This window comes from Ructibacterium gallinarum (assembly GCF_014982785.1).
GTDB classification, from domain to species: Bacteria; Bacillota; Clostridia; order Monoglobales; family Monoglobaceae; genus Ructibacterium; species Ructibacterium gallinarum.
Map to the genome: position 1 here is coordinate 1 of NZ_JADCKB010000006.1, position 115,343 is coordinate 115,343.

Annotated in this window: 102 protein-coding genes, 4 tRNA genes and 1 other RNA gene; 37 read left to right on the forward strand and 70 right to left on the reverse strand. The window is 39.5% G+C overall.

Annotated elements, in window-relative coordinates:
* On the reverse strand, window positions 1–131 hold a 131-nt coding region (locus INF28_RS03790), incomplete at its 3' end, for a transposase (protein ID WP_226392248.1).
* Between the two features lie 184 nt (window positions 132–315).
* The gene (locus INF28_RS03795) at window positions 316–1,197 is read right to left on the reverse strand and encodes a LysR family transcriptional regulator (protein ID WP_226392147.1); all 882 of its coding nucleotides are present in this window, start codon (window positions 1,195–1,197) and stop codon (window positions 316–318) included.
* A 152-nt stretch (window positions 1,198–1,349) separates the two neighbouring features.
* Here INF28_RS03795 and INF28_RS03800 point away from each other — a divergent pair, with 152 nt between their 5' ends.
* The 3 genes from INF28_RS03800 to INF28_RS03810 are packed head-to-tail and all read left to right on the forward strand — an operon-like array spanning window position 1,350 to window position 3,121.
* Window positions 1,350–1,586, forward strand: coding sequence for a hypothetical protein (locus INF28_RS03800; RefSeq protein ID WP_226392148.1), 237 nt, complete (start codon window positions 1,350–1,352; stop codon window positions 1,584–1,586).
* Entirely contained in the window at window positions 1,583–2,254 is a 672-nt protein-coding gene (locus INF28_RS03805; RefSeq protein ID WP_226392149.1) for a cyclophilin-like fold protein, read from the forward strand. Before INF28_RS03800 ends, INF28_RS03805 begins: the two co-directional genes overlap by 4 nt.
* A gap of 42 nt (window positions 2,255–2,296) precedes the next feature.
* Window positions 2,297–3,121: a linear amide C-N hydrolase gene (locus tag INF28_RS03810; protein WP_226392150.1), complete on the forward strand. Its 825-nt coding sequence runs from the start codon at window positions 2,297–2,299 to the stop codon at window positions 3,119–3,121.
* A gap of 549 nt (window positions 3,122–3,670) precedes the next feature.
* Here the strand turns inward: INF28_RS03810 and hcp are convergent.
* Window positions 3,671–5,242 (reverse strand): hydroxylamine reductase, encoded by a 1,572-nt coding sequence (gene hcp, locus INF28_RS03815; protein ID WP_226392249.1) that lies wholly within the window; start codon window positions 5,240–5,242, stop codon window positions 3,671–3,673.
* 354 nt (window positions 5,243–5,596) lie between these two features.
* Window positions 5,597–7,492, reverse strand: a complete 1,896-nt coding sequence (gene htpG, locus INF28_RS03820) for a molecular chaperone HtpG (RefSeq protein ID WP_226392151.1) — start codon at window positions 7,490–7,492, stop codon at window positions 5,597–5,599.
* Between the two features lie 190 nt (window positions 7,493–7,682).
* Here htpG and INF28_RS03825 point away from each other — a divergent pair, with 190 nt between their 5' ends.
* The 3 genes from INF28_RS03825 to INF28_RS03835 all read left to right on the forward strand — a co-directional run bounded on the left by INF28_RS03825 (window position 7,683) and on the right by INF28_RS03835 (window position 10,202).
* On the forward strand, window positions 7,683–8,240 hold the full coding sequence (locus INF28_RS03825) for an HAD-IB family phosphatase (protein ID WP_226392152.1): 558 nt from the start codon (window positions 7,683–7,685) through the stop codon (window positions 8,238–8,240).
* 132 nt (window positions 8,241–8,372) lie between these two features.
* Window positions 8,373–8,459: transfer RNA gene (locus INF28_RS03830), tRNA-Leu, on the forward strand.
* A gap of 108 nt (window positions 8,460–8,567) precedes the next feature.
* Window positions 8,568–10,202: a DUF4091 domain-containing protein gene (locus tag INF28_RS03835; protein ID WP_226392153.1), complete on the forward strand. Its 1,635-nt coding sequence runs from the start codon at window positions 8,568–8,570 to the stop codon at window positions 10,200–10,202.
* 50 nt (window positions 10,203–10,252) lie between these two features.
* On the opposite strand, the gene INF28_RS03840 is transcribed toward INF28_RS03835, so the two are convergent.
* The 7 genes from INF28_RS03840 to INF28_RS03870 all read right to left on the reverse strand — a co-directional run bounded on the left by INF28_RS03840 (window position 10,253) and on the right by INF28_RS03870 (window position 16,800).
* A complete protein-coding gene (locus INF28_RS03840) occupies window positions 10,253–11,071 on the reverse strand; it encodes a glycyl-radical enzyme activating protein (protein WP_226392154.1) in 819 nt (272 codons plus the stop codon).
* A 13-nt stretch (window positions 11,072–11,084) separates the two neighbouring features.
* Window positions 11,085–13,076, reverse strand: a complete 1,992-nt coding sequence (locus INF28_RS03845) for a pyruvate formate lyase family protein (protein ID WP_226392155.1) — start codon at window positions 13,074–13,076, stop codon at window positions 11,085–11,087.
* Between the two features lie 81 nt (window positions 13,077–13,157).
* Entirely contained in the window at window positions 13,158–14,150 is a 993-nt protein-coding gene (locus INF28_RS03850) for a LacI family DNA-binding transcriptional regulator (protein ID WP_226392156.1), read from the reverse strand.
* 78 nt (window positions 14,151–14,228) lie between these two features.
* Complete coding sequence (locus tag INF28_RS03855; protein WP_226392157.1) at window positions 14,229–14,789, reverse strand: flavin reductase family protein; 561 nt, start codon at window positions 14,787–14,789, stop codon at window positions 14,229–14,231.
* Window positions 14,782–15,156, reverse strand: coding sequence for a PAS domain-containing protein (locus INF28_RS03860; RefSeq protein ID WP_226392158.1), 375 nt, complete (start codon window positions 15,154–15,156; stop codon window positions 14,782–14,784). The genes INF28_RS03855 and INF28_RS03860 overlap by 8 nt, the downstream gene beginning before the upstream one ends.
* Before the next feature lie 15 nt (window positions 15,157–15,171).
* The gene (locus INF28_RS03865) at window positions 15,172–16,341 is read right to left on the reverse strand and encodes an iron-containing alcohol dehydrogenase (protein ID WP_226392159.1); all 1,170 of its coding nucleotides are present in this window, start codon (window positions 16,339–16,341) and stop codon (window positions 15,172–15,174) included.
* Window positions 16,342–16,723: 382 nt separating this feature from the next.
* Window positions 16,724–16,800: transfer RNA gene (locus tag INF28_RS03870), tRNA-Val, on the reverse strand.
* 276 nt (window positions 16,801–17,076) lie between these two features.
* On the opposite strand from INF28_RS03870, the gene hrcA reads away from it, so the two are divergent.
* The 9 genes from hrcA (at window position 17,077) to glmS (ending at window position 27,430) form a co-directional block, all read left to right on the forward strand.
* Window positions 17,077–18,177 (forward strand): heat-inducible transcriptional repressor HrcA, encoded by a 1,101-nt coding sequence (gene hrcA / locus INF28_RS03875; RefSeq protein ID WP_226392160.1) that lies wholly within the window; start codon window positions 17,077–17,079, stop codon window positions 18,175–18,177.
* A 2-nt stretch (window positions 18,178–18,179) separates the two neighbouring features.
* Window positions 18,180–18,764: a nucleotide exchange factor GrpE gene (gene grpE / locus INF28_RS03880; protein ID WP_226392161.1), complete on the forward strand. Its 585-nt coding sequence runs from the start codon at window positions 18,180–18,182 to the stop codon at window positions 18,762–18,764.
* A gap of 43 nt (window positions 18,765–18,807) precedes the next feature.
* The gene (dnaK, locus tag INF28_RS03885) at window positions 18,808–20,667 is read left to right on the forward strand and encodes a molecular chaperone DnaK (protein WP_226392162.1); all 1,860 of its coding nucleotides are present in this window, start codon (window positions 18,808–18,810) and stop codon (window positions 20,665–20,667) included.
* A 72-nt stretch (window positions 20,668–20,739) separates the two neighbouring features.
* Window positions 20,740–21,882: a molecular chaperone DnaJ gene (dnaJ, locus tag INF28_RS03890; protein WP_226392163.1), complete on the forward strand. Its 1,143-nt coding sequence runs from the start codon at window positions 20,740–20,742 to the stop codon at window positions 21,880–21,882.
* A 51-nt stretch (window positions 21,883–21,933) separates the two neighbouring features.
* On the forward strand, window positions 21,934–22,893 hold the full coding sequence (gene prmA, locus INF28_RS03895; RefSeq protein WP_226392164.1) for a 50S ribosomal protein L11 methyltransferase: 960 nt from the start codon (window positions 21,934–21,936) through the stop codon (window positions 22,891–22,893).
* A gap of 94 nt (window positions 22,894–22,987) precedes the next feature.
* On the forward strand, window positions 22,988–23,731 hold the full coding sequence (locus INF28_RS03900; protein ID WP_226392165.1) for a 16S rRNA (uracil(1498)-N(3))-methyltransferase: 744 nt from the start codon (window positions 22,988–22,990) through the stop codon (window positions 23,729–23,731).
* A 26-nt stretch (window positions 23,732–23,757) separates the two neighbouring features.
* Complete coding sequence (locus INF28_RS03905; RefSeq protein ID WP_226392166.1) at window positions 23,758–24,237, forward strand: hypothetical protein; 480 nt, start codon at window positions 23,758–23,760, stop codon at window positions 24,235–24,237.
* Between the two features lie 130 nt (window positions 24,238–24,367).
* Entirely contained in the window at window positions 24,368–25,582 is a 1,215-nt protein-coding gene (locus INF28_RS03910; protein WP_226392167.1) for a glycosyltransferase family 2 protein, read from the forward strand.
* A 21-nt stretch (window positions 25,583–25,603) separates the two neighbouring features.
* Window positions 25,604–27,430, forward strand: coding sequence for a glutamine--fructose-6-phosphate transaminase (isomerizing) (glmS, locus tag INF28_RS03915; RefSeq protein WP_226392168.1), 1,827 nt, complete (start codon window positions 25,604–25,606; stop codon window positions 27,428–27,430).
* Window positions 27,431–27,480: 50 nt separating this feature from the next.
* Here the strand turns inward: glmS and INF28_RS03920 are convergent, their stop codons facing one another.
* Genes INF28_RS03920 through INF28_RS03930 form a run of 3 tightly spaced genes read right to left on the reverse strand, consistent with a single transcriptional unit; the run spans window position 27,481 to window position 29,763 of the window.
* Window positions 27,481–27,822, reverse strand: a complete 342-nt coding sequence (locus tag INF28_RS03920) for a hypothetical protein (RefSeq protein ID WP_226392169.1) — start codon at window positions 27,820–27,822, stop codon at window positions 27,481–27,483.
* A gap of 59 nt (window positions 27,823–27,881) precedes the next feature.
* On the reverse strand, window positions 27,882–29,063 hold the full coding sequence (locus INF28_RS03925; RefSeq protein ID WP_226392170.1) for an HD domain-containing protein: 1,182 nt from the start codon (window positions 29,061–29,063) through the stop codon (window positions 27,882–27,884).
* Window positions 29,041–29,763 (reverse strand): HD-GYP domain-containing protein, encoded by a 723-nt coding sequence (locus INF28_RS03930; RefSeq protein ID WP_226392171.1) that lies wholly within the window; start codon window positions 29,761–29,763, stop codon window positions 29,041–29,043. Before INF28_RS03930 ends, INF28_RS03925 begins: the two co-directional genes overlap by 23 nt.
* 480 nt (window positions 29,764–30,243) lie before the next feature.
* On the opposite strand from INF28_RS03930, the gene INF28_RS03935 reads away from it, so the two are divergent.
* The 4 genes from INF28_RS03935 to INF28_RS03950 all read left to right on the forward strand — a co-directional run bounded on the left by INF28_RS03935 (window position 30,244) and on the right by INF28_RS03950 (window position 34,334).
* Window positions 30,244–31,506: a glycosyltransferase family 2 protein gene (locus INF28_RS03935; protein WP_226392172.1), complete on the forward strand. Its 1,263-nt coding sequence runs from the start codon at window positions 30,244–30,246 to the stop codon at window positions 31,504–31,506.
* A 143-nt stretch (window positions 31,507–31,649) separates the two neighbouring features.
* The gene (locus INF28_RS03940; protein ID WP_226392173.1) at window positions 31,650–33,425 is read left to right on the forward strand and encodes a putative polysaccharide biosynthesis protein; all 1,776 of its coding nucleotides are present in this window, start codon (window positions 31,650–31,652) and stop codon (window positions 33,423–33,425) included.
* Window positions 33,426–33,438: 13 nt separating this feature from the next.
* Window positions 33,439–34,086, forward strand: a complete 648-nt coding sequence (gene mazG / locus INF28_RS03945; protein ID WP_226392174.1) for a nucleoside triphosphate pyrophosphohydrolase — start codon at window positions 33,439–33,441, stop codon at window positions 34,084–34,086.
* A gap of 2 nt (window positions 34,087–34,088) precedes the next feature.
* Window positions 34,089–34,334, forward strand: a complete 246-nt coding sequence (locus INF28_RS03950) for an RNA-binding S4 domain-containing protein (RefSeq protein WP_226392175.1) — start codon at window positions 34,089–34,091, stop codon at window positions 34,332–34,334.
* Window positions 34,335–34,382: 48 nt separating this feature from the next.
* On the opposite strand, the gene INF28_RS03955 is transcribed toward INF28_RS03950, so the two are convergent.
* Window positions 34,383–35,747, reverse strand: coding sequence for a citrate/2-methylcitrate synthase (locus INF28_RS03955; protein WP_226392176.1), 1,365 nt, complete (start codon window positions 35,745–35,747; stop codon window positions 34,383–34,385).
* A 242-nt stretch (window positions 35,748–35,989) separates the two neighbouring features.
* Between INF28_RS03955 and INF28_RS03960 the strand changes: the two genes are divergently transcribed.
* On the forward strand, window positions 35,990–37,162 hold the full coding sequence (locus INF28_RS03960) for an iron-containing alcohol dehydrogenase (protein ID WP_226392177.1): 1,173 nt from the start codon (window positions 35,990–35,992) through the stop codon (window positions 37,160–37,162).
* A gap of 89 nt (window positions 37,163–37,251) precedes the next feature.
* Here INF28_RS03960 and INF28_RS03965 read toward each other — a convergent pair whose 3' ends face one another.
* The 3 genes from INF28_RS03965 to spoIIP all read right to left on the reverse strand — a co-directional run bounded on the left by INF28_RS03965 (window position 37,252) and on the right by spoIIP (window position 40,485).
* On the reverse strand, window positions 37,252–37,992 hold the full coding sequence (locus tag INF28_RS03965) for a type 1 glutamine amidotransferase (protein WP_226392178.1): 741 nt from the start codon (window positions 37,990–37,992) through the stop codon (window positions 37,252–37,254).
* On the reverse strand, window positions 37,992–39,329 hold the full coding sequence (locus tag INF28_RS03970; RefSeq protein ID WP_226392179.1) for a Mur ligase family protein: 1,338 nt from the start codon (window positions 39,327–39,329) through the stop codon (window positions 37,992–37,994). Before INF28_RS03970 ends, INF28_RS03965 begins: the two co-directional genes overlap by 1 nt.
* 94 nt (window positions 39,330–39,423) lie before the next feature.
* A complete protein-coding gene (gene spoIIP / locus INF28_RS03975) occupies window positions 39,424–40,485 on the reverse strand; it encodes a stage II sporulation protein P (protein ID WP_226392180.1) in 1,062 nt (353 codons plus the stop codon).
* 411 nt (window positions 40,486–40,896) lie between these two features.
* On the opposite strand from spoIIP, the gene INF28_RS03980 reads away from it, so the two are divergent.
* Both INF28_RS03980 and rbr read left to right on the forward strand, forming a co-directional pair.
* Window positions 40,897–41,814 carry an aldo/keto reductase gene (locus tag INF28_RS03980; protein ID WP_226392181.1) on the forward strand — a complete coding sequence of 306 codons (918 nt, stop codon included), beginning with the start codon at window positions 40,897–40,899 and terminating at the stop codon, window positions 41,812–41,814.
* Window positions 41,815–41,987: 173 nt separating this feature from the next.
* On the forward strand, window positions 41,988–42,593 hold the full coding sequence (gene rbr, locus INF28_RS03985) for a rubrerythrin (protein ID WP_226392250.1): 606 nt from the start codon (window positions 41,988–41,990) through the stop codon (window positions 42,591–42,593).
* Window positions 42,594–42,658: 65 nt separating this feature from the next.
* On the opposite strand, the gene INF28_RS03990 is transcribed toward rbr, so the two are convergent.
* From INF28_RS03990 to mtrB, 13 genes are all read right to left on the reverse strand, one after another.
* Window positions 42,659–43,675, reverse strand: coding sequence for a tyrosine recombinase XerC (locus INF28_RS03990; RefSeq protein WP_226392182.1), 1,017 nt, complete (start codon window positions 43,673–43,675; stop codon window positions 42,659–42,661).
* 129 nt (window positions 43,676–43,804) lie between these two features.
* Complete coding sequence (gene ytxC / locus INF28_RS03995; RefSeq protein ID WP_226392183.1) at window positions 43,805–44,455, reverse strand: putative sporulation protein YtxC; 651 nt, start codon at window positions 44,453–44,455, stop codon at window positions 43,805–43,807.
* A 199-nt stretch (window positions 44,456–44,654) separates the two neighbouring features.
* Window positions 44,655–45,389, reverse strand: coding sequence for a DUF6873 family GME fold protein (locus tag INF28_RS04000; protein ID WP_404815137.1), 735 nt, complete (start codon window positions 45,387–45,389; stop codon window positions 44,655–44,657).
* 332 nt (window positions 45,390–45,721) lie between these two features.
* Window positions 45,722–46,918, reverse strand: coding sequence for a M20 metallopeptidase family protein (locus tag INF28_RS04005; RefSeq protein ID WP_226392185.1), 1,197 nt, complete (start codon window positions 46,916–46,918; stop codon window positions 45,722–45,724).
* A complete protein-coding gene (gene uvrC, locus INF28_RS04010; RefSeq protein ID WP_226392186.1) occupies window positions 46,908–48,791 on the reverse strand; it encodes an excinuclease ABC subunit UvrC in 1,884 nt (627 codons plus the stop codon). The genes INF28_RS04005 and uvrC overlap by 11 nt, the downstream gene beginning before the upstream one ends.
* Before the next feature lie 94 nt (window positions 48,792–48,885).
* Entirely contained in the window at window positions 48,886–49,146 is a 261-nt protein-coding gene (locus INF28_RS04015; protein ID WP_226392187.1) for an HPr family phosphocarrier protein, read from the reverse strand.
* A 239-nt stretch (window positions 49,147–49,385) separates the two neighbouring features.
* Complete coding sequence (locus INF28_RS04020; protein ID WP_226392188.1) at window positions 49,386–49,877, reverse strand: peptidylprolyl isomerase; 492 nt, start codon at window positions 49,875–49,877, stop codon at window positions 49,386–49,388.
* The gene (locus INF28_RS04025) at window positions 49,870–50,985 is read right to left on the reverse strand and encodes a peptidylprolyl isomerase (protein ID WP_226392189.1); all 1,116 of its coding nucleotides are present in this window, start codon (window positions 50,983–50,985) and stop codon (window positions 49,870–49,872) included. Before INF28_RS04025 ends, INF28_RS04020 begins: the two co-directional genes overlap by 8 nt.
* A 179-nt stretch (window positions 50,986–51,164) precedes the next feature.
* A complete protein-coding gene (locus tag INF28_RS04030) occupies window positions 51,165–52,718 on the reverse strand; it encodes a ClC family H(+)/Cl(-) exchange transporter (protein WP_226392190.1) in 1,554 nt (517 codons plus the stop codon).
* 102 nt (window positions 52,719–52,820) lie between these two features.
* Window positions 52,821–53,348 (reverse strand): CDP-alcohol phosphatidyltransferase family protein, encoded by a 528-nt coding sequence (locus INF28_RS04035; RefSeq protein ID WP_226392191.1) that lies wholly within the window; start codon window positions 53,346–53,348, stop codon window positions 52,821–52,823.
* Window positions 53,345–53,764: an acyl-CoA thioesterase gene (locus INF28_RS04040; RefSeq protein WP_226392192.1), complete on the reverse strand. Its 420-nt coding sequence runs from the start codon at window positions 53,762–53,764 to the stop codon at window positions 53,345–53,347. Before INF28_RS04040 ends, INF28_RS04035 begins: the two co-directional genes overlap by 4 nt.
* A 32-nt stretch (window positions 53,765–53,796) precedes the next feature.
* Window positions 53,797–55,557: a pyruvate kinase gene (pyk, locus tag INF28_RS04045; protein ID WP_226392193.1), complete on the reverse strand. Its 1,761-nt coding sequence runs from the start codon at window positions 55,555–55,557 to the stop codon at window positions 53,797–53,799.
* Between the two features lie 25 nt (window positions 55,558–55,582).
* Entirely contained in the window at window positions 55,583–55,810 is a 228-nt protein-coding gene (mtrB, locus tag INF28_RS04050) for a trp RNA-binding attenuation protein MtrB (RefSeq protein WP_226392194.1), read from the reverse strand.
* Window positions 55,811–56,058: 248 nt separating this feature from the next.
* Here mtrB and INF28_RS04055 point away from each other — a divergent pair, with 248 nt between their 5' ends.
* From INF28_RS04055 to malQ, 3 genes are all read left to right on the forward strand, one after another.
* Window positions 56,059–57,123 (forward strand): branched-chain amino acid aminotransferase, encoded by a 1,065-nt coding sequence (locus tag INF28_RS04055; protein ID WP_226392195.1) that lies wholly within the window; start codon window positions 56,059–56,061, stop codon window positions 57,121–57,123.
* Between the two features lie 119 nt (window positions 57,124–57,242).
* Complete coding sequence (locus INF28_RS04060) at window positions 57,243–58,961, forward strand: ABC transporter ATP-binding protein (RefSeq protein ID WP_226392196.1); 1,719 nt, start codon at window positions 57,243–57,245, stop codon at window positions 58,959–58,961.
* 24 nt (window positions 58,962–58,985) lie between these two features.
* Window positions 58,986–60,464 (forward strand): 4-alpha-glucanotransferase, encoded by a 1,479-nt coding sequence (gene malQ, locus INF28_RS04065; RefSeq protein WP_226392197.1) that lies wholly within the window; start codon window positions 58,986–58,988, stop codon window positions 60,462–60,464.
* Window positions 60,465–60,504: 40 nt separating this feature from the next.
* On the opposite strand, the gene INF28_RS04070 is transcribed toward malQ, so the two are convergent.
* From INF28_RS04070 to nifJ, 5 genes are all read right to left on the reverse strand, one after another.
* Window positions 60,505–61,938, reverse strand: coding sequence for a transglutaminase domain-containing protein (locus tag INF28_RS04070; protein ID WP_226392198.1), 1,434 nt, complete (start codon window positions 61,936–61,938; stop codon window positions 60,505–60,507).
* 65 nt (window positions 61,939–62,003) lie between these two features.
* Window positions 62,004–62,348, reverse strand: a complete 345-nt coding sequence (locus INF28_RS04075) for a YbaB/EbfC family nucleoid-associated protein (protein WP_226392199.1) — start codon at window positions 62,346–62,348, stop codon at window positions 62,004–62,006.
* A 17-nt stretch (window positions 62,349–62,365) separates the two neighbouring features.
* A complete protein-coding gene (gene dnaX / locus INF28_RS04080; protein WP_226392200.1) occupies window positions 62,366–64,009 on the reverse strand; it encodes a DNA polymerase III subunit gamma/tau in 1,644 nt (547 codons plus the stop codon).
* A 64-nt stretch (window positions 64,010–64,073) separates the two neighbouring features.
* Window positions 64,074–64,340: signal recognition particle sRNA large type (ffs, locus tag INF28_RS04085), an RNA gene on the reverse strand.
* 142 nt (window positions 64,341–64,482) lie between these two features.
* Window positions 64,483–68,016 (reverse strand): pyruvate:ferredoxin (flavodoxin) oxidoreductase, encoded by a 3,534-nt coding sequence (nifJ, locus tag INF28_RS04090; RefSeq protein WP_226392201.1) that lies wholly within the window; start codon window positions 68,014–68,016, stop codon window positions 64,483–64,485.
* A 425-nt stretch (window positions 68,017–68,441) separates the two neighbouring features.
* Between nifJ and INF28_RS04095 the strand changes: the two genes are divergently transcribed.
* The 4 genes from INF28_RS04095 (at window position 68,442) to gatB (ending at window position 73,724) form a co-directional block, all read left to right on the forward strand.
* Window positions 68,442–70,484, forward strand: a complete 2,043-nt coding sequence (locus INF28_RS04095) for an efflux RND transporter periplasmic adaptor subunit (protein WP_226392202.1) — start codon at window positions 68,442–68,444, stop codon at window positions 70,482–70,484.
* 64 nt (window positions 70,485–70,548) lie between these two features.
* Window positions 70,549–70,833 carry an Asp-tRNA(Asn)/Glu-tRNA(Gln) amidotransferase subunit GatC gene (gene gatC / locus INF28_RS04100; RefSeq protein WP_226392203.1) on the forward strand — a complete coding sequence of 95 codons (285 nt, stop codon included), beginning with the start codon at window positions 70,549–70,551 and terminating at the stop codon, window positions 70,831–70,833.
* A 9-nt stretch (window positions 70,834–70,842) separates the two neighbouring features.
* Entirely contained in the window at window positions 70,843–72,318 is a 1,476-nt protein-coding gene (gatA, locus tag INF28_RS04105; RefSeq protein WP_226392204.1) for an Asp-tRNA(Asn)/Glu-tRNA(Gln) amidotransferase subunit GatA, read from the forward strand.
* Window positions 72,291–73,724 carry an Asp-tRNA(Asn)/Glu-tRNA(Gln) amidotransferase subunit GatB gene (gatB, locus tag INF28_RS04110; RefSeq protein WP_226392205.1) on the forward strand — a complete coding sequence of 478 codons (1,434 nt, stop codon included), beginning with the start codon at window positions 72,291–72,293 and terminating at the stop codon, window positions 73,722–73,724. The genes gatA and gatB overlap by 28 nt, the downstream gene beginning before the upstream one ends.
* A gap of 50 nt (window positions 73,725–73,774) precedes the next feature.
* Here gatB and INF28_RS04115 read toward each other — a convergent pair whose 3' ends face one another.
* Entirely contained in the window at window positions 73,775–74,551 is a 777-nt protein-coding gene (locus INF28_RS04115; protein ID WP_226392206.1) for a TPM domain-containing protein, read from the reverse strand.
* A 119-nt stretch (window positions 74,552–74,670) separates the two neighbouring features.
* Window positions 74,671–75,243 (reverse strand): LemA family protein, encoded by a 573-nt coding sequence (locus INF28_RS04120; protein ID WP_318961721.1) that lies wholly within the window; start codon window positions 75,241–75,243, stop codon window positions 74,671–74,673.
* 203 nt (window positions 75,244–75,446) lie between these two features.
* Here INF28_RS04120 and INF28_RS04125 point away from each other — a divergent pair, with 203 nt between their 5' ends.
* Entirely contained in the window at window positions 75,447–75,872 is a 426-nt protein-coding gene (locus INF28_RS04125; RefSeq protein WP_226392207.1) for a hypothetical protein, read from the forward strand.
* 81 nt (window positions 75,873–75,953) lie between these two features.
* Here INF28_RS04125 and INF28_RS04130 read toward each other — a convergent pair whose 3' ends face one another.
* The 21 genes from INF28_RS04130 to INF28_RS04230 all read right to left on the reverse strand — a co-directional run bounded on the left by INF28_RS04130 (window position 75,954) and on the right by INF28_RS04230 (window position 94,638).
* Window positions 75,954–76,643, reverse strand: coding sequence for a PHP domain-containing protein (locus tag INF28_RS04130; RefSeq protein WP_226392208.1), 690 nt, complete (start codon window positions 76,641–76,643; stop codon window positions 75,954–75,956).
* Between the two features lie 14 nt (window positions 76,644–76,657).
* Window positions 76,658–77,506 (reverse strand): polysaccharide deacetylase family protein, encoded by an 849-nt coding sequence (locus INF28_RS04135; RefSeq protein WP_226392209.1) that lies wholly within the window; start codon window positions 77,504–77,506, stop codon window positions 76,658–76,660.
* A gap of 132 nt (window positions 77,507–77,638) precedes the next feature.
* A complete protein-coding gene (locus INF28_RS04140; RefSeq protein ID WP_226392210.1) occupies window positions 77,639–78,538 on the reverse strand; it encodes a hypothetical protein in 900 nt (299 codons plus the stop codon).
* 158 nt (window positions 78,539–78,696) lie between these two features.
* Window positions 78,697–79,290 (reverse strand): polysaccharide deacetylase family protein, encoded by a 594-nt coding sequence (locus INF28_RS04145; RefSeq protein WP_226392252.1) that lies wholly within the window; start codon window positions 79,288–79,290, stop codon window positions 78,697–78,699.
* Window positions 79,291–80,841 carry a recombinase family protein gene (locus INF28_RS04150; RefSeq protein ID WP_226392211.1) on the reverse strand — a complete coding sequence of 517 codons (1,551 nt, stop codon included), beginning with the start codon at window positions 80,839–80,841 and terminating at the stop codon, window positions 79,291–79,293.
* A gap of 67 nt (window positions 80,842–80,908) precedes the next feature.
* On the reverse strand, window positions 80,909–81,046 hold the full coding sequence (locus INF28_RS04155; protein WP_226392212.1) for a hypothetical protein: 138 nt from the start codon (window positions 81,044–81,046) through the stop codon (window positions 80,909–80,911).
* 146 nt (window positions 81,047–81,192) lie between these two features.
* Window positions 81,193–81,267 (reverse strand) — tRNA-Glu (locus tag INF28_RS04160).
* A 22-nt stretch (window positions 81,268–81,289) separates the two neighbouring features.
* Window positions 81,290–81,366 (reverse strand) — tRNA-Met (locus INF28_RS04165).
* A gap of 215 nt (window positions 81,367–81,581) precedes the next feature.
* Entirely contained in the window at window positions 81,582–82,409 is an 828-nt protein-coding gene (locus tag INF28_RS04170) for a sugar phosphate isomerase/epimerase family protein (protein WP_226392213.1), read from the reverse strand.
* Between the two features lie 31 nt (window positions 82,410–82,440).
* Window positions 82,441–83,595, reverse strand: a complete 1,155-nt coding sequence (locus INF28_RS04175; RefSeq protein ID WP_226392214.1) for a Gfo/Idh/MocA family protein — start codon at window positions 83,593–83,595, stop codon at window positions 82,441–82,443.
* A 118-nt stretch (window positions 83,596–83,713) separates the two neighbouring features.
* The gene (locus tag INF28_RS04180) at window positions 83,714–84,394 is read right to left on the reverse strand and encodes a class I SAM-dependent methyltransferase (protein ID WP_226392215.1); all 681 of its coding nucleotides are present in this window, start codon (window positions 84,392–84,394) and stop codon (window positions 83,714–83,716) included.
* A 147-nt stretch (window positions 84,395–84,541) separates the two neighbouring features.
* Window positions 84,542–84,745 carry a hypothetical protein gene (locus INF28_RS04185; protein ID WP_226392216.1) on the reverse strand — a complete coding sequence of 68 codons (204 nt, stop codon included), beginning with the start codon at window positions 84,743–84,745 and terminating at the stop codon, window positions 84,542–84,544.
* A 2-nt stretch (window positions 84,746–84,747) separates the two neighbouring features.
* Entirely contained in the window at window positions 84,748–85,968 is a 1,221-nt protein-coding gene (locus INF28_RS04190) for a methionine gamma-lyase family protein (protein ID WP_226392217.1), read from the reverse strand.
* A 64-nt stretch (window positions 85,969–86,032) separates the two neighbouring features.
* Window positions 86,033–86,476, reverse strand: coding sequence for an ACT domain-containing protein (locus INF28_RS04195; RefSeq protein WP_226392218.1), 444 nt, complete (start codon window positions 86,474–86,476; stop codon window positions 86,033–86,035).
* Window positions 86,477–86,509: 33 nt separating this feature from the next.
* Entirely contained in the window at window positions 86,510–87,067 is a 558-nt protein-coding gene (locus INF28_RS04200) for an indolepyruvate oxidoreductase subunit beta (RefSeq protein ID WP_226392253.1), read from the reverse strand.
* A gap of 30 nt (window positions 87,068–87,097) precedes the next feature.
* Complete coding sequence (gene iorA / locus INF28_RS04205) at window positions 87,098–88,828, reverse strand: indolepyruvate ferredoxin oxidoreductase subunit alpha (RefSeq protein ID WP_226392219.1); 1,731 nt, start codon at window positions 88,826–88,828, stop codon at window positions 87,098–87,100.
* A gap of 21 nt (window positions 88,829–88,849) precedes the next feature.
* A complete protein-coding gene (locus INF28_RS04210; RefSeq protein WP_226392220.1) occupies window positions 88,850–90,151 on the reverse strand; it encodes a phenylacetate--CoA ligase family protein in 1,302 nt (433 codons plus the stop codon).
* Entirely contained in the window at window positions 90,151–91,626 is a 1,476-nt protein-coding gene (locus INF28_RS04215) for a sodium:solute symporter family protein (RefSeq protein ID WP_226392221.1), read from the reverse strand. The genes INF28_RS04210 and INF28_RS04215 overlap by 1 nt, the downstream gene beginning before the upstream one ends.
* Window positions 91,627–91,699: 73 nt before the next feature.
* Complete coding sequence (locus INF28_RS04220) at window positions 91,700–92,608, reverse strand: zinc-binding metallopeptidase family protein (protein WP_226392222.1); 909 nt, start codon at window positions 92,606–92,608, stop codon at window positions 91,700–91,702.
* On the reverse strand, window positions 92,592–93,611 hold the full coding sequence (locus INF28_RS04225; RefSeq protein WP_226392223.1) for a M42 family metallopeptidase: 1,020 nt from the start codon (window positions 93,609–93,611) through the stop codon (window positions 92,592–92,594). Before INF28_RS04225 ends, INF28_RS04220 begins: the two co-directional genes overlap by 17 nt.
* A complete protein-coding gene (locus INF28_RS04230; protein WP_226392224.1) occupies window positions 93,604–94,638 on the reverse strand; it encodes a zinc-binding metallopeptidase family protein in 1,035 nt (344 codons plus the stop codon). Before INF28_RS04230 ends, INF28_RS04225 begins: the two co-directional genes overlap by 8 nt.
* Before the next feature lie 269 nt (window positions 94,639–94,907).
* Here INF28_RS04230 and INF28_RS04235 point away from each other — a divergent pair, with 269 nt between their 5' ends.
* The 7 genes from INF28_RS04235 to INF28_RS04265 all read left to right on the forward strand — a co-directional run bounded on the left by INF28_RS04235 (window position 94,908) and on the right by INF28_RS04265 (window position 101,438).
* Window positions 94,908–95,780 (forward strand): phosphate ABC transporter substrate-binding protein, encoded by an 873-nt coding sequence (locus INF28_RS04235; protein ID WP_226392225.1) that lies wholly within the window; start codon window positions 94,908–94,910, stop codon window positions 95,778–95,780.
* A 48-nt stretch (window positions 95,781–95,828) separates the two neighbouring features.
* Window positions 95,829–96,737, forward strand: a complete 909-nt coding sequence (gene pstC / locus INF28_RS04240) for a phosphate ABC transporter permease subunit PstC (RefSeq protein ID WP_404815138.1) — start codon at window positions 95,829–95,831, stop codon at window positions 96,735–96,737.
* Window positions 96,727–97,602, forward strand: coding sequence for a phosphate ABC transporter permease PstA (gene pstA, locus INF28_RS04245; protein ID WP_404815139.1), 876 nt, complete (start codon window positions 96,727–96,729; stop codon window positions 97,600–97,602). The genes pstC and pstA overlap by 11 nt, the downstream gene beginning before the upstream one ends.
* A gap of 28 nt (window positions 97,603–97,630) precedes the next feature.
* On the forward strand, window positions 97,631–98,392 hold the full coding sequence (pstB, locus tag INF28_RS04250) for a phosphate ABC transporter ATP-binding protein PstB (protein ID WP_226392227.1): 762 nt from the start codon (window positions 97,631–97,633) through the stop codon (window positions 98,390–98,392).
* Window positions 98,392–99,042 carry a phosphate signaling complex protein PhoU gene (gene phoU, locus INF28_RS04255; RefSeq protein ID WP_226392228.1) on the forward strand — a complete coding sequence of 217 codons (651 nt, stop codon included), beginning with the start codon at window positions 98,392–98,394 and terminating at the stop codon, window positions 99,040–99,042. Before pstB ends, phoU begins: the two co-directional genes overlap by 1 nt.
* 61 nt (window positions 99,043–99,103) lie before the next feature.
* Entirely contained in the window at window positions 99,104–99,772 is a 669-nt protein-coding gene (locus INF28_RS04260; RefSeq protein ID WP_226392229.1) for a response regulator transcription factor, read from the forward strand.
* 4 nt (window positions 99,773–99,776) lie between these two features.
* Window positions 99,777–101,438 carry a sensor histidine kinase gene (locus INF28_RS04265; protein ID WP_226392230.1) on the forward strand — a complete coding sequence of 554 codons (1,662 nt, stop codon included), beginning with the start codon at window positions 99,777–99,779 and terminating at the stop codon, window positions 101,436–101,438.
* A 155-nt stretch (window positions 101,439–101,593) separates the two neighbouring features.
* On the opposite strand, the gene hydE is transcribed toward INF28_RS04265, so the two are convergent.
* From hydE to coaE, 11 genes are all read right to left on the reverse strand, one after another.
* Complete coding sequence (hydE, locus tag INF28_RS04270) at window positions 101,594–102,595, reverse strand: [FeFe] hydrogenase H-cluster radical SAM maturase HydE (RefSeq protein ID WP_226392231.1); 1,002 nt, start codon at window positions 102,593–102,595, stop codon at window positions 101,594–101,596.
* A gap of 10 nt (window positions 102,596–102,605) precedes the next feature.
* Window positions 102,606–103,787 carry a [FeFe] hydrogenase H-cluster maturation GTPase HydF gene (hydF, locus tag INF28_RS04275; protein ID WP_226392232.1) on the reverse strand — a complete coding sequence of 394 codons (1,182 nt, stop codon included), beginning with the start codon at window positions 103,785–103,787 and terminating at the stop codon, window positions 102,606–102,608.
* A gap of 32 nt (window positions 103,788–103,819) precedes the next feature.
* Entirely contained in the window at window positions 103,820–105,190 is a 1,371-nt protein-coding gene (gene hydG / locus INF28_RS04280) for a [FeFe] hydrogenase H-cluster radical SAM maturase HydG (RefSeq protein WP_226392233.1), read from the reverse strand.
* Between the two features lie 142 nt (window positions 105,191–105,332).
* A complete protein-coding gene (nrdG, locus tag INF28_RS04285; RefSeq protein ID WP_226392234.1) occupies window positions 105,333–105,839 on the reverse strand; it encodes an anaerobic ribonucleoside-triphosphate reductase activating protein in 507 nt (168 codons plus the stop codon).
* Window positions 105,839–106,786, reverse strand: a complete 948-nt coding sequence (locus INF28_RS04290) for an L-lactate dehydrogenase (protein ID WP_226392235.1) — start codon at window positions 106,784–106,786, stop codon at window positions 105,839–105,841. The genes nrdG and INF28_RS04290 overlap by 1 nt, the downstream gene beginning before the upstream one ends.
* 61 nt (window positions 106,787–106,847) lie before the next feature.
* Complete coding sequence (locus INF28_RS04295) at window positions 106,848–109,946, reverse strand: S-layer homology domain-containing protein (protein ID WP_226392236.1); 3,099 nt, start codon at window positions 109,944–109,946, stop codon at window positions 106,848–106,850.
* Window positions 109,943–111,172, reverse strand: a complete 1,230-nt coding sequence (locus INF28_RS04300; RefSeq protein WP_226392237.1) for a hypothetical protein — start codon at window positions 111,170–111,172, stop codon at window positions 109,943–109,945. The genes INF28_RS04295 and INF28_RS04300 overlap by 4 nt, the downstream gene beginning before the upstream one ends.
* Before the next feature lie 12 nt (window positions 111,173–111,184).
* Window positions 111,185–112,474, reverse strand: coding sequence for an S-layer homology domain-containing protein (locus INF28_RS04305; RefSeq protein WP_226392238.1), 1,290 nt, complete (start codon window positions 112,472–112,474; stop codon window positions 111,185–111,187).
* 21 nt (window positions 112,475–112,495) lie between these two features.
* On the reverse strand, window positions 112,496–113,905 hold the full coding sequence (locus tag INF28_RS04310) for an aminopeptidase (RefSeq protein WP_226392239.1): 1,410 nt from the start codon (window positions 113,903–113,905) through the stop codon (window positions 112,496–112,498).
* Window positions 113,906–113,925: 20 nt separating this feature from the next.
* Window positions 113,926–114,567 (reverse strand): lytic transglycosylase domain-containing protein, encoded by a 642-nt coding sequence (locus INF28_RS04315; RefSeq protein ID WP_226392240.1) that lies wholly within the window; start codon window positions 114,565–114,567, stop codon window positions 113,926–113,928.
* Between the two features lie 4 nt (window positions 114,568–114,571).
* The gene (coaE, locus tag INF28_RS04320; RefSeq protein WP_226392241.1) at window positions 114,572–115,156 is read right to left on the reverse strand and encodes a dephospho-CoA kinase; all 585 of its coding nucleotides are present in this window, start codon (window positions 115,154–115,156) and stop codon (window positions 114,572–114,574) included.
* Window positions 115,157–115,343: the final 187 nt, after the last annotated feature.

Below are 115,343 nucleotides of genomic sequence, written 5' to 3' on the forward strand. Positions count from 1 at the left end.
TTTCGTAGCATGATACCTATATCTTTTTTGATTTTTCCATATATCACCTGCCTGCGATACTTTGGTGCAAACACTATGTGATACTTGCAATTCCATTTCGTGTGTGATAAACTTTCTGTATCAAGTTTCATTACTTGATTCCTCCTTTGATTTTTTTGGCGGTTGGCTAGACCTGCCTTTATTTTATCAAAGGAGGATGCCTTTGACTACTCATAGCTAAAGCTTTTCGGAACCACCGGCACTGCCGGTGGTTTTCTATATACAAATAAAAAACAGTGTCGGTATATATGTACCGGCACTGTTTTTTTGAGTATACTATTTCGAAAAATTTTCTTGTAATTTTTTTAAGAACATTTCAGCCGCTTTAGAAAACACCTGATATCGTTTCCAGACAATATCCAGTCTTGCGGTGCGTTTTGGTTTTAAAGGACGGAAACATAAAGGTCCGTCATCCGTTATTCTAACCAGTCTGTCGATACATAGCGCATACCCTATACCTTCTTCAACCATAAGAGAAGCATTATATAAAAGGTTATATGTGGCTGCAATGTTAAGTTGTGATTTATCACGTTTAATCCAGTTTGAAAGTTCGTTATTTGTATCAGCCTGCTGTGATGTAATAAGCGGAACATCCCATAAATCATCGGGACAAATTTCCTTTTTTTGAGCAAGCGGGCTGTCTTTTCGCATGAGTACTCCCCATGTATCTGTATATGGCAATTGTATAGAATTGTATTTTTGTAAATTTGAAGCTTCGAGAAAAATACCGAAATCAAGTAATCCTTTGTCAATTTTTTCAGAAACATCAACAGCATTGCCGCTAAATATATGATATCTGATATTATATCCTTCGTCATTGAGCTGTTTTGCTGTCTGTGCGATCAATCTGATACCTTCTGTTTCTCCGCCGCCAATATATACATCACCGCTTATATTATCATCTGATTTCATAATTTCAGATTCAGTTTTATCAACAAGGCTTATAATTTCCTCAGCTCGTTTTCTTAAAATCATGCCCTCCTCAGTAAGCACAATGCGTCTGTTCCCTCTTGTAAACAGAGTTTTTCCAAGTTCATCTTCCAAATCCATTAACTGCCTTGATAATGTTGGCTGTGTTACGTGAAGACTTTCCGCCGCAGCTGAGATATTTTCCTCTCTCGCCACTGCAAGAAAATATTTTAATACTCTGATTTCCATATATTCACCTACCTTTTGGCGTTTGATTTAATAATATTGTAACACAGATAACTATGCCTGTCAAGTATAGAACGATATTGTATATAAGTATTGGACATTTTAAAAGGAAGATTGTATAATAAAATTAATAATTAATCAAAGAGGTGACAGTAATGAATGTTAATGGTTTTTTCGTGCCTGACAAAGAGATAATGCGTGCCTTATGTGACGTGGGGTGCGATGATACGATAATTGATAAATTCATAAAAACAGATGGCAGAAAAAAAGATATGTTGCATATATTGCAAGAGCAGCGCGTCAACATTCTAAACATACTGCACCCTGTTCAAAGACAGCTGGAGTGTATCGATTTTCTCATATATAAAATAAGAAAGGCAGGAGAAAAATGAAATTAAAGATATTTGTGATTACATTTGTTGTATTGCTGACGACGCACACATTTGTTTTAGCGGCAAACATCGAAATAGGCGGCGGAAATATCACCGCATATAATGTGCCTTCAGATAGTATATTGATGACAGCTTTGTATCGTGACAATATGATGATTGATGTAAAGGCACATCCGGGCGGTGGAACCCTCACAGCAAATCCCACAGAAGATTTTTCAGAAATAAGAGAAACAGATACCATAAAAGCTTTTTTGTGGAACAGAGATACTTTAAGCCCGTTGTGTGACGCGGTTACAACAAATATGAAAGAAACTAATGACAGCGATAATATTGTAAAAATTACGGTGAACGGACATACATTTACAGCAGTACTTTATGATAATGATACGGCAAAAGCTTTTAAAGCAATGCTTCCAATGACAATTACCATGAATGAACTAAACAGAAATGAGAAGTATTATTATTTTGACAGCTCTTTTCCCACGGACAGCACACGTCCCGGCACAATGAAAGAAGGAGATTTAATGTTATACGGTTCAAGTTGTCTGGTGCTTTTTTATGAAACTTTCCAAAGCTCCTACAACTATACAAAAATCGGCTATATTGATGATACTGCAGGACTTAAAAATGCACTTGGAAGCGGAAATGTGACGGTGACCTATGAGTAAAAGATATATATACTATTTATTATTGCGGTAATCATCGTTGGTGTGCTTTTATTGTTAAGATATATAAGGAACAACAAAGGAACAGTATACATTACTCCCGGCGTCCCTGTCACCCTGTCGGACGAACCAATTCAATTAGAGGACGGACTCTCAGCAGTACAGTTTGAAGGAGATTACAGATTTGAAAGTTTTCTTGAAAAAGGCGGTGCAGCATCAGATCAAGAAGTTGTTCAATTTTTGGCTGAGAATATTATCGGTTACGAAATTGATGGCGGAATATTTCGGTCTTTGTTTGGATGCAGTACCATATCAGTTGAAAGTCCTCAAGGGGATAGATTGTTTGGCAGAAATTTTGACTGGAACAAATGTAATGCAATGATTGTAATGTCAAAAACAAATAACGGTTATCATTCCATATCAACCGTAAATGAAGATTTCATTAAAAGTGGTGTTGGAAACTTTTATAATAAACTTCCGCAAGAAATAAAAAACATTGCCGCAATTTACGCACCACTTGATGGCATGAATGAAAAAGGTCTTGCCGTTGCTGTAAATATGATACAGGATCATTCTACTATTGAGCAGAACAGTGAAAAACCGGATATTACAACCACAACCGCAGTAAGGCTTTTACTCGATAAAGCGTCAACTATCGATGAAGCAATAAAACTGCTCTCTGAATACGATATGCACGCCTCGATGGGATACATGGTACATTTCGTTATATCAGACGCATTGGGACACAGTGTATGTGTTGAATATATAAACAACGAGATGTCTGTAATTGAAACACCGGTGGTTACAAATTTTTACCTGACAGAAGGAGAAAAATACGGCATAGGCACCGAGCAGAAAAGAACTATATAGCTAAAATATGGCTTACTGAGGACGAACGACAATTGATTGATGAAAAAATGAAGCTGTTAAAAGGGGTGTTGCCAAAATGCCAAAAACGAATATTTTAACTTCCCTTGTAAAAAAGAGCATAGCCCCCTATATTGTTTGCCGCTATTCTTTACAATCTGCTTTACAATCTGCTTTTGCATTATCGTGTAATATGGAACGGTAAACTATATGTATTCTTGTTACATCGGTGCGGCTGATAAAATGCACCGTATGAAAATCACAAAACAAGAACCGTGATACAGCTGCCAAGTGTGGCAAAACCGTATCACGGTATTTTTTATGAAAATGTGGAAAGATAGAATCCAGTATTGTCATCACCAACAAAAGCCATCATATCTTTGTAGTTACTGTTAGAGCCGGAACGAATTAAAATAAGGTTACGCCCCGTTTTTCAAATTCCTGTTCAAACTGAGCAAGCTCTGTATTCAGTACATCACTGATGCCTTGCCCCATATCGTCAAGTAACCGTTTCATTCTAATGGTGTCTCCGGATAAAAGATGATTCGCTGTTTATTTTCTTATGCAGAGTATCGCATCCAAATCCTGTTCTGAATCGGTGATAGGTCGAAGTCCATAGGTATCGACAAGTACCTTTGTCACTGTTTCCGAAAGAAACGCCGGCATTGTTGGTCCCAGATACATATTTTTTACACCCAAAGCAAATAAAGTTAAAAGAATACACACTGCCTTTTGTTCATACCATGACAGCACAAGAGTTAATGGCAATTCGTTAATATTGCATCCAAATGCATCCGCTAACGCTAGTGCAACTTTTATAGCACTGTAGGCATCATTACACTGTCCCATATCAAGAATTCTCGGTAAACCGTCTATCTCACCAAGATCAAGATCATTAAATCTGTACTTCCCGCAGGCAAGCGTAAGGACCAGAGAATCCATTGGCGTTTGTTTCACAAATTCCGTATAATAATTGCGTCCCGGATGAGCTCCATCACAGCCTCCCACCAGGAAAATATGCTTAATTTTTTCGTTTTTAATCAGGTCTATGATCTTTTCGGCATTAGAAAGTATTGTTTTATGTGCGAAACCCGTTGTAAGCATGTGCCCGCCGTTAATTCCGCTCATGCTCCTGTCATGCTCATATCCGCCAAGCGCAAGCGACTGATTAATCAAGGGTGTAAAATCTTTTTTTCCGTCTTTATCTTCATCAATATGGAACAGTCCATCAAAGCCTACTACAGAGGTTGTATATACTCTGTCCACATAGCTTTTCCTTGGTGGCATAAGACAATTCGTCGTAAACAAAATCGGTGCAGGAATACTCTCAAATTCTTTTTGCTGACTTTGCCATGCTGTTCCAAAATTTCCGACGAGATGACTATATTTCTTTAATTCAGGATAAGCATGTGCCGGAAGCATTTCACCATGAGTATAAATATTGATTCCTTTATCCTTTGTTTGTTCCAGAAGCTGATGCAAATCCTTGAGGTCATGACCTGATACCACTATAAAAGGCCCTTTTTTTACATCTACATTTACTCTTGTCGGACCAGGATGGCCGAAGGTTTCAGTATTTGCTTTATCCAAAAGCTCCATACACTTGTAATTTATTCTGCCAAATTCCATAATAAGGGAAAGCCATTCCTCTACTGTATGGGTACAATTCAGTGCACATAACCCTTTATAAAACCATGCTATAACCTCGTCATCAACGTACCCAAGCTGCATAGCATGATGAGCATATGCTGCCATGCCCTTCATGCCAAAGAGTAACGTTGAACGTAGGGATACGATATCTGTTTCACCTTCGAATAATCTAATGACTTTTGAATCATCGTTACCGCCAAGCCTTCTCCGTTCATCAATTATACGCCCCATCAATTTTTTTATGGCACTGTCATCAAAATTAACATTGGTGAGTGTTGTAAAAAGTCCATCTGGGATAAGTCTGTCTGAAAGATCACTTCTTTTTTCTTTCGCTGCTTCTGCAAGTCGTATCAGTTCATATACAAGTTCATCCTGAAGATTTGCTGTAGTAGGTTGCTTGCCACATACTCCTGTGCGTACGCATCCTTTATTACCTGCTGTCTGCTGACATTGGAAACAAAACATGTTTGACATATTATTTACCTCCATAACTGTAAATTGACATGTTTTATTTTTTCCAATTATATACATAAAATACATTGTATGTAACAAAATCGAATAGTAAAAGCAATCATTTAAAACAAATAAATTCTGACCCGGCATTTCCATCATGTTCTGTTTTAATTTATAAAATCTTTTATTAATTTGTAAAAATAAAAAGCTATTTATTCGCATAAAAACGAGTAAATAGCTTATTTTAATCATGTATCTTGTATTATAAAACAAGAGTTTTGCCATTACATAAATAACCCCTTTGCATTAACACAAAAGTGTATTTATGTATTAAAATTAACGCATGAAATAGGAGGCGAATCTACCTCATATTTATTATTGAATCAACTCACAGGCATCTTCTACAAAAGCAGAGGCATCATCTACTTTAAAACCTTCCATCAGCAATGCGCAGTTATATAACACATTGGTAAGTTTATTTAATTTTTCATTATTGGCTGCATTTGCTTTCAAAGTTTCAAAAATCGGATGATTGATATTGATTTCCAGCACGCGCTGCGCTTTCATCATTCCGCCTTGGGGCATGGCATTTAATGTTTTTTCCATCTCCAGAGAAATTTCCCCTTCGCTGCTGATGCAGACAGGATGGGATTTTAGCCGGGAAGTAGCTTTCACATTGACCACTTTATCACCCAATGCGGTTTTCATTGCTTCAAGCAGATCTTTATTTTGTTCTTGAGCAATAGCTTCTGCGGCCTTGGCGGTTTCGTCTTCTAGGTTGAGATCTGCTGCGGATACTGACTTAAATTCCTTCTCCATATATTTATTGAGAATTTTAATGGCAAACTCATCCACATCTTCTACAAAATATAGAATCTCATATCCTTTTTCCTTAACCATTTCAGTTTGCGGAAGATGGTCAATTTGCTCGATGGTTTCGCCGCAGGCGTAGTAAATATATGTCTGATCCTCTTTCATCCGTTCAATATATTCTTTTAAAGTTACTGGTTTTTTCTCTGTTGAAGAGTAGAACATGATTAGGTCAACCAGAAAATCTTTTTCTGCACCATAGTTGTCATACATACCAAATTTCAGCGGCCGTTTAAAGGCCTCATAAAATTTTTCATATTTTTCCCGCTCGTTTTTTTGCATGGCAAGAAGTTCATTCTTGATTTTTTTCTTTAGATGTGCAGCAATGGTTTTTAGTTGTCTGTCATGTTGAAGAATTTCCCGAGAAATATTTAAGGACAAATCCGCAGAATCTACAAGACCACGTACAAAGCCAAAATAATCTGGCAGAAGGTCTTCGCATTTATCCATAATCATAACACCGTTAGTATAAAGAGAAAGACCTCGCTTAAACTCTTTGGTATAGTAATCAAAAGGCGGACGGGCAGGAATAAACATAAGGGCCTGATAACTTACAGCTCCGTCAGCACTGGTGTGAATGACTCGAAGCGGATCCTCAAAATCGAAAAATTTTTCTTTATAAAAATTATTATAGTCTTCTTCTGTCAGCTCAGATTTGTTCCGTCTCCAGATCGGAACCATACTGTTGAGCGTTTCGTCTTCCTGATAGGTTTCATATTCCGGCTCAGCATCTTTATCTTTGTTTTCCGTTTCCTTTAATTTTTGTTTGGTCACCAGCATTTTAATGGGGTATTTAATGTAATCAGAATACTTCTTGACAAGATTCCGGATGGTATATTCGTTTAAAAACTCATCATAGTTTTCTTCGTCATTGTTTTCTTTCAGTTTTAATGTAATAATGGTTCCAAAATGATCCAAAGTGCAGGGGGTAATTTCATAGCCTTCTGCGCCTTCCGAATACCACTGAAATGCATCTTCACTTCCAAATTTCCGGCTTTTTACGGTTACCTGGTCTGCTACCATAAATGCTGAATAAAATCCAACACCAAACTGTCCGATAATATCTACGCCGTCTTTTTGCTCAGCTTCGTTTTTAAATGCAAAAGAGCCGCTTTTTGCAATGGTACCTAGATTTTCCTCTAATTCTTCTTGTGTCATGCCAATGCCGCGATCTTCAATCGTTAAGGTCCGAGCATCTTTATCAGCCGTAATTCGGATATAAAAATCATCTTTTTGAAACGTGACATTTTCATCGGTGAGGGAGAGGTAGTAAAGCTTGTCCAATGCATCATTCGCATTTGAAATAAGTTCCCTCATAAAAATTTCCTTGTGTGTATAAATGGAATGAATCATTAAATCCAAAAGCCGTTTTGATTCCGACTTAAATTCATAAGTTGCCATGTTAATCGCCTCCATATTTTGTTAGCACTCATACTCATTGAGTGCTAAGATTATTGTAGCATTATTTTACAATTTGTCAAGAGAAATTTGTGACAATTTTATTTTTTTAAATAGATGTGTTTTGTTTTTGTTGTGTTTTTTAAAAATTTATGTTATACTGACAAAAGAAAAAGAAAAGGAATGTAAAAAAATGAATGTATACGATTTTGATAAAACCATCTATGATGGTGATAGCACAATTGATTTTGTGTTTTGGTGTCTTCGTCGCAAGCCACAACTTGCAGTACGGCTTCTGCGTGGGACAGTCGCTTTTGGCGGATATTTGCTGAAATTGTGTAGTAAAACTACTTTTAAGGAAAAATTTTATTGTTTTTTGCTTTCTGTTCCTGATGTTAACAATTGGTTAGAGGAATTTTGGGATGAACATCAAGAAAAGATAAAGAACTGGTATTTACAGCAGAAGCAGGAAACAGATGTCATTATTTCAGCATCTCCGGAATTTTTACTCAGACCTATATGCAAGCGCCTTCATGTTCAGAACTTGTTGGCTTCACGTGTAGACCGACATACAGGAATGTATATGGGTGTCAATTGTTATGGGGAAGAAAAAGTACGGCGGTTTAAAAAGATGTTTGATGGACCTGTGGATGCGTTTTATTCAGATTCGCTGTCGGATGCTCCGATGGCAAATTTGGCAAAACGTGCTTATTTGGTTGATGGGGATAATTTGATTGCATGGGAAGAGTGAGAAAAGGTTTGTTTTCTGGCACAAGGCGAAAAAAAGATTTATTTTTTGAGGAAAAATCTGAAAAAAAGCTTGACAAATTACAAAATATATAGTATCATATACAACGTTGGCGCGCTAAAAGACAACAAATATGCGGCTATGGCGGAATTGGCAGACGCGCATGGTTCAGGTCCATGTGAAAGCAATTTCATGGAGGTTCAAGTCCTCTTAGCCGCACCATACCGAGTGTTCTTACAAATTCGAAGAGAGTTTATAAGACACTCGGTTTTTTATATTTTGGCGCGACCTTTCAATAAAAAAGATGGTGCTGGTAAGGGAGAAGATAAAATGGAAATAAAACAGCTTTCGTCATTAGAAAAAATTTTCATATGCCAAGAACTATCGGCAAACGAGATAAAGGAAGGAAGTGCTTTGCGGGGCGAGGTTTTTTCATATCAAGTGGCCTATCATGATGAAAATGCACTGTCTGAAAATTTATACCTCACTGTTAAAGTAGAAACTGACTTTCCTGGGAAAATAAAACTGTACACAGTGGGAAATGTACCCTCCGAATTTCCGGCCAATCCAACCCAGATGGATGATAATTATATTACAACAAAGCCCGGAATATATCCTGATGTATTATTTCCATATCAAGGAGAGGAACTGCGATGTCATGATACCTGGCAGTCAGTGTGGATAAGTGCTGAGGTTCCGAAAGAAGCTCCTGCAAAAGAATATGATATAAAAATTTTATTTTATAAGGAGCAAAAGGTTTATGGCAGCTGTAGCTTCAAACTTCAAATCATTGCGGCTGAGCTGCCGGAACAGGAACTGATCTTTACCCAATGGTTCTATGCAGACTGTATTGCAGATTATTATCAGACCGAAGTTTTTTCTGAACGGCACTGGGAATTGATAGAAAGTTTTGCAAAATTGGGAGCGGAAAATGGTATCAACACAATATTAACACCGGTGTTTACTCCCCCGTTGGATACGGCGGAAGGCGGTGAACGTACTGCGGTGCAGTTGGTGGATATTTCATTGATTGGGACGGAGTACCAATTTGATTTCACAAAATTAGAACGGTGGATAGAAGTGTTTCGTCGTTGCGGATACCGTTATTTTGAAATTGCCCATTTGTTTAGTCAATGGGGCGCAAAATATGCTCCGCAGATTTTGGTTTTTTCTGATGGGGAAACAAAGAAAATGTTTGGCTGGCATACGCAGGCGGAATCGGAAAAATATCAAGACTTCTTAAAACAATTTTTACCTGCACTTATTCGTTTTTTTGCAGAAAGAGGCCTTGAAAAAAGACTGTTTTTTCACCTTTCCGATGAACCTTCCAAGACAGCATTGCCGCAATATTTAAAACTAAAACAAATGCTAGATCCGTTTCTTAAGGGTTTTCGGATTATTGATGCCTGCTCGGACATGGCGTATTACAAGGATAACGTTATCAGTTGCCCTATTCCGGCGATTGATCGTATTCAGCCATTTTTGGAAGAAAAGGTTCCTGATTTATGGTGTTATTATTGCTGTGAACAGGGAGAGAAAGTAAGCAATCGATTTATAGCTATGCCGTCTGCAAGAAATAGAATCATTGGAGTACAGCTATATAAATATGATATTCGTGGGTTTTTGCATTGGGGTTACAATTTTTATAATAGCGCCCTATCTAAAAAGCATATTAATCCTTTTTTAATTACAGATGCTGATGGCGTTTTTCCGTCCGGTGACGCGTTCAGCGTATATCCGGGAGAAGAAGGCGCTTTGCCGTCTATTCGTTTGAAGGTATTTTATGAAGCAATACAGGATATGCGTGCGCTGCAGCTTTTAGAACGTCTGGCAGGCAGGCCTGCTGTGCTTTCCCTGATAGAAGAAAATGGAGAGATACGTTTTGATCAATACCCGAAAGAAGCCAATTATTTATTGTCTTTGCGAGAACGTGTGAACCAAATGATCGCACAGTATATAGTATAAAAAAGAAGGCTGGTGTAAACGATTTTATTCGTATGCGCCAGCCCCAAATATTATGAAATCAGTTTTGCATTTTGAAAAAATTTTGTAAAATCTTCTTTTCGATTTGGATGATCAGCAAGTGGGAACGTCATGCCAAGCATTTGGTACTTTGCACCAGCCAGAAAATTATATGGCATTAGTTCTGCTGAAGCCTCTCCAATCAGTTGTGATATTGCTGTCAAATTTTCTTCTGTATCTGTGATGTCTGGAATCAACGGAATTCTAAATACATATTCTTTACCACTGTGGAGGAGCCAGTCTATATTTTTGAGTATTTTTGCATTGCTGGCACCAGTATATTTTAAATGACCTTGTTCGGATATCAATTTTATATCCTGCATAACATAGTCCATTTTAGCAACCACCTTTTGATATACCTTAGGATCAGCATATCCGCTGGTTTGAATTGCTTTGTGAAGTGCTGGAAGCTGATCTGCTGTTTCACAGACAAAATCGGCCTGCATCAGAGGTTCTCCACCAGAAAAGGTAATGCCGCCATTAAGGCTTTTTAGCAGTATGGCATTTTCATTTAATCTTTCTGCAAGCCGGAAAGATGATATGGATTCACCTGAAATAGAAAGGCAGCCATTTGGACAGGCATGTGCGCAACGGTGAAAGGGTTTACACTCTTCATGTTTACAAGAAACAAAACAACGGTTGCAGTGTGTGCAGAGGCTTTCTTTTACCATTAGTTGAGGAGTCGGTAAAAGACCTTCTGGGTTGTGACACCATTGACAGCGGAGTGGACAACCTTTCAAAAAAACGGTTATTCTTGCACCAGGCCCATCATGAATGGAAAATTCTTTTATATCAAAAATAGTACCGTTCATTATCATCCTCCACTTATACAACATATTGCTGACGCTGCATCACATGATTCTGGTATGCTTTGTCAAGTTCAACAAAATAGGCGCTCCAGCCCCAAATCCGAACTACAAGCTGACGATGTTTTTCAGGATGAAGCTGTGCATCCTTCATCAAGTCAGTATTCACGGCGTTCAGTTGTAGTTGATGTCCTCCCAGCGCAATAAATGCTTTTACGAGAGATGCTACCTTATGAATACTGTCTGGGCTTTGAAACATAGAGGAAGCAAATTCCAGGGTAAGCGGACCGCCGTTTATAACCTTTTTGAGGTCAGGCTTGGTGAAGGAATGGATGACAGAAATAGGACCGCGGGTTTTGGCAAACAAGCTGGGAGAAAAATTCGTACCAAAAGCTTCCCCTTGCCGTCTGCCATCTGGAGAGGCGCCGATTTCGGATGCATGCCATAAATAATACATTGCTGATCCAGTACCAGCCCGATAAATTCCGCCTCGGCAGTTTATTTTTCCTTTTAAACTGTCTGAGAATACGTCCAGCAGAAAAACGGCGTTATTGTCCGCGATTTCATCATTGCAACCCATCTTTGGGGCTTCATATCGCAGCAAAGGCAAAAACTCACTGTGTTTCTCAAAATTGCTATCTACGGCTTGTATCAGGTCTGTTTTGGAAATTTTTTTATCCAGATAAATATATTTTTCTATGGCTGCAAGGGAGTCGGCAGCCGTAGCAATTCCTGTGCCGTGAATCCCAAAATTATTGTACTTCCCGCCTTCATACACTCCAGGATCCATCATGCAATTCATCAGCGGGGAAGGAACAAACCAGAGATTTTGAATACTGCCGCATATTCTATCACATTCTGACTGAATTTCCTTTCGGATGCAATCGGTAAATGCATCATACGTTTTACAATGCATTAAATCTCTGTGCAAGCAGGTATCAATTATTTTGGGAAAAGAAAGAGCGGCAATGTTTGGAATATCGGTACCAACCTTTGGAATAATAAATTCCCAGCATGCGGCAACAACATAATTCCTGGCATCCTTCAAATCATAGCCCAATTTGATAAGTCCGTCAATCACGATATCATCATTGGAGTATTGCGGAAAACCAAGTCCTGCCTTTGTCAGTTCACTTCCCAGTTCAAAAACGGAAATAGGAGTATTCTTTCCTACTCGGAGATTGATTTTTGGATCAATCATTAAAAGATTTTTGCTTGCTTGTAAACAAAGTTCAGACAGGAGGTTAAAAACATCGTTCCCATATTCATCTATCCCGCCTAATACCATGCTTTGACCGTTGTCGCCTTGCTGAACACCGTGATAGAGATCAGAGTCCTTGTTAAAGGAGAGAAAAAAATCTTCTAAGAGTGCAAGGGCAGATTCTCTGGTATAAAGCCCCCTTTCCATATCTGCTTTCAAATAAGGATACATATACTGATCAAATCTTCCAACTGTATTATGATAATTTCCTTCCAGCCATAAAGAATAATGAAGAATGCGGAAAAATTGCAGCGCTTCATAAAACGAAGTAGCACCATACCGCGGGATTCGGGTCAAAACTTCTGCAAGCGCTGTTTTACCTTGTTTTTCGGCTTCATCCCTGTATCGATCGGAAAGCCGGAAGATAGCGTCAATGATACGTTTTCCGTAAGAGTCCGCATTTTGTTGTACAGTTAGCAGGCCAGAGGCAATCACTCTTTCATAATCTGGTGAAAGATTGGAAAGATATCCAAGTTCGTGAACATAATGGTTTTCTTTTATCGTTTGCCATTCTTCTGGAGTGAAACAATCGGGATAAGTTGTCACTGTCCGCATAAAGCATATTTTTTCATCTGGAAGAAGAACAGGAGTTTCTAGGCTGGTGAGCAATTCAAACCTTCTTGTCATTCGTTCTATTGGGGAAAGATGCTCGTTACTGAACTCTTCGGCTAAATTCTCATATTCCGGAAAGCTGCGTCTGAATCGATGGTGTTTTTGATTGACAATAAAATCATACAAGATTGTTTGCATAAAATCACCCCTTACATTATCGATAATGTAATTATGGCATAGAAAAAAACAATTGTCAAGAGGGGAGAGTAAAAAAGCAATTTATTTATTTAAGCTGGTGCTTTCGCGCAGCGTAATTTTGGTTGGGAGAATGTGCTGATGCACAGCAGAAGGGTGAGAAATAATATCCAGCAAAGCATCTACGCATTGTACAGACATTTTGGTCTTAGAAGAGGTGACTGAAGTCAGCATAAGAGGGAAGTAGAATTTTGAAGCAATATTATCAAATCCTACAACCGATACACTCTGTGGAACAGTTTTCCCCAATTGTTTTAAGAAATAGCAGACCTGCATGGCGATCATATCGCTGAAGCAAATGATACCTGTGCAGTCCATATGTTTTTTTAAAATATGCAAAAGCTGATCATCCTTGCGGGAAAAAGAAACGGATTCACAGTGCAGAACAGCGCTGGAAATGTTGGAAGCAGCACGCTGTATTCCTGTCAGCCGTTCTTTCGCACTGGAAATGTAGGAAGGACCGTTAATAAAAAGCAGGTGATGATGACCAAGGGAGAGCAGATGATTGGCTGCAGCATATCCGCCGTTTTCATCGTCACAGACAACAAAACTGGAGGAATCATTTAAAAAATGTCTTCCAAGTAAAACAAAAGGAGTACCGTTTTCTTTTAAAAATAAAAGGTTTTTTCTGCTCTTTTGGACAGGGCAGAGAATAATCCCATCTACATTTTTACTGATTGCAGAAACAATGGCGGCATATTCAATTTTTTCATCCTCGTCAGTGTTTAAAATGAAAGCAGTATATCCGAATGAACGGAGTTTCCGCTCTATTTCCTTTATCATGATAGAAAAATGGGGGTTGGAAATATCTCCAATAATAATAGCAATACTTTTGCTTTTTCCTGAACGGAGTGTACCTGCAGATGTATTTGGAATATAACCCATTTGCTGTGCTGTTTCATGAATATATGCTTTGGTTTTTTCAGAAATATCGGGCATATTGCGTAGAGCGTGAGAAATTGTATTAACGGAATACCCTGTTTTTTTTGCAATATCAGACAGTGTAACGGATTTCATTTTGACGACTCCTTTATACGGGATAAAAAGGCTGCCATTTTTATCAAAAAGTAGCGGCAGCCTTTTTTGACTAAAACATTATTTTAATTTTTGTCCATCGTGAAATGCTTGCCCGGCAATTTCACCAAGGACGCGGTAAGTATGATGAACTGGGTCATAGGTGATGGGAGAAAGCTTTGAAACATCAATTTTTCCTGTTTCATCCAGAATGCTTTCATCTACACTAATATTTACGATTTCTCCTATGAGATGTCCGGTTTCTCTATCATAGCTTTTTAGTTTACATTCCAGAGTAAGCGGAAGTTCTTCAAAAATAGGGGCATCCACGTTGGAGCTTTTTACAGCATGCCAGCCAGCTTTTTGAATCTTATCTGGTTCTGTAAGACCGGAGACAATCCCTACATAATCGGCTGAGGTAACATTTGCGGCATCTGCGGCACTGACCGAAAAGGCACCGCGGGTTAAAATATTTTCAGTGGTTTTGTGGGTATTGCTAATGCAGATGGAAATTTCTGTTTCACCGCTGATTCCGCCCCAGGCGGCATTCATAGCATCAGGAGTACCATTTTTGTCATAGGAACCGATAATCAATACTGGCATGGGATAAAGAATTGCTTGTGCATTAAAATTTTTACGCATTTTCATTTCCTCCTATATCATAAATTTTCATTGTTTCCGCTTTTCTATATTCATGTTTTTCATAAAAGCCAATGAGTGAACCGCAATCATCCCGAAGCGCAACCATATATACGTCTCTTTGATCCTTTTCTTTATGATAGGTATAAACAATATTGTGTGCAGTACTTTGTTGAAACCAAGCGACAACCTGGTCAATCATATGATTGGAATGTTGGTTGTGACAGTCTTTAAGGTTTTTACCGGTCAGATCCGCTTTATAGCGGCGGATTGCGGAAGGATTCATATAAAGAATCGTGCAGTTTACGTTGCAGATTACAACAGGTGCAGTGTCTTGATCAATCACACTTTTAAAATATTGGTTTAGCATAGTCACATCTCCCATTTAGTAACAACTTTCAAAGATTGCTTTAATTTTATTAAAATCAAGTTCTGTATAACTTTTGACGCTTCTTGTTTGACCAAAGGTGCAAAGATCGGCAAGGCGGTTAGAAGCATCTGCGGGAATATGGAATTCACGCAGCCGAAGCGGCATTTGAAGAAACCGAAAAAAGTCCTCCATTTTCTCAATGCCAAGAAGAGCGGCCTTTTCTGCATCCGGTTCATTTATATCAAAAACCCGTCGCGCGAATTGGGCAAAACGCGCAGGGCATTTTTTATAAATGAATCTTGCCCAGGCGGGAAACAAAACGGCCAAACCGGCTCCGTGGGCAATGTGGTCAAATTCACCGCTTAGAGCGTGTTCTAACTGATGTACAGCCAAGGTATTTTCTCTGCCGCAGCCGGTTAAATCATTATGAGAGAGGGAGGAAGCCCACATCACAGTAGCTCTTGCATCATAATTACAAGGATCATTCATCAAAACTCTGCCAGCCGATATAACGGCTTTTAATAGCCCTTCTGCAATTCTATCTGTTAGGTCTGTGGATGGGCAAACAGTAAAATATCGTTCCATAGTATGCGCCATAATATCAACAATACCGCAGGCTGTCTGAAATTTACCAACAGTAAAGGTGAGTTCTGGATTGCATATTGCAAATTTACAGCGATTAAATTCACTGTTAAAACCACGCTTCATATGTAGTTCTGTATTAGTAATGACACAGGAAGAACTCATTTCACTTCCGGCGGCAGCATGGGTTAGAATACACCCTACCGGAAGAGCGGCTTCTGGCTGGGCGACCCGGGAGGAAAAGTCCCATACATCACGGTCGGTGACAGCGCCGACGGCTGTTGCCTTAGCAGAATCAAGTACGCTACCTCCGCCGACTGCCAAAATCATCTCTACACCATTTTCTTTTGCTTTCTGTACCGCTTTTCGTACAAACGAAAGCTTGGGATTTGGTTCCACGCCTCCCATTTCAATCACTGTCAGGTTGTTTTCTGCCAAAGAAATCATTACTTCATCGTAAAGGCCGCTTTGTTTTATGCTGAATTGGCCGTACTGAAACATAATGGTCTGATACCCGTATTCTTTCAGAATTTTTCCGACATTGTGGTGTGTCTCTTTTCCAAAATAGACTTTTGTCGGCGCATAATATGTAAAATCAAGCATTTGCAAACACTTCCTTCCTTATATTTTCTTTGGCCATTAGGATTGGCCCTCTATAAACTATCTATTTTATTCTTAATTTAATCTTAGCACATTTGCTTTTCTTTTTCAATCATCAAAATAAATATTTTAAAACTGCCTAAGGTGGACTTTTTCGCACCAAATAATAAAATGTTAGGTAATTTTTGAAATTTTTGGATTCAAAAAGGCTGCTTTTGCAGCATAAAGCGATTTTTTGTGCGAAATTAACTGAACTTGCAAAGAATGCAAGATTGCCAGTGCTGCAAGGTACTTTTTTGGGAAAAAAGAAGAGTAAGAGAGCAGTCGAAAGACTTTATTTTTGTAAAAAATAAGTCGGAGCAAAGCGAACTTTGCTCCGACAACGTGGTGAGGATGAATGGACTTGAACCATCGACCCCTTGCATGTCAAGCAAGTACTCTAACCAACTGAGCTACACCCTCGGATCGAATAAAATGAGTATAACACAGTTTTATTATTTTGGCAAGCATTTTCCCCAAAATTTTTAGAAATTTTGTTTTTCCAGAAAACAACCCCTTTTCTTATCTTATTTTAATAAATACCTAAAAATAGAACAGCGTTTCTTTATGAATTTGTATAAATTTTTTTTAAAAGTCCTTGACAAATTTACAGCTTCGTGATATGCTAACCATAAAGGTTTTAGCACTCTATCAAGGTGAGTGCTAACAATCTGAAAAAGATATGGAGGCGCTGACACTATGGCATTGGATGATCGTAAAAAATCAATACTGCGTGCCATCGTTGAAGGCTATATTAAAGACGCGGAGCCGGTTGGTTCCCGCAGTATTGCAAAAAATACGGATTTAAATTTAAGTGCTGCGACCATAAGAAACGAAATGGGAGACTTGGAAGAAATGGGATTTTTGATTCAGCCGCATACATCGGCTGGGCGGATTCCTTCTAGTCAAGGATTTCGGTTTTATGTGGATAGCTTGATGGAACGGTATCGTATGACAACAGCAGAAATTCAGCAAATGCGGAGTGCACTGCTTCATAAAATCCGTGAACTGGATAAAATTGTGAAAGATGTTTCTGCGGCATTTTCCGGTATTACGAATCTGCCCACCTTTGGTGTAATGCCTACTATTGAGTATGGGGTGATTAAAGGTATCAAGCTTGTGGCGGTGGATGAAAAAACCATTATGGTTATTGTATCTGATAGTTCCGGATTGATTAAGAATAAGTTACTTCGCCTTCGGGAACCGGTCAATGATGCTTTCCTGGAACAGCTTAATTCAGTATTAAATCAGAACTTAGCTGGTTTTACGCGTTCGGAAATCAACTTGAACCATATTATTGAAGTCATCAATGCAATGGGCGGGAATCATGAAATATTGGCTTCTGTTTTGGAGCTGGTTCATGAAGCCATTTCTGAAATTGATAAAAGTGAAGTATATATGGAAGGGACCACGAATATTCTTCGGTTTCCGGAATATAACGATATTACAAAAATTAAAGAGATTTTGGAATTTTTTGATGACAAGAAAAATCTTAGTGCATTGGTACAAGGTCTTCCAGAAGTGAAAGACGGAGAAGTTAAAATTTTTATCGGAGATGAAAATGCGCTCCCGCAGTTAAAAAACAACAGCGTTGTACTTTCTACCTACAAGGTAGGAGAGGAACTGACGGGCATTGTGGGGGTGGTAGGACCGATGCGGATGGATTATGCCAAGGTAATTACCGGTGTTGACTTTTTCTCCAAGCAACTTGGGGAAATGCTGAGCAAGCGGTTGGAAGGTGGACCGCTTCCGTCAGAGATTCCGGGAATTGAAGATGGAAACAGTAAAGGAGATGGATAACCTTGAGTAAGAAACAGCAGGAAGAAAAAAAGGCGGATGCCCAGGAACAAACTACGGCAGAAAAAGAAACAGAGACACAGCCGGAGGAGAAAGAAAAAGAGACGCAGAACGAAACGGACGAAAAAGAGGTTAAAAATGAACAAACTGCTCTCCAGAAGGCGGAAGAATCCATTGCCAATTTAACAGACCGGTTGATGCGGACTGCGGCAGAATTTGATAATTATAAGAAACGTTCTGCAAGGGAAAAGGACGAAGTTTACAGTGTGGCAGTATGTGATACAATCAATAAGCTCCTTCCTGTTCTGGACAATTTGGAAAGAGCTGTATCAGCCGGTGAAGATACTGGGGACTGCGGCAGCGTGCTGGATGGTGTAAAAATGATAAAAAAACAGTTTGAAGATGCTCTTCAAGAAATTGGCGTTGCGCCTATTGATGCGGTTGGTACCTCGTTTGATCCGGAGAAGCATAATGCAGTTATGACAGCAGAGAGTGACCAGGATGAAAATACAGTTCTTGAGGAGTTTATGAAGGGATACGTATATAAAGATAAAGTAGTACGGCATTCCATGGTTAAAGTGAGCAATTAATTCTTTTATTCTTGTATTTTAGTTTAAGAAAGGATGATAAATTATGGGAAAAATTATTGGTATTGATTTAGGAACAACAAACTCCTGCGTAGCAGTTATGGAAGGCGGTGAGCCTACAGTAATTACCAATCCGGAAGGCTCAAGAACGACACCGTCTGTAGTAGCTTTCACCAAGACCGGAGAGCGCTTGGTTGGTCAGGTGGCAAAGCGTCAGGCAATCACGAACCCGGATCGTACCATCAGTTCTATTAAGCGTGATATGGGTACCGACCGGAAGGTTAGCATTGATGGCAAGAATTATTCTCCGCAGGAGATCTCTGCTATGATTTTGCAGAAATTGAAAGCAGATGCAGAAGCCTATCTTGGCGAAACTGTTTCCCAGGCAGTTATTACTGTTCCGGCTTATTTTAGTGATTCTCAGCGGCAAGCTACCAAGGATGCCGGAAAGATTGCAGGCCTTGAGGTATTGCGTATCATCAACGAGCCTACCGCAGCGGCGCTCGCTTATGGCCTTGAAAAAGACAACGATCAGAAAATAATGGTGTATGACCTGGGCGGCGGTACCTTTGATGTATCGATTTTGGAAATTGGTGATGGTGTTTTTGAAGTATTGGCTACCAGCGGTAACAATCGTTTGGGCGGTGATGACTTTGATGAGAAGATTATGAATTATCTGGCCGATGAATTCCAGAAGGAAAACGGTATTGATTTGCGGCAGGATAAAATGGCGCTGCAAAGATTAAAAGAAGCCGCTGAAAAGGCGAAAATTGAATTATCCGGTGTAACAACTTCCAATGTAAATCTACCGTTTATTACAGCGGATTCCACTGGTCCAAAACATCTTGATATTACTATTAGCCGTGCGCAATTTGACTCTTTGACGGCAGATTTGGTGGAAAAAACAATGGAACCTACCAGAAATGCGCTGCGTGACGCCGGTTTGTCGCCAAGTGATATCGACAAAGTTCTTTTGGTTGGTGGTTCTTCGAGAATTCCGGCTGTGCAGGAAGCGGTACAAAGATTTATCGGCAAAGAACCGCATAAGGGCATCAATCCGGATGAATGTGTGGCAATCGGTGCTTCCATTCAAGCAGGTGTTCTGGCTGGTGATGTAGAAGATCTGGTACTGCTGGATGTTACACCTCTGTCTCTTGGTATTGAAACCATGGGCGGTGTGTTTACAAAATTGATCGAAAGAAATACTACCATTCCGACCAAGAAGAGCCAGGTATTCTCTACTGCGGCAGACGGGCAGACCAGTGTAGAAGTACACGTACTGCAAGGCGAGCGTGAAATGGCTGCGTATAATAAGACGCTTGGAAGATTTAACTTAAATAACATTCCACCGGCTCCCCGTGGTGTTCCGCAGATCGAAGTAACCTTCGATATTGATGCAAACGGTATTGTCAAGGTTACGGCAAAAGATTTGGGTACGGGACAGCAGCAGGATATTACCATTACCTCTTCGACGAATCTGTCTGATGAAGATATTGACAAAGCGGTAAAAGAAGCAGAAAAATTTGCCGCTGAAGACAAGAAGAAGAAGGAAGAGGTAGATGTCCGCAATAATGCAGATAATATGGTATATCAGACAGAAAAGACGCTGGGCGAACTAGGTGATAAGATTGATGCAGGAGAAAAATCTGCCATTCAGAGTGAAGTTGACAAGTTAAAAGAATTGTTAAAAGCATCGCCTATTGATACAGAAGCAGTCAAGAAACAGACGGAGGCAGTATCGCAAAAGTTTTATGCGGCATCTGAAAAACTGTATGCAGCGGCTCAGCAGGCGCAGGGCGGTGCCCAAGCAGGCCCTCAGCCGGGTGCAGGAGCACAGCAGCAGAATGCATCCGGAGATAATGTAGTGGATGCTGAATATACCGAGGTTGATGACGATAAAAAATAAGCGGCGCAGAATGAAGTGCAGCAGGCAGACTGAATTCAGTCTGCCTGCCTGCGGATAAGGTGAGGTATGGCTATGGCAGAAAAAAGAGATTACTACGAAGTGCTGGGCGTGAGCAAAAATGCATCGCCAGACGAAATTAAAAAAGCATACCGCAAGCTGGCAAAAAAGTATCATCCTGATTTGAATCCGGATGACCGAGAAGGAGCAGAAGCAAAATTTAAAGAAGCTACCGAAGCCTATGAAGTGCTCAGTGATGCGGAAAAAAAGCAGAAATATGACCAATTTGGCCATGCGGCATTTGATGCGACAGCGGGCGGCGGATACAGCGGCGGCAGTTATGGCGGATTTGACGGTTTTGATATGGGTGATATTTTCAGCAGCTTTTTTGGCGGTGGCTTTGGCGGGCAGAGAACCAATCCAAATGCACCGCAGCGAGGGCGGGATATCAGCTATCGCGTAGATTTGACATTTGAAGAAGCATGCTTTGGCACTGAAAAAGATATTACGGTCAATCATTTGGAAAAATGTACATCTTGTAATGGTACCGGTGCAGAGTCGGGATCCAGCCCGGAGACCTGTCCGATGTGTCACGGCACAGGACAGATACGTTCGGTACAACGGACGGCGTTTGGAAATTTTCAAAGCGTTCGTCCCTGTGATTCCTGTGGCGGAAAGGGAACGATTATCAAAAATCCGTGTATGGCCTGCCATGGCGAGGGAACAGTACGGAAGCCCAAAAAGGTTCGGGTCAAAATCCCAGCTGGGATTGATGACGGGCAACAGGTATATGTTCGCGGCGAAGGGGATGCCGGAAGCAAAGGTGGACCAAATGGTGACTTGATTTTAGAGATTCGGGTTCGTCGACATAAACTTTTTGTACGGCAAGGCTATGATATCCTTTGTGACTATCCTGTGTCTTTTGTACAGGCAACTTTAGGAGCAGAAGTGCAAGTACCTACCATTGACGGCAAGGTCTCGTATAATATACCTGAGGGGACACAGCCGGGAACGGTGTTCCGTCTGCGCGGAAAAGGGGTTCCTAAACTAAATTCCAATCAGCGCGGTGATCAATATGTCACTGTAAAAGTAGAAATCCCTAAGGGACTCAATGATAAACAAAAAGATATTCTGCGGCATTTTGACGATAATGTTGATGCGTCAAAATATCGGCAGCGGAAAAACTTTTTTGAGAAAATGCGTGAATTATTTAAGTAAGAGAACGCCGGCGGTTCGGACCGGCGTTTCTGCATTGCAAAGGAGAAAAATATGGATTGGATAAAAGTAACCATTACAACAACCTCTGAGGGTATCGATCCAGTCAGCGGATGTTTACTGAATCTGGGAATTAATGGTGTGGAAATTGCGGATAAAGATGATTTTATGGCTTTCTTGGAGGAAAACCGTAAATACTGGGATTATGTCGACGAGGAATTGGAAAAACAAAAAGATGCGGATACGACCATTACCTTTTATCTTAGTGATGAAGCTACAGGTTTAGAGCAGCTTGCCGCGGTACAAAATTCTATGGCCGAGTTAAAAACAAAAGACCTGGAACATCGGTATGGGACGCTTAGCCTGCATTCGGATCATGTAAAAGATGAGGATTGGTCAGAAATTTGGAAACAATATTTCCATCCGATTCCTGTGGGAGAGAAGGTTTTGATTTGCCCTGCATGGGAAAAAACAGAGAACTCCAAAGGACGGACTATTTTTACGGTAAATCCTGGAATGAGTTTTGGAACGGGATCCCATCCCAGCACCCGGTTTTGTATCGAAGAAATGGAAAAATATTTGAAGCCCGAAGATACTATTTTGGATCTTGGCTGTGGTTCTGGAATACTATCTGTGATTGCACTTTTGCTTGGAGCTAAAAATGCAGATGCAGTGGATGTCGACCCCAATGCAGTCGATGTTGCATATAGCAATTTAAAACTGAACGGATTATCCAAGGAGCGGTATCATGCATTTGCCGGTGATATTTTGACCGACCGTAGTGTACAAGAGCGACTTGGCACTTATGATATTGTTCTTGCTAACATTGTAGCAGATGTCATTATTGCTCTTTCCGGGATAGTACGACGTTTTATGAAAAAAGATGGGATTTTTATTTGTTCCGGCATTATATGCGAACGTCTGGAAGAAGTAAAGACTGCGCTAAAACAGGCCGGTTTCGAAATTATGGAAATACGCGAAGACAAAGATTGGGCGGCTTTGACCTGCCGATAAGGGGAAAAGGGATTTGCAAGTTCATCTTGCAAACCCGTTTTTTTTATGATATGATAATAGGGTTATTGAAAATTGTAGATAAGGAGGAAACGGGATGCGCCGTTTTTTTACAGACCCTGCATATGTTGACGAAAATACCGCACAGATCATAGAGGATGCGGAGCATATTACCCGGGTTCTCCGCATGAAAGTTGGAGATGAGATTCTATTATTTGATGGTACAGGCTATGAATACAAAGCAGTTTTGACTGTCATAGACAGCAAGGAATGTCAGGCTAAAATTTTGGAAAAATATCATTCCGCACAGGAGCCCCAGATACAGGTGACCATTTTTCAAGGGTTGCCAAAATCCGGAAAAATGGAAGTGATCATTCAAAAGGCAGTGGAACTTGGTGTTTTTGATATAGTGCCGATGATAACGGAACGTTGTGTTGCCAAAATGGAAACGGATAAAAAAGTAACAGAAAAATTAAAACGTTGGAATCGGATTGCGTTGGAAGCTGCGAAACAATGTGGCCGTGGAAGAGTGCCGCAAGTTTTACCTCCAGTACCGTTTCATACAGCGGTACAGAAAGCTGTGAACATGGACCTTGGTTTGATGCCTTATGAAATTTTAGGACATCAGGGCGATCGGTCATTGAAAAAAATTCTACAATCTGTATCATGCAAAAACATTGGCGTTCTGATTGGGCCGGAAGGTGGATTTTCTGATGCAGAAGCCGAACAAGCTAAACAGATGGGAATTATGTTGACTGGCCTTGGAAAACGAATTCTGCGTACTGAAACAGTTTCAGGAACCTTATTATCCATCATCATGTATGAAAAAAATGAAATGTAATGATATAAACAGAAAGGATGACCGGAATGAAAAAAAAGAAAAATAACGATCGCGTTACACGCCGGGAACGGAACGAACATTTAACAAATTGGTATATGATCAATTTATGCTGGGGAATCGTCGGCCTTTTTGTACTGATTCTCATTTATTACGGATATAATAATGTAAAAACTATTCTAACTATGCAACCAATGATGTGGGTTTTAACCGGCTTGTTTGCCGCTGGTACAGTAGCAATATGGATTCTTGGAAAAACGGGTGTCATCAAAAATAAAAAACGTGCAGATCATTATACGATATTTTTGGCTGTATGTTTGCTGGCGGCTCTTTGGCTGGCCTTGTATAATCGCATTCGGCCAATCATGGAAAGTTGCGCCAGAACCATTTTGAACCGTCCTAATTTAACGGTAAGTTCATACTGGAATGTTTGGCTGCTTATGATTGCCATCGGTATTTATCTTATAGTCGCATTTATTTACTATGTTGTAAAAGTGACACGAAAATAATTTTTATTGTATTAAAAATTAGTTTAAAAGGATTGATTTGACCTTGCAAATGTAAAAATAATGTAATATTTCTACACTTGTAATCGAAATAACAGTATATTATAATGATAAAGCACAAGGAGGGAACAAAGTGGATGGCAATGTGACAGGCATTTTAGCAGATGTACTTTGTTTTCTTTTCTTTCTGCTTGCCGTGTATTATTTTGGTATTGCAGTATTTTCCTTGTTCCCCTTTCGTTTAGGTAATCCTAAAGAAGGGTATACACGATTTGCAGTCGTGATTCCGGCGCATAATGAAGAGACTGTATTGCGCTCTTTGCTACATAGTTTGCGGCAGCAAGATTATCCGCAGCAGTATTTTTCGATAATCGTAATTGCAGACCGATGTATTGATGCTACTGCAAAAATTGCGCGGCAAATGGGAGCTTCTGTGTTAATCCGAAATGAGGATATAGAGATCGGAAAAGGGGTTGCATTGCGGGATGCGTTTGAACAAATTTTAAAAGAAAAACAGCAGTTTGACGCTGTAGTTGTTTTAGATGCGGATAATCTGCTTGACTGCAGATTCCTAAGTGAGATGAATTTTGCATTACGTCAGGGAAATCAAGCCGTACAGGGATATATTGATGCAAAAAATCCAAATGCGTCATGGGTTTCTTATGCATATGCAACCTGGTACTGGATTACAAACAGAATTTTACAAATGGGATTTTGGCATTTAGGAATTGGCTGCAGTCTGGGGGGAACCGGATTTGCGCTTTCTATTGACTTACTGCGCACGATTCCATGGCAAACGGTTTCGGTGGCGGAAGATGCGGAATATACTTTAAAACTGGCTTTAGAAAATGTTAAAATTGCTTATGCGGCTAAAGCGGTTGTATTTGATGAAAAACCCGATACGTTTAAGGTTTCAGTACGACAGCGCTGCCGTTGGGCACAAGGGATTACTGCTGTGCAAAGAGATTATATGGGCAGTTTGCTGCGTTATGGAAAATGGAATGCTTTGCTGCGGTTTTGGAGCGATCTTATGATGCCATTATGTTTTTGCTTATGTTTGGTACTGGATTTTTTTGCAATTTGCAATCTGCTCCAAATTACGAATGCGGCATTTGCGGACTTTTGGGCTCGGCCATTGCCCTTTGTATTACTAAACTTTTATATATTTGGTATGCTTTTTACGACTGGTTGTGGATTGATTTTGGATAAAAAATGTCATCATAAGCTGATCCTGAATTTTTTTGGATTTATGATTTATATTTTTAGCTGGATTCCGGCGGGCTTATTCGGAATTTTGCGGCATACAAAAAAAGATTGGTATCATACTGTACATAAACATAATGTTTGATGCCGGACAGGAGGAAAATCTATGTGTGGAATTGTTGGATATGTCGGGAAAAAACAAGCAGCACCGATTTTGTTGGATGGACTTCGGAAGTTAGAATACCGTGGTTATGATTCTGCTGGAGTTGCCGTTATGACCGCAGAGGGGATTAACGTACAAAAGGCAAAGGGTAGACTATCCGTTCTGGAGAAACGGATAGATGGTGGAAAGCTGCTAAAAGGGACGATGGGAATTGGCCATACGCGGTGGGCTACCCACGGAGAACCTTCTGACACTAACTCCCATCCGCATTTGAGCCGTTCTGGCAGATTTGCTGTTGTACATAACGGGATTATTGAAAATTATATAAAATTAAGAGAGTATTTGACAAAAAAAGGGTTTACTTTTCTTTCGGAAACGGATACGGAAGTCATTGCTCACTTGGTGGAGTATTATTATCAAGGTGATATTATTGATACAATAACCAAAGTAATGAATAAAGTGGAAGGCTCTTATGCGCTTGGTATTTTGTGTGCAGATAATCCAGATCAGTTTGTAGCTGTAAGAAAAGAAAGTCCTTTAATTGTTGGCCTTGGAAAAGATGAAAATTTTATTGCATCTGATATCCCTGCCATTTTAGCCTATACACGTGATGTGTATTTTTTGGAGAATAATGAAATTGTTGTTTTGCGGGCTGATGAGGTGAAAATTTATAATACAGACCGTGAAAGCGTTCAAAAAGAAATTTTCCATGTAGATTGGGATATTTCGGCAGCAGAAAAAGGCGGCTACGAACATTTTATGTTCAAAGAAATTATGGAACAGCCTAAAGCGCTCCAGGATACGATCAGTCCCAGAATTAAAGACGGACGGATTGTTCTTGATGATATTACATTATCAAAGGAATATATTGATAGTATTGATAAAATTTATATTGTGGCCTGCGGAAGTGCATATCATGTCGGTGTCGTCGGAAAATATGTTATAGAAAAGATGCTTCGCCTTCCAGTGGAAGTATCTGTGGCCTCTGAATTTAGGTATATGCAGCCTATTGTGAATGAAAAGACTCTTGTGGTTGTTATCAGCCAATCTGGAGAGACAGCAGATACTATTGCTGCTATGCGGGAAGCGAAACGGCTAGGCGCACGAACCTTTGCTATCGTTAATGCAGTGGGAAGTGCCATTGCACGGGAGGCAGATGATGTGTTATACACCTGGGCTGGCCCGGAAATTGCTGTGGCAACGACAAAAGCATATAGTACCCAGCTCACAGCAATTTATCTCCTTGCAATTTATATGGCACAGCATATGAACTGTTTAACACAAGAGCAGATTGATAGGTACATCAACGCTTTACAAACCCTGCCCGAACATATTGCGCAGATTTTAGAACATAAGGAAGAGATACAGTATACCGCTTCTTTGCATTATAATAGCAAAAGTATCTTTTTCCTGGGTCGAACCTTGGATTACGCGGTTGCATTAGAAGGTTCTTTGAAATTAAAAGAAATTTCTTACATTCATTCTGAAGCTTATGCAGCAGGAGAGTTAAAACACGGGACGATTGCTCTTATTGAGCAGGGGACAGTGGTAGTTGCTCTTTGTACTGTCAAAGAGCTGTTTGAAAAAATGCTAAGTAATATTAAAGAAGTAAAAGCACGGGGAGCAGTTGTGATTGCGGTGGCAGAAGAAGGCCAAACTGCTATTGAGCAGGAGGCGGATCACATCATTTATGTCCCGCATTGTGACAGTTTGGTAATGCCTTCCGAAGTAGTTGTTCCGCTTCAGCTTTTTGCATATTACGTTGCATCTTTAAAGGGTTTGGATATTGATAAACCTCGAAATCTTGCAAAATCTGTAACTGTTGAATAAAAAATAGCTCTGCCAAAGTACGGCTTTGGCAGAGCTATTTTGCTAAGCAATTATTGATCATACTTAGTGATTTCATCAAAATATACACGATATTCCTCCGGCGTCATTACTTTCAGAAAATCATATTCCTGCTCCAAACGACGCAGTATTTCGGGAGTGTCATCACGAGAGCCTAGATCCATTACAATCAAATCTTCTCTGATATCCTCCCAGGCTAAAGAACGTATTACGCCTTCAATGGTGTCTTCACAGTCCCGGACGCCAATGACGCGATGGACATAAGCGGGTTGGCGCCCGCATTTGGCTTTTGATAAGAATACCCCTTTGGCAATTAATTGCAAAATTCCATAAACAGCAAAAAAAGAAATCACAACAGAAAATGCTATGCCCATAATAACACCCCTTTGCAAAAACATATCTAATGTTATTCTATGCAAAAGGCGTATTTTGGTTAAATCCTAAAATAATCGAACAGGCATCCAAAATCGATTCCGTTGATTTGAGCATTGCGGTACTGGTGGCATAAATTTCGGTTTCCTTCCTGCAATGCATGCGTGGTAATACCGCATGTATGTGACATATAAGTTTCAATGCAAGCCGCTAAATGATCACAGCCACGGATAATTCTGCCGTCAATAGGGAAATATTTGTCTTGATTATACATGGTATTCATTTTACCTTCAGGCACAAAGGAAATTTTCCCGTTTAAAATCACTTTATCACAGAATTCATCATTAGTAAAATACTCAATTTCTTGCCGCCATGTTTCCGGAATCAATGGATAAAGGACAGAGTCCATCTGCTCTTGTTCGATTTGCTTGATCAATTCATCCAATCCTTGTACAGAATTTTTGACAGGAGAAACAATATCTCTGGTCAGCACTTCCGGAACATCGTGAAACAAACCGCCCCAAAAAGCATGTATACACCGTTGGGAGCAAGCACTGATCTCACAGGCACAAAAGTAGGATAAAACAGCAACAATGAGCATATGTCCAATGACGGAAGTGGCAGGGATTCTCGGGGATCGGGACCAGCGCTGTTGAAAGCGTAATTCTCCAAGAAGATTGACAAAACCTTGATAATTATTGTTCCGCATGTAAGAAGAAAAACAGGGAAGCGTTTCTAGTGTCTGAAGTTTACTGTCAATTTCACGTCGGGTCTGATCAATTCCGTAATAGGTGTGGCACATATCGTAAATAATATCAAATTCCCATTTCGTGGCAAGATAGTGCGCTGCTTCTAAAACTTTTTTTTCCGCTACTGCATACGCAGGATCGGTAAAATACCGTTCAAACCGACTGGCAAAACCGCCTGAAACCGCCTGAATATCCGGCTGGATCTGCTCGATAGCCCAGCGATTTAGTTCTGTCCCTTTTTCTTCCATAAGGCGGTGAAAAATGGGTGGTTTAATATCTGTTAAAACTAACCTGTGTAAAAATTCAAAAATCCCGCCCTCGATTAACAAAAAAGAATCAATTTCCGGGGCAAGTTTACTTAGAACATAAGCACATATCATTTTATGAGATTGTTTATCCAGTTCGGTAAATCCGCGCGAAGGCCGAATATGATCGTTCCAGCGCTCAATAGATGCGGCTTCAAAAATAAATTCAATCAAGGATTTGCGGATCAAGGTCGTTCTCTCCTTTCTTATGGACTCGACATGCTTCATCTGCAATGAGGCGAGTCATGGCCTTTGCAACACGGGGATCAAACTGTGTCCCGCTGTGTTCGCGAAATTGACGTAAAATTTCACCGCGCTCAAGAGCACCTCTGGTAGCCCGCTCGTGTGCCATAGCATCATATGCATCTGCAGCAGCAACAATCCGCGCAATCATAGGAATGTTTTCACCGGATAAGCCTTCGGGGTACCCCGTTCCGTCAAAGCGTTCATGATGAAACATGGCTGCAAGCCGTACATCCGGTATTTCGGTAGTACCCGCCGTTAGCTTTGCGCCGATTTTCGGATGTTTTTGAAGAATTTTTTCTTCATCAGGACTTGGTTTATGGTTGATTGCCAGCAGTTTATCAGGAAGCTCCAGTTTTCCAATGTCATGGAGTAAAGCGGCATAATAAACTTCATGCTCCCGGCCATAATGCAGATAGGATGCAAGTTTTACAGACCAAATTGCCACTCTGTAAGAATGACCAGCTTTATAGGGATTTTTTGCGTCTAAGGCATTCATAATTGCCCGGATGGTATCCAGAGTAACTTTGCGGCTTTTTCGACGAGCCTGATATTGTATGGCAGCCAATACAGCGCAAATGCCAGCAGCTAGAAGACAGATAATCGGCCAAAGAACGGCACCAATAAACAAAGCGTATCCGTGCATAAAACCATCCTCCTTTGCTATGAAACAAGCATTATTTTTTATATTATATCATAGTATCTAAAAAAAAGATAGAGGAAATCCATTTTTTTCTTAAGTTATAACAAAAGATATCATAATTTACCAATACAAGCATATATTTTAGAAAAAGCAATTAAAGTACAGGATTTTGGGTTTGTAGGAAAAATGTAACATAAATTTAACATTGTAGATTTTTACCTACTAAACACGAAATTTATTGTTAAAAATGCACATATTTAAGCTATTTTCACAAAAGAAAACCTAATTTTTTGTACATTTTTACGGAAATAAGCATTTTTTTGGCTTTTATTAAAAAATTAGTTTATAAAAAATTTATATTTAATTTATATTTTTTTTATATATTAGCTATATAAATGTAATGATATATGATATAATTGATATGAAATAAAGGTGCTGCAGCGCACAGATTATCAAGCGGAAATACGCGATAAGGAGATTGTCATGAAAACAATAATTTATTTGAATTGTATGATCTCGATTGTCTTTACTCTATGTTATGCTTATCAGTTTTTTTATATTTTTATTGGCCTTTTAAAAAAGCCAAAAACATTCACTGCTTCCTGTAATCATCGTTATGCGGTTGTGATTTCGGCGCGGAATGAACGGGATGTTATTGCTCAGCTTATAGAGAGTATAAAAAGTCAGAGATATCCGTCTGAACTAGTGGACATCTTTGTCATTGCTGACAACTGCACTGATGATACTGCGAAAGTAGCGGAACAGGCAGGGGCTATTGTATATGAACGTTTTAATAAAAAACAGGTTGGTAAGGGCTACGCTCTTGACTGGATGTTTAATATTATTGAACGGGATTATCAGGATAAAAACTATGAAGCATTTATGATTTTTGATGCGGATAATCTGCTTGATCAGAATTATATTATGGAAATGAACAAAGTTTTTGATCAAGGGTACCGTATTATCACAAGTTATCGTAATTCCAAGAACTTTGGAAGCAACTGGATTTCTGCTGGATATTCATTATGGTTTTTGCGGGAAGCTAAATTTTTGAATAATTCAAGAATGCAATTACATACTAGCTGTGCTATCTCCGGAACCGGTTTTTTAGTTAGTGCGGAAATCATTCACGCGAACGGAGGTTGGATTCATCATTTGCTTACAGAAGATATTGAATTTACTGTGGACAGTGTCATTCACGGTGAAACAATTGGATATTGTGCTGAAGCGATTTTGTATGATGAACAGCCCACTTTATTCCGTCAGTCGTATCGTCAACGTCTGAGATGGGCAAAAGGCTTCTATCAGGTTTTTGCCAAATACGGCGGTCAGCTCTTTAAAGGGATACTGCGCGGCAGTTTTTCCTGTTTTGATATGTTGATGACAATTATGCCCGCTATGCTGCTGACACTGATCAGCACGATTATTAATGCAGTGGCTGTTCCGCTTGGCTTTTTGGCTAATTCACCAGAAACCAGCATCTTGCTACAGACGCTATTACAGACATTGATGAATTTTTATGGATTGTTCTTTATTTTAGGTACGATAACCACGATAACAGAATGGAAGCAAATTCATTGCAGTAAAATCAAGCGAATTTTAAATTTATTTACTTTTCCGATTTTTATGCTGACTTATGTTCCAATTGCAGTGATTGCACTGTTTAAGAAAGTGGAGTGGAAGCCGATTAAGCATTCGGTTGTACGGACTTTGGATGAAGTGCGCGGTGATCAGATCGCTGCTTAGTGCAAACGCTTAAAGGCACAGCCTTACCGCTGTGCCTTTTCTTTTTCATCTTTATTTTTGAATAAAAGAGTTGTTTTTTGGACAATGCAGTAATATACTATATCATAACTTTGTGTGCAGAAACCTTGAGGAGTTGAATGAAATTGGAGAAAAACAGACAGACGACAAAACAGCAAACGTTTATTCAGGGAGCACTCATTTTAGGCGTTGCAAACTTAATTGTCAAAATTATTGGTGCTGTATTTAAGATTCCTCTCATCAATTTGATTGGGGATGACGGTATGGGATATTTCAATATCGCATATCAAATTTATACCTTTATGTTTATTATTGCAACTGCAGGATTTCCGATTGCAATATCCAAGATGGTAGCAGAAAGTATGGCTCGAGATGACGAACGCAATGCCCACCGTATTTTTCAAACAGCGTTTATATTTCTTGCGGTCATTGGTTTTTTGGGAAGTGCAGTGCTATACTTTTTCCCAAAACAGCTGGAAGCGCTTGTGGCTGTGCCTGGTTCTTCTAAAGGAATATTAGCCATTTCTCCGGCCGTGTTTTTTGTTGCCATGACATCGGTTTATCGTGGATATTTTCAAGGTAGGCAAAATATGTTTCCGACTGCTGCTTCTGAAGTAATAGAAGCTACGGCTAAACTTTTAGTTGGAATCGGTCTTGCATTCTTTTTTATGAATATGACAGTGAATGGCAGCCTGGAAACAGCGATTGACTGGACAACGCGTCAGGTGCAGTCTACTTATGATCGAACCGTTTTCGCTTCTGCCGGAGCGATTTTTGGTGTAACTACCGGAACATTTTTATCTTTTGCACTCCTGAGCTGCATTTTTTTAGCACTTAGGAAACGAAAAAAAAGTCAATCACTTTCTTTGTTGCGCAGCCGGAAATCTATCTTAAAAGAGTTAATCTTAATTGCCATTCCTATTACGATTGGTGCTTCCGTATCCAGTCTTACCACTTTGATTGATATGGGAACCATAACGCGCCGGCTTGTAACGCGTCCAGAAGTCCTTGCGCACTACGATTTTATGTTCAAGGAAGGAACTTCTTTTTATCAAAAAGTGATAGAAGAAGGATGGACGGGCTTGGAACTGTACAAACAGCAAGCTGCATCGTTATATGGTATGTATACCGGAAAGGCGCTTACTATGTTTAATCTACCACTTACTTTGGTGGTTGCATTGGGAATGAGTGTTGTACCGGCTATCTCTGCTGCACTGACTCGCAGGAATGAAACAGAATCCAAAGCAATTACTGAAAGTACAATCCGTATTGCTATGCTGTTTGCTGCTCCGTGTGCTTTTGGTATGTCAGTGCTTTCCAAAGAAGTTTTATTCTTGTTGTTCCAAGACTGCAATGCTAAATCTGTCCTGGCCATTTTATCCATAGCAATTATTCCGGTTGCGGTTGTTTCTGTTACAAATGCAATCCTTCAGGCATATGGGAAAGTATACTGTCCGGTCATCAATATGGTAATCGGCGGGGCAGTTAAAGTGTTGTTTAATTTTATATTCATTCCATATCTGGGAATTGACGGAGCGCCCGCAGGCACTTTCTTGTGTTATCTGATCATTGCTGTATTAAATATGAGATATATTATAAAATACGCCAAGATTCGGTTTCGCTGGAATGCGTTTATTTTCAAGCCAGTTGCTGCGGCCGTTATTATGGGAGCTGTAGGATTTGTGCTGAGCACCTTTTTGACTGGAGAAAGCTTTTTGCTTTCTGCCTCAGTAAATATATGGTCGCGACGAATTCTGATTGCCGCAGAAATCGTTATTTGTGCATTGGTTTACTTTTTGGCCGTTTTTACTGTCAGGGCCATTCAGCGTGAAGATATTTTGCGCCTTCCAAAGGGAGAGAAACTAGCTTCCGTATTAACCAAATTGAAACTATTAAAATAAAGGTGACTTGCAAATGAAAACAGAAAAATATACTTTTGAAGAATTTTTAAATGTCATAGCTATGCTCAGAGCTCCCGGCGGCTGCCCTTGGGATAGAGCACAAACACATCAAAGCATTAAGAGCAGTGTTATTGAAGAAGCATATGAACTTGCAGAAGCAATCGACAGCGGCAATCCGGAAAAAATTGCAGATGAAAGCGGAGATTTGCTGCTTCAGGTAGTCTTGCATGCACAAATTGCCGCTGATGCCGGCGAATATGACATGAGCGATGTTGCAGATTTAATTTGTAGAAAAATGATTCATCGACATCCGCATGTTTTTGGATCAGAAGAATCGGAAACTGGCGGAGCGGAAGATTGGGATGAAATCAAACGCAAAGATCGCCAACAGCAAACAGTAACCGACGAACTGAAAGCGGTATCAAAAGCGTTGCCTGCATTAATGCGTGCGGTTAAAATTCAAAAAAAGGCGGTAAAAGCCGGATATTTGTTTCAAACAGAATCTGTACCTGAAACAACTGAAATGGAGCTTGGAAGGCAGCTTTTTTCCATTGCATCAAAATGCAGAGAAGAAAAAATAGATCCAGAAACGGCGCTCAGCATGTATCTTCAAAAATTTATAGAAGAGTTTGAAAAATACGAAACAGAAAAGGAGCAGTAAAAATGAGACTGGATAAATATTTAAAAGTATCTCGTTTAATCAAACGCCGTACTGTTGCGAACGAGGCCTGTGACAGCGGACGAGTCTTTGTAAACGGTAAACCGGCTCGCGCTTCTTATGAAGTGAAAGAAGGAGATGAAATTACTATTCAGTTTGGTGCCCGCCCACTTAAGGTGAGGGTGCTTGAGATAAAAGAAACCGCTTTCAAGGATGCGGCTAAAAATATGTATGAAGCCATTCAGGAATGAATAAAAAAGCTGAACACAGATTTGGAAAACTGTGGACAGCTTTTTTTATTAAGTGCGTTCTGCCATCGGTGTATATTCCCTGTGAGGACCAATGGGTTTATAAGAAGGACGGATAATTTTTCCTGCGTTAATCAATTCTTCGATTCGGTGTGCACTCCAACCGGCAATACGCGCGATCGCAAAAATAGGAGTATATAATTCCTGTGGTAAACCAAGCATGTGATATACAAATCCACTGTAGAAATCTACATTTGCACTAACACCTTTATAAATTTTTCTCTTTTCTGAAATGACCTCAGGAGCAATTCTTTCAATTTTTTCGTACAGACCATATTCTTGATGAAATCCCTTTTCTTCTGATAATTTTTTCACAAAGGCTTTGAATACGTCTGCACGCGGATCAGAAAGGGAGTAGACAGCGTGTCCCATACCATAAATTAGTCCGCTATGGTCAAAGGCTTCTCCAGCAAGAAGCTTACGCAGATAAGCACGGATTTCATCTTCATCTGTCCAGTCCTTTAAATGACTTTTTATATTATCCAGCATTTGAACCACTTTGATGTTTGCTCCGCCGTGTTTTGGCCCTTTCAATGATCCAAGAGAAGCTGCTACAACCGAATAGGTATCTGTACCAGAGGAAGAAACGACATGAGTGGTAAAGGTAGAATTATTTCCGCCGCCGTGTTCTGCCTGTAAAACTAAGGCCAGATCCAGGATCCGAGCTTCCAATTTGGTGTATTTCCCATCCGGACGCAGCAAATGCAGAATATTTTCGGCAGTGGAGAAATCCATTTCCGGTTGATGAATGAACAAACTTTTTCCTTCATGATAGTGAGAATACGCCTGATATCCATATACAGAAATTACGGGAAACAGCGCAATCAATTCAAGACATTGTCTGAGGACATTCGGAATCGAAATATCATTAGCACGTTCGTCATAAGAATATAAAGTTAAAACAGAACGGGCCAAAGTATTCATCATATCAGGACTTGGAGCCTTTAAAATAATGTCAGTGACAAAGTTCACCGGCAATGTACGGTAGTTACCTAAAATTTTATTAAAATTACGGAGCTGCTCTTCTGTAGGAAGATCTCCGAACAAAAGGAGATATGCGGTTTCCTCAAAACCGAACCTGTCATCCTCTAAAAAACCGTTTACAAGTTTTTTGATGTCATAGCCTCTGTAGTATAATTCCCCCGGACAAGGAACTTCCTGGCCGTCAACAATTTTTGTTGAACAAATGTCAGAAATTTCAGTTAAACCCGTCAGAACACCTTTTCCCTGCAGATCACGCAATCCGCGCTTTACGTCATATTTTGTGTATAATGAGGGGTCAATTTTGCCATTTTTTATGCAAAGCTCTGACAAGGCAATTACTTCATCCGGCAATGCGGAAATTCTTTTTTTCATAATGTACCTCCTATCTATAACAAATTAGAATGATTTTCCTTTATTATATCATATTTCCCAAGTTTGTACAATAGCATTTTGTAAAGTTCATAAATTGTTTATATTATAAACGATTTTTTATATGGTAAAAATATGTTTTAAAAAATAAAAATAAAAAAGTAATAAAAAAATTTCTATTGACTTTCGTGGAATTAAAAGTATATAATAAAAAAGAGTTTTGACAACAGAATAGGAGGAGAAAAATGAGTTTTCATATGTATGTTCCTACCAGAATTTTGTTTGGTGTCGGTAAGCTTAAAGAGTTGCACAAAGAGTCTCTTCCAGGGAAAAGGGCACTTTTACTGCTTTCCAATGGGAAATCTGCAAAAAAAAGCGGCGCTTATGATGAAACTTTAAATCAACTTAAAATGGCTGGCTGTTCTGTTACGGTTTTTCAAAAAATTGAAGCCAATCCTTTGAAGGAAACGGTGGAAGAAGGGGCGGCCTTTGCACGGGAAAATCACTTCGATTTTATTGTTGCTCTCGGAGGTGGGAGCGTGATGGATGCATCAAAAGCTTTGGCTGTTGCAGCGACCAATCCAGGTGATCTTTGGGATTATGCTTTTGGAAAAACAGGAAAGGCAAAAGAAATTAGCATACCGCCTCTGCCAATTGTTGCAATTACGACTACAGCAGGTACTGGCTCGGAAGTAGACCAGTGGGGTGTTATTACTAAGAGTGATACGCATGAGAAAATTGGTTTTGGAGGAATCGATGCTCTGTTTCCGCAAATTGCGGTGATAGATCCAGAATTGATGAAAACAGTACCGCCTTCCTTTACAGCTTATCAAGGCTTTGATGCTTTGTTTCACAGCACAGAATGCTATATTGCCCGACAGGCCAACCTGATGAGTGATATGTATGCTTTAACAGCTATCGAGAATATCGGAAAATATCTTCCTGAAGCTGTTAAAAATGGTGATAATCTTACTGCAAGAGAGCATGTTGCCTTTGCCAATACCTTATCTGGGGTTGTTATGACAATAAGCAGCTGTACCAGTGAGCATTCCATGGAACATGCGATGAGCGCTTATCATCAAAATCTGCCTCACGGAGCTGGATTGATTATGATTTCAATGGAATATTACCGGCATTTTATCCAGAAACATACCTGTGATGAACGATTTGTACGTATGGCACAAGCGTTAGGCATGAAGAATGCATCACAGCCTGAAGATTTTTTGATAGCTCTTTTGGATTTGCAAAAAGCCTGTGGTGTGGATCAGCTTCGGATGCAGGATTACGGTATTACTGCCGAAGAACTTGATACTTTAGCCCAAAATGCCAGAGAAACTATGGGCGGATTGTTTGAAAGCGATCCAATCCCGTTGAGCCACGAAGAATGTCGTGCAATTTATGAAAAATCTTTCCGATAGGATACAAAAAAGCTGCATGGTTTTTTCACAACCGTGCAGCTTTTTGACTTTTAGAAGTTTTGAATATTTTAATTTTGAAAGATGTTATCTTATTTTTTTTCTGGAGCAAACCGGTTCACAATGTAGGTGTTAGCTTGATTCTCAAGCGTATCATCAATAGGTTTAAGGCCGGGGAAATTTGCATCCTTCCGTTTTAACGCACATGATAAAATGTAATCACACAATTTAGGGTTTTTGGGTAGCAAAGGACCGTGTAGATATGTTCCGATTACGTTTTTATATATAACGCCTTCAAAGCCGCTTGTACCGTTATTGCCATGTCCATACAACACTTTTCCCAGAGGAGTATAATCTCCAATTTCAGTTCTTCCCGCGTGGTTTTCAAATCCGGCAATCGGTTGATCAAATAGAGAAGATTGGAGAACGACATTACCAATTAAGCGATCCTTGCCTGCATCGGTATAAATATCTAGAAGGCCAAGCCCTTCAATTTTTTCACTTGCAGTTTGATAATACTTTCCAAGCAGCTGATAACCGCCGCAGACAGCGACTAGCACGCCATCATTTTCTACGTAACGAATGAGTTCCTCTTTCTTTTTCAAAAGCAGACTGCATACTAAAGCCTGTTCCCGGTCAGATCCGCCGCCAACAAAAATAATATCCGCTGAGGACAGGTCAATACTGTGGTCCTGATTGGTGCAAAGCTGCACATTCGTCTGGATTCCCCGCCAATTCAGACGTTTCACCATGCAGGCTATATTGCCCTTGTCTCCGTACAGATTTAATAGGTCAGGATAAAGATGAATAATTTGAACTGTATTTTCATTCATTATATATTTCCTCCGGCTTTCTGTTCCTTTTGTAATTCCAGCATGGCAGTCTGAGTGGGATAAAGCGCCGTATAATTTACCAGCACATAGCAAACCTCTGCGTTTGTGTTCATGCAGTCAAGCAGAGCATCACGCATATTGGAAGCAATGCGTACATTCTGAATATCTTCGTATTTGAATCGAAGCGCCATATCGTAGCGCCGAATACCTGCGGCTGTCAAAGAACAAAGATTTTCATCTGACAATTTTTCAAAATCTACATCCCACAGCCAGGACACATCTCGTCCATCGTTGGCCAAATCATTAATGGCAACAATCACATCTTTTTTTCGTTTATCCAGCATTACGGTTTGAATTGCTTGGTTAAAACCTGCCGGGTTTTTGGCTAAATTTAAGATAAAGGGCTTTCCTAAATTGATTTGTTCCATGCGGCCTATCTGCGGTTTGTAATCCCTCAGCAGTTGATTAAACTTATCTGTTGGAATCCCCATCACTGATAGAGTGCTGTAAACTGCAAGAATATTGTAAATATTATAAAATCCGCGATAATTTACATCAACTGGGGTGCCGTTAATCGTAAATTTCATAGAATCAGAAAGATTAACATTTTTTGCTTCAAAGTCTATATGTGGACGTCGGTTTCCACAATGTGGACAGTAATAATCCCCAAGCTGACTGTAATGAAAAAAATGATATTCCTGTTCCATGCCGCATTTTGCGCAGAAACGGCCTTCTTTTGTCTCATCAATTTGAGGCAAAACTTGTTCAGAAATGCCATAATACCAAGCCTTTTTACCTTCTCCAAATTGAGCCGTCAATGGATCGTCTCCATTAAGAATCAATTTTACATTACCTGCCATATTGATGGCTTCCCGGAGCAAATCCATTGTAATGTCGATTTCCCCATATCGATCCAATTGATCTCGAAATAGATTGGTGATGATCATGTAATCAGGAGTCAGATATGCAAAAACACGTCGTGCAGATGCCTCATCAATTTCAAGCACGGCCCAATCTGCCTGAAACTTACCGGCCAAATTGCATGCATCTGCAAACGCAGTGGCAATTCCTCCCATCATATTGGCGCCAAGGCTGTTACACACAGTAGAATATCCGCTTTTTTGCAGTGCGGAATTGAGCAAATTATTAGTTGTTGTTTTGCCATTAGTACCGCAGGTAACAATAATGCCTTGAGTAACATTTGAAGAAAGACGCCGGATTAGATCGGGACAAATTTTGAGCGCAATAGCCCCAGGAGTAGATGATGATTTTTTCCCAACCACCTTTCCGGCAATAATAGCAAGCTTTGCGATCCAGACCGCAAGTAATTTACGCATCGATATAATCTCCTTTTTATTTTTCTCACAAAACATTATACCGATTTTTATTATAAATTACAAGAGTATTACCTTAAAATACTGTTACATCTAATTATTTTAAGGTGTTTAAATAATCAGCAATGCATTCGCCTGCAAGAGTTAACCCATATATGGCTTCACTTAGACTATTTCCACTGGAACCAGTTTCAATGATCATGCTGCCATGAGTAGTATGCCCGTTGAAACGCTCCTGCCGTAGATTAATATGTCGCATTAAAGTTGGGTATTTTTGATTTATGGCATTTTGGAAATGAATTGCTGTTTTAATATTTTCTCTCCAGTCTGGATGATATAACCCTTTTTCATCGGTTCCAACTACGAACATCAGCTGTGCGGCGGGTTTTCCGTTTATTTCTGTCAAGACTTTTGCTTTTGTATTATCATCGTACACAATGGAATCCCTATGAACATCAAATACAATCTGAATGGAAGGATATTCGTTTAAGTATTTTTCGATTGCGGCTAAGGAATGGGCATAGGAACCGTTAAAAGATGGATAATCGTGCAGTTCCGTATCGTGAATGGTCTTAATGCCTTTGTTTTCAAAAACCTGACAAAGCGCTTCTCCAGCCTTCACTACATTTTCTTCTGTATTCATACTCCTGTCACTTCCCGTAATGTCATAAATTGTACTGTTATCTGGTGAATACGCTTCGGTTGCATGAGTATGAATGACTAAAACTTTGGGTCCAGAACCAGACATGTCAATGTCGGGTTTGGATGCCAGCATTTCGTCAATATTAACACTATAAGAAGTTTCATTGCCTATAATGACTTGAGCAGAACCATTGCGGTTGGGAGATGCATTAATTGCTTTGATGGGGGCCTGGTTTTCAGGCGGAATTTCCGACTGCTGCTGCGGCGTAGTCGGAGCAGCAGATTTTTGTGGTAAAATTTGGTTATTGCTTTGCGTTTCTTTTGCTATACGGACCACTCCGGATTGATCGACAGCTGCAGATACAGGAATTTCCGATGCTAAAATGCCGGAAGAAGAGGTGTAATCAAAACTCAAAAGAATTTTAAATATTTTTTGTATTTGCTCTTGTATTTTCGCTGTTTGGTTTGCCGCAGAACCATTGGCCGCTCCAACGGCAGGAAGTGTATTTTCAATCATATTTTCTGGTGAAAAAGTGTTTGAAGTAAATTTTCCACCTTGAAAAAGACCAGCCCAGGCTAGCAGTAAACAAAAAATCAATATTATGCTAAACATGACAGCCATATTTTTTATTATTTTTTTTCCATCCAGAACAATTGCCTTGTATTTTTTCATAAATGTCTCCATTCCGCCGAAGGTTTGCAAATCTTACATTTACCCCGTCAGCTTGTCTTATCGTGATATTTATTATTTTATGAAATATTCTCTGCGAATAGAACGATACAGCTGAAAGAAGAGAGAAAATTAAGAAAACTGTAACATAAGTGTAAAAGACCTAAGTTGACAGTCTGAAAAAATTTTTGTATGCTTATTTTATAAATATGTGCGGAAAAGTCTGATGTACTCCGCAGAAAAGGAGGAAGAAATATTATGAGAAAAATTCCACTCGGTGTATCCAATCTAATGGTCCCCCCGGTTGCAATAGGCTGTATGCGGCTGAATAAACTTTCTCCGCAAGAAGCAGAACATTTTATTCACACTGCTTTACATTACGGCGCCAATTTTTTTGATCATGCCGATATTTATGGCAACGGCGACTGTGAACGGATGTTTGCTGATGCAATTCATATGAACGCAAATATTCGAGAAAAAATTATTTTACAGTCGAAATGTGGAATTCGGCGAGGATATTTTGATTTTTCAAAAGGGCATATTTTAAGCGCAGTTGACGGGATATTACAACGGCTCCATACCGATTATCTGGATGTGTTGCTTTTGCATCGTCCAGATGCATTGATGGAACCGGAAGAAGTAGCAGAAGCTTTTAATATTCTGCATGATACCGGTAAAGTTCGTTTTTTTGGCGTATCTAATCAAAAACCGATGCAAATTCAGCTTTTGGCCAAATATTTGGAGCAACCTATAGTTGCCAACCAGCTTCAGTTTAGTATTGCCCACGCCAATATGGTAACCAATGGAATCAATGTCAACATGACAACGGAATCCAGTTTTGACCATGATGGAAGTGTTTTGGATTTTTGTCGACTACATAACATTACAATTCAAGCGTGGTCACCGTTTCAGTATGGCTTTTTTGAGGGAGTTTTTTTGGATAACGATAAATTTCCCGAGTTAAATGCTACGCTAAACCGTCTTGCAGAAAAATATGAAGTTACAAATACTACTATAGCTGCCGCCTGGATTCTTCGGCATCCAGCTAAAATGCAGATGATTACCGGAACCATGAATCCTGATCGGCTTGTTTCCTGTCTTCAAGCGGCAAACATTGTGCTGACCCGTGAAGAATGGTATGAAATCTATCGTTCCGCGGGTAACATTGTTCCATAAGTCAAAGTATTTCAGCATACTATAGTATAAAATCCAAAAAACATTTGCAAAGCTATTTGCGTTGCTCAATATGTTTTTTGGATTTTATTTTGTACATCTGCTGGCAAAAACTTATATTATAATAAAAATTGGAAATACTACCTGTAAACTTTAAAAGAAAGGAAGTATTACCAATGAGTACACAGCTTTCAGGAAGCAAAACAGAAAAAAATCTTATGCGAGCATTTGCAGGAGAAAGCCAAGCACGCAACCGCTATACATTTGCGGCATCACAGGCTAAAAAAGAAAACTTAGATGCAATTGCCGAAGTATTTTTATTTACGGCAGGACAGGAAAAAGAGCATGCCGAAATATTCTATAGTTATTTAAAAGAATTATCCGGAACTGAGATTACAATTGATGGAAGCTATCCAGTTGATTTATTTGAAAACACAGTAAAACTTTTGCATACGGCAAGACAGCACGAATATGATGAATACGACAAAATATATAAAGAATTTGGGGAAACAGCAAAAGAAGAAGGATTTACTCAAATATCCACTAGCTTTTTTAATATAGCTGAAATTGAAAAAACGCATAGTGCCCGGTTTGAAATGCTTGCGGCATTGTTGGAAAATCAAAAATTCTACAGTTCTTCGGAAAATCAGCAGTGGATGTGTTTAAACTGCGGATATATATATGAAGGAACAAATGTACCAGAAAAATGTCCAGTATGTAGTCATGCCAAAGGTTATTTTATTCCAGTCTCACTTGCCCCCTATATGGAATCACAAAAATAACTTGATAATAAATAAACTTCCGTTAAAAGCTACACGGAAGTTTACATAATTTTATTACGGTAAATTTATAATTTGCTTTTTTTATCTCTATGATCATCTGCAATCTCAGAAGGTGCTTTCAAAGTGGATAAGGGATTTTGTTTTACCGCAGCACGCATCTGATCGTTATTGATATGGGTATATATTTCTGTAGTAGAAAGCTGTTTGTGTCCGAGAATTTCTTGCAGAACTCGAATGTCAACGCCAGATTGGTGCATCAAAGTAGCAGCAGTATGCCGAAGTTTATGAGTGGTATATTTATGTACATCAAGTCCTAATTTTTTTACATATTTTTCAACAGTATACTGGACGGTTCTCCGGCTAATTCGTTGCTGACGTTCAGAGAGAAAAAGAGCATATTTATCCCGTGCGATGGGATGTTGCTGTCGCCTAACTGGTAAATAAGCTTCCAGAGCCGATAAACAAGCTTCATTTAAATAAATCGTACGTTCTTTGCCGCCTTTTCCAATTACGACCAAGGAATCGCCACGTATATCGGTAATGTTAATATTTACCAGTTCTGCCAAACGTAGTCCGCAATTTAAAAACAGAGTAAGAATGCAGAAATCTCTGGCCGCATTACGGTTTTCAACAGATTTTAGTAATGCAATGCTGTCCTCCAAAGTAAAATGCTTGGGAAGCTGTTTATTTGTTTTTACAGATTCCAGTTCGGCGGCCGGGTTTTCATCAATCAAATGCGCTTTGCTATATAAATACTTGTAAAATGATTTAAGTGATGCAACTTTTCGCGCGCGCGAGGTGGCTGCATTACCACGAGTACGATTTAAATAGTTCATATATTCATATAATACTTGGAGATTCACAGAGCGTAGTAAATCAATGTCCACGTCATCAATTGATAATTCATCGGCTTCAGAATCTGCCATGTGAAAATAAACCTTTAGGAAACGATAAAAGGTTCTCAGGTCATAAAAGTACTCATCAGCAGTTTTGGGAGATTTTCCTCGAATGCTCTCAATATATATTAAAAACGAAGCCAATGGCTCTGGCGCATTATGGTCTAAATGTTTTTTGGCATCCATTTTGTTCACCTGCTTTAAAATATCCTCTACTTCATTGCACAAAATTTTTATTTTGTGCAATGTAGCATTTTCCTATTAAGTATACCTTCTTTTGTGTAACATTACAAGTTTTTTTTCATTACAGGCAGATTACAATTCTCTGCCTGTAATAAAATGATGATTTCCACTATCAATCAACAGTCGGTCCTGAAACACGGCCTTTAAGGTTTGAAGAATATTTGTATTTTGGATATATTCTGCATTAAGAAAATATATTTGTTCTGGAAGCAAAATAATTAAAATACTGACTAAAATATCATCTTCGCTTGCTTCCGGATCTGCAAAATCTTTAAAAAATATCTCTTTACATTCGCTTGTAATATCGTATAAATTTTCATCAAAGTAATGGTAACTCCCATCTTTTTGAGCACGTATAATTAATGACCCAAAACGACTTTCTTCTACTTCTGCAAAATATCGTAGCAGTTCCAGAAATTCATAATAATCCTTTTCTGTCAGATATTCTTCCAAACATTCCTCTATCAAAAGTTCCAGTTCTGTTTGGTATTCCTTGAGACAAAAAGTAACAAATCCCTCAAGGTTTAATTGATTATTCAATTCAAACTGCAAAAGGAGTTGTTTGCGTATCATGTCGTTAAAACCTGTATTTTCCTCTTTTAGCCGTTGAATGGAAATTAAGCAAATTTGAAGACGTTCTTCCTCTGTAAGCAGTTGATATTTATTTGCTATAATTTTTTGAATTTTATTCTTAAAAATACTTTGATTAATCCATTTTGCCATGGGTATCGAAATTTCGGGCAAATCTTTTTTGTTCAGCGTAAAAGCTTTTAAACCGTTTTCATTTTGAAAAAAACGATGGTATTTTGCTGAAAATTGATTTTCTATAACTTGTTTTAATTCAGATAAATCATTTTTCGTACAAATTGTGACACACTGCAATTATTTCACCCTTCCTGGTTACTTTTACACTAATATGGCGCTAAGGGAAACAGATTATACCGCCCAAATCATATAAAGGCATATCATAAAGTGAAATATTCGAAATATGATATGTTTGCATCAGTTTTTCTAATTGGCTGTAAAAGGAACAGTATTCTGGATTACCGTACCAGAATAAGATCTCCTTAAAACCGCCGGAAGCACCGCCAATAAAGCCATAGGGATAACCGTCAAGAATTACTTCTCCGGCTGGCAGTAAAAAGCATTTTACAGGCAAATTTTGTTTTATAACAGTATTATAAATTCCTCTGTCCTCCGTCAGAAAAGCCTCATCAGACAGAGGACAGAGATTACATTTTGCATATCCCTGACGGATTGGAATAATGATTTTACGGTTTGTACGATACCATTGAATTAGCAGCGGATCGACAGATTCTGTATTGCAAAAAACATAATTTCCTACCCTTGCTACATTGTATGCGCAGTTAAAAGGATAGGTTCCTTTTAGTCGGGTATTTCCAGCAATCAAATGAATCCGTTTAGGAAGCACCCTGCGGTAATATGCAAAGCATTCAGGTGCACAGAAAGCAGTGTTATCATTTACGGCATGAATCTGCATATCAGGATGTGTTGCAGTAGCATCATTTAGCTGAGGTACCATACTACTGGATATAATTTTGCATCCCGCTTGTTCAAGCGTTAGACGCATTTTTTCTGGTGTATGACTATTTATTATTGTAATCAATAGAATTCCCCAATTTCTTTTTTTTATCACAAAAATTAAATATATGCATATAGTAACAGTAACGGGAGTTCGGTGCGCGCACCATCCCTTTATATATGTAACGGCTCCGGATTTTTCGGAGCCGTTATTGATTTTTAGATTTTTGTATGTTTTTTGATTTTTCAGTTAAACTAAAGACAGAAACAAGCGAAAGGGGATACTTATGTCAACTGTTTTTTGTTCAGAAAGAAATTGTGTCTATCAAAAAGACGGCCTTTGTGAATTAAATACTGTAAGAGCGCGCCCAGAACATTTGTTCGCCGTCAGTTCTTCTGTTCCTCCGACCTCCTCTTGTCTCTATTTTCGCCCCCGCGATGCCAAATTTAAGCCAAAAAACGAAGTGCAAAATCGGTAAAAACAGCAGCCCCATACTGAAGACAGGTTTCATCAATATCAAAACGAGGACTGTGAATTGGTTCAGTAATTCCCTTTTCCGTATTTCGGCATCCAAGCTTAAACAACACCGAGGGACATTTTTCGGCAAAATATGCAAAATCTTCACCTGCCATGGTAGGAAGCCCGCCCCAGACACAATGCTTTTTGCCAAGGACATGACAGCCACTTTCCAGTAATTTTGAGGCAAGTTGCGCATCATTAATCAGCGGAGGATAAAGAAAAATAAAATCATAGCAAAAATTGGCACCGTAAGCCTCGCATACACCTTTTGTAATTTCATATATTCTTTTTTTCAAAAAGTGACGCATCTGATTGCTTAATGCTCGAGCTGTCCCAAAAATTTCTGCGGTTTCGGGGATCACGTTACTGGTATCTCCTGCATGTAAAGAACCTACCGTAATAACTGCTTGTTCAAACGGGTCAGTATTCCTGCTGATAATAGTTTGAAGTTGTGTTACAATTTGAGCGGCTGTTATGATTGGATCAACAGCGAGATGCGGCTGAGCCCCATGCCCTCCTCTTCCTTTTATGGTGATCCGGAAATCATCGGGCGATGCATAAAGAGCGCCGGGTTTTATCCGAATGGTTCCTGCATCCAAATCTGGATCAACGTGCAGAGCGATACAGGCATCTACAGCAGGATGTTCTAAAACACCAGCTTGAATCATGGGAGCCGCGCCACCAGTCGTTTCCTCGCCGGGCTGAAAAACAAGTTTAACGATACCAGAAAAATGATCTCTGTGATCATTTAAAATTTCACATACCCCAAGTAAAATGGCAGTATGTGCATCATGACCACATGCATGCATTATGCCATTTTTTTGGGACCGATATACAGAGGTATTTTCTTCTTGCAACGGTAGTGCATCCATATCTGCACGAAGCAGAAGACACTTTCCTGGTCTATTTCCATTAGCTGGTCTATTTCCATTAATTTGAGCTACCACTCCAGAACCAGCAATTTCTTTTTTATATGGAATGCGAAGGGTATCCAGGCGGGAACAAATATATTGCATGGTATGAAATTCTTGAAAAGAAAGCTCTGGGGTTTGGTGAATACAGCGGCGGTCAGAACGCATTTTTTCCTGTATTTTTTCAGCCCATATCAATGCATCAGCTTTCATTTTTTTCATCTCCTGTGTGAAAATAATTAATTATATTTTGTGCCGCGGTTTTACCAACTACGATACTCAATTCCTGAAAATCCGCTTGTTTAATACGCGGAACAGAGGCAAAAGTTTTCATTAAAAGACTGCGTTTGGCAGGACCTATACCCGGAATATTTTCTAATTCCGAATGCATAGAGGCGGCTTCATGTTTCTTTCGGAAAGCAGTAATCGCAAACCGATGTACTTCCTCCTGCATGGCACAAAGAAAACGAAAAAGATTACTTTCCGTATCAACTGGAAGTTCTTCGTGTTCATCGGTTAACCCTCGGGTTCGGTGTTGGTCATCTTTTACCATTCCAAAAACCGGAATGGATTCTCCAAGCGTTTCCATTAACAGACGGACAGCCGAAACATGTCCTTTGCCTCCGTCCAGAAGAATTAAATCTGGCAATGGAAGGAATTTTGCTTTCTCCATGGTTAGTTTTCCAGCTGCAATAGCATCAGATTCTTCATAAGCACGGTTCATCCGGCGAAAAATGACTTCACGCATGCTTTCGTAGTCATTTGATCCTTCCACGGTTTTAATGTGGAATTTTCTATAATCCTTTTTAGATTCCCGTGCATTTTTATAAACAACACAGGCCCCGATACTTTGAGTGCCAGAGATATTTGAAATATCATAGCATTCAATGCGATGAGGTGGTGCGGACAAATTCAGCACCTTCATAAAAGCAGATAAAATATCATTTTGTCGCAATTGTTCACGATTTCTGCGGAAACGGTATTTTTGAAGAGACTCCTCTGCGTTTTTATTGACCATTTCAACTAATGAAGCTTTTTCGCCTCGCTGTGGAAATAGAAGTGAAATTTTGTGTCCGGCTTTTTCCGATAACCAAGCTTGGACTTCCCGAGCATCTTCAAAGGAAGCTGGAAGCAAAATCTCTTTTGGAAGCATAGTTGCATTAAAATAGTATTGTTTTACAAAGCCTGACAATAATTCGGAATCAGCAGTTTCCTGGTCAAATACAAAATATTCCGAACCAGAAATTTTTCCATCCCGCATATAAAAAATCTGAACGCAACTCTCTTCTTCATCCTGATAAAGACCAATAATATCTCGGTTGTTTTCTTTGGTTGAAATCATTTTCTGTTTTTCACCAAGCATTTGCAAACTTTCAATACGATCCCGGTATCTTGCTGCGGCTTCAAATTCAAGTTTGTCGGAGGCAAGCTTCATTTTTTCCTTTAAAGGTTCAATGATACTTAGATATTTTCCTTCCAGCACGGCTGCAATTTGATCAAAAACTTCTTTATATTCTTCCTGCGATATTTTGCCGGCACACGGTGCAGAACACTGGTTAATATGATAATACAGACATGGACGGCTTTTTCCAATATCCCGAGGAAGATTTTTTGTGCAGCTTCTCACTTTAAAGACATGGCGAATAATTTCTAGGGCATCGCGCACCATAACCGAACTCATATATGGACCAAAATAACGTGCTCCGTCACGGATAATTTTGCGGGTCATGTAAATCCGCGGGTAAGCTTCTTGGATCGTCATTTTTATGTATGGATATTGTTTATCATCCTTAAGAAGAATATTATATCTTGGCTTGTATTTTTTTATCAGATTACACTCTAAAACCAATGCTTCTGTTTCGGTGTCGGTTACCATATAATCAAAATCATAAACGTTGGAAACCATGGCAATTGTTTTGGGCGAATGATTTTTTGAGTGCATAAAATATTGGCTGACCCTATTTTTTAAATGCTTGCTTTTGCCCACATATATGATTTCTCCGTCCTGGTTTTTCATCAGATATACGCCCGGACATAAGGGAAGTTGTTTCAGCTTTTGCTTGATAGTGGCTTGGTCAAAGTTCATGATACCCCTCTTTTAAATTGAAAAGAGCACACTGCGGTTTCACCATCCAGCGAAAAAACAGTCTGCTCTACCTTATCCTGATTTATAAAACGGTTTATGCAAAATTAGAAGAAATCAGTTCCACTAAATCTGTAACTGCATCTTCTTCATCGCTTCCTTCAGCGACAATCGTAATATTCAATCCTTTTGTAATTCCCAGCGAAAGAACTCCCAGTAAACTTTTTGCATTTACCCGGCGATTGTCCTTTTCAACCCAAATACTGGATTTATACTCATTTGCTTTTTGTATAAAAAAGGTTGCAGGCCTTGCATGCAGACCTACCTGATTTTGAACAACGACTTCTTTCATATACATAATACCGCTCCTTTAATTACGAAAATATTGTGCAAACAAGCTAAGATTATAATACTAAAAAATGAACAATAAGTCAAGAGTTTTTCTGTATTTTTAATAAAAAAATAAGTTTTTTTTGGTCATAATAAACAAAGCTGTCCAAGCTAACAAATAATTAAGTTGAATACAGAAGGAATTTGTATATATTGTCTGAAATACGTTTACATCTTAAACTTGTCAAATAAACTGTTCATAAAGCTTTACAAAACAGTCATGCGTTTAATTTTAATATCTTCTACCGGGGTACCGCCTTCCGGACCGATTCGTTTCACAGAAAGAAAACTATCAACCGTTTCCATGCCTTTGGTCACACGGCCAAAGGCAGCATATTGTCCGTCTAGAAAGCTTGCATCATCATAACAAATGAAAAACTGACTGCTGGCAGAATCCGGATGGGAAGAACGCGCCATAGAAATAACTCCTCTTTGGTGGGACAGGGTATTTTGTGGAAACCCGTTTGCGGAAAATTCTCCAGGAATATTCTTGCCACTTCCTCCCATTCCGTTTCCCATGGGATCGCCGCCCTGTGCCATAAATCCATCAATGACTCGATGAAAAGTTAAACCATCATAGAAACCTTGCCTGACAAGTTTTTCAAAATTAGCCGCTGTTTCAGGGGCATATTCTGGCAAAAGCTCAATCTGAAAAGTATCGCCGTTTTCCATCTCAACTTGAATGATAGTATTATTCATTTGTATTTCCTCCATTTTGATCAGTTGCGGGTTGTTGCGTACTGGATGTGGATGCGCTGCTTTGCTCCTGCAGCTTTTTCTGCGCATTCTCTGCTGACTGGACTATATTTTCTACTGAAATATCTTTCAAAACACTATCGTTTTGCGTAATATCAGCATTTTCCTTCCAATATGCCTGTAGCTCAGCTGTACCAATTAAACGTTTGATCACATGATATCCATATTCGCTTTCTACTACATCACTGATTTGATCATAATCCAGCGCAAAAGCCGCATCTTCAAATTCTTTGACCATCTCACCGGGCCCGAAGGTATATCCAGCTTCTGTTTCTCCTGTATCTTCGTTAAACTCTTGCATAAGCTGGTAAAAATCCTCTCCGGCTTTTGCCCGTTCCAATACTTCATTAATAGCAGCTTTAGGATCCGCCTGTTTTTGGCTATCGTTCATAATCAAAATATGTTGTACAGTCACTTTATCGTTACTTTTATATTTTTTCAGCATCTCTTTATCTGTGATATATTTATCGGGATTTTTTTGAATATCATCTTGCACCTTTTGTACTAACATCATACGGCTATACAGTTTTTTATAATCATCTGCGGAAGAAATTGCCATTGCATTTGCTGTTAACTTAAATTGTTCTTCTCCGCTCTGTTCAATAAAGCTGTCCACGGCCTGATCATATTGAGCCTGCTCGTCTGCAGAAATTTCTACTCCGTTTTGTTTTCCCTGTTGGGTTGTTAAAATCTCTGCAATGGCGTTATTAAGCGCTTCGTCTTTAACATCTTCTGCAAGTGTTTTTCCTGTGTCGGTTTTTTGACTCCAATCAATGGAAGAGAAATCACCGGTAAATCCGCTGTCTAAATTATACGCTTTCATCATTGCTGTATTATAAATATAATATTGGAATTCGCTGACAGTAAGAACTTCTCCGTTTATCTTTGCGACTTCAGCGGAAGACGAAGATATGCCAGAGTTCTGTAATGTATCATTATTGTCCGAAGTAGATTGTCCATCTGTTTTTTGACCGCATGAAGTTAAAAACATAGAACATAAAAGCAACATTGCCAAAACCGTAAAAACATGTTTTTTTAGCTTTTTATTCATAGTAATCTCCTATCCGCCGGAAAATTCCGGCTTTTATGATACCATTTTCTTTTATAATACGTGATTTTTAACCGCGCATTTTATTATTATATCCAAAAAAAACAAAAAAGTCAACCAATATTTATCAATGATTTGAAAGGACGCTTTTTGTTGTTTAAGAAAATAAACGCTTCTCCGTTTCAAGAATGTAGCATCAGTTGATTGGCCATTTTCTGTCGGCAGATATCCTCTTCCTTTCCACTGCATAGAATGGTAATAATATCACCAGCTTCTATTTGCAAGCTGCCTTTTGGAATAATTTCACAGCCATTTCGTAAAACACTGACAGCAAGGCAGTGATATGGCCATTGAAGTTCCTTCACTGTTTTTCCTTCTGCAAAACTACCTGCTTCTACTGTAAATTCCAGAAAAATTTTTTCCTGAGCAAGTTGGTATTTTTTTGGTTTGGAAGAAATAAGGTTTTCCAAAAGGGATTCATAAATTGGTTTAGAGCGCAGAAAATCTGCGGTCAAATATGCAAATAATGCTACCAGGGCCATTGAAAGTGTTTGGTTCATAGAACCCGACATTTCAATTATCAAAACAATACCAGTAGCAGGCGCACGTACAATGCCGGTAAACATTCCAACCATTCCCAAAAACAAAAACAATGATAGACAGTCGGGAGCCAAAGAAAAGAAAGATATTGCCCCCAAGCCGAATAAGGTCCCTGCCAAACTTCCAAGCACAAGTAAGGGAAAGAAAATACCGCCAGGAGCCCCACTGCCGAAACTAATCATGGAAAATACAAATTTAGCAGCCAGGAGTATCAACAAATAGGAAACTGTCAGGTCCTTTTCCAGAAGTAAGGTTACAATTTTATGCCCACCGCCAAGAATATCTGGGCACAGCATTGCGGCAAATCCCGCAGCGATAAATGGCAAAATCATTACAAAAGGCCGCTTTATAAAGGTGATTTTTGAGTACAGATGTTGGGTAAATAACAAAGTGTGATTGTATAAACAGCCGCAAATGCCCAATAAAACTCCCAAAAGGGGTAATAGGAAATAAAATCGAAGAGGCAAAGCAGTTATGGATGGTGCTCCAAAAACAGCGGTCAACCCAAAGAATTTTTTGCTTATCAAATCTGCAGTTATTGCTGACACCATGGCAGGAAGAAAAACATGCAAAGAAAAATTCCGGTGCAGTTCTTCCAAAGCAAATAAAACACCGGCAAATGGTGCGTTGAATGCAGCAGCCAAACCTGCACTGGCGCCGCAAGTTATGAGATAACGGGATTCTGTTTCGTCACGATGAAGACTTTGCGCCAGTCCTTCACCCACAGCGGCTCCTAACTGGATGGACGGACCTTCTCGCCCAAGAGACAGACCTGCTCCGATAGCAGCCGCACCGCCGAAAACCTTTCCTAAAATAACTTTCCACCAGGAAGAAAAAAATTTACCCTGTATTCTTCCTTCTACTTGGGGAATACCGCTTCCTTTAATTGCAGGGATATATTGGGTTAAATAACCGATAAGGATACCCATAACTATTAGTACACAAAAGGCCAAAATGATTTTCCATGGATCTCCGAAAACAGATGCATAAAGTTTACCCGAAAAATTTTCAGCCCAACTGAGCAAAAGACGATAAAGAGAAACTAGAATACCTCCCGCAGCGCCTATAATGAGGCTTTGCCATAATACTCGATATTTCAATGGTTTTAAAAAGTGATATTCTTTATTCTTGTCCAACTTTTTCTCCTCCTATCGCGATAGGTTGTCGTCAAAAAACCATTTGGCCGCAATAAAAGCCGCCAAATGGCATAAAACAACATCTGCTGAATTTACAGCAATTTAGGATATACGTTTTTCATCATAATGCCTGATGGTATCTACCAGATATGCTCCGGCAGAATAAAGCATAGAAATAATCAAAATGACAAGGAATGCCATTGTCCAACCCTGCGGAATATTTCGCCATAAAATCATAATAAATATGGTAGCGTAAAAAATAACAGTGGCGGCTTTTCCATACCAGTTTGAGTGTACAACAATTTTTTTCAAATATAAAATACCGCCGATAATAATCATTGCGGCTTCTTTACAAATAACAATAGCAATGATCCACACCGGAAGAATTTCAGCCAAAGCAAGACAGACAATCGCAGTAATCTGCATCAGCTTATCAACAAATGGATCATAAATTTTTCCAAAATTTGTTATCATATGAAACCGACGGGCAATATAACCATCAATAACGTCGGTTACACCAGATAAAATAAATACCACAGCTGCAAGCGGTAAATTTTTAGTGCCTAAAACAAGGTAGGCAAAAATCGGTACCAAAACCAATCGGGCGGTTGTGAGAATATTAGGTATCATTCGTGATCACCCCGTAGCTTTTCTAAAACTCTGTAAATATCAGGGTAGTGTTTTTTTAAATTAACTGGTTTGAATTCCGGCGTTGTAAATCCATGCGTCGTGTATCCTTCTGCAAGAAGCAGCTCATCAGAGACGCGAATAATTTGATAAGAGAATTGACATTTTGCGGCTCCTAGCGTATCTAGAGAAACAGCAACCCATACTTCATCTCCATATTGTGCACCGTGCAAAAATTTACAATAGCAGTCAACAAGGGGCAAAAGTATCCCCTGGCTTTCTATTTGAGCGTAGGACATTCCGGTAGATTTAAAAAACTCAGTTCTTCCTACTTCAAACCAAGGAAAATACCTGGAATGATGTACCACACCCATTCTATCCGTTTCACAATAGCGAACCTGAATTTTTGTTCTGAACATATGCATTATCCTTCCATGTCTGAAAAGCAGTTTTAAAGAATTTTTGCTACACCACTGTACACCTGTCCCCGAACACCGTCAATCGTAATAACTGTGCCGTTTTTTAAAATTTCCGTTGCTCCAGCTGCCCCGCATATGACTGGAATATCCAAGGTCATACCCACTACAGCCGCATGGGAGGACAATCCTGGTTTTTCGGTAATAATTGCTGATGCTTTACGCAAAATACCTATGATATCATTGCTGGTTTCGGGAATTACTAAAATATCCCCGTCATCAAAATTTTTTAAAGCTTCTGCTGTGTTTTTCGCAACGCAAACCGTGCCGCATACCGATTTCGGAGAAGCGCTTGTACCACTAAGCAAAACATCGCCCACCAGCTGTACTTTAAGAATATTGGTTGTCCCGCTGACGCCTACAGGAGCGCCGCCGGTGATAACCACAATATCTCCTTTTTCGATTAGGGAAGTTTGTTTCAATGCGCGATCAACAGCATGCTCAAACAGCGCATCAGACGTTTTCTTCATTTCGGTACGGATAGGGGTTACTCCCCAGGAAAGTGCAAGCTGACGGTAAACCCGTTCATTCATACATCCGGCAATAATGGGACAATTCGGCCGAAAACCGGAAATAACACGCGGTGTAAATCCGGATTTACTAACTGTAATAATTGCTGCTGCCCCCAAATCATGTGCCGTAGTACAAGCGGAGTGACTGATCGCATTTGTCACATCCATACCAGAATCCAAATGCCGTTCATCAAAACGTTTTACATAGTTGATATCTTCTTCCGCTTTGATACAAATCTGTGCCATACTTTTTAAAGCACGTACCGGATATTCACCAACTGCTGTTTCGCCAGACAGCATTACCGCAGAAGTCCCATCATAAACCGCATTGGCAACATCAGAAGCTTCCGCTCGAGTCGGTCTTGGATTATGGGTCATTGATTCCAGCATTTGAGTAGCAGTAATCACTCGACGGCCGGAGCGGTAACATTTTTCAATAATTTCCTTTTGAATGGAGGGTAACTCTTCGAAGGGAATTTCAACACCCATATCGCCGCGGGCAATCATAATACCTTCACATACACGAATAATATGATCGACATTATCTACACCTTGACGGTTTTCTATTTTTGCAATAATCTGAATATCTTCACCATGATTTTGCTCTAAAACCCTTTTAATTTCTAGCACATCAAAAGCGCTGCGCACAAAAGAAGCCGCGATATAGTCAAATCCCTGTTCAATACCGAATCGAATATCATCAATATCCTTCTGACTCATATAATCCATGGTCAGATTCACATCGGGAACATTGATGCTTTTATGATTGCTGACCGGGCCATCATTTAACACTTCACATACAATATCATCACCAGAAATATTGTTAACCGCCATTTCGATAAGGCCATCGTCAATTAATATACGGGTCCCTCTTTCTACATCCTTCGCAAGACCCGGATACGTAATCTGTGTAATTTCAGCGTTACCTTCTATGGCTTTTGGAGTCAAAGTAAAGTTCTGTCCTTTTTTTAATTCAACACGTCCTTCTGTAAAACATCCAGTACGGATTTCAGGCCCTTTGGTGTCCAGCAAAAGCGGTATGGGAAGCCCAAGCTCTTCGCGCATTTCTTTGACCATATTGATCCTTTTTAAATGTTCTTCGTAGGTACCGTGTGAAAAATTCACCCTTGCAGTATTCATACCACCCAGCATTAGTTCCTTCAGCACCTGCGGATCATCCGTAGCAGGACCCAGGGTGCAAATTATTTTGGTTTTTCTTTTCACGCAAACTCCTCCTGCTGTATTTCTTCTATTCACCAATTGGGATAGTGCCCATTTTTGTATAAATTATAGCTTTTCCGCGGACTTTTATCGCAGATGTATTCTCTGTAAATTGAGCAATATAGGCCTCGCCTTTGTCAAGTTTTTCGGTATGATGAAACCTAGTGTCCTTCCCACGGGTCAACCCAATAATTGTGACGCCATCTTCCTTTGCAACAACAGCAATATAATCACTGATTACCGCATTTTCGTCCATTGTGTTATCCTCCCTGTTTTTACATAATTATCTGCCATATTGCATTATATATATATATATGGAAAAAGTCAAGCAGATTTCAAAAATCCTTGATTTAGATAATCATACTTATTTAAAAAATAAATAAAAAAATAATTATAAAATATAAATTTTATCAAGTTTTTATATTGAATTTTCGATTCGGCTATGCTATACTGTATAAGTTATAAAAAAATTGTGACGAAAAACAGGAAAGAAGGTTGAATAAGGTGAATATCAGCATAACAAAAACAACCACGCCAAAAGCGAAGCCGACTATGGATAACCTTCCCTTTGGCAAATATTTTTCCGATCACATGTTTGTGATGGATTACGCGGAAGGCAAAGGGTGGTATGATCCCCGAATTGTTCCGTATGGACCTTTGGAACTGGAACCATCGGCTATGGTATTCCATTATGCGCAGGAGATTTTTGAAGGCTTAAAAGCATATAAATCAAAAGATGGACACGTTCGACTGTTTCGTCCCTATAAAAATTTTGAGCGTATGAACGTTTCTGCTGAACGTCTGGCTATACCGGCTTTGGATGTTGATTTTTGTGTTGATGCCCTCAAACAGCTGGTGGAGCTTGACCGTGACTGGATTCCTGAGCAGGAAGGTGCTTCCCTTTATATCCGTCCATTTATCATTGCTACGGATGAGTACTTGGGAGTACGTCCCTCTGATACATACAAGTTCCTGATCATCTGCTCGCCCAGTGGTTTATATTATCCAGAAGGACTTGATCCGGTAAAAATATACGTAGAGGATAAGTATGTACGCACAGTCCGTGGTGCTACCGGATTTACCAAAACAGGCGGTAACTATGCAAGCAGTATCAAAGCACAGGTTATTGCGCATGAGCGCGGTTATTCCCAGGTTCTTTGGCTGGATGGTGTAGAACAAAAGTATGTGGAAGAAGTCGGATCTATGAATATTTTCTTCAAAATTGACGGGGAAGTTGTGACACCTATGCTGAACGGAAGTATTTTAAGCGGCATTACCCGTATGTCCACCATTGAGCTTTTGAAAAAATGGGGTGTCCCGGTTTCGGAACGCCGTATTTCCATTCAGGAAATATTTGATGCGTATCAGGCAGGAAAACTTGAAGAATGCTTTGGTACGGGGACCGCAGCAATTATTTCTCCTGTTGGAGAATTGCGTTGGGAAGACCATGTTATGACCATTAATGACAATCAAATTGGTGAAATTACACAGCGCGTCTTTGATACCATCACTGGTATTCAAACAGGAACCATGCCAGATGAAATGAACTGGGTTGTTACGGTTGATTAATAACTTTTTTAAAAAAATGAATTTATCGCAGCCTGTTTTTTGCAGGCTGCATTTTCTTATTGTACAGAAAATAAAATATAACATAGTTTCTGCTTACATGGATTACGAAAGGAGCAGTTATGAAAACTTTTTTTGGAATTTTTAAGATGACAGCAAAATATACTTGGTGCTTTGTCATCGTAGGCATCTGTATGTTGGTACAGATTATTTCTCAGGTGTCTGCCCCGAATTTAATTGGTGAATTTTTAAATTTAGTAGAAGATAAAATTCCCAATCTAATACAAGAATCTTTAAAAATTGGCGGACTGCTTCTTTTGGTCGCTTTTCTTCAGGCGCTAACCCAAGGTTTGCGTTCCTATTTTTCGCATGTTGCGGCATGGTGCAGTATCCGTGATATTCGTATTCGTCTTTTTGACCATATACAGCGATTATCCATGGGCTTTTTTCAGGACAAACAAACGGGCCAGCTAATGAGCAGAATTTTATCAGATACAAATGTATTAGAACTTTTAATTGCACATGCAGGGCCAGAAGTGATTTTAGATATTTTACTGTTTACGGTAATTATGATCATTTTATTTATTCAAAATGTTTTGCTTGCACTTACTGCCATGCTGGTGATTCCGATGATATTGGCAGCTACATTTTATTTTGCAAAACGTGTTCGGCCTCAGTTTAAAGCTGCGCATCAAAAAACAGCCGAATTGATGGGGATTATTCAGGATGATCTTTCCGGGATTAAAGAAATTACCGTTTTTAATAAACAGGATTATGAACAGGAAAGAGTAAAAGATGTTTCAGAGACGTTTACCCGACTCAACTTGAGTGCATTAAAAAAAAGTGCTATTTTTCATCCGATGATTGGATTTTTTAACCAATTTGGTATTGCCTTAGTAATCACAGCAGGGGGTATACTAGCCGCTTCTAATGGAATCCGATCTTCTGAAATTGTAAAATTTGTACTTTATTTAAACATGCTTTATACACCCATCAGTGCTTTTGCAAGAATCAGCGAAGATCTGCAAAATGCCTTGGCTGCTGGGGAGCGGGTCCTTGAGCTGTTTGACACCAAGTCACAGGTACAGGAAAAAGAAAACGCGGTTGATATTTCTAATGTAAAAGGAGAAATTATCTTTCAAGATGTATGTTTTGCATATGAAAAGGACAATACTGTTTTAAAGAATATCAATCTTCATATTGCCCCTGGCGAAAAGATTGCATTAATTGGTGCTACCGGTGGGGGAAAAACAACCATAGCCAGTTTGATTGCCCGCTTTTATGATCCCTCCAGCGGAAGAATCACTTTGGACGGCCATGATTTAAAGGATTTGACACTGCATTCTTTGCGGGAAAATATTAGTATTGTCCTACAGGATGTATTTTTGTTTCATGGAACAGTGGCAGAAAATATTGCATATGGCGTGGATTCTCCTACTCATGAAGACATTGTGCGTGCAGCTAAAATTGCAAATGCACATCATTTCATTATTGAAATGCCGCAGGGATATGATACAATTATTGGAGAGAGAGGCCTAAAACTTTCCGGCGGACAAAAACAAAGGCTGTCTATTGCACGGGCTGTGCTTCGCAATAAACCGGTTTTAATTTTAGATGAAGCCACTTCCGCCGTAGATAATACCACAGAGAAATTGATCCATAACGCAATTGAAAATGTGATTCAAAACAGGACAACAATCATTATTGCACACCGTCTTTCCACCATACGCAACTGCGACAAAATTGTTGTAATTGAGAATGGAGAAATTGCTGAAGCAGGTACGCACGAAGAATTGTTGTCCAATCCAAACGGTATTTATACAAAATTAAATCGGGCATAAATGACATAAAAGGAGGCTGAATTTATGCATCGTGGAAGCGGGATATTATTTCATATCTCTTCCCTTCCTTCCCCTTTTGGTATCGGAACCATGGGAAAAGAAGCGTATCTTTTTGTAGATTTTTTGAAAAAATCAGGAATGAAATACTGGCAAATACTTCCTATTGGTCCAACTGGTTACGGTGATTCTCCTTATCAATCTTTTTCTGCGTTTGCTGGGAATCCTTATTTTATAGATCTGGATCGCTTAACGGAAGAAGGCTCTCTCAGCAAGTCGGATTATGCAGGATTGAATTGGGGCTCAGATCCAGAACACATAGATTATTCCCTGCTTTTTACGCAGCGATTCCAAGTGCTGAAACTAGCTTGGAAAAGAGATCAAGAACGATTGCGTGAAAAAATAGAATCTTTTAAATCTGCAAATGCGTTTTGGCTTACTGACTACGCAATGTATATGGCATTTAAAGGAAAAAATGGCCAAAACTCGTATCAAAAATGGGAAAAAGATCTGAAATGCAGGCAGACTGACGCACTTGCTTCCGCCTCTTTTCTTTTGAAAGATGAAATGGAATTTTGGATCTATGTTCAATATCAGTTTTTTCGCCAGTGGAATGCCTTAAAATCATATGCTGGTCAAAATGGTATTCAAATCATAGGGGATATACCAATTTATGTTGCGGAAGACAGTGCAGATACCTGGGCTCACAGTGAAATTTTCCAATTAGATGAAAACCGGGTGCCTCGATGCGTAGCCGGTTGTCCTCCGGATTATTTCTCTGTAAAAGGACAGCTTTGGGGGAACCCTCTGTATGACTGGAACGCATTGAAAAAAACGAATTATGCATGGTGGATCGCACGGATTCGTTTCGCTTTATCTGTTTATGATATCGTACGCATTGATCATTTCCGCGCTTTTTCAGCATATTATTCGATTCCCTACGGGCGCACGGATGCAATAAAGGGCAAATGGGTTAAAGGCCCAGGCAATGATTTTTTTCAAGCAGTAAAAAATGTGCTTGGCGATCCGTTGCCAATTATAGCAGAAGATTTAGGAACGTTAGATGACGGAGTAAAAAATTTACTGAAAGAAACTGGGTTTCCGGGTATGCGAGTAGTGCAGTTTGGAATGCATCCAGGTGAAAACAGTGAATATCTACCCCATAATTACAGTAAAAATACGGTCGCGTATATTGGAACGCATGATAATGACACTTTACGCGGCTGGTTGGAAAAAGAACCAGTTGAAATACAAAATTTTGCCAGGGAATATATGCGGTCTGATACTGTATTTCCACAATGGGGATTTATTCAAACGATGCTGGCTTCTCCAGCTGATGTAGTGATTTTTACTATGCAAGACTTATTGGCGTTGGGCAGTGATGCACGGATTAATACCCCTTCCACGCTAAACGGAAACTGGCAATGGCGCATTAAGGACATGAAAGCTTTCGACCAAAAACTTGCACAACATCTTTTGCATTTGTGTCAGTTATACAGCCGTTAACATCTTTAGAAAAAAGCGTACGGAGCACCCGCACGCTTTTTTAGTTTATCGAATAATCTTTTTCAGCAACAGGAAAATAGGGATAAAGATACCACTGATGATCTTGAGCTAAAGTATCATCTCCAATTAAAAAATAATCATAAAGAAGCATCGGCATTATACTCACCGGATCATCCCAGGTCACATCTACATTGTACCATGTGCCGTCTATATTGACTTTATTCCATGCATGCTCCTGCCCCCCGGCGGTTCCGCTGATCAATCTGCATTCGATGCCGCCCAGATAGCACAGCAGCTGAAACGCTTCACTATATCCTTCACATACAGCGCTGCCGTCTATCAAGGCACCTGCCGCCATATGACTTCGCTCACCGGTGTCTTCGTAACTATTAAAGCGGATTAAATAGTCGTGAAATGCCTTTACTTTATCATATGAGCTCATACCATCGGAAACGCACATTTCTACTATTCTTTGGGCTGCTGCTAGTGATTCAAAGTTTTCTGCAGAAAGAGTCTCCCGCCGACCTTCTAAATAAGCTATGATTTCTGCAGAATCTTGATAAGAGACTATGATTTCTGCGGTCCCACTTCCCTCGGCGTAATTTATAGTAAGTCCATTTGCTTCTGGAAAAGCTCCTGCTTCTAAAGCATCAAAAAGAATTTGCACGCAGTTTGTTTCCTGATTGGTAGGTGTCAGTAGGAAAACAGTGCTTTCTTGATTCTGTGTTGCAGAATAAAATTCACGAATCATTGTGTCGCCATCGCGAACCTGAATCACACATCTATCAACATTCGCTTGAGAATCCTCAGAATTCTCAAGCGGAACTGGCAGTGCGGAATAGCTTAAACTTCCTTGACTTTCCAGTTTTTGATATAAAGTCATAGATGAGCCTTTTAAGAAACAATCCAAAGCGTTTGCACAGATGAAAGCGATATCCCCTCGCATAAATTCACCATCATAATATATTAAACCGGCTTTTTCAGCTGTAGCATATGGATTTTCCCAGTCAACATCTTCATAGTCTAATGCTCGAAGAACCAAGGTAAGAAATTGGTTTAAACTGATTGGTTCTTCTGTTCCAAATAACTCGTTTGAAACACCATTAGAAAGGCCATAGTAATAGGCGTAGCCGATATACGGCGATGCCCAATCAGAATCTAAAAAGGGATGTGCGTATGCATTTTCTAATGATTCCTGTTCTCCACCTAGCAGACGGACAAGCATAGTGATGGCCTGACCGCGTGTTGGGGTTTCGGTTAGAGCAAAATCCGGCATGCCATTGGGTAAAAGTCCAACTCCTTGAAATAGACCAAGGCTATAAAGATATACCGCTGCGTTCACAGCGTCTTCTTCATAGGAATATGTAGGTGAAAAGGCTGAAACAGGAAGTAAAGTTTGAAGCAGTCCGGAAATAAGAACAGAGCATAAAAACATCAATACTTTTTTATATCGTAGTAATATTTTTGATTGCATATCAGTTCTCCTTTCTTACTTGTTAGGAAAATAAGCCTGAAAGAACAAGCTTTCAGGCTTATATACTAAAACAAACCAGGAATATTCAACCCACCGGTAAGTTGGCCCATTTGGGCAGAACTATCCGCTTCCATTTTTCTCAGGCCTTCATTAACGGCAGCAACAATTAAATCCTGAAGCATTTCAATATCATCCGGATCTACGACCTCTGGTTTTAAAGTGATCTCCTGTATTTCACGCTTGCCGGATACCACTACCTGAACAGCGCCACCACCTGCAGTTGCTGTATAGGTCTTAGCTTCTATTTCTTCCTGCATTTTCATCATCTGTTCCTGCATTTTTTGTGCTTGCTTAATCATTTGATTCATATTTCCGCCGCCCATACCGCGCGGAAAACCACTCTTTGCCATTTCTTTCTCTCCTTTTATCATTCATTTTTAATAATATGCAATTTATCCCCCAGTAATTCTTTTTTTTCTGCTAAATCAAGAATACTGTTTTCTTTTTTTTGTTCCAGTTTCCGCTGTCCTTCAAGGTAAGCCGCGACCTTGACATTTTTGCCGCAAATACCCGAAAACAATTTGCTTAGATAAACTAATCCTTCTGGTTTAGCTATCCGGTCATATGCCACAGGGTTGGTCAGTTCTAATTCAACCGTGTCGCCCCGCAAGAAAGCCTTACTGTTATAGAGAAATGCAAACAAAGATTTACTTTCTTTCTTAATTTCCTGCAATGCATCCTGCCAATATTCCCACAATTCCGCCCGCTGTCCTTCCTGCGCAGATTCCTCTTCGGGCTTTATTGCTGCAGAAGGGTTTGGCTTTTCTGTTTCTTTCCAGGGTGGATGGTCTTCTTTACTATTTTTCTCTGCAGCTCTCTGTTTTGACATTTCCTGTACAGCAAATCCGCCACCCATAGCGGCAATTCTTTCTAATTTTTCAATCCGGGCCAATAATGCATCTGGTTCGTTATTTAAGCTGGGGGTACATAATTTAATCACTGCTGTTTCCACGGCGATCTGCGGCATAGACATCCATTTTGCCTGTAGAAGATTTTCACTCAATACCCGAATGGCATAAATAAGTTGACCAGACATAAATTTTTCTGCTTGATTCTGAAATCTTTGTATCATTTCATTAGAGCGTTCTAAGATTTTTGAAGGTTCTTTCACAGATTTGCAAATCAAAAGGTTTTTAAAATGTTCAATTAATTCTTCCAGTAAATTCTGTGCTTCTTTACCTTTCTGTAAAAAACTATCAACTCGAAGGAGTGCTTCTTCGGTATTTTCATCAGCAATGGCGTTTGTGATCTCAAACAACGATTTTGGATCCGCAATCCCCACAATTTCAGTTACATTTTCTACAGTTAAATTTTCCAAGCCAAAAGCGGCACATTGATCCAGAATACTAAGAGCATCCCTCATGGAACCATCGCCCAATTCTGCAATCAATTCTATTGCTTCAGAAGAGACTGCAATCGATTCCGCTTTTATAATTTCATCCAGTCGCCGGGCTATATCCCCGACGCCAATTCTTCTAAAATCAAAACGCTGACATCGGGACAAAACGGTAGCCGGAATTTTATGCGGTTCAGTGGTTGCCAACACAAAAAGCGTATGTTCCGGCGGTTCCTCTAGTGTTTTTAGCAAAGCGTTAAATGCCTCGGCAGTCAGCATATGCACTTCATCAATAATATACACCTTATACGTACACCCAGCGGGGGTATACATGATTTCGTCTCTGATTTCCCGTATATTTTCTACTCCACGGTTGCTTGCAGCATCCATTTCATATACATCTAATATTGCGCCGGATAAAATTCCGCGACAAGACGCACATTGATTGCACGGTTCTCCATTTTGAGGATTTTCGCAATTAACGGCTCTAGAAAATATCTTTGCAGTGGATGTTTTTCCTGTTCCACGTGTTCCGCAAAATAAATATGCATGAGAAATTCTTCCAGAGGCTACTGCTGTTTTCAGCGTATCCGTCACATGTTTTTGTCCTACTACATCATCAAAAGTCATAGGCCGCCATCTACGGTATAACGCCTGATAAGATTCTTCAGACATATTCATTCACATCCTCTCGGGAAAATTTCGCTACAATGTATTTTTTTGAATATAATATAAAAAGTCATGTGCTTGCCTTCGAAAAAACAATACCCGCGTTACCTGAACAGTAAGCTCAAGTCTGGCTGCCCTACGGCACATCAAAATAACTGCTTATCGCTGCTGCGTTCCCGCCCTGACGAGGTTCACAGGTTTCGATTGCGCAGGACCAGACCGTCAACACCACTTGAACAGGGCAGGCCGGACACGGTTCTCCCTCATGGCAAGTTTTCATCCCCCCTATAGCGGATTGAGGGTTACAAGGCACCGCTACCACCCCGATTTAACATGACCAAATTATTATATCACAGAGCTCCGCATCAAGTCAATGCTTTTTTATAAAATTAAATAAGTTACATCTAATCTCGGCTGTCGATACATAAAAAAATCCACGGTAAATTCTCAAAAGGAATTTACCGTGGAACTCATTATACTTAGTCTTCTTTTGCCATTTTCTTATATACAGCATATCTGGCTGCAAGATCTTTTTCCGCTTTGTCAAAGAGCTGATCTGCAATTTCGGGATAACCTTTCTTGAGCATCAAGTAACGGTTTTCACCCATCATGAAGTCCTTGACATTGCCGGTTGGTTCTTTAGAATCAAGAATAAATGGATTCTTTCCTTCCTCTGCAAGTTCAGGATTATATCTCCACAGATGCCAGTAACCTGTTTCCACAGCTTTCTTTTCTTCAGCAATAGAATTACCCATACCGCCTTTGGCCTTAATACCATGGTTGATACACGGTGCATAGGCAATCACCAGAGAAGGTCCATGATAAGCTTCTGCTTCTTTAATAGCCTTTAAGGCTTGTGCCATATTTGCACCCAGTGCAATCTGTGCAACATATACATATCCATATGTAGTTGCAATCACGCCCAGATCCTTTTTCTTTACTTTTTTACCAGATGCCGCGAACTTAGCAACAGCTGCCGTCGGGGTTGCTTTGGAAGACTGGCCGCCAGTATTGGAATATACCTCTGTATCAACAACAAAAATATTAATATCTTCTCCAGAAGCAATAACATGATCCAAACCGCCGTAACCAATATCATAAGCCCAGCCGTCACCGCCGAATACCCACTGAGAACGCTTTACCAGGAAGTCTGTTCTGTCAGCAATTTCCTTTATGGCAGGATTGCTCATATCTGCATCTTTGATCAAAGCTTCGATCTTTTCAGCCGCAGCTTTGGAGCCAGCCGCACAATTTTTAGCATCTATCCATTCTTTAAACGCAGCTGCCAGTTCAGGAGCAACGACATCCATAACCTCGTTCATCCGAGATTCCAGTGTAGCTTTGATTTTTCTATTGGCAATTACCATTCCAAGGCCAAACTCAGCATTATCTTCAAACAAAGAGTTTGCCCAAGCCGGACCTCTGCCATTTTCATCCTTGCAGTAAGGCATGGACGGAGCAGAGCCACCCCAGATTGAAGTACATCCGGTTGCATTGGCAATCATCATTCTGTCACCAAACAATTGTGTAATCAGTTTAATATACGGAGTTTCACCACAGCCTGCGCAAGCGCCGGAGAATTCCAAATAGGGCTGTGCAAACTGAGAATTTTTCACATTTGCGCTCTTATCCACCAAGTTTGCCTTATTGGAAACCTTGTTCATAGCATATTCCCAATTCGGTTCTTGAACCGGTGCCACATCATCAATAGGTTTCATTACCAAAGCCTTGCCTTTTGGTGCAGGACATACATTTGCACATACGCCGCAGCCCAAACAATCAAGAGGAGAAACCTGCATTCTGAATTCAAGTCCGCCAAATTCTTTGCCGATAGCTTTCAAAGTCTCAAAGCTTTCCGGTGCACTCGCTTTTTCATCCGCATTAACCAAAGCAGGACGAATTGCAGCATGAGGACAAACCAGAGAACATTGATTACACTGAATACAAAATTCCTTCTGCCACTCAGGAACCAAAACTGCAACGCCGCGTTTTTCATATCTGGAGGTTCCAGTCTCAAAAGTACCATCTTCCCGGCCCGTAAAGGTACTAACCGGAAGCTTATTGCCGCGCTGAGCGTTAACAGGATCTACAATCTTGGTTACAAATTCCGGACGACCGCTTTCGACCGTATCTTCATCTACTGCATTTTTCCAGTCAGCAGGTACATCGATCTTTACCAGTGCATCGATAGCCCCATCAACTGCAGCGCAGTTCATATTAACGATTTCATCGCCTTTTTTGCCGTAAGTTTTCTTAATTGCTTCTTTAATTAAAGTAACTGCACGATCAAACGGAATTACTTCTGAAAGCTTAAAGAAAGCACTTTGCGTAACCATATTGATACGGTTCGGTCCAAGCCCTACTTTAACTGCTACGTCTACAGCATTAATGGTATAGAACTGAATGTCATTTTCCGCAATATAGCGTTTTACATGTCCGGGCAGCTTTTCATTTAATTCTTCCGGTGTCCAGACACAGTTCAGCAGGAAAGTGCCGCCTTTTTTCAAGCCTTCCAATACATCATATTGATATACATAAGCAGGTTTGTGACAAGCAATATAGTCCGCTTCATCCAGCAAATAAGTAGATTTGATAGGTGTTTTACCGAATCTTAGGTGAGACATGGTAACACCACCGGATTTTTTAGAATCGTAATCAAAATATGCCTGTGCATACATATCGGTATTGTCGCCGATGATCTTAATGGCATCTTTATTTGCGCCAACCGTACCATCGGAACCAAAACCCCAGAATTTACACCGGGTAGCACCTGCAGGAGCAGCATTCACTCTTTCACCCAGGTCAAGAGACAGATGCGTTACATCATCGTTGATACCGATTGTGAATCCCTTCTTCGGCTCGGCAGCATCCATATTGTTAAACACAGCAACCAGTTGTGTTGGGGTAGTGTCTTTCGAACCAAGACCAAACCGTCCACCGATGATTTCCGGTGCATTCTCGCAATCTTTATACAGGTTGCAGATATCCAGATATAACGGTTCGCCCAAAGAACCTGGTTCTTTCGTACGATCCAGAACTGCTATTTTCTCTACAGATTTCGGCATTACATCAAAGAAGTATTTAGCAGAGAACGGTCTGTAAAGGTGAACTTCCAGTACGCCGGTTTTCTCACCTTTGGCATTTAGATAATCTACTGTTTCTTCAAGAGCCTGACATACACTGCCCATGGCTACAATAACTTTTTTCGCATCCGGAGCGCCGTAATAATTAAACGGCTTATACTCTCTGCCAGTAATTTTAGAAATTTCCTTCATATAGTCCGCAACAATATCCGGAATCTTCTCATAATAACTATTGGCAGCTTCGCGCCCCTGGAAATAAATATCTCCATTTTGCGCCGTACCTCTTAATACAGGATGTTCCGGATTTAAAGCACGGTCTTTAAATGCTTTCAGCGCATCCATATCTACTAATTTTTTCAAATCTTCATAATCCATCACTTCAATTTTCTGAATTTCATGAGAAGTGCGGAATCCATCGAAGAAATGAAGGAATGGCACACGTCCTTTGATAGCGGCCAAATGTGCAACGCCGCCCAAATCCATAACTTCCTGCACGCTGCCAGATGCCAGCATTGCAAAACCGGTCTGACGACAAGCCATAACATCCTGATGGTCACCGAATATATTCAGTGCATGAGCAGCAATTGCTCTTGCGCTGACATGGAAAACCGTCGGCAGAAGCTCGCCGGCAATTTTATACATATTAGGGATCATGAGTAAAAGTCCCTGAGAAGCTGTAAATGTAGTAGTAAGTGCACCCGCCTGCAGAGAACCGTGTACCGCACCAGCCGCACCAGCCTCAGACTGCATTTCTACAACCTCTACGGTCTCGCCAAAAATATTTTTCTGGCCCTTTGCGCTCCACTCATCAACATATTCAGCCATGGTTGATGACGGAGTAATGGGATAGATTGCTGCGACTTCGGTAAACGCATACGCGCAATGTGCCGCAGCGCAGTTACCATCCATGGTCTTAAATTTCTTTGCCATGATGATTTTGCCTCCTTGGTATATTTTAAAAGGTTAATTATTTTTCAAAATTTCGGGTTATTCCGAAACCACAAATAAGTATAACACAAGTATTACAGAATTTCAAATAGTTTTTTTCAAAATTAGAAATTTTGTTTAATTTTTGTCTAAAGGCACAAACTAATTGTGTTATTCCGGTTTTCTTTGTCCAAAATCGTAAATAAATGTATATCATTTACCATTTTTCTGTAAAAAAACTATTTTGTTTTACCAAATTCTATTTGTTGTGTACAGAAACAAAATTGTATTGAAAACTTAACATTTCGTTAACATTTATAGGGTTGGACTTTGTTATAATACTATGGTATAATTTAGAAAGAACAGGTTTATCATGTTTTGCGCTATGTACCCCTTCTTGGCAGAACATGGTTTTAGGAGGTATATTGATGTCTGATTGGCTGCGCAAAATGCGCAATGTCGTAAAAAAAGACCAAAAACAAGAAGAACTGGAAGATTTTATACTTTTGCAAGATACAGAAGAAAACTTAAAATCTGACAACAAAATAACGGACGTATCAGAATCAGAAAAAAATGATGTAGAACCTGCCTTTTCAACGTTAGAAGAGATGGAAAACACAGATCTGCATACATCTGGAGAAGATTCGATATCTAGTTCAGATTTTTTGGAAGATACCCGTTCTTTTTCGGCAGACGAACTATACGAAGTTCAAGCTGCAGATTCAGCAGTTGACACAGAGGAAGACGGTTCTGTATATTACACTGGTGAGAATCTTGAAGAAGAAACGGATTACTCCGCATATGCCCCAAAACAGGCAAACGAGGAAGACGAAATTTCTGAAAAAATATTTTTTAATGCTGAAGACGCCGACATCTCTGATGCAGAAAATTTTACCGGTACTATAAAACCTTTTTTCAAAAAGCATAAATCTGTGTTAGTTGGAATTGGTGTATCGCTTGGTGTTATTGTACTGATTTCGGGATTAATTATGATTTTGGCCGTCACAATGGATCCCCTGCGCGGCTATTCACAAGTAGCAGTTGCAAAGGGAAATGTAATTCATTCGATGAATACAGAAGGAACCATGTCTGCAAATGCACGATATGCCATCACATCTCTTGTATCTGGCGCAGTTGTAAAATCAGAACCAGAAGTTGGGGACTATGTTTCTGAAGGATCGGTTCTTTATGAACTGGATAATACAGAAGCAAAACTAGCAGTAGAACGTGCTCAAAACCAACTGGATCGTTCCAAGGCAATTGGTTCAGCGGCAAAAACATCAACCTCTAAAATATATTCGACGGATACAGGAACTATTTCACAATTGAATATTAGTTCAGGCAGCCGGGTTTCAGCCGGGCAGGTAGTCGCAATCATTCGCCGCTCAGACGATACCTCTGTTTCTGTCATTTCTACGGTAACAGGAACAGTTTCATCTGTGAATGTTCGTCAAGGCAGGAGTGTTACCAATGGGACTTTGATTGCTTCAGTTACAGATGAGGATGCTGAAACCACCCAAAAAACAAATACCTATGATCAGAAAAGCAATGAACTAGATTTGGAAGCTGCAAAAAAACAGCTGGAAAACTATACAATTAAATCACCGGTTAGCGGTATTGTTACAGAAAAGAATACCAAGGCCGGAGATAATGTCAGTATGACAAACTTAGAAAACCCGATGATGGTAATTGTGGATATGAATTCCATGAAATTTACCTTCCAAGTAGATGAATATAGTATCTGGGAAATTGAAACGGGACAAAGCGCAATTATTAATACAGATTCAATACCAAACGAAACTTTTGCCGGTGAAGTTACACGGGTTGCCAGTGAAGGAACGGTCAATGAGGAAGGGGAAACCATGTTTGATGTTGATGTGACCGTAGATGAACCAGGTAATCTCAAAGCTGGTATGAAAGTGAGTGCCAAGATCATTCTTGCCTCTTCTACCAATGTCATGTATCTTCCGGAACAAGCTTTAATGGAAGCAGACGGGCAAAATGCTTTGGTTCTCGTCAAAGAAAGTTCTGTCAGCGAAACGGAAACTGCTGCACCCACTGCTACTTCTGATTCAGATGGGGCCAGTGATGAAGAATTGGCTTTTCCATGGATTGAAGTTCCCAAAGGCTGCAAATTGGTTACTGTGCGTTATGGTATTGCGGACGGGACTAATGTAGAAATTATTTCTGGTTTGGAACTTGGCAATATTGTTGTATTTGATCCAAAACGGGAGAATAAAAAGCTGGTTTCCTCCACCGCAGGTACTGAGTCAAACAACACAGACGTTAAAAATAATTCTGGAAGTGATTTGCCCGCGGCAACTGGAGCTCCGGCCTCTTCGTCTGCAATACCGTCTGCCACATCCACCAAGAAGCCAAATCCTACCTCTTCTGTTTCTGATGAAGAGGCAAAACGTCAGATTCAGCAAAAAGTGAAGGATAATAATCAAAATAATTCCATGTCGTTATAATGAACACAACGGCTGCGGCTTTTTTGCCCAGCCGTTTTCTTATAAATCTTTAAGGAGATTTTTTATGAATATGAATCATGAACTTGTCAGTAACTTGGCTCAGCTTTCTGCCCTTGAACTCTCCGAGAATGAAATGGCAGCTGTATCTAAAAATTTGACCGCAGTTTTAGAAAGCATGGAAATTCTGCAAAGTCTTCCCCTGGATGACGAAAACGATCGTGAAACCTTTTTTTCAGCTGCTGAACTGCGTCAGGATGAAGTAAGGCTATCTTTTTGCCGAGAGGATATTCTTCAAAATGCGCCGCAGACAGACGGCAGTTATTTTATTATTCCCAAAACCATAAAATAGGAGAATATCATGAATATTTTGAATTACTCAGCATTAGATTTAGGCAATGCATTAAAAAAAGGTCTCTGCTCTGTTCTGGAAGTAACAGATGCTCTTCACCAGCGTTTAGAAGCAACCTCGTTTCTTAATACGGTTATAACCATCGATTGGGATCAAGTGCAAAAAGATGCTGCATTACTCCAGGAAAAGATTGAAAAAGGTATGCTTTCTTCTCCCCTCGCCGGCGTACCTGTCCTAATTAAAGATAATATATGTACACGCTTCATACCTGCGACATGTGCTTCTAAAGCTCTACTCAATTTTATTCCTCCTTATGATGCATATGTCATTGAAAAAATGAAAACTGCTGGGATGCTGATTTTGGGTAAAAGTAATATGGACGAATTCGCCATGGGTTCTACAGGAGAAACTTCCTTTTTTGGACCAGTCAAAAACCCTTGGAATCCGTTGTATGTTCCTGGTGGTTCATCCAGTGGCTCGGCAGCAGCTGTAGCTGCCCGAAGTGTTTTTTGCGCACTTGGCACTGATACAGGCGGAAGTATTCGCCAACCGGCCTCACACTGTGGTATTACAGGTATAAAACCATCTTATGGCAGAGTATCCCGCCGTGGCCTGATTGCCTATGCTTCTTCCATGGATCAGATCGGAACCATGGCCAGAAGCGCTCTTGATTGCCAGGCCATTTTATCCATTATATGTGGTCAAGACAAACTTGATTTCACCAGCCGAAATGGTAAATCTATTTTTTCTAAAGCAAAAGGTGTAAGAGATCTTGTTATTGGTATACCAGAAAATTTATTGCAAGCAGCCCAACCTGAAATACAACAATGTATTTTAAATTCTGCACAAATTTTTACATCCATGGGAGCTGTTGTCAAATGGACAAAGCTTTCATATACTCGTGAAGCAGTAGCAGCTTATTATATTTTAGCCTGTGCAGAAGCATCTTCCAATCTAGGACGTTATGATGGCTGGAAATATGGGGAAAGAACCCCTGCTGTTACCTTAAACAAGCAGCTTTGCCGTACTCGATCGGAAAAACTTGGTGCTGAAGTAAAGCAACGGATTCTTTTAGGAAGTTTTGTACTTTCTTCCGGACATTTTGATGACTATTACCGAAAGGCAGAAAAAGCACGCAATCTAATACGCAAAGCCTTTCAAGAAGCATTTGAAGACTGCAATCTCATATTAACTCCAACAGCGCCGACTACTGCACCCAAAATAGGGGAAATGCTTCAAGAGCCTGTTAAAATGTATCAAAGCGATCTACATACCGTTGGTGTCAATCTTGCAGGATTGCCAGCAATTTGTTTTCCAGGTGGTCTAACCCATTCGTATATGCCGGTAGGTATCCAACTGATTGCACCGGATATGGAAGAAGCGCTGTTGTTTCAAGCAGTTGAAGCTTTTCAGAATGTATCTGATTTTCATTTGCAATCTCCGGAGGTGAATCAATCTTGCAGTTACAATGTGTCATCGGATTAGAAATTCATGCTGAGCTCAAAACGAAAAGTAAACTTTTTTGCGGTTGCAGTACTGCCTTTGGCGCGCCGCCCAATACACAATGCTGTCCGGTGTGCACCGGTATGCCAGGTGCGCTTCCTGCCTTGAACCAAACTGCGTTGATTTATGCTATCATGGCAGGTCTCAGCCTTCATTGTGAAATCTCCCGTTATACTCGTTTTGACCGCAAAAATTACTTTTATCCGGATCTGCCTAAGGCCTATCAAATTTCACAGCTTTATGCGCCTTTGTGCCGCAACGGATTTCTTATCTCTCCACTTTTTCCTAAGAAAAAAATTCGGATCCGTGAAATTCATTTAGAGGAAGATGCGGGTAAATTGATTCATGACCGTAGTTCCACAGAAAGCTACTGTGATTATAACCGGAGTGGAGTTCCCTTGATCGAGATCGTAACCGAGCCAGACTTTGTATCTGGTTTGGAAGCCTCGGAATTCATCAAAGCCCTCAGGGAGATTTTTTTATGTCTAGACATTTGTGATTGTAAAATGCAGGAAGGCTCTCTTCGAGCGGACATTAATATATCCTGCCGTCAGACAGGTAGCTCCCAACTTGGAACCCGCACTGAAATAAAAAATCTTAATTCCCTTCGATCGGTGATTCAAGCTGCTGACGCAGAATTTCACCGTCAGACTGCTTTGATCAAAAAAGGCAAATCCATTTTGCAGGAAACCCGACGTTGGAATGAAAACACGGGAAAAACTGAGTCCTTGCGAGTTAAAGAAAATACCGCAGAATATCGTTATTTTCCCGAGCCGGACCTTCCACCCCTGTGTTTAAATGAAAATTGGGTCACCGCAATAAAAGAAAGGCTGCCCGAACTGCCTGATGCAAGAAAAGAACATTGTCTGTCTTTGGGTCTATCGGAAGAAAATGCTGCATCACTCAGTGCTGCTCCTGATCTATATTCTTTCTTTCTCTCAGTTGTGGATCATAATGTATCAGCCCGAAAAGCAGCAGGTTGGATTCTAACCGATGTCTTGCATTTTCTCCGCAGCAGTAAAAAAGAATTGTTGCAAACATGCTTAACCCCAAAAATAGCTGCAGAACTACTTATCTTGATGGAAAAAGGAAAAATAAACAGAGAAGGTGTTCGTCAGCTTACCCAAGTGCTATTGGACAAAAACATAGATTTACAAAATTTCATTCAATCACATGGACTGGCTTTGAACAACAACACAGTGCAAATTAATGACGCGATAGAAACCGTGATTGCTGAAAATCCGAAAGCGGCAACAGATTTTTACAATGGAAATTCTAAAACGATTGGATTCTTTATTGGACAAACTATGAAATTACTAAATGGTTCTGGAGATCCCAAATTGATACGACGTATTCTCCTTCAAAAGCTAGACGAAAATTTATCATAAAAACACCATATGGATGCCATATGGTGTTTTTAACATATTATTATATATTTTTAAAATCCTCGGGAAGCACCACCGCCTCCGCCACTGCCGCCACCTCCGCTGAAACCGCCAAATCCTCCGCCGGAAGAACTTCCAAAGCCGCCGCCTCCAAAATAACCGCCGTAAAATCCACGGCGGCGATAATACCGTCCGCCGCCTCCTGGAGGCCCCATATGACGAGTAAAAAAGCTCAGTAAAAAAACCAATATTAAAACCCCAATAATTACACCCGCACCTGGTTCTTCTTCCTCTTTGGAATTCTTTTCATAATCCGCCAAAGATTGGACATTTTGAGGAACCGTCAATCCATATTCCTGGTATACTTCGCTCAACAGCGCGTTATACAACTGGTAAATGCCTGTATCATAATTATTTTCATTTAATGCAGGGATGGCACAAACATCTATCAGACGTCCAATTTTTGCATCATTCAGAACGCCTTCCAAACCATATCCCACATTAACGCCAATTTTTCTGTCGCCGGTAGAAACTAGAATGACAATACCGTTGTTTTTTTCGCTTCCAACTTGCCAACTGCGTAAAATATCTAATCCATAATCCATAACATCACGGCCGTTTAAATCCGAAACAGTAACCGCGACGATTTGCGCTCCAGTTGTTTCTGCCAATGCGGCGGATTGTTCTACAATAAAATTTTCCGTTTCATTCGATAGTACACCAGCAAAATCGGCTGCATAGAACAACCTTGGCGGCTCCTGTGCAACATCTGCAAAAACCGACAGATGGATCAAGTAGGAACAAAGCAATATCCAAAGAATTCGTTTCATTACGATCTCCAATCTGCCGCTGTGCACGGCCATAGGTACTTGTTGTTTTCTCTTATTTGCACAGCAAAAAAAACATAAGAGAAAATTAAATTTTTATATGGATTGGTCGATGTTTGTTGTTAATCAAAGCTGACTTGCGGCACCTGCTCCGCGCCTTCAGTTGCTTCAAAATATTCGGCTTTTTCAAAACCAAATAAATTTGCAAATATGACTTTGGGAAACTTTTTTATCATGGCATTATATTGCTGAGCCGCATCATTATAATCTTTTCTGGCTACCGCAATCCGGTTTTCTGTACCGGCAAGTTCATCCGACAAAGCGATAAACTGTGTATCTGCTTTCAATTGGGGATAGTTTTCTACTACAACAAGCAAACGGCTTAATGCACTACTCAATTCGCTGTCTGCTTTGCTTTTTTCTTCCGTGGTCTGTGCTCCAGCTAACTTCGACCGAGCATCAGCAATATGGGTTAAAACTTCATTTTCATGATCTGTATAACCTTGTACAGTACTTACCAAATTGGGAATCAAATCATTCCTTCGTTGAAGCTGTGTATCAATATTAGCAAGCAAGCCGTCAATTTTTTCACGTTCTTCTACTAAGCCGTTGTAATTGCTGACACAACCTATTGTTATCAAAACAATAACTGCAATAATACATACCACAATAATCCAGCCTTTTTTCATTTTCATCTTCCTCTCCATTTCTGTTAGATTTACTATAACATATTCTTTCAAAAAAAACAAGAAAAATCCTTATTGCAAAAAGATATAGGGACCGGAATATTTTATGGTATTTTTTTCATTTTTTAGGAAATGCTATGGTTATAAACATAAATCAAATTTTTTCCGTATCAGATCTTGGCCGCTGCGGAACGGCAGAAAGGAACAAAAAAATGCAGGAAATAGAAATATTGAATCACATCCATCAAAACGCGGATATGGCTCGAGACAGTTTGAATCATATTTTAGATTTATCACACAGCGCTGATTTTACTCAAGCTGTACAGTCGCAAATTAAGGAGTATCAAGGTGCATGTGACCTCAGTGAACAAATGCTTGAAGCGCGAGGTGAAAAAAGTGAAAACGCACGAATGATGCCCAAAATGATGGCAGACATTACTAGCTGGATGCGTGCATTAAAAGATCCTACCGACTCTCAGCTTGCGGAAATGGTGATAGAAGGAAGCACAATGGGCATTACAAAGTTAACAAGGCAAATTCATGACTATACTGGTGATGATAAGGAAGTTCTATCCTTCGCCAAAGACCAAGTAAAGAGAGAACAGGATAATATTGAAAAAATGAAAACTTTTTTGTAAACAACATTTTGATCTGATTAAAAACTATATTATAAAATACAAGCAGGGTTTCTCTATAGATTCATTTTCCTGCTTGTATTTTTATATGTGAGAAAATCCATCTTTCGTAATAATATGTTTGGGGTGTGATAAAATAGCCTGAATCAAATCTGCTTGATTTTGAATAACGCCAGGAACAATAATACCACCTCGTCCTGCATCACCAATATTATGAAAATCCGAACCGCTGGTTGCAACTAAATTATATTTCTCAGCCCAAGCATATGCAATATCATTTCTGGACGCATGCCTTGGATTTCCATTAAATGTTTCAATTCCATCCAACAATTCTGGTGGTATGATCGTCATGGCATTTCTGAATGGGTGTGCTTGTATCAGAAGCATATTGTTTTGATGAACTAAATCAGAAACTTCTTTGATGGATAGTTTCCTTAAATCAATGCTATTTGTCGCTAAAAGTTTTAAAAATGTCTTGTTAATCCCGTAAATTAAATAATCATTAGACGAGCCACAGCAAAGCTCCATTCCCAATAAAACTTTTATTCTGTTTTTTGCTGCACGAATTGTATTATAATATCCATTCAAAAAGAAATTAATTTTTTCTTCAACCGAAGCAGACTCTAAATTTTCAAAGGTACCTTGATTAAAATGATCGGTAACCACAATTCCATCGTATCCCATTTTAATATAGATGCTTACCATTTTCTCTGCCAAAACCTGGCTACATTTGCTGACCTCTGCTGTATGGCAGTGAAGTTCCCATTTTTCCAAATTCAATTCCTCCGTTAAGTAGCAAAATTGTCTTCTTTCAAATCAAAAAAATCGTCAAATTGTTCTCTAAATTTTTGTACAACCCTTTTAAGCCGTGATCGGGTTTGATATTTTAAGCTGCCTTCTATCGACCAAAGTGCTGTGCTTCGGTATACACCGCCACGGCTGATTTCAAAACACGGATCATAACCTAAATTCAAAGAATTTACAGAATATGCAAGATTAAAAAATTTTTTTACATGTTTAATCACGGTTTGATCATAAAAGCCTCCAGGATAGGAAATAACCTCAACCGGTTTTCCAGTAATACTTTCAACCGCATCTTTTGATTTTTGCAATTCTTCATCTATTTCCTGAACCGGCAATTTTGCTAAATTCACATGATTCCAGGTATGACTCTGGATACTGACAAAACCGCTGTCTGACATCTCCTTAATTTGCTCAGGTTTTAAATATTCTGGCTTATTAATATAAGAACCAACCATAAAAATAGTTGCTTTTGCTTTCAATTTTTTTAAAATGGGAAATGCATTAGTATAATTGTCCTCATAACCATCATCTAAGGTAATCACGACTGGTTTATCGTATCCGGAGACATTTTGAATCTCATTTGCAAAAATCGGTGTGTATCCCTGCGACTTGAGATATTGAATATGCGCTTCAAATGCTTCTGGTGTTACATATAACTCTGCATCCCCTTCTCTGGGATTTTCATCAATGCAGTGATACATATAAACAGGTATACCCGGTTCATTCACCCAATACCAAAATAAAGTGCACGCTAAAATTGTCACCAATATTAAAATTCCAGTTACCGCAAGAAGAAAAAAATCTTTTTTTGTCAAATGATATTTTTGACTCATATGCATTCCTCCTTTCTTCTATGCTATTATACCAGTTTTCTTCCAATTCGACAAGTTTATATAAAAATCATTTTAAAAATATAATAAATTACAATATTTTACTTTTATGGGTTGTATTTCATGTGAAACATATTAACTATTTCCGCAGCGCTCTGTATGTTTTTGCTCTAAATCAGATGCCTCCATATGGCGCTTCAGACGTGGAATAAACCGCTGGGCAAAAGTACCTTTTCCTCGGCTTTTGATATAAAAGAAGCCAATAACAGAAAAAGCAATTGCACCAATAAAATTAACAATTAAATCTTTCATAGTATCATAAATACCTACATCGAGATAACCACCCAGGCCAAAGGCGTATGACGACTCAGGATTTTCATTCACAGTCATATTTTGGCCTACTGCAATCACATCCTCTATACCACGTATGACAATAGGAATATTTTCTCCGTCTGGGTTTAAATTAACAGTGGCTATAGTGTTTAAAACAGTATCTTTTTGCATATCGGTCAGTGTCAAAGCATCCATGCCAAATTCAAAAAATTCCCATAGAACACCAATCGTCATAGAAAAACAAAAGGCAACAAGAGCAACAAAAAAGGGAGAAAGTTCAAATTTAAAGCGTTCACTCTGATTAAAGATGTCAACCATAGACACCCCCACTGCCGCCATTAAAAAACCATTCATGGTATGCAGCATAGTATCCCACCATGAGATCTTTAAATAAAAAGCACGAATTTCACCTAAAATTTCTGCACTAAAAATAAATAAAACAATAATGACTTCTAAGGTATGTGGTAATGTAATTTTTAATTTTCGATCCACAAAGGAAGGAATTAAAAATAAAATTAAAGTAAGAATACATGTAAAGCAATTTTCATAATTCTGCGAAAAAAATTGTCCTACAAGAACTCCTAAAACAATGCAAGTCAGTATAATATATAAAATAGACATACTTCGGCGGTCTTTAGAAAAGTTTTGCATTAATTCTCGGCGCCTTCGGCCTTTTTCGCTGTTTTTCTTTTGGTTTGTCATATAAACCTCCTCCGCCGCAGTGCCGGCACAAAAGATATGTATAATAAAAATATTTTAGCATACTCATCATGAAAGGTCAATACATCTTTATACATTTATCATAGAAAAGCAGCCTGCACAAACGCAAGCTGCAAAAATGATGCGGCACATGATAAGTTTTATTCATTTGTATTTTGATAACACTGTTTCCCTGCTTGATCAATAGAATAATTTTCATAATATATCAATTGAGAAATTGGAACAAAGCAATAACCCTCACCCTGTAATTTCTCCAAAATATCAGGTAAAGCTTCTGGAGTATGAAGAGCCGCATTATGAAACAGGACAATAGATCCTGGTTTTATTTTTTCGGTGACGCGTTTGGTTATTTCAGGTGCGGAAAGATTTTTCCAATCCAGACTATCTACATCCCACTGGATGGTATAACAGCCAGTTTCTCTTGCAGCCTGGACTACAGTGTCATTATAATCACCATATGGTGCACGAAGTAAATTAGGGCGTTTTCCTGTCACTTGTTCAATTTTTTGATTGCAAGCTTCAATTTCTGCTTTCATTGCTTCTTTTGACATCTGTGTCATATGTGGATGCGTGTCAGAATGATTCATTACTTCATGCCCGGCATCGGACAACGCTTTTACTGATTCCGGAAATTTATCCACCCACTGTCCCACAACAAAAAAAGTTGCTTTAACATTATATTTTCCAAGAATATCAATTAATTGCTGTGTGTCTTCATTCCCCCAAGGTAACAGTTAATTAGGAAGGTCTCTAAATTTATATTGTAGCTTAATTTTTTTGCCCTCATAAATATGTATTTTTTCATAAAATGCCCCTAAAATTAATCGGTCTAATTGTAGGATCTCTAAATGTTGATTGAATTGGTGAATAAAGGGAGGCTCCGCTGTTTTGACATTTTTTGTACATTGTTGCTGCATTTCGAGTATCAGTTTTTTCAATTTTTCTTCCTGCTGTTCGTAATCTGATTTATAGTCAAGAAAATCTGTCTTAGATAGAATGCCTTGGCAATAGTTTTCATAGCTTACTTTTTTAAAATGTTTAATTTTATTTAATTGTATTTCTAAATTTGATAATTGATTTTCTATATGATAATTGCATATTTTTTTTGCTTCTGCTTTAGCCAACTCTTCTTTTATACATTTCTGATATATTGTTTTACTTTGTAAAATATAATTTATGTCCTGCAAAATAATATCAACTAATACATTTTCAGAAATTGAATGAGGTGTACAAACCCCTTTATACCTTTTATGGGTACCACACGTATACCATATTTTACTGCCCCATTTTGTTTTTGTCATTGCCCTGCCACAATCACCGCAAGACAGAAAACCTGCAAAGAGTGAAACATTTTGATTTAAAGGAAGCTGCCTGGCACGTCTTTTCAACAAATCTTGCGTTAATATCCATGTTTCGCGGTCAATAATAGGTTCATGCGTATTCTCCACTCGAATCCATTTTTCTGGTTCTACCAAAGCAGAACCGTAATGAAATTTACTACAATTATTTTTATGCTGTACCATATTGCCAATGTATATTTCATTTTTTAAAACAGTATTGATTGTACTGTATGTCCAGTAAGTAGTTTTGCCCAGTTTGTGACTGTTAGTATAATTTTCACCTATTGCTTTTTTATATTCCGAGGGGCACAGTATCCCTTCATGATTGAGTATATCTGCAATTTTTATTTTACCACAACCTTCACAAAACAGTTTAAAGATTTTTTTTACAATGGAAGCTGGATATGGATCAATAATAAGCTTATACTTATTATTTGGATCTTTCTGATACCCATATGAAGGAAATGCACCCATAAACATCCCTAATTCCTGTTTATTTCTAAAAGTTGAGATAATTTTTCCAGATATATCCCTGGCATATTGTTCGTTAAAAATATTTTGAATAGGCGTAATCATACTATACTGTCCGGTTAATGAATCTACATTATCATTAATTGCAATAAATCTTACTCCAAATGCAGGGAAAATTTTTTGCAGATAATTTCCCACATCAATATAATCTCTTCCAAACCGAGAAAGATCTTTCACAATAACACAATTGATTTTTCCATTTACAATATCCTGATACATTCGGATAAATTCAGGTCTGTTAAAGTTTGTTCCAGAAAAATTATCATCAGAATAAAAGTCTGCAAGATGTATGTTATTTTGTTTTGTTACATAATGTAAAATAAGTTCTCTTTGGTTTTTTAAAGAATCACGCTCTGTTTTATCCCCATCTTCTCTTGAAATCCTACAGTAGGCCGCTGCATAATATTTTGGCATGATCTACCACCTCTAATGTTATTTTAATAAAAAGGCCGAGGAGTTTTAAAATCCCCAGCCTTTTATTTCATTTTTGCTTTGATATAATTAAATTTCTAATACAATCTTCCATTTTTTCTTTACCGCTCTCCCGTTCAATATCATATCCGCAAATTTTTAATGGTAATTTTTTTTGTATCATTTTATTTTCTACTTTTTCTTTCATCATCATCATCCTTTTTAGTATATATATGATTTAAATGAAAAAGTATTACAAAAAATAGATAGGTTATTATTTATAAATTGGTATAATAGGTTAGAAAATGTGCTATAAAAAACCCCACAATCCGTAAGGATTGCGGGGGGATTAACTGGTGACTCCTAGGGGATTCGAACCCCTGTAGCCGCCGTGAGAGGGCGGAGTCTTAACCACTTGACCAAGGAGCCGCAATTCCGCAGAAGCGGAAGTTGGTAGCGGTAACTGGATTTGAACCAGTGACACTACGGGTATGAACCGTATGCTCTAGCCAACTGAGCTATACCGCCATATGCAAATTTCCTTGTCATAAAAGACCATCACTCTCAATGAGCACAAGCGTTATTCTACCAGAATTTACGGCGAATGTCAAGTGTTTTTTTGGAATTTTTTTATCTTTTTATAAAATAGATATCTATAGTAAAGCAATATCGGTAATTCTTATATGAAATCACCTTAGTACACCGTTTTATAGGTGCACCAAGGTGAACGCAGAAAGCCTATATTATAATCCAAGATTTTTTAAATACTCACGGCTCTCTTTAGCAGCTTCCATTGAAGGTTGATCATAAGAAAGATCCTGTTCAACAATAACTATTTCAGCTCCAGCTTTGTCAGCTGCTTCCAAAATAGCCGGCATATTTTGTACACCATGACCGACCGGCCGGAAACGGAAACCGTTATCATCTCTACTTGCATTACTTTCATCTGCTTTTCCAATTAATTCATATACTGGTCCATTTCCAAATTTTTCGCACACAAAATCTTTTAGATGTACTACCTTGATTCTTCCAGCGTATTTCAAGAGATATTTAACCGGATCATATCCTGCATAATGTACCCAACAGGTATCAATCTGCGGCTGAAGATATTCGGCTGGGATCGTTTCATACAACCAGTCCAGAAGAAACTTTCCGTCTGCTTTATTAAATTCAAAATCATGATTATGATACAACTGCTGAATTCCATTTTGCTTTAGGAGTTTTCCGGCTTCTGTAAAGTTCTTCACAGTTTCCTCCCAACCCGGAGTCCCCGCTAGACGATTCACATCATAATGAGGAATTGCACAATACTTGGCACCAATTACTTTCAAAAAATCAACTGCTTTTTGACCTTCATTTAAAAAACATTCTGGTCCTTGATGAACAGATACACATTCTAGGTCATAACGATTCAGCATTTCCTTTACTTCTTGAGCGCTATGATCAAAAAAACCCGCAAACTCAACATAATCATAACCAATTTCCTTAACGCGCTTCAAAGCAGCATCCATATTCTTTTCCATTTCATCCCGAATCGAATATAGCTGCAGACCAACTTTAAATTTTTTCATAGAAAAAACTTCCTTTCTTATATTTCTAGTCTTATATTTCTGGAATGGTAATTTCGATTTCGCGTCCCAATTTTCCGGATTTGACAATACCATCCAAAATAGCTTGGTTATAAATAATCTGACTGGTTGGTACCGGTGCTGTACCACCTTCTTTGATTGCATCCAAGAAAGAACGGATCTTATCATAGAACAGTCCTTCACCTTGTTGTTTAATAATCGGAATTTCGGTTTCTACCTGCTCTCCAGCAACTTCGTGATAAATTTTCATAGGACCACCTACCGTACCATTCCAACATTCAGTGGATGGTATTCTAAGCCCGCCTTCTGTTCCTAAAATCAAAGTATCACCGGCAGTATCCATATTCATTGCCCAGGAAATTCTGAAATCCAGAATAATGTCTCCTTCAAGACGAATAAACGCAGCAGCAAAGTCGTCTACACCGAACACTTTTGCATATTCCGGATGCGTCGGATAGGTGGAAGGCCGTGTACCAAAATAATCTGATTTATAGCCGGAAACTGTCAAAGGCTTTGGATAACCAATTGCATTCAGCACCATATCCAAAGAATAACATCCAATATCACCCAAAGCGCCAATGCCACCTGTTTTAGCGTCAATAAATGTGGTACCGAAAGGCGTTGGAATTCCACGCCGACGGCCACCGCCGGTTTGGATATAATAAACTTTTCCCAATTCTCCGGACTCTACAATTTTCTTAATCATCTGCATGTTGGGATCCAAACGGGGTTGAAACCCAATCGAAATTATTTTTCCACTTTCTCTTTCTGCGCGGCAAATATCAACGGCTTCTTCAATGGTAACACACATTGGTTTTTCCAGTAAAACATTAACACCTTTTTGCAATGCATAAATTGCACATTCAGCATGTGTCATATTATATGTACAAATACTTACTGCATCCAGCTCTTCTGCATCCAGCATAGATTTATGGTCAGGATAGCATTTTACACCTTCTACATCCCATTTTTTAAAAAAAGCCTCGGCTTTGCCGGGAACCAAATCAGCTCCTGCAACTATTTCTATATCTGGCATTTTTTTATATTCAACAATATGCGCGTCAGCAATCCAACCGGTACCAATAATTCCTATCCGGAGTTTTTTGCTCATGTCAATTTCTTTATGTTCTTGATTTTCTTTGAATTGATTTAAAATATCTGTTCCCATTTCCATTCTCCTTTTTTATATTTTTTCTACATTTTTTCAGTATAGCACAAGAACCTTTTTTGTGCTACAAAATCTTTGCAAAAAAATATCAATTCTTTGTCATGAAAATTTATTCTTTTTATCGTATTGCTTTTATCGTATGAGTTGCATTCCAGGAATTTAAAAGTTCAACCTTTTGAAATCCTGCTTGCCGCAAAGCATTCATTTCATGCAAAACTGTTAAGGGTGTATCAAAATGATACAACACCTCATCTTTAATTCCCTGCATTTTTTTCAAACGTTCTAATTCTTTCCTGCAAGACCATTCTTCTTCATTAGAAAGGGCAAAAAAATCTGTTAGAATAAAATAGCCTTCTGGTTTTAAGGCATCTTTCACCTTTTGATAAAGAAAAATTTTTTCTTCTAATGTAAAATGATGTAGAGATTCCACTGAAACAGCAGCGTCAAAAATTTTTATTCCCATCGGGACATCAAAATAAGAACCTACAATCAGATTTAATTTCTTGTCTGGAAATTTATTTTTCAACACTTGAAGCATTCCCGGCGCAAGATCAATCCCTGTAATTTGCGCAGATGGATTCCATTCATAATACGGTTCTAATTCAAGCCCCGTTCCACATCCAAGATCAAGTATCCGGGCATTTACCTTTCTCGGAAGGGAATGAGCCGTAAACAAATAAAATTCTTTTGCATAGGCAATACAGTTGAACTGATGCTCTTCGTATTCATTTAAACGGTGATCAAAAAATTCGCCCATTTTTTCCAGCATAATAACCTTTTCCTTTCTATGTCTATTCATATTTTTGTGTGGAAAAAACATCTGTTTCTTTCGTTTGTTATCTATTCTCCATCGTCACCAGCAAGTTTAAGTATAAAAAAGATGCTGCCGTAAATAATGACTATTTACCGACGGCTCTCTTATCAAGTATTTAAAATCATGTATGTCTTATTGATCTTGTTTTTTGCAGTGTTTTCCCTTTTGTTGTCCAGGAAGAACCACTCCGTCAATCTTTATTTCACGGTACTCTTCTCCTGTTTCTAGACAACGACCACAATTATCGCATTTTTTAAAAGGATTCAAATCACAATAATCACACTCTCCACATTCATTGCAAATTTTGCCTTCTTCTAACACACACATTTTCGGCATGCTTAATTCACCTCGTTCATAGCATCTACAGCTTTCAAAATTCCAATTTTTGCTGCATCATAGACAACGCCTCCCTGCATGTAGGCAATATACGGCGAGCAAATCGGGGCGTCAGCAGAAAGTTCAATAGACGCACCCTGCACAAACGCACCAGCTGCCATAATAACTGGATGTTCATAGCCCGGCATATCCCAAGGCTCTGGAGTTACAAAACTATCAATTGGTGAACCCTTTTGAATAGCCTGACAGAACGCAATCAAGCGTGTAGGTGATTCAAGCCGTACTGCTTGAATAATATCACTGCGTACAGCATCCGGCGCAGGACAAACAGGAAATCCTAGTTTGCTAAACATTCCGGCGCATAAAACAGCAGTTTTTAGGCTTTGTGCTGTTACATGCGGAGCAAAAAATAATCCCTGATACATATTCCGGTTAAATCCCAGGCTTGCACCTGTATGCCTGCCTAAGCCAGGAGCTGTCAGCCTGCACGCCACTTTTTCGATACAATCATGCCGCCCGGCAATATATCCGCCGCTAAGTGCCAGGCTGCCGCCTGCATTTTTAATCAAAGACCCAACCACTAAATCAGCGCCTACATGGGTAGGCTCTTTTTCCTCGACAAATTCACCGTAGCAATTGTCCACAAGACATACCACATCTGTGTCAGCCGCTTTTACGGCGGTAATCATTTTTTCTATTTCTTCTACGGTAAGAGAATCTCTCCAGCTATATCCACGCGAACGCTGGATTAAAGCCAATTTGCATTTTTTTCGAGTAAAAAATTCGCTAATGCCATGATAATCAGGAGTGCCATCTGGTAAAAGTTCTATCTGTTCATAATGAACTCCAAAATCTTTTAACGAACCACTGTCCGTTTCACCACGCAGGCCAATGACCTCCTCAAGTGTATCATAAGGTCCCCCGGCCAAAGATACCATTGTATCTCCTGGACGTAAAATACCATATAAACAGCTGGCAATCGCCTGAGTCCCGCTTACAATATTATGACGGACTAGTGCGTCTTCTGCCCCAAAAATATCCGCATATACCGCATCCAAGGCATCTCGTCCAAGATCATCATACCCATAACCGGATGTTTCACCAAAATGCGCATAAGAAATTTTATGTTTTTGAAAAGCTTTTAACACACGAAGTTGATTGACAGCTGCAGTTTCATCAATTCTTCGAAAAACATCTTCAAAATCTTCTTCTGTTTGATGCATAAGATGGACTGTTTCTGGTTGAATATCAAATGCCGATGTTACATATGCATCAAATATTGACGTGTTATTTTGCATAAGACAGATTATTCAAATCGTCAGAAGACAAAACGTGGATACCGCCCTGCTGCAAAAGCTGAAAAGAACGTTCGGCATCATTGGTTTTAATCACGATCACTGCCTTTGCCGATTTTTCTCCTATAAAAGAATAAATGTATTCAATACTGATGTTTTCTTCCTTCAACAAGGCAATCACTTTGCTGAATGCCCCTACAGTATCATCAATAGAGACAGCAAGCACATCGGTTACACTTGCAGTCATATTGTTCTCCCGCAGAACTTTTTCTGCCTTTTCCGCATCATCTACGATCATGCGTAAAATACCGAAATCTGTCGTATCTGCAATATTGATGGCGCGCATATCAATATTGTTGTCGGAAAGTACTTGGGTAATTTCAGCCAGCCGCCCTGGACGGTTTTCCATAAAAACAGATATTTGTTTGATAAACATGATGTTTCCTCCTTTATAAATACTTGATATTATTTATGCCAGTTCTCTGCCCAACCGAAAAGCACGAATATTGACATCCAAAGCTTTTTCAGGCACCGTTGTTTCTAATGTCCGAATCCAATTTTCTTCCGGTACATCCATAGATTTGGACAATACACCGATTAAGGCAACGTTGACCGTCTTAATATTTCCGGCTTGCATCGCAAGGGCTGCAGCGTCTACCGAAATCAGCTGAATATCTTTTTCCTTTATTTTTCTTAAAATTTCCTGTGGATATTCCATTGCTCCGGTAATGACTGGCATAGGATCAATTTCCTGTGCATTGCATATGATCTTCCCACCTTTTTTTAAATAAGGTAAGTAACGATATGCTTCCAATTCTTCAAAAGCAAGAATCAAATCTGCCTCCCCTTGATCAATAATCGGAGAATAGACTTTTTCTCCATATTTCACATATGTAACTACTGAACCACCACGCTGTGACATACCATGTACTTCCGAAACCTTTACATCGTAACCATCTGCCATAGCAAGATTACCTAAAATTCGGCTTGCAAGTAAAGTTCCCTGCCCGCCGACTCCAACAATCATAATAGACAAAGCCACTAAAATTCCCTCCTTTTATCCGATCGCGTCAAATTTACAAACATTTTTACACAGTCCGCAGCCATTACAAAGTGTCTGATCAATTTCTAAATGATCCCCTTTATCGGAGATTGCCGTACATCCCAGTTTCATGCAGGCTTTGCAACGTTTGCATTTTTCACTGTCAATCTGAATTGGTCCTGGAAATTTAACATTCTTCAATAAAGCGCACGGCCTCTGTACCACAATCAAAGAAGGTTCCTGCGCTTCCAGCTCTGTTTTAATTGTTGTTTCTAAACCAGTAAGATCAAAGGGATCTACAACGGAAACACGACGAATGCCAACAGCATGCCCCAAAGCCTCAAGATCCACCGATACAGTGGCTTCCCCCTGCAAAGTTTTTCCAGTAGTCGGGTTATCCTGATGTCCTGTCATTCCAGTAATGGAGTTATCAAGAACAAGTACTGTACTTATCCCCTTATTGTATGCGACTTCTATCAACCCGGTAATACCGGAATGGATAAAGGTAGAATCCCCGATGACTGCAACAGTGTTTTTAGCAAAATCTCTACCGCGGGCAAGCTCCATTCCAAAAGACATACCTATGCTCGCGCCCATACACACCACAGCATCCATTGCGCCTAACGGTGCAGCCGCACCCAAAGTATAACAGCCGATATCACCGCAAACATGAAGTCCCATTTTTTTCAAAACGTAAAAAGTACCACGATGGGGACATCCTGGACAAAGTGCAGGCGGACGAACAGGAACTGGTTCTTCTGGTGTAGTAAACGGAACACCCTCTTCTCCGGTAATTAATGTACGGATCTGTCGGGTGCTAAATTCATAACACAGTGGAAATAGTTCTTTCCCAATGACAGAAACACCTATACTGCGGCAGTGTTCTTCAATAAAAGGATCTAGTTCTTCTACTACATAAAGTTTATCAACTTTGGAAGCAAACTCCTGAATAAGCTTTACCGGCAAAGGATAAACCATACCTAGTTTTAAAACGGAAACCGATTCGCCAAACGCTTCCTTGACATAATTATAACACATTCCAGATGTAATGATGCCAATTTGACTGCTATGATATTCTGCCTTATTTAGCGGCGAAGTTTCTGCATAAACGGTCAATTTTTTAATCCGTTCCTCCACTTCGGGATGCCTGCGCATAGCATTTCCAGGCATCATAACATATTTTCCAATATTTTTCTCGTATTCTTTTAAAGGAATTTCTTTACGATCGTTCAGCTCTACAATACTTTGAGAATGTGCGACACGAGTCGTTAACCGATACAATACCGGAGTATCAAATTGCTCGCTTAAATCATATGCTGCTGCGGTAAAATCCTTACATTCCTGGCTGTCAGAAGGCTCCAGCATTGGAATTTTGGCCGCTTTCGCATAATGGCGGCTGTCTTGTTCGTTCTGGGAGCTATGCATACTCGGATCATCTGCTACAGCAATTACCAAGCCGCCATTTACACCAGTGTAACCGACTGTAAATAAAGGATCTGCAGCTACATTTAGCCCTACATGCTTCATCGCACAAAAGGCTCTTGCTCCAGCAACAGAAGCGCCAATCGCTACCTCAAGAGCTACCTTTTCATTCGGCGCCCATTCACCATATACTTCCTTATATTTTACGGTATTTTCCAGAATTTCTGTGCTGGGTGTGCCGGGATAAGCAGAAGCTACCGTTACTCCATTTTCATAAAGCCCTCGGGCAACTGCTGCATTGCCCAACAATAATTTTTTCTCCAAATTTCTCACCTCGTTTTATTTCTATTCCTGTCCGCGCAGATCAACCACACGTTTGGATTTTCCTGTCGTTCTTTCAATTGATTTGGGTTCTGCAAGCCGTAGCTTTACACGCAACCCTAGGACACTATGAATTTTATCAGCAATTTGTTTTTCTAATTTTTCTATTTCACTAAACTTTTCAAGAAGGCTGCCATCAATCAATTCGACTACAACTTCCAGGTTATCCATCATATTTTTACGTCTGACAATAAGTTGATAATTGGGACTAACTTGCGGGAATCCCAAAACAACGCTTTCGATCTGAGACGGGAAAACATTTACTCCTTTGATGATCAGCATATCGTCCGTCCGTCCCTGAATATTTGCCAGCCGCCAAGTCGTTCTTCCACATTGACAAGGCTCAGGAATCAAATAGGAAATATCCCGTGTCCGGTATCTGAGAACCGGCATAGCTTCTTTGGTTAACGTAGTAATGACCACTTCTCCTTTTTCTCCATAGGGCAAAACCTCTCCCGTGTTCGGATCAATAATTTCAACAAAGAACATATCTTCATTGATATGCTGTCCGCATTTATATTCACATTCCCCGCTGACACCTGGTCCGCTGATTTCGGTAAGACCGTAATTGGTTGTTACCAAAACGCCGTATCTCTCTTCCAGCGTTCGGCGCATTTCTTCACTCATTCCTTCAGCACCGAATAATCCATATTTTAATTTGAAGTTGGAACGGGGTATCCCCATTTCTGCAATGACTTCAGATATGTACATAGCATAAGATGGGGTCGCAATTAAAGTGGTAACATCAAAATCCTGCATCAGCATAATCTGTTTCTGGGTGTTTCCGCTTGACATTGGCACTAATGCGGCTCCAAGCTTCTCAAGTCCATAATGAAGGCCGAAGCCACCGGTAAATAATCCATATCCAAAAGCAACCTGGGCAATATCTTCATCTGTCACGCCTGCCGCAGTAGCAATTCTTGCAATAGCATTTGCCCAGTTTTCAATATCAGATTTCGTATACCCAGCGACCACGGGTTTGCCAGTGGTACCTGAAGACGCGTGAATTCTGGAAATATTTTTCATTGGCTCCGCAAATAAGCCAAACGGATATTGATCCCGCATATCTGTTTTTGTAGTAAACGGTATATGTTTGATATCATCTAATGTTTTAATATCTTCAGGACGAACCCCTGCTTCATCCAGTTTCTTTTGATAAAACGGTACGTTGCAGTAGGCTTTTTCCACCATATGCCGCAACCGTGTCAGCTGAATCTCCTCAATTTTTTTATGGTCACAACATTCTATCTCTTTTTCCCAAATCATTAGTCAAAAATCTCCTTTATAAATTCACTGGTATATTTTGGTGTATATAGACTTACCAAGGGAGTGATTACCAAAGAAACTACCATGGCAAACATTCCGAAGGCAGGCGCATACTGGGCATTAAAACCGGAAACAACAGCAGGTACAATTGAAGTTAAAAATCCCAAAAGCATACCGCTCCATGCTCCAAGCCGAGTTATTTTTTTACTGTACAATCCCCAAACGTATGGTCCAATAAACGTACCGGCAACTGTTCCCCAGGAAAAAGACATCAAAGTAATAATTTCTTTGGGCTTGAAAGCGGCAATGGCAAACGAAAGCGCAACAAATACAACGCATAGGATACGCATCAATCCCAAGGTATCTTTTTCGGACATATTTGGTGCAAAATGCCCTTTTACCAAATCAATGGTTAGGGAACTGCTGGAGGTCATCACAACAGAAGAAAGCGTTGACATAGACGCTGAAAGAATCAAAACTAATAAAATCCCCATCATTACCGCTGGGAGCGCACTACTAAGCATCATAGGCATCACTGCATCATACCCCTCAGCAGGCAATGTATTTTGCAGGAACAATCTTCCAAAAGCACCAATAAAATATGCACCACCGCCAATCAGCATAGCGAAAAAGGTAGAAATAATTGCTGCTTCTTTAATGGAACGTCCTTCCTTAACAGTATAAAATTTATGTATCATTTGTGGAAGTCCCCAGGTGCCTAAACTTGTTAAAACCATGAGTGCAATCAAATCAAACCAATTTTTTCCACCATACCAGCTGGTTAAGTCCTTACCGGTTTCCGGTATCTGTGAAAGCTGATAGATTCCATTTGAGAAACCTCCTACCACATCATTTTTCAGCACAAACCAGACGACAAGTATAATGCCTACAATCATAATCAACCCTTGGATAAAATCTGTCAATACAGTAGCCATATATCCACCCAAAGTAAGATACAGTGCTGTCAAAACAGCCATTATGATCATCCACCATATATATGGAACAGCGGAAAAAACTGCATTAAACAAATAGCTTAGCCCCATATATACGGATGCAGCATAAGGTGTCAGGAAAATAAAAATTACAATAGCACAAAAAATTTTCATCCCCTTGTCACAGTAACGTCCTTCAAAAAATTCCGGCATTGTTTTTGCGTTCAGCCGATGTGTCATGCTGCGGGTACGCCGTGCTAAAACAAGCCAGGAAACCAGACAGCCTACCACAGCATTAGCAATACCAATCCAAATGGCAGAAATTCCAAGATTCCATCCATTTTTTCCCGCATACCCAATAAAAATCACTGCAGAGAAAAAAGAGGTTCCGTAAGCAAACGCGGAAAGCCAAGGTCCTAAGTTTCTGCCGCCAAGCAAAAAACCGTTAACATCTTTTGCATGTTTCATACAATAAATGCCGACAGCAACCATCAACAAAACATAAATACCTATAATCAGAATATTAATTCCAACCGAAGTCATAATTCTCCCCCTAACATTTTTGTTGGTTCAGCACAAAATTTACATATGCCGATATGACATAAGAGATATTATATCATAACTCATATATAATTTTCAATAGAAAGTTTAGAGTTTTTTCAACATCTTTCCAGTCACTTTCGGCAAATAACTGGTTTTCATACCGAACAGGAATACATATTTCAGCAAAACCTTCTCGGGTTCCGCAAATACTCAGTAATTCGGCAGTTTTGTCTGTTTTGCCAACAAAATTCTGAAACATAAGGTCCGCATTTTTTGCGATGGTCTCAAATTTCTTTTTCATTTCAAGCCCTATCACGGCATTACCATTTTTTAAAGCCAAAGCCGGGCCATCTCCCATTTTGCATCCTTCCTGATCTGGCACGCAGGAAATCAGAACAGTATAATCCGGATTTATGATTTTCACAGCTTCAAGATATCCACCTGTTCCACAAATCGCTTCATTTACAAGTGTAAAGTATATTTCCTTTTCAATATTATTTAATTTATTTACACAATTTTCCCATAAATAACTAGAAATAATAGATGTTAGATTGCTTCCATAAAGCATATTGCCTTTACAGATTAATTGTGCTTTTAACTCGCATATATCTCCTGTTTTGCATGTACATTCAGGAAAAATTTGTAAAAAAATCTGGTCATTTTCTTTTCTAATAATCCCCGCTTCTTTTTTATTATGATACAGGACTTGACCATACATTGCTTCTTCGTTGGTGCCACTTAAAAATCCAACCCCATATCTATTATCTTCTTCCTTCTGCAAAATCACCCCATTTGGCAAAAGCCGAAATAAAAATAAAAATTTTTTTCCATTTGTCCCTTGTTTATGACATACGATACCGTCAGGCATTGAAATTTCCTGACTTGCATTTTGTATTCTTTGTTTCAACTGTATTGTAAAATCAGCAGAAAGGAAAAAGTGATCTGCATAACTTTTTATATTGCCTTCATTTGTCTGTGTCATTTGCTACCTCCTCCGAAACTACTTGCATCAAAGCAATCTGTGTCAAATTTTTCATAGAATCTATATCATCCATATGCGCCACTTGGCATGCTGTATCTTTATAACGCACCGGAATACAAAACGTTAATGTCTTATCTCCATATCCTCTTTGATACAATACCTCTTCCTGTCCTTTATCCTTTGAAGCAAAAAGCTGATATTTTAATTGCCTTTCCTCTGCTTTGTTTATTACGGGCTGAATTAACCGAGGATTTACCAAGCCAGAGCCTGATGCAGTTAATATCACAGCCCCTTTCCCTAATTCCGGAAATTTTTCAGAAACTTTATCATAGCTCTGTGCTGTTTCGGCATCTAATATAATCACCCGGTCTGCACTCAATTTCCAGGAAGCCGTCTGAATACCACGACAACCCACCTCTCTTTGAACCGTAATGATCACATGCAAATTAAATGGATAACGCTGGCGCAGAACATTTTCCGCAATAACGCATCCTGCTCTGCTTCCCAAAGCATGCCCTTTTATATAGCCATCTCCAAACGTTCTGCCATCTTCCTCCAATGCTCCATGGTCACCAATTTGAACAAAATCCTCAGCTTCTTTACGAGAAGATGCTCCAATATCAATGAAAAGTTGGGAAAGTTTCACCGGAATTGAACGTTCCTGTTTGCTTGTCAAATGCACTGCTTTAAGGGAAATAATACCCCGAATGCCATTTAGAATTACCTTTTTTGATATCAAACCAGCCGGCGTTAAATGGCCAATGGTTTCAAATTTTAAATATCCATCCTCGGTAATACGAGTCACTATAATTCCAGGTTCATCCATATATGCGATAACAGCTGCTTTTTTTGCAGATTTTCCAGTTCCCTTTTTATAAAAATGAAGATTACCCATAGAATCTTTTACCGTATCATCACTCAGCGGCGATAGGCGTTCATATAGAAAGGAACAAATGGAATCTTCCCGCCCAGATACACCATAATAGTTTTGAAGTTCATTCATCAAGATTCATTCCTCCCGTTAACACTGCTGCTAACAAATCCGAAACCGCTTGCACATCCCGAATATCCAGTGTTTCTACATTGGTGTGCATATAACGAAGTGGTATAGACACAAGCATAACCGGTATACCACTTCCTATTGTTTGAATCGCCCAAGCTGTTGTACCACTGCCACCGGAAGCTACTTCGATTTCATGTGAAACATTTTTTTCTTTCGCGAGATGAATCAATTGCTGCGTATAGTCATCCTTAAAATTGGGACCGCGGCAAATTACAGCACCACATCCAAGAGGAAAAACACCTGTGATTTCCGAACTATCTGGGGTTTCTCCATGGGTAACATCCACAGAAATAGCAAAATCTGTCTTATCTGCTTCCACACCGGTATAGGCACCGTGGAGCCCTAGTTCTTCTTGGGTGGAAAACAAAATATCCGTATGATAAACACGTTTTAATTTCCTAGTTTGTTCCAATGCAGAAAGGATAGCTACCATTCCAGCGCGGTTATCCATCGCAGCACCGCTTATGCGATTGCCAAGTAGACTGCAGGTATTTCCTTTAAGACGTACATAATCCCCTACATGTACTTTTTTTACACTCTCCTCTCTGGAAAAACCAATGTCAATTCTTAGGTCCTGTACAGAAGCGTTTTTTGCCTCTTCCTTTTCCTTTTTTTTCGGCAAAAAACCTCCAATCACACCATAAAGCGGTGGATCAGTCAGGACCATTACTTCCATTCCATATAAAATTCGTTCATCTACACCGCCCAAGTTAACAAATTTCAAATATCCTTTTTCGTCAATTCCTGAAACCATTAATCCAATTTGATCTATATGTGCTTCCAATAATACTGTTTTTGCACATTCTTCCTCTGCGGGCAAAAACCCGTGCACATTACCGTATCCATCAATATAACTAGTAATTTCCATTTCTTTCAGAATCTTCTGGACCATGGATGCGGCGGAAGTTTCTCTTGATGAAAGTCCTTCTTCTTCGGTTAACAGCTTCAGTCGTTCCGCTAACTGCATGATACATTCACTCCATTAATTTGATACTTACAATAATTGATTCCATCTATATTTCTTTATTTATAGTATAGCACATTACCCGACAAATTACAATGTGCAAAACCTTGCTTTCTTATAAATAATGTAATATGACATTTACGTAAAGAAAATAATGGTTTAAAACAAATCTTTTTACATAGTTTTAACATTACTATGCTTTTGCATTTTACATTTTTAACATATACTCGGTTTGTAAAAAATAAGAAAAAAGATTAAAGGAGCGTAAAAAAATGAAGAAAGCAAAAAAAATACTCTCTCTGATAACTGCAGCGGCATTACTTACCATTGGTTTAGCAGGGTGTACAGAAACTGCACAGCAAGACAACAGCGGTACATCCGGAACTACGCAAAGCCAAACAGCAAAACTTAGCGGAAACATTTCAATGGTAGGAAGCACTTCCATGGAAAAGTTAGCCAATGCACTTTCTGAAGGTTTTATGGCTGCTAATCCCGGTGTTACCGTAAATGCGGAATTTGTAGGATCCTCTGCCGGTATTGAATCTTTGGTAGGCGGAAAATGTGATATAGGTAATGCTTCCAGAGCGTTAAAGGACAGTGAAAAATCCAGTGGAGCCGTTGAAAATATTGTTGCCATTGACGGAATTGCAATGGTGGTCAACAAAGCCAATCCTGTAAAAAACCTAAGCAAAGACCAGTTGATTGGAATTTATACCGGCACCATCAAAAATTGGAGTGAGGTAGGCGGTTCTGATACTGCTATTGTGGTAGTGGGCCGGGAAGCTGGTTCCGGTACGCGAGGTGCATTTGAAGAAATTTTAGGCATTGAAGAAAAATGCGTATATGCAAATGAGCTGGATAGTACTGGTGCCGCGATGGCAAAAGCAGCTTCCACTGAAGGAGCGATTGCATATGTATCTTTGGACGTAATTAATGATACTGTAAATGCAGTATCTTTAGATAATGTAGAACCTACTGCCGACAACATTCTCTCTGGCTCCTATTTCCTTTGCCGTCCGTTTGTTATGGCTACCAAAGGAGAAATTTCCTCACAGAGCGATCTTGTAAAAGCATTCTTTGATTATGTAGAATCTTCCGAAGGACAGGAAATTATTAAAAAAGTCGGATTAATTTTACCGCAATAATGATAAAGGTCTGGTGATACGATGAAAGCAAACACAAATTCATCCGTCATGAGAAGCAGTCAGACCAAGGTTGTTGTAGAAAATACGGCACAGATTATTTTTACAATCTGTGCCGTAGTAGCCATTTTGGCTGTATTTTCTATCACACTTTATATGTTTTTAAAGGGTGTACCTGCGTTTGCCGATGTCGGCGTGGCGGAAATACTATTTAACCCTGTTTGGGAGCCAACCGCACAAAATCCTAGTTTTGGTATTTTATATATAATTTTAACTTCCATTGTAGGTACGGCAATGGCAATTATTCTCGGGGTGCCGATTGGTGTTCTAACTGCAGTTTTTTTGTCGGAAGTAGCACCTAAAAAATTAGCCGCAGCAGTTCGCCCTGCTGTAGATTTGCTAGCTGGTATCCCTTCTGTTATATATGGGTTGCTTGGTTTGATGATTTTGAATCCATTTATGTATAAACTTGAGCAAATTATTTTTGAAAACAGTCCTACCCATCAGTTTACCGGGGGTGCAAATCTTATTTCAGCCGTTTTGGTACTTGTAATTATGATTCTTCCCACGGTGATTAATATCAGCCAATCTGCGCTTCAAGCAGTTCCAAAAAGCTTGAAAGATGCTTCATTCGGTCTGGGTGCTTCACATATTCAAACCATTTTTAAAGTTCAAATGCCTGCAGCAAGATCAGGAATTGTCACGGCAATTGTGCTGGGAATTGGTCGTGCTATTGGTGAAGCTATGGCAATCAGTCTGGTATCCGGAAGTTCTGTTAACCCTCCTTTTCCTTTTAATTCGGTCCGGTTCCTGACAACTGCCATTGTTTCTGAAATGGGTTATGCGGCAGATACACACCGAATGGTACTGTTTTCGATCGGATTGGTATTGTTTGTATTTATTATGGTGATCAATATTGTACTTACAAAAATCCTGAAAGGGGAGAAACATGATGCCTAATTCATTAATTAAGAAAAAATCCCGAATTCAGGACACTGTTTTATACATTTGTATTTATTTTTCAGCCGCAATCTCTGTTCTTTTACTCATTGGTATTATTGGCTATGTTTTAGTCAAAGGAATCGGAAGCATTAACTTAGAATTTTTGACCAAAGCAACCAGCGCGATTGATGGTACCACAGGAATTGCCGGAAATATTATTAATACATTATATATTATTGTAATTACACTCCTTATTGCCACTCCCATAGGTGTTGGTTCGGCCATTTTTTTAAACGAATACGCAAAACCTGGACGTTTTGTTAGAATTGTCGAATTTACCACCGAGACACTAGCCGGTATTCCTTCCATTATATTTGGTTTATTTGGCATGGTTTTTTTTGGAAATACACTAAAACTAGGATATTCCATTTTAAGCGGTGCTTTCACATTAACTCTAATGATTCTGCCGTTAATAACACGAAATACACAGGAAGCACTGAAAACTGTACCAAATAGTTATCGAAGTGGTGCTTTAGGAATTGGAGCTACCAAATGGTATATGATTCGAACTATTTTATTGCCTTCTGCCATGCCAGGCATCATTACCGGAATTATTTTGGCTGTGGGCAGAATCGTAGGGGAATCAGCTGCTTTGTTATTTACGGCTGGAAGCGGATACATTCTGCCGAAAACACCGATCGGATACTTCACAAAAATTTTTGAATCTGGTGGAACTATGACGATTCAGCTATATCTCAGTATGTCCAAAGGGCAATATTCTATTGCCTTTGGTATTGCAGTGGTTCTTTTGGTTATCGTTGTTGGTATAAACTTTTTGACTAAGTTTTTAGCCAAAAAATTTGATACCGGCCGGAGAGATTAACAAAAGCGGTATTAGGAAAGGATTTGCAATGATGAAAAATGTTAAAATCAAAACAAGAAATCTTGATTTATATTACGGTGAAAATCACGCCTTAAAAGATATTAATATTGATATTGAGGAAAAAGCGATTACAGCCTTGATTGGACCTTCCGGATGTGGAAAATCTACTTATTTAAAAACATTGAACCGCATGAATGATTTTGTCAACGGTGTCAAAATTACGGGAGAAATTACGTTAGACGGTGAAAACATATATGCTCCAGGAGTAGATACAACTTTACTAAGAAAAAAAGTTGGTATGGTATTCCAACAACCAAATCCCTTCCCAATGAGCATCTATGATAATATTGCGTATGGTCCACGGTTGGAGGGAATACGTTCCCGGCTGCGTCTTGATGAAATTGTGGAAACTTCTTTAAAACAGGCCGCTATCTGGGACGAAGTAAAAGACAGGCTGAAAAAGAGCGCATTAGGACTCTCGGGAGGTCAGCAGCAAAGGCTTTGTATTGCACGTGCATTGGCAGTACAACCTGAGGTTTTGCTTATGGATGAACCGACAAGTGCCTTGGATCCAGTCTCTACGTTAAAAATTGAAGAATTGGCGGATGAGTTGAAAAAAGAATATACAATTATCATAGTCACCCATAATATGCAGCAAGCAGCCAGAATTTCAGATAGGACGGCATTCTTTTTGCTGGGTGAGGTAATTGAAGATGGCAAAACAGAGCAAATGTTTTCGGTTCCCAAAGACAAGCGAACAGAAGATTATATTACAGGGAGGTTTGGTTAATGCGGACACAGTTTGATAAACAGCTGCAGACTTTGCACATTGAATTAATTCGAATGGGTAGTTTATGCGAACAAGTCATTTCGTTATGTGCTAATATGCTTTTAAAGAAAGAAAATTTAAGTGCTGATATTAATGCGGCCGAAACAGAAATAAATCAAAAAGAACGAGACATTGAAAACCTATGCTTAAAGCTTTTACTTCAGCAACAGCCGGTAGCAAAAGATCTCCGTATCATTTCAGCAGCTTTAAAAATGATATCTGATTTAGAGCGTATTGGTGATCAAGCTGCGGATATTGCGGAACTTGCACCTTATCTTGCCGACTGCGATGCACCTGGCAAAGTGCATATCGGGGACATGGCACGGGCAACTGTAGGTATGGTCACGCGAAGTATAGATGCATTTGTTAAAAGTGATGTCAAAATGGCAGCCGAGGTTATGGCGGAAGATGATGAAGTAGATCAACTTTTTGAAAAGATCAAATTAGAATTAATGGATCTGATCCGCCAAAATGGATTAGATGCCAAAGCTGCAATGGATCTCTTAATGGCAGCAAAATATTTTGAAAGAATCGGAGACCATGCAGTTAATGTCGCAGAATGGGTAGAATATTCTGTAACTGGAGTGCATAAAAATGATGCAAATTTCTAATCTATATGATATAATGTCATTATATATATTAGATCAGAAATTGAAAAACGGAGGATAAAGAATGATTTATCTTTTAGAAGATGATGAAAGCATCAGAGAACTTGTTATATATACCCTAAACTCTCAAGGACTTGAAGCTGAAGGTTTTTCGTGTCCATCTGATTTTTGGAAAGCGATGAAACATAAACATCCGGATCTTCTCCTGCTTGATGTTATGCTCCCAGAGGAAGATGGCATGATGATATTAAAAAAATTACGCCGTGCATCGGATACGGAATCTCTTCCTGTCATTATGCTAACTGCAAAAAATAGTGAATATGACACCGTTTTAGGATTAGACAGCGGAGCCGATGATTATATTTCCAAACCCTTTCGAATGATGGAATTGTTGTCCAGAATTCGTGCGGTTTTACGAAGGACAGAAAAAAAGAAAGAATATGCTGAATACCAGATTGGCTTTCTGTATGTTTGCCCGTCCCGCCACATAGTTGAAGTAAAAGGTGAACCGATTTCTCTGACACTCAAAGAATTTGAGATTCTTTGCCTTTTAATGGCAAATCAAGGTGTAGTGATTACACGCTCGCAATTATTAGATCAGGTGTGGGGTTATGCCTTTGACGGCGAAAGCCGGACTGTAGATGTACATATCCGTACTCTGCGGCAAAAACTTGGTGATGCTGGAGAATACATAGAAACCGTACGCGGTATCGGATATAAAATGCGGAGGTAATCCAATGACCAAACGAATATTTAGATCAATTTTTTTTGTAGCTGCTGTTGTACTAATTGCTGGCTTCGCGCTGATTATGGGTACTTTGTACAGGTATTTTGACAATCAACTCCATAAAGAATTACAAAACGAAGCGGAATACCTTTCAACAGCGGTTGAACAGCTTGGCGTGACAGTTTTAAAAGAATTAGGCCCATCTCAAGAAAGGGTTACACTGATTGATCAGGATGGTACTGTTCTATTTGATAATTTAGCAGATCAATCGTCTATGGATAATCACAGCGGACGGGAAGAAATTCAGGCCGCAATGGCAAACGGCTCCGGTAGCGCTGTACGTTATTCCAAAACACTGTCAGAGCGCACCTTATATTACGCACTGCGGTTAGAAAATGGACAGGTGCTCCGTGTCAGCAGCACACAGTACACTATACTTTCCCTAATTGGAAGTATGATTTATCCGGTATTGCTTATTTTTATCCTTTTAATTGTTTTATCGGGTATTTTTGCGTCTAGAGCATCCAAAAAAATTGTAAAGCCGATCAATGAATTGGATCTGGAGCATCCCATGGATGATGAAAAAGTATATGATGAAATTGCTCCTTTGCTTTCTAAAATTGGACATCAAAGCCGAACCATTCAACGGCAGATTGCAGGAGCCAAACATCAGCAGGAAGAATTTGCACTTATTACAGAAAATATGCAGGAAGGTCTGCTTGTAATTGATAAAAATACAATACTTCTTTCTTGGAACGGGAGTGCGTTAAAACTACTGGATGCTGCAGGAATACGGGAAAATCAGAGTGTACTTGTACTGAATCGAAGTGAGCAGTTTCAGAATGTAGTTACAGAAGCTTTAAATGGTCATCATGCATCTACAGTTTTAAATATTCAAAATCGTTATTGCCAAGTGGCTGCCAATCCAGTTATCTGGGATAAAGATCCAGAAGGAGCTGTCCTTCTTTTGATTGATGTCACTGAAACAACCGAGCGAGAATGCCTGCGCCGTGAATTTACTGCCAACGTTTCTCATGAATTAAAAACTCCGCTTACTTCCATTTCAGGATTTGCAGAAATAATGAAAGACGGTATGGTGAAAAAAGAGGATATTCAAAAATTTGCAAGCAAAATTTTTGAAGAGGCCCAGCGTCTTATTGTTTTGGTAGAGGATATTATAAAAATTTCTCAGCTTGACGAAGGGCGTCATCCTTATGAATATCAAGATATTGACTTATATACTATGAGCGGTGAAATTCTGGACCGTTTGAAGTCTTCAGCGGAAAAAAATAATATTCAACTGAAGTTAGAAGGTGTCCATGCTGTAATCCACAGTGCACCTGTGATTTTAGATGAAATCATTTATAATCTATGCGACAATGCAGTCAAATACAACCATCCCCATGGGAAAGTGATCGTAACAGTATTCCAAGACAAAACGCAAACTTCCGTTCAAGTAGCAGATACCGGCATCGGTATACCGTCCTCAGATCAGGAACGTATCTTTGAGAGATTTTATCGTGTGGATAAAAGTCATTCAAAAGAAATCGGTGGAACAGGTCTGGGTCTGTCCATTGTAAAACATGGCGCTGCTTATTTAGGAGCAGAGATCAACTGTGAAAGTACCCTTGGACAAGGTTCTATTTTTACTCTTATATGGAAAAACAATTAATTATTTTATGTTAATTGAAAAAGAAATGCCATCAATCAAGGTGATTGAGGCATTTTTTTATTGTATATCTTAATAGAATCGATTCAGCAACAACGAGGATCGGTAGCTCATATGAAAACGTGGTTTTACCATTACACTTATTTTTTCATTTTTCTTTAATGCACTCTACTATCACCGCGGGAAAAATCCAGGAAAAATCCATCGTTTTCCACCTCTTTTTGTAAAAGGGCGATCTCTTCCGCAGCTTCATTTCCTGTACATTTTTTGTTATCATATAATGAATAAGAGCCTCGAACTTCTGGCGGGGACAAATTTGGCATGATAACATTGGCACCGCAAGCAAGTCCCAAAGCGCGGCCTTGTTCTGAAAGTGTGGCGAGAGCTGTTGTTGCCGGAAGTAAAACATTCGGTAAGGCAATCCGAACCAAGCAAAGCATGGTTAAAGTTAGGTTTAAGCTTCCAGGTGGAAAATCCTTAAATGGTGTTTCTTTATGTGGAAGAAAAGGGCCAAGTCCTACCATATGCGGCTGAAGCTCCTCTAAAAACTTCATATCAGCTGCCAAAGTTTCAATCGTTTGAAATGGAGAACCCACCATGAATCCGGCTCCGACCTGAAACCCTATCTCACGAAGATCATAAAGACATTTTTTCCTGTTTTCCAATGACATTACATCAGGATGTAGTTTTCGGTAATGTGTCGCATCTGCCGTTTCATGACGCAATAAAAAGCGGTCTGCTCCGGCCGCAAAAAAAGCACGGTATGTTTCTTTAGATTTTTCACCAATAGAAAGTGTAATGGCGCAGTCGGGATACATCTCTTTGATTTGAGAAATAATACTACAAATTTTCTGGTCATCAAACCAAGGATCTTCTCCACTTTGTAACACAAATGTCCGAAATCCCAAGGCATGTCCCTTTTTACAGGTATTCAAAATATCCTGCTGTGTTAACCGATATCGACAAACGTGATGATTTCCAGCACGAATTCCACAATAATAACAATTATTTTTACAGTAATTACTAAACTCAATCAATCCACGCAAAAAGACACCCCGGCCATAGCTTAGAAGCCGGGTCTGCAATGCCTTTTTTTTTAATTCCTGACTAGGTCCATTTTGAAATTGTTTAATTTGCTCTGCCCATTCTTTTTTTTGCATAACTACTCCTTTATTTTTTAGGATGGGTGAAAATATAACTTGCACGCTCTAAGATTCCGTTCAGATATGCCAGAGCAATACCATAATTGACAACAGGAATCCCTGCGTCACGAAGTTTTTCAAGCCGCGTACTAACCTCTCGACGATTAACCATACACATCCCGCAGGACAATACTAAATCGAAATCTTTGAAATTATCAGGAAACTGATATCCCGCACAATAAGTATATTCGCATTTGACTCCAACTTTTTTTTGAATGAGAGCCGGAATTTTGACTCTCCCAATATCTTCATGGGTTGTATTGTGCGTACAGCCTTCCAAAACAAGTACGCGACTATTATTTTTTAATTTTGCAATTTGGACAGCACCCGCTAAATATTGCTCAAAATTCCCCTTTTGGCGTGCCAAAAGCATGGAAAAAGAAGTCAATGGAATTTCTGGAGGAATCGACTTATTAGCAATAGCAAAAGCCTGTGAATCTGTGACTGCCAAATCTATTTTTCGTAGTTCTTGCAATGCTTCCTCAATTTCTGTTTCTCGGACAATATAAGCCTTCATATGATGATCCAAACAATCTCGAATCAGTTGTACCTGAGGTAGTATCAAACGCCCCTTAGGAGCCGCACTATCAATAGGGACAATAAGAAGGAGACGGCTTCCAACCGGAAGCAGGTCACCGATTAAGGTATTATCTTCCTTCTCCTGTTCTTTTAGCCGCTCCGTAATTGTTTTTCGCAGTGAATCAAGAGCTTCTGCACTATCTTTTTGAAGAAATACAGCATTCGGATTTTCTTCTTTATATTTTTTAAGTAAGTTGGCGGAAACATTTTCACATTTAGTATATACCGGTATCACCGGAACAGAACCTTTGTATTCTTCTGCTGCGGTAACATCTCCTGCGTCTATTACATTTAAAATCAAATCAGCCCTGCGAAGAATTTGTTGTGTTTTTTGCATGCGTTGTCTGCCAAGTTCTGTTTTATCTCCAAATCCAGCTGTATCAATGAGGGCAACAGGTCCAAAAGGAATCAATTCTGCCGCTTTAACGACAGGATCAGTCGTAGTGCCTTCTACATCCGACACGATAGAAGCATCTTGTCCAAGTAGTAAATTAAAAATAGTGGATTTACCCGCATTGGTTTTTCCAATAATTGCAATATGTTTACGCATGGAAATGGGTGTTTGTTCCATCTTAACAACCTCCCTGTCTCAATTTTCTTTTATTAAATAAATAAATCGCGTTGTCCCTGCTTAATTTTTTCAATATTGTTCTTTACCAGTTCCCGAACGTTCTCATTGCCGATATTGGGAATTTCCTTTTGAATAATGGCGTGAGCCTTTTCTTTAAACTCATCATCACCATAGTCTATTGCATATTCAGCTAACGTCATAAGCGCATTCGGCAGACAAACATTTTTAATATTTCCAGATTTAGCAAGCGACATAAAGCGGTCACCAGTTCTGCCACTGCGATAGCAGGCAGTACAAAAACTCGGAACCATTCCTTCATCCATAATCCATTTAATCACGTCCATTGCATCACGCTCATCAATAACCTTAAACTGCACACTGCTGTCTTTATGGCTTTTATAGCTTCCAACTCCAGTGGCAGAACCTGCACTCATTTGTGAAATTCCCAAACGAATCAGTTCTTTTCGCATTTCTTCGCTTTCCCGTGTAGAAATAATCATTCCAGTAAATGGAACGGCAAGCCGTATTACCGCTACCAACTTCTTAAAAGTTTCATCATCTACAGCGTATTGAAATTCTGTTTGCAATGCTCCCTCTGCCTTTCGTATTCTGGGAACGGAAATGGTATGGAAACCGACGCCAAATTCTTTTTCCAAATGTTCATTATGGAGCATAAGTCCTAAAACTTCAAAATAGGGATCATAAAGACCAAAAAGCACGCCGCCGCCGACATCGTCAATTCCACCCTGCATTGCCCGGTCAAAAGCGGTAGTATGATATTCATAATTGCGTTTTGGGCCAGAAATATGCATTTCAAGGTAAGTCGGTTTATGATATGTCTCCTGAAACAGAATATAAGTTCCAATACCAACTTCTTTTAATTTTTTGTAGTTTTCAACGGTAGTAGCTGCAATATTCACATTTACGCGACGAATTTCACCGTTTTCAAACTTCATGTCGTAAATGGTTTTCATACATTCAAGGATATAATCAATAGGGCATTTTGCGTCATCTTCACCAGCCTCAACAGCCAACCGCTTATGTCCCATTGCTTCCAGAATTTTAACTTCTTCTCGTATCTCATCCATAGTAAGCCGCCGACGGTTAAACTGATGTTTGCAGTTGTAACTACAGTATTTACACTGATTTACACAATAGTCACTTACATATAGCGGAGCAAACATAACAATCCGGTTTCCATAAATGTGCTGCTTGATTTTATAAGCAATTTCAAACATTCTTTGCAGCTGCTTAGGGTTGTCCATCATTAGAAGGGCTGCAACTTCCTGATGGGTCAATCCTTCGAAATGGTCTGCTTTATCTAGAATTCGTGTGATTTCTGCTTCATCTGTATGTTTGGCATTTTCAAGTAATTCATTCATATATTTTTCATCAATAAACATTTTAAAAACATCCTCTCTGTCTATCAGTTTGCTACCTTTTATTGTACACCTGCCTTATTCCTTTGTCAAGGCAGATTTCAACATAAAACACAAAATAGGCCGATTTTTACCGGCCTATTCTCTGCATATTGTTATTTATGTATTATATTTCCGCTAAAACAACCTCACCCTTTGCTAATGAAGCAGGGACATCTACAATTCTCTGATTTCTGCTCCCGCGAAATTTAAGCATCAAACTTTTTTCTTCCAAAACAAAACGTCCATCCACCAAAAGATCACTTAATTGAAGCAATTCCATGACTGCGGGCACTTTTTCAGAGAGCTTTATTAATTCTTCAAAAGTATAACCGCTGTAGCATACAAGGTTTAATCCTAACTTCTTCACTTCTTTTCCAAGTTCAGTCAAGGGTTCTGGCTGACAAAACGGTTCTCCGCCGGAAAAGGTCACACCACTGAGCAGAGGATTTTTCTTGATCTCGTCCAGGATTTCTTCAATGGCTTGATCATGTCCGCCGTCAAAATCATGGGTTTGCGGATTATGACATCCTTTGCAGTGATGCGGACACCCCTGTACAAAAACAACATAACGTATGCCGGGTCCATCTACAATGGACTCCGGCTCAATTCCAGAAATTCGCAGCGTTTTCATCAAAAACCTATCTCCTTTGCAAGCTGTTTCAGTTTACCCGCTGATTCACGAAGCCCCAAAAGCTCCTGTTCCGAAAAATCAATTTCTAAGATTCGTTCTGCCCCTTCGCTTCCCACAATAGTTGGCACGCTTAGACAAACATCGGAAATTCCATATTCACCTTCAAATAAACTGGAAACAGTTAAAATTGAGTTTTCATTACCAATAATACTTTCCACAATTCTTCGAACCGCAAGTGCAATCGCGTAATAGGTAGCACCTTTTTTGTCAATAATTTCATAGGCAGCATTACGGGTACGGTTATAAAATGTTTCCTTGCACATATCCAAGGAATTGCAGCATCCACAGCTTGTACAATATTGTTCAATTCCCATTCCCGCAACATTAGTTACACTCCAAGCTGCCACCTCGGAATCACCATGCTCGCCAATTATATAAGTGTGTACGTTCCGCACATCAACATTGGTGTGCTCGCCTAACAAATATTTCAGCCGTGCGGTATCCAGTACAGTTCCTGAACCAATCACATTTTGTTTTGAAAATCCTGACAGTTTATAGGTAATATAAGTTAAAATATCCACCGGATTGGTCACAACCATCAAGATGGTATCATCATGGCAGTATTTAAGAACATGATCTACAATATCTTTAAAGATTCCAGCATTCCGTTTTAAAAGATCTGTTCGCTTTTCACCCTCACGTTGATTGGCTCCTGCGGTAATGATTACCATGTCACTGCCTTTGATATCACAGTAATCGCCTGCAATGACACGCACTGGACTGACAAAACATAAGCCATGATTCATGTCCATGGCATCGCCTTCTGCTTTATCCTTATTAATGTCAATCAAAACAACCTCTGAAACAAGACCACTGAGCACCATGGTATAAACGATAGTTGCGCCCACATTTCCTGCACCGATAACAGTAATTTTTCCTTTAAACATCTCATCACCTCAATTATATCATTCCCTTGCAGAGGGGAATTATTCCATAGGCAAAAAATTATTATTCTATGACAATCATTTCCTTAACGGCTGTAAAATTCATGCGGACAAAAATTTTACTGCCTGGGGCAATATCCGACGCATCTGCTACTGACAATTTTTTTCTATCTGTTTCAAATCGATAAACCATCGCTCCATCTAATGAAAAAGTCCTGAGATACCCCTTGCCATCCGATTGTGCCAAAATCTTATTTGCATATTTTTCGTGTACCGTTCCATACATGGAATACAGTTCACTGAAATAACTTTGTTCCGTCAAGGCTCCATAATCTCCTAAATGAGATTCATAAAATACATTTTCCATTAGCGAATTTTGTGTTAAAAGCATACGGAAATACTTACAATGGCTTGCATCATCCATGTAATATTGGAAAACCTCACCTGGTTGAAATGGATTATTGCCGTTTGCAGTAATGCGCGGTACATATCCTGGAATCCAACTTCCAGTCACGTCTTCACCGCCCTCAGCATCAAAATACACATGGGTTATTTCGCCGTTTACCCAAGCTTGAACGTCCAAGCACAGCCTACCTTCACTGTCCAAAATGTTTGCGGAACTTTCAACAATAGCTACTGGATCATAATTTTCCAATTGACGCATCTGACTGCCTCCAGCATCCACAACAGCCGCTTTTATAACATAATCTCTCCCTGCATCGTATAAGGCGATTCGATAATTACGATCCGTAATTAAATCAGAAAAAATACCAACTTTGTAATCCTTCAGTTCCGCTTTGTTTTCTGGTATAAAAAATATTTTTGCATCAGAAGATAGCTGATATACAGAATCAATGACACGCAGCTGATCTCCATAATATTTACCATTTTCTGTAGAATAGGTTAAGCAAAAACCTTCTTGACCAACCTTTCCGTTTTGTTCGCTGGCTGTTTCAATATAACTAAGTGTTTTATCCTCTTTTGCCTTAAAACGGATCAGCTGCGGAGCCAATACTGCAAATTCTGATACACTGCCTTTTTTCCCATTCAGGCGAGTTTGTCCATTTGCTTTCAAAGTTTCCCAGTTTCCCTCTTCGGTTAAAACACGAAGCAAAACTTCATCCGCAAAGGTATCAAGTGGCGCTATCGCTTGAAGATATCCATATCCTTGGCTTGTCCCCATATCCGTTTCTAAAAATGCGGCAAAATGATTAATGTCATAATAAACCGTTATTGTTTTTCCCAGCAAATCCGGTATACGGGCAACATCAAAGTTTTTAGATAAATGAATTTCTTCACCATTTAAGGTAATTGTGCCTTCCGACTCACGGAACCCATTTAGTATGCCAGTAATACGATCTTGAAAAATTTGAATCCTGCATACTTTACCGTCCCGGCTTGCGGCAAGTTGTACTACATCATCCTTCTGTACGGTCACTTCTGGAGTATACGCAGTTTTTTCGCCATAACAGTATAGTTCTATATCTTCTGCATTTTCAACCTGCAAAGACACTGCTCCTAAATCATAATCGGTTAATACACTACCCAATCGGCCCGAAGCTGCCATTCGATAGGTTTGATAATCATAGATTAAAATAACATCTATGCTGCGACTGCCCGCATATCTTACCAACTGCATATTTCCACTGGTTAATTCGATCGGTTTTGCTGTGCCAATTCTGGTATCATACCTTCCATTGTATATAACCCTTGTATTGCTGCTACAGCTTTGGCGAAAAATATTTTGGTTTTGATCAGTATATAAAACCATATTGTCCTGTACGCCCAAAAATTGTTCGGGTGTCAAGTCGATAATCATTTCTCCATTTTCAGCTTCTGCATAAAGAATTGTACCAATTTCCAAATTATTTTCGTAACGTATGTAGGCAATAATCCGATGACCCAAAAGGTTTTTTAGTGGAAAATCTCCCATGCGAAAGGTTTGTCCATCAACCGCAGCAGTTCCATTTTGCAGCATACGCTGGCTTGCAATAGAAGCTGGTCCCACATCCGTCAAAACACCTTTGATTTCGTATATATGATGATAATAATTTAGCGCAGTTGTTCCATCCTTCTTAAATTCATTTTCTTCCCCGCCAAATTCAGTCTGATACATCATTTCGCTTTGCAGCGTATTAACAAACAGCAATGCAGCGATACCTCTGTTCAGATTCTGCGTTTGATCAAGCGAAACATTTTGCAAAAGGTTTAATCTGACGGCCATCTGCCAAAAGCCATTGGGATACCCGCCTATATCCTGGGCAGCAATGGTATACCCCAAGGCAGATACCAAAATTTTTAGCGCTTCCTGGCCTGTCACAGGATCATCTGGATGGAAATATCCGTTTTCGTCCCCGTGCACAACGCCTAACCCATACAACGCTGATACTGAAGCAGCAGCCCAGTGTGATTTGGGAAGATCATAAAAAAGCTGTTTTTCCTCTGTTCCTGATAAAGTCTGCAAATTTAATACCGAAGCTGTCATTTTAGCAAACTCAGCTCGAGTAATCATGTTTTCGGGCTGATATTCATAGTTATTATATCCTGACACAAGTCCTAAATTTTTCAACATAGAAGAAGCTGCATAATAAGGAGTATCAATACAATCAGCAAACCCTGGATCATTATCTGACTGATATTTACTGTAAACGCCAGCAATGCTGGGTGACCACGCTGTTCCGGTGGTATTTTCGAATGTAATACGTATAAATTTTGCAGTTCGATCTACAGTTTTTAATGTATAAAAAACAGGGATCCATCTCCATTCTTCCACCGTACAGATTTCAATTGCCGGTTGTACTGAATTCCAGTTTTCTCCGTCCATTGACCAGGAAAATGTGAAATGAGATATATCCTCATTTTGCCGAAAGTAAGTATGAAAAATTAGATACTGGTTCTTCGGTATTTCATATTCGACCCATTCCTGCGTTGCCTCACTGCGCATAAACATTGTATAATCATCAAATGCATATTGGTTTTCTTCTGTAGTAACGTCCACGTAGATTCCATCGCTATGTGCATACGCTACAGAAAAATCCGCGCAGTCATCTAAAAGAATCCCGTCCGGAAAATGGGAGACAGTCACTGTATCCTCCTGGGAAAAGGTACAAAGCGGACACAACAATATTCCCAATATTAGCAAAATACATCCAAAACGTTTCATTCTTTTATCAAATCTCCTTCTGGTTCCGCTTTCTCTTCTGTTCTATCCTGAGAAACCTCAGTTGCTTCCTCGTTAGATGCTTCATTTTCCTGTTTCAATATACTATATTTTGCGAAATACGCTACATCAACAATATCAATTCTTTGATTTTCATCTATATCTGCAAGACGGATGCTGTTCCAGTCCTTATCTGTACTCTGCGCACCATAATGTTGGCATACAAAATCCAAATCAACCTGATCCAGCTGTAAATTACCATCCGTATCGCCCAGGAGAGCAGCATGAAAAACAATTTCTTTTTGCGTTTCCAATGTAACCATATTTCCTGTTGGCACCCATTTCCATACCGTTCTTCCCTGCATATCAATTTGATCTACCGATACAAGTTGTTGCTTAAATTCCGGCACTATCGCAGTGCCGGTTACTCGCAATGTGGCGCCATCATTACAGCTGGAATCAATGGTCAGCATACCTTCCGGACTGAGCAGTAATCCGGCAGGCAATGGTTGTTCGGCGGTCCAGGACACGGGATAATTCTCCATAGCAATTCCCAATTGATCGACAACGGCTCCAGACAAAGTCACAGAATCAGTGTCAAATCTCGGAATCTGCATCTCTTCCGGGAAATATGAAATGATTGCATCCGGTCTTGGCTGACTTATGGTCGCAATGATACTTCCCAAATAAGGGTTCCACCAGTCATTAGAAGAAGCGTCAACTTCTGGCCACACGATCTTCACATGGGTTATCTTATCCAAATTAAAAAGCTGATATTTTTTTTTCGTCCAGCGCTCTTTTCCCTCTGTGTCGGGTATACGAGTTATAATCGGCGTTGTTTCTTCCCATGTTTCTCCATCAGAAGAAAGGAACACCGAAAATTCATTTTCATGCTCCGGCCAGAAATAGCCTAAAATCTCCAGTGAATCGATATATGGCAATTCAAAGATAACCCATGCCTCCAAAGTATTGTCTGTTCGACGCAGAACATAAGGATCTTCATACATGGTCGGGAGTTCGTAATCCTCCACTTTCCAGACATTAATATTATGTACTTCGGTTGCCTGTTCCAAAGTATCGCCTTCGTTCACCCATGTTTTATTAAATGGCAATTCATCCGCATAAGGAGTCACTTCAACGACTTTAGCCTCACCAATATTAAATGACACAAGGAAAAGGACAGGTAATAAGACAGTAACAAAATGGAACAATCTATGATATAAGAACATGTTTCTACCTCCTTAAACCTGATTCTCTTCCGTCGACTCTTCAGCGTCTGCATTTGCTTCCGCAGAAAGCAAACGAAACAGACTTACAGCAGCTTCTGCTCTGCCAAGGGGATCCTTTGGACGAAATCTTCCATCTGTATCTCCAGACATAATTTCCGCAGTGTACAGAAAATCAATATACCCTACTGCATAATCAGAAATTTCTTCTTCGTCAGAAAAATTAATATTTAACCGTTTCGGTGTTAAGTTATAACCCTTTACATTAATGCTTCTCATTAACATAGCGGCAAATTCTTCCCGCGTTATTTGATTTTCTGGAGCGCACTTTCCATCTGTATAACCATGAATAATCCCTAATGCAGCTGCTTTTGTAATATATGTGTAATACCAATCATCTTTCTTGACATCTGTAAAGGATATTTCCTTTTCATCATATTTTTCCATAGAAAGGGAAAGCAAGATGAGCTTGACAGCCTCCGCACGGGTAATCGGTTGTGCCGGCCGAAAATTTCCATCCTCATATCCGGAAACAATTCCTTTATCACAAAGAGATACAATGGCTTCTTCAGCCCATTCAAAGGAGGTAAGATCCGAAAAAATCAAATCCTTTTGTAAGTCGGTTTCTATCTCCGGAATTTCTGTCGGTACCGGTTTTTCCGCAGTCGTTGTCGTTCCGCTCGGCACAGTGATACTACCTCCACCTGACGGACGAACACTTCCAGATCCAGAAGGACGGCTTCCTCCACCCCCACCTGGAGATGGGGTTATTTCCTGTGGATAATCTTTGACAGTGATCGAAGTACATATGTTGATATCTATAAAGTTTTGCCAAGTTAAATCATTCTGAACAATTTTAGCCGAGGATAGAATAATGTTACCACTGCCGGCTTTTTTGGCTGTTAATGTTAAAGTACACAAATGTTCCGTATCAGCACCTGCTTCTTCTCCGGTCACAGAACAGGCCAAAAGAATTTTCCCCGGTTCCTGCTGTAAAATGTTCACAGGATTTTTTTTGTTATCTGCAAAAGTTTCTATAGATTGATAAGAAAAAATATCGTCATCATAAGAAAAACAAAGTTCCATTCCGTAAACTGATTTTATATCCGACAACGAATAGCAAACATAAATTTCATCCCCGGGATAAAACTGATCCACCGGTATTTGCACTTCCAATGCATAGTCAGAATCCGTTTCCTGGGGAAGAAGATAAGTTTCTTCCCCAGGAAGTAAAGATGTTTCCGCTCCTACCGCTGTTCCGAAAAAAAGGAAAGCTGTCAAAAGCGATACAATTCGTTTCAACATAGCTTAATTTCCTTTCCGAAACTAATTGTTAAGATAAAATTCGCGATATCCTTTGTATGTCATATAAATATCCAACTTTCCTGCAACCTCAAACGGAGAATGCATGGAAAGCAAAGGAACACCGGCATCAATAACATCCATATCCAAATTGGCAACAAACTGAGCAATGGTGCCGCCGCCACCAGCATCCACCTTGCCCAATTCACCAATCTGCCATTCCACCTGGTGCTCGTTAAATATTTTACGAATTTTAGCAACTACCTCTGCGCTTGCGTCACTGGCGCCACCTTTACCTCGGGAACCAGTATATTTTGTCAACATAATACCGCAGTTTATCATTGCAGAATTTTTCTTTTCCGTTACCTCAGGATAATTAGGGTCCAGTGCCGCGCCAACATCGGCGGATAGACAGGTGGAATTACATAGCATCTCCCGTAGGACAAGATCAGAATAATTCTTTACTATCTTTGCACAAATCCGCGCCATTACATTTTCAAAATGTCTAGACTGCATTCCTGTGGCTCCCATACTGCCAACTTCTTCCTTATCCACCAACAGGCATACCGCTGTTTTTGCAGGTTTTTTGACATCTAATACTGCACGTAAAGCGGTGTAAGCACATACGCGGTCATCCTGACCATATCCAGCAATCATAGTGCGATCAAAACCAAGGTCCCGCGCACCAAATGCCGGGACAACTTCGATTTCACTGCTGAGCAAATCTTCTTCCTGAATATCATATTTTTCATTAAGCAATTTAAGAATATTATATTTCACGCCTTCCTTCACATCTGGATCATCACAGCAAAGATTGCCCAGCAAAACATTGAGGCTTTCGCCGGGAATTGCTTCTGACATTTTTTTTGTCATTTGATCCTGCGCCAAATGCGGGAGCAAATCAGTTACACAAAATACAGGGTCATTTTCTTCCTCTCCAATAATAATTTTGATCTGAGTCCCATCCTGCAATGCCGCAATACCATGAATAGCCAGCGGAATAGCTGTCCATTGATATTTTTTAATGCCACCGTAATAATGCGTTTTAAAATACGCCATCGACTGCTCTTCAAACAACGGATTCGGCTTCAAATCTAAGCGTGGAGAATCGATATGAGCCCCTACCAAATTAATTCCGTTTTCAATCTCTTCCGTTCCGATTACAGCAGCAATCACACCTTTGCCCCGGTTAACCGTATAGATCTTATCGCCTGCTTTTAATTTTGCTTTATCTTCCAACGGCACAAAACCGTTTGACTCTAAAACACGGCAAGCATCATCGCAAAATTCACGCTCTGTTTTGGCATTAGAGATAAATTTTCTGTAATCTTCACAAAATTCGAACAGCTTTTTTCTTTCTTTTTCCTCTAATTCCGCAAATCTGTTTTTATTTTCATAACATAAGGTTTGCGCATTTTGATTTTCTTTTGCCATAAAGCATCTCTCCTTTTATTTTATTCAGCATTCGTGTAAAGCTTTTGATACATTTGATAAGATTCAACTATATTTTCCACATAATTGCGTGTTTCCGCAAAGGGAACTTTTGTTAGCTTTCCCTTTTCATCCACCAATGCTTCATCCTGTAGCCATTTTTCAACATTTCCTGGACCGCCGTTATAAGCAGCTGCTGCTGTTTCAATACATCCATCATATGTTTTTAGTAGTTTACTAAAATAATAACATCCCAATCGTATATTCACAGCTGGGTCAAACAGATCATCTACGGTAAAGTGATTTATTTTTAATGCTCGTACACAATCAAAAGCCGTTTCTTCTTTTAGCTGCATCAATCCTTTTGCCCCAGCAGATGAAACAGCATATGGATCAAAGCCGCTTTCGGTACGGATAACCGCATACACCAAAGCAGGTTCTAATTGAAATTCCTCAGCATATTTTTCTACTTCTGTCTGATATCGAATTGGATAACGGGTCTGCAAAATACGGTTACGTATCCCAAAGCCCTGAAAGGCTTTATATCCCAAAAAGCCCACAACCACAAAAACAAAAATCAAAATCAACAGCTTCCCCAGACAACCTCCGCATCCCCCTTTTTGCCGCCTACGGCGGCCTTTGTATGTGGGCCGTACATTTCTCATATTTTTACTCCATCATAATTTGATATACATTTTTGACCTGTTCCCATATCTTTTCCGCAGATCCGTCATTAACAATACAAAAATCTGCAAGAGCAGTAAATTCTGTATCAGAAAGCTGTCTGCAAATTCTCTGTTCGGCCTGCTTTCTGGTACAGGAATCTCTTTGCATAACCCTTTGAATCCGGCAATTTTCTGGTGCAATCACTGCCAGTGTTTTATCACATCGAATGGGAAAATCACTGGAAAAGAGCAAAGGAACATCCAGACAAAGTAAAGAAGCCTTAGAACGGTCTATTCGCCTCTGCATTTCTTCAAAAATACATCCATGTGTTATTTGGTTTAGCAGCTGTAATTGCTTTTCATTTTGAAAAACAATGTCTGCCAGTTTTTTACGGTGGATTGTACCATCAGCATTTAAGATATTTTTTCCAAACGCATGCACAACTGGAAAATATGCACTTCCATTGGGAAGCATAATTTCATGAGAAATTTGATCAGCATCCACTGCATCTGCTCCCAGCCGGACAAACATCTGCGTTACAGTGGTTTTACCAGCTCCAATTCCTCCAGTAATTCCTAAAATACGCATTTTTTATTCACCGACCAATATTATACCAGTTTTATCTTTATCTGACAAGAGGCAGAACCATTAAATTTCGTTTACCACACTTTAATGTATGCAACATTTTTTCTTTTTATATCAGAAACATCAGGTTACAAATTTCTGGTAGATTAATACCTCAAACAAATATGATAAATTCATTTTACTGTGTAAC

Coding starts and splice junctions, on each gene's coding strand:
- gatC (WP_226392203.1), top strand. CDS start 70,549: ATGAATATGAATCATGAACTTGTCAGTAACTTGGCTCAGCTTTCTGCC.
- htpG (WP_226392151.1), bottom strand. CDS start 7,492: ATGGCAACTTATGAATTTAAGTCGGAATCAAAACGGCTTTTGGATTTA.
- INF28_RS04305 (WP_226392238.1), bottom strand. CDS start 112,474: ATGTTGAAACGAATTGTATCGCTTTTGACAGCTTTCCTTTTTTTCGGA.
- INF28_RS04025 (WP_226392189.1), bottom strand. CDS start 50,985: ATGAATAAAAAGCTAAAAAAACATGTTTTTACGGTTTTGGCAATGTTG.
- INF28_RS03935 (WP_226392172.1), top strand. CDS start 30,244: ATGAAAACAATAATTTATTTGAATTGTATGATCTCGATTGTCTTTACT.
- INF28_RS04260 (WP_226392229.1), top strand. CDS start 99,104: ATGATTTATCTTTTAGAAGATGATGAAAGCATCAGAGAACTTGTTATA.
- pstC (WP_404815138.1), top strand. CDS start 95,829: ATGAGAAGCAGTCAGACCAAGGTTGTTGTAGAAAATACGGCACAGATT.
- INF28_RS03955 (WP_226392176.1), bottom strand. CDS start 35,747: ATGAAAAAAAGAATTTCCGCATTGCCGGATGAAGTAATTGCCTTGTCA.
- INF28_RS03920 (WP_226392169.1), bottom strand. CDS start 27,822: ATGGGCATAGCATTTTCTGTTGTGATTTCTTTTTTTGCTGTTTATGGA.
- INF28_RS03865 (WP_226392159.1), bottom strand. CDS start 16,341: ATGCTTGATTTTACATATTATGCGCCGACAAAAGTCTATTTTGGAAAA.
- prmA (WP_226392164.1), top strand. CDS start 21,934: ATGGATTGGATAAAAGTAACCATTACAACAACCTCTGAGGGTATCGAT.
- hrcA (WP_226392160.1), top strand. CDS start 17,077: ATGGCATTGGATGATCGTAAAAAATCAATACTGCGTGCCATCGTTGAA.
- spoIIP (WP_226392180.1), bottom strand. CDS start 40,485: ATGATTGAAAATACACTTCCTGCCGTTGGAGCGGCCAATGGTTCTGCG.
- pstB (WP_226392227.1), top strand. CDS start 97,631: ATGATGAAAAATGTTAAAATCAAAACAAGAAATCTTGATTTATATTAC.
- INF28_RS04020 (WP_226392188.1), bottom strand. CDS start 49,877: ATGAATAATACTATCATTCAAGTTGAGATGGAAAACGGCGATACTTTT.
- INF28_RS04200 (WP_226392253.1), bottom strand. CDS start 87,067: ATGATTGTTGGAGTCGGCGGGCAGGGAACTTTACTTGCAAGCCGAATT.
- phoU (WP_226392228.1), top strand. CDS start 98,392: ATGCGGACACAGTTTGATAAACAGCTGCAGACTTTGCACATTGAATTA.
- INF28_RS04180 (WP_226392215.1), bottom strand. CDS start 84,394: ATGAATAGACATAGAAAGGAAAAGGTTATTATGCTGGAAAAAATGGGC.
- INF28_RS04310 (WP_226392239.1), bottom strand. CDS start 113,905: ATGGCAAAAGAAAATCAAAATGCGCAAACCTTATGTTATGAAAATAAA.
- rbr (WP_226392250.1), top strand. CDS start 41,988: ATGAGTACACAGCTTTCAGGAAGCAAAACAGAAAAAAATCTTATGCGA.
- INF28_RS04015 (WP_226392187.1), bottom strand. CDS start 49,146: ATGTATATGAAAGAAGTCGTTGTTCAAAATCAGGTAGGTCTGCATGCA.
- INF28_RS04150 (WP_226392211.1), bottom strand. CDS start 80,841: ATGCCAAAATATTATGCAGCGGCCTACTGTAGGATTTCAAGAGAAGAT.
- uvrC (WP_226392186.1), bottom strand. CDS start 48,791: ATGAACTTTGACCAAGCCACTATCAAGCAAAAGCTGAAACAACTTCCC.
- INF28_RS04295 (WP_226392236.1), bottom strand. CDS start 109,946: ATGAAACGTTTTGGATGTATTTTGCTAATATTGGGAATATTGTTGTGT.
- INF28_RS03825 (WP_226392152.1), top strand. CDS start 7,683: ATGAATGTATACGATTTTGATAAAACCATCTATGATGGTGATAGCACA.
- dnaX (WP_226392200.1), bottom strand. CDS start 64,009: ATGTCTGAAGAATCTTATCAGGCGTTATACCGTAGATGGCGGCCTATG.
- coaE (WP_226392241.1), bottom strand. CDS start 115,156: ATGCGTATTTTAGGAATTACTGGAGGAATTGGAGCTGGTAAAACCACT.
- hcp (WP_226392249.1), bottom strand. CDS start 5,242: ATGTCAAACATGTTTTGTTTCCAATGTCAGCAGACAGCAGGTAATAAA.
- glmS (WP_226392168.1), top strand. CDS start 25,604: ATGTGTGGAATTGTTGGATATGTCGGGAAAAAACAAGCAGCACCGATT.
- INF28_RS03930 (WP_226392171.1), bottom strand. CDS start 29,763: ATGCACGGATACGCTTTGTTTATTGGTGCCGTTCTTTGGCCGATTATC.
- INF28_RS03795 (WP_226392147.1), bottom strand. CDS start 1,197: ATGGAAATCAGAGTATTAAAATATTTTCTTGCAGTGGCGAGAGAGGAA.
- INF28_RS04125 (WP_226392207.1), top strand. CDS start 75,447: ATGCAGGAAATAGAAATATTGAATCACATCCATCAAAACGCGGATATG.
- INF28_RS03965 (WP_226392178.1), bottom strand. CDS start 37,992: ATGAATGAAAATACAGTTCAAATTATTCATCTTTATCCTGACCTATTA.
- INF28_RS03990 (WP_226392182.1), bottom strand. CDS start 43,675: ATGGATGCCAAAAAACATTTAGACCATAATGCGCCAGAGCCATTGGCT.
- INF28_RS04095 (WP_226392202.1), top strand. CDS start 68,442: ATGTCTGATTGGCTGCGCAAAATGCGCAATGTCGTAAAAAAAGACCAA.
- INF28_RS04040 (WP_226392192.1), bottom strand. CDS start 53,764: ATGTTCAGAACAAAAATTCAGGTTCGCTATTGTGAAACGGATAGAATG.
- INF28_RS04215 (WP_226392221.1), bottom strand. CDS start 91,626: ATGACTTCGGTTGGAATTAATATTCTGATTATAGGTATTTATGTTTTG.
- INF28_RS04115 (WP_226392206.1), bottom strand. CDS start 74,551: ATGAAACGAATTCTTTGGATATTGCTTTGTTCCTACTTGATCCATCTG.
- INF28_RS04175 (WP_226392214.1), bottom strand. CDS start 83,595: ATGGGAACAGATATTTTAAATCAATTCAAAGAAAATCAAGAACATAAA.
- INF28_RS04265 (WP_226392230.1), top strand. CDS start 99,777: ATGACCAAACGAATATTTAGATCAATTTTTTTTGTAGCTGCTGTTGTA.
- INF28_RS04135 (WP_226392209.1), bottom strand. CDS start 77,506: ATGAGTCAAAAATATCATTTGACAAAAAAAGATTTTTTTCTTCTTGCG.
- nrdG (WP_226392234.1), bottom strand. CDS start 105,839: ATGAAAACGCTGCGAATTTCTGGAATTGAGCCGGAGTCCATTGTAGAT.
- dnaJ (WP_226392163.1), top strand. CDS start 20,740: ATGGCAGAAAAAAGAGATTACTACGAAGTGCTGGGCGTGAGCAAAAAT.
- INF28_RS04140 (WP_226392210.1), bottom strand. CDS start 78,538: ATGACAAACCAAAAGAAAAACAGCGAAAAAGGCCGAAGGCGCCGAGAA.
- INF28_RS03860 (WP_226392158.1), bottom strand. CDS start 15,156: ATGCTAAACCAATATTTTAAAAGTGTGATTGATCAAGACACTGCACCT.
- INF28_RS04300 (WP_226392237.1), bottom strand. CDS start 111,172: ATGTTCTTATATCATAGATTGTTCCATTTTGTTACTGTCTTATTACCT.
- INF28_RS04155 (WP_226392212.1), bottom strand. CDS start 81,046: ATGAAAGAAAAAGTAGAAAATAAAATGATACAAAAAAAATTACCATTA.
- INF28_RS03850 (WP_226392156.1), bottom strand. CDS start 14,150: ATGAAATCCGTTACACTGTCTGATATTGCAAAAAAAACAGGGTATTCC.
- INF28_RS03900 (WP_226392165.1), top strand. CDS start 22,988: ATGCGCCGTTTTTTTACAGACCCTGCATATGTTGACGAAAATACCGCA.
- INF28_RS04220 (WP_226392222.1), bottom strand. CDS start 92,608: ATGACACAGACAAATGAAGGCAATATAAAAAGTTATGCAGATCACTTT.
- hydF (WP_226392232.1), bottom strand. CDS start 103,787: ATGGAACAAACACCCATTTCCATGCGTAAACATATTGCAATTATTGGA.
- gatA (WP_226392204.1), top strand. CDS start 70,843: ATGAATATTTTGAATTACTCAGCATTAGATTTAGGCAATGCATTAAAA.
- INF28_RS04230 (WP_226392224.1), bottom strand. CDS start 94,638: ATGCAGTTAGCGGAACGACTGAAGCTGTTAACCGAAGAAGAAGGACTT.
- dnaK (WP_226392162.1), top strand. CDS start 18,808: ATGGGAAAAATTATTGGTATTGATTTAGGAACAACAAACTCCTGCGTA.
- INF28_RS03905 (WP_226392166.1), top strand. CDS start 23,758: ATGAAAAAAAAGAAAAATAACGATCGCGTTACACGCCGGGAACGGAAC.
- INF28_RS03855 (WP_226392157.1), bottom strand. CDS start 14,789: ATGCGTAAAAATTTTAATGCACAAGCAATTCTTTATCCCATGCCAGTA.
- ytxC (WP_226392183.1), bottom strand. CDS start 44,455: ATGGCAAAATGGATTAATCAAAGTATTTTTAAGAATAAAATTCAAAAA.
- hydE (WP_226392231.1), bottom strand. CDS start 102,595: ATGCAAAAAAAAGAATGGGCAGAGCAAATTAAACAATTTCAAAATGGA.
- INF28_RS03835 (WP_226392153.1), top strand. CDS start 8,568: ATGGAAATAAAACAGCTTTCGTCATTAGAAAAAATTTTCATATGCCAA.
- INF28_RS04315 (WP_226392240.1), bottom strand. CDS start 114,567: ATGAGAAATGTACGGCCCACATACAAAGGCCGCCGTAGGCGGCAAAAA.
- INF28_RS03970 (WP_226392179.1), bottom strand. CDS start 39,329: ATGCGTAAATTACTTGCGGTCTGGATCGCAAAGCTTGCTATTATTGCC.
- mtrB (WP_226392194.1), bottom strand. CDS start 55,810: ATGGACGAAAATGCGGTAATCAGTGATTATATTGCTGTTGTTGCAAAG.
- INF28_RS03840 (WP_226392154.1), bottom strand. CDS start 11,071: ATGAACGGTACTATTTTTGATATAAAAGAATTTTCCATTCATGATGGG.
- INF28_RS03800 (WP_226392148.1), top strand. CDS start 1,350: ATGAATGTTAATGGTTTTTTCGTGCCTGACAAAGAGATAATGCGTGCC.
- INF28_RS04120 (WP_318961721.1), bottom strand. CDS start 75,243: ATGAAAATGAAAAAAGGCTGGATTATTGTGGTATGTATTATTGCAGTT.
- INF28_RS03950 (WP_226392175.1), top strand. CDS start 34,089: ATGAGACTGGATAAATATTTAAAAGTATCTCGTTTAATCAAACGCCGT.
- INF28_RS03980 (WP_226392181.1), top strand. CDS start 40,897: ATGAGAAAAATTCCACTCGGTGTATCCAATCTAATGGTCCCCCCGGTT.
- INF28_RS04185 (WP_226392216.1), bottom strand. CDS start 84,745: ATGCCGAAAATGTGTGTGTTAGAAGAAGGCAAAATTTGCAATGAATGT.
- INF28_RS03805 (WP_226392149.1), top strand. CDS start 1,583: ATGAAATTAAAGATATTTGTGATTACATTTGTTGTATTGCTGACGACG.
- INF28_RS04035 (WP_226392191.1), bottom strand. CDS start 53,348: ATGATACCTAATATTCTCACAACCGCCCGATTGGTTTTGGTACCGATT.
- malQ (WP_226392197.1), top strand. CDS start 58,986: ATGCATCGTGGAAGCGGGATATTATTTCATATCTCTTCCCTTCCTTCC.
- INF28_RS04070 (WP_226392198.1), bottom strand. CDS start 61,938: ATGCAATCAAAAATATTACTACGATATAAAAAAGTATTGATGTTTTTA.
- INF28_RS03845 (WP_226392155.1), bottom strand. CDS start 13,076: ATGCAAACAATCTTGTATGATTTTATTGTCAATCAAAAACACCATCGA.
- INF28_RS04075 (WP_226392199.1), bottom strand. CDS start 62,348: ATGGCAAAGAGTGGTTTTCCGCGCGGTATGGGCGGCGGAAATATGAAT.
- hydG (WP_226392233.1), bottom strand. CDS start 105,190: ATGTTTATTGATGAAAAATATATGAATGAATTACTTGAAAATGCCAAA.
- INF28_RS04060 (WP_226392196.1), top strand. CDS start 57,243: ATGAAAACTTTTTTTGGAATTTTTAAGATGACAGCAAAATATACTTGG.
- INF28_RS04290 (WP_226392235.1), bottom strand. CDS start 106,786: ATGTTTAAAGGAAAAATTACTGTTATCGGTGCAGGAAATGTGGGCGCA.
- pstA (WP_404815139.1), top strand. CDS start 96,727: ATGATGCCTAATTCATTAATTAAGAAAAAATCCCGAATTCAGGACACT.
- INF28_RS04210 (WP_226392220.1), bottom strand. CDS start 90,151: ATGATTTGGGAAAAAGAGATAGAATGTTGTGACCATAAAAAAATTGAG.
- INF28_RS04170 (WP_226392213.1), bottom strand. CDS start 82,409: ATGAAAAAATTTAAAGTTGGTCTGCAGCTATATTCGATTCGGGATGAA.
- INF28_RS04005 (WP_226392185.1), bottom strand. CDS start 46,918: ATGAAAGCTGATGCATTGATATGGGCTGAAAAAATACAGGAAAAAATG.
- INF28_RS04190 (WP_226392217.1), bottom strand. CDS start 85,968: ATGCATCAAACAGAAGAAGATTTTGAAGATGTTTTTCGAAGAATTGAT.
- INF28_RS03960 (WP_226392177.1), top strand. CDS start 35,990: ATGAGTTTTCATATGTATGTTCCTACCAGAATTTTGTTTGGTGTCGGT.
- mazG (WP_226392174.1), top strand. CDS start 33,439: ATGAAAACAGAAAAATATACTTTTGAAGAATTTTTAAATGTCATAGCT.
- INF28_RS04225 (WP_226392223.1), bottom strand. CDS start 93,611: ATGAATGAACTTCAAAACTATTATGGTGTATCTGGGCGGGAAGATTCC.
- INF28_RS04195 (WP_226392218.1), bottom strand. CDS start 86,476: ATGTTTATCAAACAAATATCTGTTTTTATGGAAAACCGTCCAGGGCGG.
- INF28_RS04235 (WP_226392225.1), top strand. CDS start 94,908: ATGAAGAAAGCAAAAAAAATACTCTCTCTGATAACTGCAGCGGCATTA.
- nifJ (WP_226392201.1), bottom strand. CDS start 68,016: ATGGCAAAGAAATTTAAGACCATGGATGGTAACTGCGCTGCGGCACAT.